The sequence below is a fragment of the Oceanicaulis sp. LC35 genome (assembly GCF_052055585.1).
Classification (GTDB): Bacteria; Pseudomonadota; Alphaproteobacteria; order Caulobacterales; family Maricaulaceae; genus Oceanicaulis.
Map to the genome: position 1 here is coordinate 1408118 of NZ_CP170485.1, position 113549 is coordinate 1521666.

The 113549-nt window shown below is 61.3% G+C and carries 102 protein-coding genes and 5 tRNA genes (2 of these 107 running past the window's edge); 56 read left to right on the forward strand and 51 right to left on the reverse strand.

From position 1 onward, the window contains the following. Window positions 1–720, forward strand: partial view of a divergent polysaccharide deacetylase family protein gene (locus ACFELO_RS06645; RefSeq protein ID WP_440959755.1) — the 3' portion only. It extends 258 nt beyond the left edge of the window; 720 of the gene's 978 nt are visible here — the last part of the coding sequence; the start codon falls outside the window, past its left edge; the stop codon is at window positions 718–720. Here ACFELO_RS06645 and trpE read toward each other — a convergent pair. After that, window positions 717–2219, reverse strand: coding sequence for an anthranilate synthase component I (gene trpE, locus ACFELO_RS06650; RefSeq protein WP_440959756.1), 1503 nt, complete (start codon window positions 2217–2219; stop codon window positions 717–719). The genes ACFELO_RS06645 and trpE overlap by 4 nt on opposite strands. Window positions 2220–2229: 10 nt before the next feature. Further along, entirely contained in the window at window positions 2230–4137 is a 1908-nt protein-coding gene (locus tag ACFELO_RS06655; protein WP_440959757.1) for a SurA N-terminal domain-containing protein, read from the reverse strand. 165 nt (window positions 4138–4302) lie between these two features. Between ACFELO_RS06655 and tpiA the strand changes: the two genes are divergently transcribed. From tpiA to ACFELO_RS06750, 19 genes are all read left to right on the forward strand, one after another. Continuing rightward, on the forward strand, window positions 4303–5040 hold the full coding sequence (gene tpiA, locus ACFELO_RS06660) for a triose-phosphate isomerase (RefSeq protein ID WP_440959758.1): 738 nt from the start codon (window positions 4303–4305) through the stop codon (window positions 5038–5040). A gap of 74 nt (window positions 5041–5114) precedes the next feature. After that, window positions 5115–6119, forward strand: coding sequence for a response regulator receiver protein (locus tag ACFELO_RS06665; RefSeq protein ID WP_440959759.1), 1005 nt, complete (start codon window positions 5115–5117; stop codon window positions 6117–6119). A gap of 53 nt (window positions 6120–6172) precedes the next feature. Further along, window positions 6173–6598, forward strand: a complete 426-nt coding sequence (gene secG, locus ACFELO_RS06670) for a preprotein translocase subunit SecG (protein WP_440959760.1) — start codon at window positions 6173–6175, stop codon at window positions 6596–6598. A gap of 193 nt (window positions 6599–6791) precedes the next feature. After that, complete coding sequence (locus ACFELO_RS06675) at window positions 6792–8420, forward strand: CTP synthase (RefSeq protein ID WP_440959761.1); 1629 nt, start codon at window positions 6792–6794, stop codon at window positions 8418–8420. A gap of 3 nt (window positions 8421–8423) precedes the next feature. After that, window positions 8424–9401 carry a hypothetical protein gene (locus ACFELO_RS06680; protein ID WP_440959762.1) on the forward strand — a complete coding sequence of 326 codons (978 nt, stop codon included), beginning with the start codon at window positions 8424–8426 and terminating at the stop codon, window positions 9399–9401. Between the two features lie 122 nt (window positions 9402–9523). Then, on the forward strand, window positions 9524–9706 hold the full coding sequence (gene rpmF, locus ACFELO_RS06685; RefSeq protein WP_009800926.1) for a 50S ribosomal protein L32: 183 nt from the start codon (window positions 9524–9526) through the stop codon (window positions 9704–9706). 169 nt (window positions 9707–9875) lie between these two features. After that, window positions 9876–11153, forward strand: coding sequence for a phosphopyruvate hydratase (eno, locus tag ACFELO_RS06690; protein ID WP_440959763.1), 1278 nt, complete (start codon window positions 9876–9878; stop codon window positions 11151–11153). Window positions 11154–11329: 176 nt separating this feature from the next. Further along, window positions 11330–11662, forward strand: a complete 333-nt coding sequence (locus tag ACFELO_RS06695; protein WP_440959764.1) for an FtsB family cell division protein — start codon at window positions 11330–11332, stop codon at window positions 11660–11662. Between the two features lie 214 nt (window positions 11663–11876). After that, window positions 11877–12821 carry a pyruvate dehydrogenase (acetyl-transferring) E1 component subunit alpha gene (pdhA, locus tag ACFELO_RS06700; RefSeq protein ID WP_440959903.1) on the forward strand — a complete coding sequence of 315 codons (945 nt, stop codon included), beginning with the start codon at window positions 11877–11879 and terminating at the stop codon, window positions 12819–12821. A 5-nt stretch (window positions 12822–12826) separates the two neighbouring features. Further along, window positions 12827–14245, forward strand: coding sequence for a pyruvate dehydrogenase complex E1 component subunit beta (locus ACFELO_RS06705; protein ID WP_440959765.1), 1419 nt, complete (start codon window positions 12827–12829; stop codon window positions 14243–14245). A gap of 11 nt (window positions 14246–14256) precedes the next feature. Continuing rightward, complete coding sequence (locus ACFELO_RS06710) at window positions 14257–14688, forward strand: hypothetical protein (protein ID WP_440959766.1); 432 nt, start codon at window positions 14257–14259, stop codon at window positions 14686–14688. A 12-nt stretch (window positions 14689–14700) separates the two neighbouring features. Continuing rightward, a complete protein-coding gene (locus ACFELO_RS06715; RefSeq protein WP_440959767.1) occupies window positions 14701–16056 on the forward strand; it encodes a pyruvate dehydrogenase complex dihydrolipoamide acetyltransferase in 1356 nt (451 codons plus the stop codon). An 89-nt stretch (window positions 16057–16145) separates the two neighbouring features. Beyond that, window positions 16146–17615: an alpha/beta fold hydrolase gene (locus ACFELO_RS06720; RefSeq protein WP_440959768.1), complete on the forward strand. Its 1470-nt coding sequence runs from the start codon at window positions 16146–16148 to the stop codon at window positions 17613–17615. 15 nt (window positions 17616–17630) lie between these two features. Next, window positions 17631–19079 (forward strand): dihydrolipoyl dehydrogenase, encoded by a 1449-nt coding sequence (gene lpdA, locus ACFELO_RS06725; RefSeq protein ID WP_440959769.1) that lies wholly within the window; start codon window positions 17631–17633, stop codon window positions 19077–19079. Between the two features lie 99 nt (window positions 19080–19178). Then, window positions 19179–19868 (forward strand): hypothetical protein, encoded by a 690-nt coding sequence (locus ACFELO_RS06730; RefSeq protein WP_440959770.1) that lies wholly within the window; start codon window positions 19179–19181, stop codon window positions 19866–19868. A 190-nt stretch (window positions 19869–20058) separates the two neighbouring features. Further along, complete coding sequence (locus tag ACFELO_RS06735; protein WP_440959771.1) at window positions 20059–20910, forward strand: hypothetical protein; 852 nt, start codon at window positions 20059–20061, stop codon at window positions 20908–20910. A gap of 12 nt (window positions 20911–20922) precedes the next feature. Next, window positions 20923–22176: a hypothetical protein gene (locus ACFELO_RS06740; protein WP_440959772.1), complete on the forward strand. Its 1254-nt coding sequence runs from the start codon at window positions 20923–20925 to the stop codon at window positions 22174–22176. A gap of 117 nt (window positions 22177–22293) precedes the next feature. After that, window positions 22294–24735 (forward strand): M1 family metallopeptidase, encoded by a 2442-nt coding sequence (locus tag ACFELO_RS06745; RefSeq protein WP_440959773.1) that lies wholly within the window; start codon window positions 22294–22296, stop codon window positions 24733–24735. Beyond that, entirely contained in the window at window positions 24735–25241 is a 507-nt protein-coding gene (locus ACFELO_RS06750) for a DUF6702 family protein (protein WP_440959774.1), read from the forward strand. Before ACFELO_RS06745 ends, ACFELO_RS06750 begins: the two co-directional genes overlap by 1 nt. Here the strand turns inward: ACFELO_RS06750 and ACFELO_RS06755 are convergent. The 3 genes from ACFELO_RS06755 to ACFELO_RS06765 form a co-directional block, all read right to left on the reverse strand. Next, a complete protein-coding gene (locus ACFELO_RS06755) occupies window positions 25238–26932 on the reverse strand; it encodes an alpha/beta hydrolase family protein (protein ID WP_440959775.1) in 1695 nt (564 codons plus the stop codon). The genes ACFELO_RS06750 and ACFELO_RS06755 overlap by 4 nt on opposite strands. Window positions 26933–27083: 151 nt before the next feature. After that, window positions 27084–27689: a hypothetical protein gene (locus ACFELO_RS06760; RefSeq protein WP_440959776.1), complete on the reverse strand. Its 606-nt coding sequence runs from the start codon at window positions 27687–27689 to the stop codon at window positions 27084–27086. Beyond that, window positions 27676–27981, reverse strand: coding sequence for an autorepressor SdpR family transcription factor (locus tag ACFELO_RS06765; RefSeq protein ID WP_440959777.1), 306 nt, complete (start codon window positions 27979–27981; stop codon window positions 27676–27678). Before ACFELO_RS06765 ends, ACFELO_RS06760 begins: the two co-directional genes overlap by 14 nt. Before the next feature lie 125 nt (window positions 27982–28106). On the opposite strand from ACFELO_RS06765, the gene lipA reads away from it, so the two are divergent. Both lipA and ACFELO_RS06775 read left to right on the forward strand, forming a co-directional pair. Beyond that, on the forward strand, window positions 28107–29087 hold the full coding sequence (gene lipA / locus ACFELO_RS06770) for a lipoyl synthase (RefSeq protein ID WP_440959778.1): 981 nt from the start codon (window positions 28107–28109) through the stop codon (window positions 29085–29087). An 8-nt stretch (window positions 29088–29095) separates the two neighbouring features. Then, the gene (locus tag ACFELO_RS06775) at window positions 29096–29617 is read left to right on the forward strand and encodes a type II toxin-antitoxin system RatA family toxin (RefSeq protein ID WP_440959779.1); all 522 of its coding nucleotides are present in this window, start codon (window positions 29096–29098) and stop codon (window positions 29615–29617) included. Here the strand turns inward: ACFELO_RS06775 and ACFELO_RS06780 are convergent. The 3 genes from ACFELO_RS06780 to ACFELO_RS06790 all read right to left on the reverse strand — a co-directional run bounded on the left by ACFELO_RS06780 (window position 29609) and on the right by ACFELO_RS06790 (window position 31548). After that, window positions 29609–30094, reverse strand: a complete 486-nt coding sequence (locus tag ACFELO_RS06780) for a CinA family protein (RefSeq protein ID WP_440959780.1) — start codon at window positions 30092–30094, stop codon at window positions 29609–29611. The two genes, ACFELO_RS06775 and ACFELO_RS06780, sit on opposite strands and share 9 nt — an antisense overlap. Next, on the reverse strand, window positions 30091–31236 hold the full coding sequence (locus ACFELO_RS06785) for a bifunctional 2-C-methyl-D-erythritol 4-phosphate cytidylyltransferase/2-C-methyl-D-erythritol 2,4-cyclodiphosphate synthase (protein WP_440959781.1): 1146 nt from the start codon (window positions 31234–31236) through the stop codon (window positions 30091–30093). The genes ACFELO_RS06780 and ACFELO_RS06785 overlap by 4 nt, the downstream gene beginning before the upstream one ends. A 108-nt stretch (window positions 31237–31344) precedes the next feature. Continuing rightward, on the reverse strand, window positions 31345–31548 hold the full coding sequence (locus ACFELO_RS06790; protein ID WP_440959782.1) for a hypothetical protein: 204 nt from the start codon (window positions 31546–31548) through the stop codon (window positions 31345–31347). Window positions 31549–31721: 173 nt separating this feature from the next. Here ACFELO_RS06790 and dusB point away from each other — a divergent pair, with 173 nt between their 5' ends. The 9 genes from dusB to hflX all read left to right on the forward strand — a co-directional run bounded on the left by dusB (window position 31722) and on the right by hflX (window position 43241). Continuing rightward, the gene (gene dusB / locus ACFELO_RS06795) at window positions 31722–32741 is read left to right on the forward strand and encodes a tRNA dihydrouridine synthase DusB (RefSeq protein WP_440959783.1); all 1020 of its coding nucleotides are present in this window, start codon (window positions 31722–31724) and stop codon (window positions 32739–32741) included. After that, on the forward strand, window positions 32738–33784 hold the full coding sequence (locus tag ACFELO_RS06800) for a two-component system sensor histidine kinase NtrB (protein ID WP_440959784.1): 1047 nt from the start codon (window positions 32738–32740) through the stop codon (window positions 33782–33784). The genes dusB and ACFELO_RS06800 overlap by 4 nt, the downstream gene beginning before the upstream one ends. After that, window positions 33781–35055 (forward strand): response regulator, encoded by a 1275-nt coding sequence (locus ACFELO_RS06805; RefSeq protein WP_440959785.1) that lies wholly within the window; start codon window positions 33781–33783, stop codon window positions 35053–35055. Before ACFELO_RS06800 ends, ACFELO_RS06805 begins: the two co-directional genes overlap by 4 nt. A gap of 151 nt (window positions 35056–35206) precedes the next feature. After that, window positions 35207–37351: an ATP-binding protein gene (locus ACFELO_RS06810; protein WP_440959786.1), complete on the forward strand. Its 2145-nt coding sequence runs from the start codon at window positions 35207–35209 to the stop codon at window positions 37349–37351. A gap of 5 nt (window positions 37352–37356) precedes the next feature. Beyond that, window positions 37357–38766: a nitrogen assimilation response regulator NtrX gene (gene ntrX, locus ACFELO_RS06815; protein ID WP_440959787.1), complete on the forward strand. Its 1410-nt coding sequence runs from the start codon at window positions 37357–37359 to the stop codon at window positions 38764–38766. A gap of 19 nt (window positions 38767–38785) precedes the next feature. Beyond that, window positions 38786–40159 carry a Trk system potassium transporter TrkA gene (gene trkA / locus ACFELO_RS06820; RefSeq protein ID WP_440959788.1) on the forward strand — a complete coding sequence of 458 codons (1374 nt, stop codon included), beginning with the start codon at window positions 38786–38788 and terminating at the stop codon, window positions 40157–40159. 49 nt (window positions 40160–40208) lie between these two features. Beyond that, window positions 40209–41558 carry a TrkH family potassium uptake protein gene (locus ACFELO_RS06825; RefSeq protein ID WP_440959789.1) on the forward strand — a complete coding sequence of 450 codons (1350 nt, stop codon included), beginning with the start codon at window positions 40209–40211 and terminating at the stop codon, window positions 41556–41558. Window positions 41559–41658: 100 nt separating this feature from the next. Beyond that, window positions 41659–41916 carry an RNA chaperone Hfq gene (gene hfq / locus ACFELO_RS06830; RefSeq protein ID WP_009800894.1) on the forward strand — a complete coding sequence of 86 codons (258 nt, stop codon included), beginning with the start codon at window positions 41659–41661 and terminating at the stop codon, window positions 41914–41916. Further along, window positions 41913–43241, forward strand: a complete 1329-nt coding sequence (gene hflX / locus ACFELO_RS06835; RefSeq protein WP_440959790.1) for a GTPase HflX — start codon at window positions 41913–41915, stop codon at window positions 43239–43241. The genes hfq and hflX overlap by 4 nt, the downstream gene beginning before the upstream one ends. Here the strand turns inward: hflX and mazG are convergent. Then, window positions 43238–44035, reverse strand: a complete 798-nt coding sequence (gene mazG / locus ACFELO_RS06840; protein WP_440959904.1) for a nucleoside triphosphate pyrophosphohydrolase — start codon at window positions 44033–44035, stop codon at window positions 43238–43240. The genes hflX and mazG overlap by 4 nt on opposite strands. Before the next feature lie 205 nt (window positions 44036–44240). Between mazG and ACFELO_RS06845 the strand changes: the two genes are divergently transcribed. Both ACFELO_RS06845 and ACFELO_RS06850 read left to right on the forward strand, forming a co-directional pair. Next, window positions 44241–46556: an ATP-binding protein gene (locus ACFELO_RS06845; RefSeq protein ID WP_440959791.1), complete on the forward strand. Its 2316-nt coding sequence runs from the start codon at window positions 44241–44243 to the stop codon at window positions 46554–46556. Between the two features lie 2 nt (window positions 46557–46558). Then, a complete protein-coding gene (locus ACFELO_RS06850; protein ID WP_440959792.1) occupies window positions 46559–46945 on the forward strand; it encodes a response regulator in 387 nt (128 codons plus the stop codon). Between the two features lie 2 nt (window positions 46946–46947). Here ACFELO_RS06850 and ACFELO_RS06855 read toward each other — a convergent pair whose 3' ends face one another. Further along, window positions 46948–47751, reverse strand: a complete 804-nt coding sequence (locus ACFELO_RS06855) for a response regulator (protein ID WP_440959793.1) — start codon at window positions 47749–47751, stop codon at window positions 46948–46950. Window positions 47752–47821: 70 nt separating this feature from the next. Beyond that, window positions 47822–48586: a response regulator gene (locus ACFELO_RS06860; protein WP_440959794.1), complete on the reverse strand. Its 765-nt coding sequence runs from the start codon at window positions 48584–48586 to the stop codon at window positions 47822–47824. A gap of 368 nt (window positions 48587–48954) precedes the next feature. Here ACFELO_RS06860 and ACFELO_RS06865 point away from each other — a divergent pair, with 368 nt between their 5' ends. Next, window positions 48955–49644: a Crp/Fnr family transcriptional regulator gene (locus ACFELO_RS06865; protein WP_440959795.1), complete on the forward strand. Its 690-nt coding sequence runs from the start codon at window positions 48955–48957 to the stop codon at window positions 49642–49644. A 10-nt stretch (window positions 49645–49654) separates the two neighbouring features. Here the strand turns inward: ACFELO_RS06865 and ACFELO_RS06870 are convergent, their stop codons facing one another. The 9 genes from ACFELO_RS06870 to ACFELO_RS06910 form a co-directional block, all read right to left on the reverse strand. Continuing rightward, window positions 49655–51112 carry a DUF1254 domain-containing protein gene (locus tag ACFELO_RS06870; protein ID WP_440959796.1) on the reverse strand — a complete coding sequence of 486 codons (1458 nt, stop codon included), beginning with the start codon at window positions 51110–51112 and terminating at the stop codon, window positions 49655–49657. 18 nt (window positions 51113–51130) lie between these two features. Next, the gene (locus ACFELO_RS06875) at window positions 51131–53485 is read right to left on the reverse strand and encodes a TonB-dependent receptor (RefSeq protein ID WP_440959797.1); all 2355 of its coding nucleotides are present in this window, start codon (window positions 53483–53485) and stop codon (window positions 51131–51133) included. A 45-nt stretch (window positions 53486–53530) separates the two neighbouring features. After that, window positions 53531–54724 (reverse strand): hypothetical protein, encoded by a 1194-nt coding sequence (locus ACFELO_RS06880; protein WP_440959798.1) that lies wholly within the window; start codon window positions 54722–54724, stop codon window positions 53531–53533. Window positions 54725–55316: 592 nt separating this feature from the next. After that, window positions 55317–56174: an MBL fold metallo-hydrolase gene (locus ACFELO_RS06885; protein ID WP_440959799.1), complete on the reverse strand. Its 858-nt coding sequence runs from the start codon at window positions 56172–56174 to the stop codon at window positions 55317–55319. Next, window positions 56171–56953 (reverse strand): TatD family hydrolase, encoded by a 783-nt coding sequence (locus ACFELO_RS06890; RefSeq protein WP_440959800.1) that lies wholly within the window; start codon window positions 56951–56953, stop codon window positions 56171–56173. The genes ACFELO_RS06885 and ACFELO_RS06890 overlap by 4 nt, the downstream gene beginning before the upstream one ends. A gap of 6 nt (window positions 56954–56959) precedes the next feature. Beyond that, entirely contained in the window at window positions 56960–58000 is a 1041-nt protein-coding gene (locus ACFELO_RS06895; RefSeq protein WP_440959801.1) for a DNA polymerase III subunit delta', read from the reverse strand. After that, a complete protein-coding gene (gene tmk / locus ACFELO_RS06900; RefSeq protein WP_440959802.1) occupies window positions 57997–58632 on the reverse strand; it encodes a dTMP kinase in 636 nt (211 codons plus the stop codon). The genes ACFELO_RS06895 and tmk overlap by 4 nt, the downstream gene beginning before the upstream one ends. Window positions 58633–58636: 4 nt before the next feature. Next, window positions 58637–59782 (reverse strand): D-alanyl-D-alanine carboxypeptidase family protein, encoded by a 1146-nt coding sequence (locus ACFELO_RS06905; protein WP_440959803.1) that lies wholly within the window; start codon window positions 59780–59782, stop codon window positions 58637–58639. 55 nt (window positions 59783–59837) lie between these two features. After that, window positions 59838–60431 (reverse strand): septal ring lytic transglycosylase RlpA family protein, encoded by a 594-nt coding sequence (locus tag ACFELO_RS06910; RefSeq protein WP_440959804.1) that lies wholly within the window; start codon window positions 60429–60431, stop codon window positions 59838–59840. A gap of 193 nt (window positions 60432–60624) precedes the next feature. Here ACFELO_RS06910 and ACFELO_RS06915 point away from each other — a divergent pair. The 3 genes from ACFELO_RS06915 (at window position 60625) to ACFELO_RS06925 (ending at window position 63130) form a co-directional block, all read left to right on the forward strand. Then, window positions 60625–60712, forward strand: a tRNA-Ser gene (locus tag ACFELO_RS06915). A gap of 115 nt (window positions 60713–60827) precedes the next feature. Next, the gene (locus ACFELO_RS06920) at window positions 60828–61529 is read left to right on the forward strand and encodes a VIT1/CCC1 transporter family protein (protein ID WP_440959805.1); all 702 of its coding nucleotides are present in this window, start codon (window positions 60828–60830) and stop codon (window positions 61527–61529) included. Window positions 61530–61642: 113 nt separating this feature from the next. Further along, window positions 61643–63130, forward strand: coding sequence for an acetyl-CoA hydrolase/transferase family protein (locus ACFELO_RS06925; RefSeq protein ID WP_440959806.1), 1488 nt, complete (start codon window positions 61643–61645; stop codon window positions 63128–63130). A gap of 13 nt (window positions 63131–63143) precedes the next feature. Here the strand turns inward: ACFELO_RS06925 and ACFELO_RS06930 are convergent, their stop codons facing one another. Next, on the reverse strand, window positions 63144–64355 hold the full coding sequence (locus ACFELO_RS06930) for an NAD(P)/FAD-dependent oxidoreductase (protein ID WP_440959807.1): 1212 nt from the start codon (window positions 64353–64355) through the stop codon (window positions 63144–63146). 123 nt (window positions 64356–64478) lie between these two features. Here ACFELO_RS06930 and ACFELO_RS06935 point away from each other — a divergent pair, with 123 nt between their 5' ends. Continuing rightward, a complete protein-coding gene (locus ACFELO_RS06935; RefSeq protein ID WP_440959808.1) occupies window positions 64479–65153 on the forward strand; it encodes a fumarylacetoacetate hydrolase family protein in 675 nt (224 codons plus the stop codon). Here ACFELO_RS06935 and ACFELO_RS06940 read toward each other — a convergent pair whose 3' ends face one another. Then, window positions 65154–65609: a hypothetical protein gene (locus ACFELO_RS06940; RefSeq protein WP_440959809.1), complete on the reverse strand. Its 456-nt coding sequence runs from the start codon at window positions 65607–65609 to the stop codon at window positions 65154–65156. It abuts the gene before it with no gap. Between the two features lie 144 nt (window positions 65610–65753). Between ACFELO_RS06940 and kynA the strand changes: the two genes are divergently transcribed. Genes kynA through ACFELO_RS06955 form a run of 3 tightly spaced genes read left to right on the forward strand, consistent with a single transcriptional unit; the run spans window position 65754 to window position 68271 of the window. Continuing rightward, window positions 65754–66602 carry a tryptophan 2,3-dioxygenase gene (kynA, locus tag ACFELO_RS06945; protein WP_440959810.1) on the forward strand — a complete coding sequence of 283 codons (849 nt, stop codon included), beginning with the start codon at window positions 65754–65756 and terminating at the stop codon, window positions 66600–66602. A 13-nt stretch (window positions 66603–66615) separates the two neighbouring features. Continuing rightward, complete coding sequence (locus tag ACFELO_RS06950; RefSeq protein WP_009800860.1) at window positions 66616–66882, forward strand: Lrp/AsnC ligand binding domain-containing protein; 267 nt, start codon at window positions 66616–66618, stop codon at window positions 66880–66882. A gap of 3 nt (window positions 66883–66885) precedes the next feature. After that, window positions 66886–68271, forward strand: a complete 1386-nt coding sequence (locus ACFELO_RS06955; protein ID WP_440959811.1) for an L-serine ammonia-lyase — start codon at window positions 66886–66888, stop codon at window positions 68269–68271. A gap of 73 nt (window positions 68272–68344) precedes the next feature. Here ACFELO_RS06955 and ACFELO_RS06960 read toward each other — a convergent pair whose 3' ends face one another. The 4 genes from ACFELO_RS06960 to ACFELO_RS06975 all read right to left on the reverse strand — a co-directional run bounded on the left by ACFELO_RS06960 (window position 68345) and on the right by ACFELO_RS06975 (window position 71942). Then, window positions 68345–68992 carry a CoA transferase subunit B gene (locus ACFELO_RS06960; RefSeq protein ID WP_440959812.1) on the reverse strand — a complete coding sequence of 216 codons (648 nt, stop codon included), beginning with the start codon at window positions 68990–68992 and terminating at the stop codon, window positions 68345–68347. Between the two features lie 16 nt (window positions 68993–69008). Continuing rightward, window positions 69009–69704, reverse strand: a complete 696-nt coding sequence (locus ACFELO_RS06965; protein WP_440959813.1) for a CoA transferase subunit A — start codon at window positions 69702–69704, stop codon at window positions 69009–69011. An 84-nt stretch (window positions 69705–69788) separates the two neighbouring features. Next, complete coding sequence (locus ACFELO_RS06970) at window positions 69789–70706, reverse strand: YihY/virulence factor BrkB family protein (RefSeq protein ID WP_440959814.1); 918 nt, start codon at window positions 70704–70706, stop codon at window positions 69789–69791. A gap of 87 nt (window positions 70707–70793) precedes the next feature. After that, window positions 70794–71942, reverse strand: coding sequence for a CaiB/BaiF CoA transferase family protein (locus tag ACFELO_RS06975; protein ID WP_440959815.1), 1149 nt, complete (start codon window positions 71940–71942; stop codon window positions 70794–70796). Between the two features lie 102 nt (window positions 71943–72044). On the opposite strand from ACFELO_RS06975, the gene ACFELO_RS06980 reads away from it, so the two are divergent. Next, window positions 72045–73280, forward strand: coding sequence for a diguanylate cyclase domain-containing protein (locus ACFELO_RS06980; protein ID WP_440959816.1), 1236 nt, complete (start codon window positions 72045–72047; stop codon window positions 73278–73280). Here ACFELO_RS06980 and mfd read toward each other — a convergent pair. Continuing rightward, on the reverse strand, window positions 73277–76765 hold the full coding sequence (mfd, locus tag ACFELO_RS06985) for a transcription-repair coupling factor (RefSeq protein ID WP_440959817.1): 3489 nt from the start codon (window positions 76763–76765) through the stop codon (window positions 73277–73279). The two genes, ACFELO_RS06980 and mfd, sit on opposite strands and share 4 nt — an antisense overlap. A 145-nt stretch (window positions 76766–76910) precedes the next feature. Next, on the reverse strand, window positions 76911–77234 hold the full coding sequence (locus ACFELO_RS06990) for a succinate dehydrogenase assembly factor 2 (RefSeq protein ID WP_440959818.1): 324 nt from the start codon (window positions 77232–77234) through the stop codon (window positions 76911–76913). Window positions 77235–77314: 80 nt separating this feature from the next. Between ACFELO_RS06990 and recG the strand changes: the two genes are divergently transcribed. Then, on the forward strand, window positions 77315–79408 hold the full coding sequence (gene recG / locus ACFELO_RS06995) for an ATP-dependent DNA helicase RecG (RefSeq protein WP_440959819.1): 2094 nt from the start codon (window positions 77315–77317) through the stop codon (window positions 79406–79408). A 176-nt stretch (window positions 79409–79584) separates the two neighbouring features. Then, complete coding sequence (locus tag ACFELO_RS07000) at window positions 79585–79797, forward strand: cold-shock protein (protein WP_009800850.1); 213 nt, start codon at window positions 79585–79587, stop codon at window positions 79795–79797. A gap of 53 nt (window positions 79798–79850) precedes the next feature. On the opposite strand, the gene ACFELO_RS07005 is transcribed toward ACFELO_RS07000, so the two are convergent. Next, window positions 79851–80573: a DUF502 domain-containing protein gene (locus ACFELO_RS07005; protein ID WP_440959820.1), complete on the reverse strand. Its 723-nt coding sequence runs from the start codon at window positions 80571–80573 to the stop codon at window positions 79851–79853. A gap of 118 nt (window positions 80574–80691) precedes the next feature. On the opposite strand from ACFELO_RS07005, the gene ACFELO_RS07010 reads away from it, so the two are divergent. Further along, window positions 80692–81906, forward strand: a complete 1215-nt coding sequence (locus ACFELO_RS07010) for a DUF3089 domain-containing protein (RefSeq protein WP_440959821.1) — start codon at window positions 80692–80694, stop codon at window positions 81904–81906. Here ACFELO_RS07010 and rfaE2 read toward each other — a convergent pair. Then, complete coding sequence (rfaE2, locus tag ACFELO_RS07015) at window positions 81903–83369, reverse strand: D-glycero-beta-D-manno-heptose 1-phosphate adenylyltransferase (RefSeq protein WP_440959822.1); 1467 nt, start codon at window positions 83367–83369, stop codon at window positions 81903–81905. The genes ACFELO_RS07010 and rfaE2 overlap by 4 nt on opposite strands. A 17-nt stretch (window positions 83370–83386) precedes the next feature. Further along, window positions 83387–84247 carry a 3-deoxy-8-phosphooctulonate synthase gene (gene kdsA, locus ACFELO_RS07020; protein ID WP_440959823.1) on the reverse strand — a complete coding sequence of 287 codons (861 nt, stop codon included), beginning with the start codon at window positions 84245–84247 and terminating at the stop codon, window positions 83387–83389. 122 nt (window positions 84248–84369) lie between these two features. On the opposite strand from kdsA, the gene ACFELO_RS07025 reads away from it, so the two are divergent. From ACFELO_RS07025 to ACFELO_RS07040, 4 genes are read left to right on the forward strand one after another with little or no spacing between them, the layout of a single operon-like run. Next, window positions 84370–85812, forward strand: coding sequence for a cryptochrome/photolyase family protein (locus ACFELO_RS07025; protein WP_440959824.1), 1443 nt, complete (start codon window positions 84370–84372; stop codon window positions 85810–85812). Next, complete coding sequence (locus ACFELO_RS07030) at window positions 85809–87170, forward strand: NAD(P)/FAD-dependent oxidoreductase (protein ID WP_440959825.1); 1362 nt, start codon at window positions 85809–85811, stop codon at window positions 87168–87170. Before ACFELO_RS07025 ends, ACFELO_RS07030 begins: the two co-directional genes overlap by 4 nt. Before the next feature lies 1 nt (window position 87171). Next, complete coding sequence (locus ACFELO_RS07035) at window positions 87172–87993, forward strand: DUF1365 domain-containing protein (RefSeq protein ID WP_440959826.1); 822 nt, start codon at window positions 87172–87174, stop codon at window positions 87991–87993. A gap of 47 nt (window positions 87994–88040) precedes the next feature. Beyond that, window positions 88041–89282 (forward strand): class I SAM-dependent methyltransferase, encoded by a 1242-nt coding sequence (locus ACFELO_RS07040; protein WP_440959827.1) that lies wholly within the window; start codon window positions 88041–88043, stop codon window positions 89280–89282. A gap of 46 nt (window positions 89283–89328) precedes the next feature. Here the strand turns inward: ACFELO_RS07040 and ACFELO_RS07045 are convergent, their stop codons facing one another. From ACFELO_RS07045 to ACFELO_RS07060, 4 genes are read right to left on the reverse strand one after another with little or no spacing between them, the layout of a single operon-like run. Continuing rightward, window positions 89329–90117, reverse strand: coding sequence for an SDR family NAD(P)-dependent oxidoreductase (locus ACFELO_RS07045; RefSeq protein WP_440959828.1), 789 nt, complete (start codon window positions 90115–90117; stop codon window positions 89329–89331). An 8-nt stretch (window positions 90118–90125) separates the two neighbouring features. After that, on the reverse strand, window positions 90126–91655 hold the full coding sequence (locus ACFELO_RS07050) for a cryptochrome/photolyase family protein (RefSeq protein ID WP_440959829.1): 1530 nt from the start codon (window positions 91653–91655) through the stop codon (window positions 90126–90128). Next, window positions 91655–92353, reverse strand: a complete 699-nt coding sequence (locus ACFELO_RS07055) for a DUF6134 family protein (RefSeq protein WP_440959830.1) — start codon at window positions 92351–92353, stop codon at window positions 91655–91657. The genes ACFELO_RS07050 and ACFELO_RS07055 overlap by 1 nt, the downstream gene beginning before the upstream one ends. A gap of 24 nt (window positions 92354–92377) precedes the next feature. After that, window positions 92378–92686 carry a cupin domain-containing protein gene (locus ACFELO_RS07060; protein ID WP_440959905.1) on the reverse strand — a complete coding sequence of 103 codons (309 nt, stop codon included), beginning with the start codon at window positions 92684–92686 and terminating at the stop codon, window positions 92378–92380. Window positions 92687–93177: 491 nt separating this feature from the next. Between ACFELO_RS07060 and ACFELO_RS07065 the strand changes: the two genes are divergently transcribed. Next, complete coding sequence (locus tag ACFELO_RS07065) at window positions 93178–94185, forward strand: cysteine synthase A (protein WP_440959831.1); 1008 nt, start codon at window positions 93178–93180, stop codon at window positions 94183–94185. Between the two features lie 7 nt (window positions 94186–94192). Here the strand turns inward: ACFELO_RS07065 and ACFELO_RS07070 are convergent, their stop codons facing one another. Then, window positions 94193–95257: an amino acid ABC transporter substrate-binding protein gene (locus tag ACFELO_RS07070; protein ID WP_440959832.1), complete on the reverse strand. Its 1065-nt coding sequence runs from the start codon at window positions 95255–95257 to the stop codon at window positions 94193–94195. A gap of 67 nt (window positions 95258–95324) precedes the next feature. Here ACFELO_RS07070 and metC point away from each other — a divergent pair, with 67 nt between their 5' ends. After that, entirely contained in the window at window positions 95325–96470 is a 1146-nt protein-coding gene (metC, locus tag ACFELO_RS07075; protein WP_440959833.1) for a cystathionine beta-lyase, read from the forward strand. Window positions 96471–96489: 19 nt separating this feature from the next. On the opposite strand, the gene ACFELO_RS07080 is transcribed toward metC, so the two are convergent. From ACFELO_RS07080 to ACFELO_RS07095, 4 genes are read right to left on the reverse strand one after another with little or no spacing between them, the layout of a single operon-like run. After that, window positions 96490–97665, reverse strand: a complete 1176-nt coding sequence (locus ACFELO_RS07080; protein ID WP_440959834.1) for an ABC transporter permease — start codon at window positions 97663–97665, stop codon at window positions 96490–96492. 4 nt (window positions 97666–97669) lie between these two features. Continuing rightward, window positions 97670–98827, reverse strand: coding sequence for an ABC transporter permease (locus ACFELO_RS07085; RefSeq protein WP_440959835.1), 1158 nt, complete (start codon window positions 98825–98827; stop codon window positions 97670–97672). Further along, entirely contained in the window at window positions 98824–99516 is a 693-nt protein-coding gene (locus ACFELO_RS07090; protein WP_440959836.1) for an ABC transporter ATP-binding protein, read from the reverse strand. Before ACFELO_RS07090 ends, ACFELO_RS07085 begins: the two co-directional genes overlap by 4 nt. A 36-nt stretch (window positions 99517–99552) precedes the next feature. After that, the gene (locus ACFELO_RS07095) at window positions 99553–100596 is read right to left on the reverse strand and encodes an efflux RND transporter periplasmic adaptor subunit (protein ID WP_440959837.1); all 1044 of its coding nucleotides are present in this window, start codon (window positions 100594–100596) and stop codon (window positions 99553–99555) included. Window positions 100597–100874: 278 nt separating this feature from the next. Between ACFELO_RS07095 and ACFELO_RS07100 the strand changes: the two genes are divergently transcribed. After that, window positions 100875–102512, forward strand: coding sequence for a SulP family inorganic anion transporter (locus ACFELO_RS07100; protein WP_440959838.1), 1638 nt, complete (start codon window positions 100875–100877; stop codon window positions 102510–102512). Here the strand turns inward: ACFELO_RS07100 and ACFELO_RS07105 are convergent. The 5 genes from ACFELO_RS07105 to ACFELO_RS07125 form a co-directional block, all read right to left on the reverse strand. After that, the gene (locus tag ACFELO_RS07105) at window positions 102509–102940 is read right to left on the reverse strand and encodes a hypothetical protein (protein WP_440959839.1); all 432 of its coding nucleotides are present in this window, start codon (window positions 102938–102940) and stop codon (window positions 102509–102511) included. The genes ACFELO_RS07100 and ACFELO_RS07105 overlap by 4 nt on opposite strands. Window positions 102941–102964: 24 nt before the next feature. Further along, window positions 102965–103041 (reverse strand) — tRNA-Arg (locus ACFELO_RS07110). A 98-nt stretch (window positions 103042–103139) separates the two neighbouring features. Continuing rightward, window positions 103140–103445 carry an ETC complex I subunit gene (locus tag ACFELO_RS07115; RefSeq protein ID WP_440959840.1) on the reverse strand — a complete coding sequence of 102 codons (306 nt, stop codon included), beginning with the start codon at window positions 103443–103445 and terminating at the stop codon, window positions 103140–103142. A gap of 69 nt (window positions 103446–103514) precedes the next feature. Beyond that, window positions 103515–103591, reverse strand: a tRNA-Pro gene (locus ACFELO_RS07120). Window positions 103592–103636: 45 nt separating this feature from the next. Continuing rightward, a complete protein-coding gene (locus tag ACFELO_RS07125) occupies window positions 103637–104221 on the reverse strand; it encodes a DUF192 domain-containing protein (RefSeq protein WP_440959841.1) in 585 nt (194 codons plus the stop codon). A gap of 161 nt (window positions 104222–104382) precedes the next feature. Here ACFELO_RS07125 and ppa point away from each other — a divergent pair, with 161 nt between their 5' ends. Beyond that, window positions 104383–104913 (forward strand): inorganic diphosphatase, encoded by a 531-nt coding sequence (gene ppa / locus ACFELO_RS07130; RefSeq protein ID WP_440959842.1) that lies wholly within the window; start codon window positions 104383–104385, stop codon window positions 104911–104913. 132 nt (window positions 104914–105045) lie between these two features. Here the strand turns inward: ppa and ACFELO_RS07135 are convergent. From ACFELO_RS07135 to ACFELO_RS07155, 5 genes are all read right to left on the reverse strand, one after another. Continuing rightward, window positions 105046–105120, reverse strand: a tRNA-Glu gene (locus ACFELO_RS07135). A gap of 167 nt (window positions 105121–105287) precedes the next feature. Further along, window positions 105288–105362, reverse strand: a tRNA-Glu gene (locus tag ACFELO_RS07140). An 88-nt stretch (window positions 105363–105450) separates the two neighbouring features. Next, window positions 105451–107238, reverse strand: a complete 1788-nt coding sequence (recJ, locus tag ACFELO_RS07145) for a single-stranded-DNA-specific exonuclease RecJ (protein ID WP_440959843.1) — start codon at window positions 107236–107238, stop codon at window positions 105451–105453. Continuing rightward, entirely contained in the window at window positions 107235–108194 is a 960-nt protein-coding gene (glpX, locus tag ACFELO_RS07150) for a class II fructose-bisphosphatase (RefSeq protein WP_440959844.1), read from the reverse strand. The genes recJ and glpX overlap by 4 nt, the downstream gene beginning before the upstream one ends. A 39-nt stretch (window positions 108195–108233) precedes the next feature. Then, window positions 108234–108539, reverse strand: coding sequence for a hypothetical protein (locus tag ACFELO_RS07155; RefSeq protein ID WP_440959845.1), 306 nt, complete (start codon window positions 108537–108539; stop codon window positions 108234–108236). Between the two features lie 96 nt (window positions 108540–108635). Between ACFELO_RS07155 and phaC the strand changes: the two genes are divergently transcribed. Beyond that, the gene (gene phaC, locus ACFELO_RS07160; protein ID WP_440959846.1) at window positions 108636–110681 is read left to right on the forward strand and encodes a class I poly(R)-hydroxyalkanoic acid synthase; all 2046 of its coding nucleotides are present in this window, start codon (window positions 108636–108638) and stop codon (window positions 110679–110681) included. Here the strand turns inward: phaC and ACFELO_RS07165 are convergent. Further along, window positions 110678–111304, reverse strand: coding sequence for a class I SAM-dependent methyltransferase (locus ACFELO_RS07165; protein ID WP_440959847.1), 627 nt, complete (start codon window positions 111302–111304; stop codon window positions 110678–110680). The genes phaC and ACFELO_RS07165 overlap by 4 nt on opposite strands. Window positions 111305–111409: 105 nt before the next feature. Between ACFELO_RS07165 and ACFELO_RS07170 the strand changes: the two genes are divergently transcribed. Both ACFELO_RS07170 and ACFELO_RS07175 read left to right on the forward strand, forming a co-directional pair. Next, window positions 111410–112315 carry a LysR family transcriptional regulator gene (locus ACFELO_RS07170; RefSeq protein ID WP_440959848.1) on the forward strand — a complete coding sequence of 302 codons (906 nt, stop codon included), beginning with the start codon at window positions 111410–111412 and terminating at the stop codon, window positions 112313–112315. A gap of 53 nt (window positions 112316–112368) precedes the next feature. After that, on the forward strand, window positions 112369–113549 hold the 5' portion of the coding sequence (locus ACFELO_RS07175; protein WP_440959849.1) for an alkaline phosphatase PhoX. It continues 247 nt past the right edge of the window; only the first 1181 of its 1428 coding nucleotides appear in the window; the start codon lies at window positions 112369–112371; the stop codon falls past the right edge of the window.

The following is a 113549-nucleotide window of genomic DNA, read 5'->3' on the forward strand; positions in this document are numbered from 1 at the left end:
CCGGCGCCGTCGCCGTCGCTTGCTGCCGCCCGCCAACGCCCGCAACTGGCGGTGATCATCGATGATGTGGGGCTGGATGTGGCGGCGGCTGACCGTTTGCTGGCGATGGATGTTCCGCTGACCCTGTCGATCCTGCCCTATGCCGAGGCTGCGCCCGTGATCGCCCGTCGGGCGTCAGAGGCAGGCAGCGAAGTGTTTCTCCATCTGCCCATGGAGCCCGTCGGTGTGGAAGACCCCGGTCCTTACGCCCTGACCGAATTTCAGAGCGCCGGGGAAATGTCCTCGCGCATCCGCTGGGCGTTCTCGCGGGTTCCCGGCGCGACCGGGTTCAACAATCATATGGGCAGTCGTCTGACCTCGGACCGGCGCGCCATGGATGCGGTGTTTGCTGCAGCAGACTTGCCATCTTCCCTGATTTTCGTGGATTCCCTGACCCATCCACGGTCTCAGGCGGCGCGCTCAGCCCGGGCGGCGGGGCTGAATGCGCTGACTCGGGATGTCTTTCTGGATCATGCGCCGGATGAGGCTTCGGTCAGCGCCCAGCTGAATACGGCGCTGGCCCTGGCGCTGCAAAACGGTCAGGCGATCGCCATCGGTCACCCCCGACCACAGACCCTGGCTGTCCTGTCGGACCTGTCACGACGCGCCGAAGCGGTGGGGGTCGAGATCGTAACGGTTAGCGCGCTGGGCGCGTCGCCATCTGTCGAAATCGAGAGCTAGACGAAGCGCCAGGCTTCAGCGGCGGCGCGGAACAGGGCGCGCGCCTTGTTCACCGTCTCCTGATGCTCGGACTCCGGATCGGAATCGAGCACCACGCCAGCGCCAGCCTGAACATGCATGCGGCCATCCTTGACGATGGCGGTGCGCAGGGCGATCGCCATGTCCATGTCGCCATTGGCCCCGAAATAACCCACAGCGCCCGCATAGATGCCGCGGCGATGGGGTTCGAGTTCGTCGATAATCTCCATCGCCCGCACTTTAGGCGCGCCTGAGACGGTGCCCGCCGGGAAGCCGGCCATCAATGCGGAGATGGCGTCTTGGTCGTCGCCCAGCTGGCCTTCCACATTGGAAACGATGTGCATGACATGGCTGTAGCGCTCGATGATCTCGCGCTCGGTCACGCGCACCGTGCCGGCCTTGGCGACCCGGCCCACATCATTACGGCCCAGGTCGAGCAGCATCAGATGCTCGGCGCGTTCCTTGGGATCGGCGCGCAGATCCGCTTCATGGGCCTGATCGGCTTCTTCGGAATTGCCGCGCGGGCGGGTGCCTGCGATGGGGCGAACCGTGACCGTATCCCCACGCAAGCGCACCAGGATTTCCGGGCTCGATCCGACAATGGCGAAGCCGGGCAGGTTGAAGAAGTAGAGGAAAGGCGAGGGGTTCGTACGTCGCAGGGACCGGTACAGCGAGAGCGGCGTCGCCGTATAGGGCGCAGAGAATCGCTGGCTGGGCACGACCTGAAAGATATCGCCCGCGCGGATATAGGCTTTCGCGGTCTCGACATTCTGGCGGTACTGGGCCGGCTCCATATTGCTGACCGGGTCATCCAGCGTCCACGGCGCAGCCGAACCGGCGATCGGGGCCGGGGCGTCCAGCCGCGCGAACACAGCTTCGATGCGGCGGCGTGCGGCGTCGACCTGAAGCTCGGGCTCCATGTCCGCCTTGGGCCGGATGGGCGCTGCGACCAGGATTTCCTGACGCAGGGCGTCAAAGACCACCATGACGCGCGGACGCAGCAGCTGACCTTCGGGCAGGCCCAGAGGGTCGGGCTCGGCATGGTTGGGCAGACGTTCGACCTGACGGATCGTGTCATAGCCGAGATAGCCGAACAGACCCGCAGCAATAGGCGGCAGACCCGAAGGCAGGGTCAGACGGCTGTCCTCGATCAGTGTGCGCAGTGATTGCAGGGGCGGTTCGGCGCAAGGCTCGAAACTGCCCGGTGCAACGCCGGGTGCGGGCGCGGTGGCGATTTCAGCCTGATCGCCCCGGCACCGCCAGATCAGATCCGGATCCAGACCGATTGCGGAATACCGGCCGCGAAACGCGCCGCCTTCAACGCTTTCCAGCAGGAAGGTGTTGGCGTTGTGCGAGGCCAGCTTCAGATAGGCCGAGACCGGGGTTTCCAGATCATCGACGCGTGTTGCGGTCAGCAGAACGGTCTGCCCACGCGCGCACAGCTCTGTCGCGGTCGCAAGGTCCGGTGCGAATGCGGTCATGTCACGCCTGTTACTGAATGGCGGTGCGTCCCAGCGCCTGATCGATCAGGTCCTGGTTCTGACGCACGTCATAGGCGTTGATCAGCGCGCTGGTGACAATCTGGGTCGCATCGTCACGCAACTCGTTGGTCAGCTCGGTGCGCTGGGTTGCGGTGATGGTCCCGGCTTCACCGGCGATCACTTCGTCAACAAGGACAAGCGCCCGGGTAGTCTGGTTGTCTGCGCGAGACATGAAACGACCGCCTTCAGCCTGACGGAAAGCCTGGGCCACCAGCTGGGCGTTGAATGGCCCTGCGGTTTCACCACGGCTGAGGACAGCGGATTCAACGCGCGCGCCCACGCCAAGGGATTCTGCGATGGCGTCCAGGCTTTCGCCGGCATCCAGACGGGTTTGCACGTCATCGACCACGGCCTGAAGACGGTTGTCGGTTTCCCGCATAGTCCAGAACTGGGTTGCGTCATCGCGCACTTCATCAAGCTCGTAGAGACGGGCGGGCTCGATCTCGTCCACGCGGATGACGAAATAGCCGCCATCCTCGCCATAGCTTTCAAGGTCAGTGGCGTAGCCTTGCTGCGCGGAGAAGGCGGCGGACAGGATGTCCGGGTTCTGCAGCAGGGTCAGCGCAGGGGCGCGATCGGCGGAATAGCCGTTGGCGCCCACAAAATCGATGCGCTCTGCAAACAGGCCTGCCTGCATGGCGGCGGCTTCCAGTGTGGCGCCATCGCCATGGGCTTCTTCAAACACGCCCAGGGCATCCAGCATCATGCCTTCCGCCGTATCCAGGGCCAGCTCGGAGCGAAGTTCGCTTTCCATGTCGGCAAAGTCCGGCGTGACCGGGTCGTTGGCGGCGTCAATGCGCACAACGCGCCAGCCCAGCTGGCTTTCAACTGCAGCGATTTCCCCAGCGCCCATGGTGAAGGTGGTCTCGGCGATGCGCGCATCAGGCACCTGATAGGATTCCACGTCTGCGAGCGCGACTTCCTCACCCAGATTCAGGTCGGTGGCGACGCTGGCGACGGCTTCGCCAGTGTTCAGTCGGGCTGCAGCGGCTTCCGCCGTCTCCTGGTCGGCGGCCGGCCACTGGGTCAGAGACCGGGTCGCGGGATCAGACAACTCGCCATTTTCGAGCTTGTAGTCGTACAGAGATTGCAGGTCGTCCTCGCTCACCTCGACATCACGCAGCAGATCGTTCGGGCTGATGCGCATGAGGGTCAGGCGGCGCTGCTCGGGGCGTTCGAAGATGCGGGCATTCTCTTCCATGAACGCGACAAGGGTCTCATCGTCAGGCGCTTCAGGCGTTTCCACCAGAGACGGGCGCAGATAGAGCGCGCGCAAGCTGCGGCGCTCGCTGTTATAGGCGTTGCGGATTTCAGCGAAGATGTCGGGGGCATAGATGCCGCCCAGAGCCGCTGAAACAAACTGGCCGCGGCGCAGCTCACTGGTGATGTCGCTTTCAAACTGACGCTCGGCCATGGCGCTGCGATAGCCATTCTCACGCAGCAAAGAGGCATAAGTACCCGGATCGAACTGGTTGGTGAACGGGTTCTGGAACGCCGGGATCGAGCGCAGGGTCTGATAGAGCGTATCGTCGGAAATGGTCAGGCCCATCTGGTCTGACTTGGCGTCGACCGCAGTTTCGGCGACCACGCGCTGGACCACAGAATCGCCCAGACCCATCTGGTCGGCCTGTTCGCGGGTGATCTGCGGATTGTCACGCTGGATCTGGAACAGCTGGCGATCATAGGTGCGCTGAAGTTCGGGCGCGCTCACCGATTTCGGTCCGACGACGATTGCAGCATTGCTGCCGCCGGCGAAAATGTCGCTGACACCCCAGAGCGCGAACGCAGCGATGAGAAGTGCGATGATCAAGCCGCCGACAATGGGCGAGCGGGCGAGCGAGCGAATAAGCGAAAGCATTGAGCGTTCCAGATCAGGCCTAGGGGCGGGTAAGTATGCGGCGGGACCGTAGCCGGGCAGGGCTTGTGCGGCAAGCAGGCCAGTGCGTTGCAGCCGCCTTCTTGCACTGCTATCCCAGCGCGCCGCAGATTGATAGCGGTCAATCAAGAACCAAGACGCACGGGGATGGCGATGATGCGGCGCAAGCTGGTGGCGGGCAACTGGAAGATGAATGGCCTGCAGAAGGATCGGCAATTCCTGTCCGACCTGGCGACTCTCCACTCTGAAACCCCGAACGCTGATGTGCTGCTCTGCCCGCCCGCCACGCTGCTGACATCAATGGCTGCGACCCGGCCCGGCTGGCTGATGCTGGGCGGTCAGGATTGCGCCATGACGCAGTCTGGCGCCCATACCGGTGACATCAGTGCAGAAATGCTGGCGGATCTGGGCTGCTCCCATGTCATCGTCGGTCATAGCGAACGCCGGGCAGACCATGGGGAGACAGACGCTGTGGTGCGCGCGAAAGCGCAGGCGGCGATCCAGGCGGGGCTCATCCCGATTATTTGCGTGGGCGAGACGCTCGAACAGCGCGAATCAGGTTTGGCTGAAGCGGTCGTGGTTTCCCAGCTGAGCGCCGGCGTGCCCGAGTGCGAAGCCGGGCAGGTGGTCATCGCCTATGAGCCCGTCTGGGCGATTGGCACGGGCCGGACGGCGTCTCCCGAGGACGCTCAGGCCATGCACGCCGCCTTGCGCGCCGCCTGGTCCGGCGCAGACTCGGCCGCGCTTCGCATCCTGTATGGCGGCTCCATGAACCCGGGCAATGCAGACGCGCTTCTGTCGCAATCTGATGTTGATGGAGGCCTGATCGGCGGCGCCAGCTTAAAGCCCGACCAGTTCGCCTCAATAATCCGTACGCTCCGGTAAGGCGTTCTTCAGAGTTTTTATTTACGTTCCCCGCTTGAATAAGGAATTGGCCTGATCAACAGGCGGGGTGGTGAATGAGCGAAATCGATTACAGCCGCGCGAGCGTGGCGCTCTACGATCCGGTGTCCGTCAACCAGCGCACCACGCGGTATTCACTGCATGAAATTGGTTTTCGCGATATCTTTCAGCTCAATACGCTGGCTGAACTGCGCCGCATCGTTCAGGACGACGCGCCTCATCTGATCATTGCCGAGACCGCTGACCACGAAGCGGAAGTGTTCCGTCTGGTGCGCGCCATTCGCTCTGGCGAGCTGTCCAACAATCCGTTCGCCGCGCTTTTGCTGACTTCCTGGCGTCGGGACGCCGATCTGGTGCGTAACGCCATTGGTTGCGGCGCGGATGATCTTTTGATCCGCCCTTTGTCGAACAGCTTTGTGGAGGACCGGATTCGCACCCTGATCCGCGCCCGCAAGCCGTTCATCGTCACCAGTGATTATATCGGACCGGATCGCCGTCGCGATCAGGAACGGGGCGCGGGGGCTGTGAAGCCTATCGAGGCTCCGAACGTCCTCAAGGCGGTCGTCACCAATGACATCGAAGCTCTGCAACGTGCTCACGCCTGGATTGATGAAGCCCAGCGCACGGTTGAAGGTGAGCGCCTGCGCCGTCTGTGCATGCGCATCATTGTGGGCGCGGAAGCGGGCATGCGGGAGATGAAAGTGGGCCGCCAGCCTGCGATCGATCTCGCCGAGTTCGAGAACAGCGCCCGTGAGTTGCGCGCCCGCATGGCGAAGTTTCGCTCCAGCGAGGCCTCTCGTGTGGCCAAGGCGCTTGTGGATGTGTCCCAGGAGCTTCGGGAGCAGTCCGGTCTGACGCACGCCAACCTGTCGCTGGCCAAGGAACTCTCCATGGCCGCTTATGTGGCCTATGCCGGAGATGACGGCATGGAGCGCTCCCAGGAAGAGATGACCAAGGCTGCGGAAGCGCTTCAGCGGCGCATGGCGGCGGCGTCCAAACGCAAGATACAGGTGGAAGGTGGCGCTCCGCCTGAAGCTGAGCTAAAACGCGCGGCCAACTAGTCCGTCGCGGTCCTCGCGCGGACTGAACCCAGTTTATTCGGAAACGCCGCGCAATGACTGCTGTCCTTCTGATCATTCACGTTCTTATCGCCGCTGCACTGACCGGGGTGATCCTGATGCAACGCTCTGAAGGCGGGGCTCTGGGCATCGGCGGGGGCGGCCCTGGCGGCATGATGAGCGGCCGTGGCGCCGCCAACCTGCTGACGCGCATGACGATGATTCTGGGCGCGCTGTTTATCGGCAACTCGATTCTGCTGGCGATCATCTCCGGCGTGACCGCTTCGTCCGGCTCCGTTCTGGATCGTATGGGCGACGCCGAGACCACGTCCGATCTGCCCTTTGGCGACATGCAGGGCATCGACGCTGACGTGCTTGAGCCGCAGCAGGACCTGCCGACCGATTCCGAGCCGACGGCTGACGAGACCCCGGCCCAGGACGAGCCGAGCGAAGAACCGGCAGAGCCGGCTCTGCCGAACTGACAGGCCGATCAAAGGCTTTCAGACCTGACATCTGCCGACAGATTGAGGCCGCCCCCGTCCAGAGTGATGCGGGCGGCCTTTTTGCATGCGTGGTTCGGGGCTGCACGATAAACAGCGCTTAACCGCGATTTCCACGATCAAGTTCAGAACGGGCGCTTTTGTCGGCGACGATTCTGCGCTAAGCAGTCCGCCCATGCCGCGATACATTTTCATAACCGGCGGCGTGGTCTCCTCCCTTGGTAAAGGCCTCGCTTCAGCCGCACTCGGCGCGCTTTTGCAAGCGCGCGGGTATAAAGTCCGTCTGCGTAAGCTCGACCCGTATCTCAATGTGGATCCGGGCACGATGTCGCCTTATCAGCATGGCGAGGTCTACGTCACCGATGACGGGGCCGAGACCGATCTGGATCTGGGCCATTACGAGCGCTTCACCGGCGTTTCCGCCCATCAGAGCGACAACATCACGACGGGTCGCATCTATTCCGAGATCATCGAGCGCGAGCGTCGCGGCGATTATCTGGGCGCGACCGTGCAGGTGATCCCGCACGTCACCGACGCCATCAAGAATTTCGTCCTGTCCGATGCCGGCGATGTGGATTTCGTCCTGTGCGAGATCGGTGGCACGGTGGGCGATATCGAAGGCCTGCCGTTCTTCGAGGCGATTCGTCAGCTCGGCCAGGAGCTGGGCCGCGACAACGCCATCTTCATCCACGTCACGCTGTTGCCCTTTATCAAGGCGGCGGGCGAGATGAAGACCAAGCCGACCCAGCACTCGGTGAAAGAGCTGCGCTCCATCGGCATCCAGCCTGACATCCTGCTGTGCCGGTGCGAAATCCCGATCGACCCCAGCGACAAGCGCAAGATCGCGCTGTTCTGCAACGTGCCCGAGAACGCCGTCATCGAGGGCCGCGACGCGGCTTCGCTTTATGACGTGCCGCTCGAATATCACGGGCAGGGGCTCGACAAGGTGGTGCTCGAGCGTTTCCGCATGGCGGACGCGCCTGAACCCGATCTCACCGTCTGGAACGGCATTTCCGAAGCCGTGAACAATCCTGATGGTGAAGTCACGATTGCGGTCGTGGGCAAGTACACGGTGCTGGTGGACGCCTATAAATCCCTGCTGGAAGCCCTCAACCATGGCGGCATCGCCAACCGGGTGAAGGTGAAGGTGAAATGGCTCGACGCCAGTCAGTTCGAGAATGAGGACAACCTCATCGAGCTGGAGGACATGCACGCCATTCTGGTGCCGGGCGGCTTTGGCGAGCGCGGCGCGGAAGGCAAGATCGCGGCGGCCCGTTTCGCCCGGGAACGCAAGATTCCGTATTTCGGCATTTGCTTTGGCATGCAGATGGCGGTGATCGAGGCGGCGCGCAATCTCGCCGGTCTTGAAGGCGCAAGCTCATCTGAATTCGGCGAACCGAAAGTCCCGCTGGTCGGCCTTCTCACCGAATGGGTGAAGGATAACGAGACCATTCGTCGCCATGCCGGCGGGGATATGGGCGGCACCATGCGTCTGGGCGCGTTCCCGGCGGCTCTCAAAGAGGGCAGCAAGGTGCGCGAGATCTACGGTCAGGCCGCGATCCACGAGCGTCACCGTCACCGCTATGAAGTGAACATCGCCTATAAGGACCAGCTTGAAAAAGCCGGTCTGGTATTCTCCGGCCTGTCGCCGGACGGGGTTCTGCCCGAGATCGTGGAGTATGCCGACCACCCCTGGTTCATCGGCGTGCAATACCATCCCGAGTACAAATCGCGTCCGTTTGACCCCCATCCGCTGTTCGCAAGCTTTGTGGCGGCGGCCAAGGACCATAGCCGTCTGGTGTAAAATATGAGCAACATAATCATAACTCCATCGCCCAAAGAAGCGGCTTTGTATTATGATTATGTTGTTCCCTTGGGGTTGTATTCGAACGATTTACCTCAAATGTTTGAGGCGTTTTCTTTATTGGGTTCGAACGCCCCTCATCTAGTGCCCGAAATTGTAGGGGCTTTGCAGTCGAATCCTGATGCCGCTTCAAAAAGGTCTGCGGCTGAGGCTGAGAGAAATGAGATCAGGGACCAGCTTCTCCCGCCTAACTTAATAGGTCGGAATGACGATATAGAGCGATTGGAAGAGGCTATGGCCTCTCAAGCCTTAAATACATTAATGCGGGGCTTTTTTAATGATATCGTTAAAAATAATATTGTGGATGTAAAAGATCGTTTTGGCCTGCTTTCTTCCCACGCAAAGAATATAAGTTTCTCAGCTACTCGTGAGCTCGTTGATTTCTTGGGGGAGGTGGGGCTTAGGGGTGCAATATTAGATTTTCCTCTGAGCAATAATGGACCTTCTCATAATGCTATGGAGCTAAATTTATGTGATGTGAACTTTATAGATGAGGGTAAGCTTAAATGGGAGCAGGTTTTTGAAATTAGAAAGGACCCAGTATCTCGAATGAAGTTACTTAATTTTCGGAAATATTTCTATTCTGAATTATCTTGCTTATCTTTGTCTCAGGCGAAAGAAGAAATTGAGCGGCTTCAGGGAAATTATCTAGAAGCCGCTAAAAAGCATGGCGCGGAATTTAAGCTGGCAACTTTAAAAACCATTCTTGAATCCAAAATGGCTCTAGCTGGTGTTGGGGGAGTGTTATTATCGGCTCAATCTGGAAACTGGCCGATGCTTTTGGCTTCTACTGTGCCTATTACCCTCACGGTTGGCGAGATCATTTTGACCGCAAAAAGTGCTTATCATGAGGGAAATGAACTCGCGAACTCGCATCCGATTTCCTATCTTGTGACTGTAGAAAAGGCACTAAATAAGTAGATGCTATGCGCTAGACCTGTTGCATCAGGCCGCGCAAACCGGTATAGCCCGGCGCTCATTCGCGCGAAGTCTTCTTTGCGCGATCCCGAGTCATTCGCGTTTGAGAACGTAAGGAGAGACCGATGGCGGTCCCTAAGCATAAAGTCACCCGCTCCAAGCGCGGCATGCGTCGCGCGCACGACGCCATCGGCACGACGGCGTACATCGAAGACAAGGATTCCGGCGAACTGCGCCGTCCGCACCACATCGATCTGAAGACCGGCATGTACCGCGGTCGTCAGATCCTGGACGGTCAGGACGACTAAGCCGGACACCGCGCTGCGCTTGCGGCGCGCCGTCTACAGAAAAAGCCCTGCACCATATCCGGTGCAGGGCTTTTCGCATTTGCGGGCCTCGGTTATGAAGCGCGCATGAAAAGCTCACGAGCCGGGCAGGGGATGCGCGGCTTGATCCTATCAAAAGGACCTCCGCCTCATGACCGCCATCGTCGATATCGCCGCCCGTGAAATCCTCGACAGCCGGGGCAACCCGACTGTGGAAGTGGACGTCTTCCTGGAAGACGGCTCCATGGGCCGTGCGGCTGTCCCGTCCGGCGCCTCCACCGGCGCGCACGAAGCCGTTGAGAAGCGTGATGGAGGCGACCGTTACAAGGGCAAGGGCGTGCTCGAGGCTGTTGCGGCGGTCGAAACCGAGATCTTTGAAGCCATCGCCGGCATTGATGCGCGTGAACAGCGCGTGATCGACGAGATCCTGATCGGCCTTGATGGCACCGAGAACAAGGCCCGTCTGGGCGCGAACGCGCTTCTGGGCGTGTCCATGGCGACGGCGAAGGCGGCCGCTCAGGCGTCCGGCCTGCCGCTCTATCGCTATGTGGGCGGCGCGAACGCCCGCGTCCTGCCGGCGCCGATGATGAATATCCTGAATGGCGGCGCACACGCGGACAACCCGGTCGATTTTCAGGAATTCATGATCATGCCGACCGGCCTTGCGACCTTCTCCGAAGCGCTGCGCTGCGGGGCGGAAATCTTTCAGGCCCTCAAATCCCAGCTCAAGTCGGATGGCCTGAACACCAATGTGGGCGATGAAGGCGGTTTCGCACCTGACCTGAAGAGCGCTGAAGCGTGCCTGGATGCGATCATGAAGGCGATCGAGACCGCTGGCTATGAGCCGGGCTCTGACGTGACCCTGGCGCTTGATGTGGCCTCCACCGAGTTCTTCAAGGACGGCAAATACGTCATGGAGGGCGCAGGCCGCACTTGCACCTCTGACGAGTTCGCAGAATACCTCAAAGAGCTGGCCTCGGCCTATCCGATCATCTCCATCGAAGACGGCATGGCCGAAGACGACTGGGAGGGCTGGAAAGCCCTGACCGCCATGCTGGACGGCGATGTGCAGCTGGTGGGCGACGATCTGTTCGTCACCAACCCCGAGCGTCTGGCGCATGGCATTGAAGTGGGCGCGGCCAACGCACTGCTGGTCAAGGTCAACCAGATCGGCACCCTGTCAGAAACCATGGACGCGGTCGAAATGGCCCTGCGTTCGGGCTATGGCGCAGTGATGAGCCACCGTTCGGGCGAGACCGAGGACACCACCATCGCCGATCTGGCGGTCGCGCTGAACTGCGGTCAGATCAAGACCGGCTCTCTGGCGCGTTCGGACCGGACCGCCAAGTACAACCAGTTGCTGCGCATCGAAGCCGAGCTGGGCGACGCGGCCATCTATGCCGGCCGCACGGCGATCGCCGCCGGCTAAATCAGACACGCGTTTGCGGTCTATCAAGCGGCCCGGAGCAATCCGGGCCGTTTTTGCATTTCCCGTCCCGGGCGACGAATCAGCACTTTTTGATTCGCCCTAACGCTTCCTTTACTGAGTTTGCGTAGTTTCCCCTATGAACGATCCGCAAAAGGCGGGCGGTGGATGGATGGGTTATGATGAAGGTGCTGAAGCGCTTCATCCCCTTGATTGGGTTGGCACTTGTGATCAGCTATCTCAGCTATCACGCGCTCCATGGTGAGCAGGGCTATCTCAATCATCTGCGCATTCAGGCGCAAATCTCGGCAGCTGAAGCCGAGCTGTCTGATGTGCGTTCAACGCGTGAGCAGATGGAAGACCGTGTCGCGCGTCTGAAGGCCGAAGGCCCGGACGCTGCTGTAGATGTGGACTATCTCGAAGAGCGGGCCCGGGCGGTTCTGCGCTTTGCGCATCCTGACGAAATTGTCGTCCAGATTGACCGAGGCGCACAGCCTGCTCACGGCGGCTGAACCTCCGTTCACGGTTAATTGTTCGCACGCGCAACATAATCTATGCGCTTTACGGCATATTATCATCCCTGTTAAAGGCTGACGTGACGTCAACAGGGAGTGCGGACCTATTGGTTCGCATGTGAAATATATGGCGACGAAACGCTCTTCCAGCGCTGCGAGCAAATCCGCCTCCGCGCGCAATAACAAAAACGATGTGACCCAGGCCCAGCTGATGGGCTGGTACAAGGACATGCTGCTGATGCGCCGCTTCGAGGAGAAGGCCGGCCAGCTCTACGGCATGGGTCTGATCGCGGGCTTCTGCCACCTCTATATCGGCCAGGAAGCGGTCGTCGTCGGCGTGCAGGGCGCGCTTGAAGAGGGTGATCAGGTGATCACCGGCTATCGCGACCACGCCCACATGCTGGCCACCGGCATGGACCCGAACGGGGTGATGGCCGAGCTGACCGGACGCGAAGGCGGCTATTCCAAGGGCAAGGGCGGGAGCATGCACATGTTCTCCCGCGACAAGCAGTTCTTTGGCGGTCACGGCATTGTCGGCGCCCAGGTCGCGCTCGGCACCGGTCTCGCCTTCTCGGACAAGTACAAGAAGAACGGCAAGGTCTGCGCGACGTATTTTGGCGACGGCGCGGCCAACCAGGGCCAAGTCTATGAGAGCTTCAACATGGCCAAGCTCTGGAACCTGCCGGTCGTCTACATCATCGAGAACAACCAGTACGCCATGGGCACCGCCGTGGCGCGCGCCAGCTCGGAGACGCATCTGCATAAGCGCGGCGCGTCGTTCGGCATTCCGGGCGAGGAAGTGGACGGCATGGACGTCACCGCCGTCTACGACGCCGCCAAGCGCGCTGTCGAGCATGCGCGCTCGGGCGAGGGGCCGTTCATCCTCGAGATGAAGACCTATCGCTATCGCGGTCACTCCATGTCGGACCCGGCCAAATACCGCACCCGCGATGAGGTCAATGACATCCGCGACCACAAGGATCCCATCGATCTGGCGCGCAAGATCATCCTGGAGAAAGGCTGGTCTGACGAGGACGCGCTCAAGGAGATGGACAAAGAGGTCAAGGCCATCGTCAACAAGTCGGCCGACTTCGCCAAAGAGAGCCCGGAGCCTGATCCGTCCGAGCTCTACACCGACGTTCTGATCGAGGGTTAAGTCACATGCCGATTAAAGTGCTCATGCCCGCCCTGTCCCCGACCATGGAAGAGGGCACGCTGGCCAAATGGACCGTCAAACCCGGCGATCAGGTCAATTCCGGCGATGTGATCGCCGAAATCGAGACCGACAAGGCGACGATGGAAGTCGAAGCGGTCGAAGAGGGCCGGGTCGGCAAACTCCTCGTTGATGAGGGGACCGAAGGCGTTCAGGTCAACGCGCCCATCGCCATCCTGCTCGAAGAGGGTGAAGGTGACAGCGCGCTTGAGGGCTATGACCCCGAAGCCTCTGGTGATGAGTCCGCGGCGTCGGGAGATGACTCAAAGGCTGACCAGAAAGACGCGCCGAAGTCTGAAACCAAATCCGACGACAAGGCTGAAGCCCCGCAAAAGCCCAAGGGCAAGACCCTCTCCGATCCTGACATCCCTGAAGGGACGAAGATGAAGGAGATCACCATTCGCGACGCCCTGCGCGACGCGATGGCCGAGGAAATGCGTGCTGACGACACCGTCTTCGTGATGGGTGAGGAAGTGGCGCAATATCAGGGCGCCTACAAGGTCACCCGCGAGCTGCTGCAGGAGTTTGGTGACCAGCGCGTGGTGGACACCCCGATCACCGAGCACGGCTTTGCCGGTCTCGGCGTCGGTGCGGCCTTTGGCGGGCTCAAGCCGATCGTCGAGTTCATGACCTTCAACTTCGCCATGCAGGCGATTGACCACATCATCAACTCGGCCGCGAAAACCCTATACATGTCAGGCGGTCAGATGGGCTGCCCCATCGTGTTCCGCGGCCCGAACGGTGCGGCGTCACGCGTCGGCGCCCAGCACAGCCAGGACTATTCGAGCTGGTACGCCCATGTGCCAGGTCTGAAAGTGATTGCGCCCTATGATGCGGCGGACGCCAAGGGCTTGTTAAAAGCCGCAATTCGCGATCCGAACCCGGTCGTGTTCCTGGAACATGAGCTGATGTATGGCGAAACGTTCGAAATCCCCGACATGGATGATTTCGTCCTGCCCATCGGCAAGGCGAAGGTCCGTCGCGAAGGCTCTGACGTCACCATCACCGCGCATTCGCGCATGGTGGGCTTTGCCCTGAAAGCGGCTGAAAAGCTGTCTGAAGAGGGCATCGAGGCCGAGGTGATCGATTTGCGCACCCTGCGTCCGCTCGACACCGACACGATCCTTGAATCTGTGAAGAAAACCAACCGCATCGTCTGTGCGGAAGAAGGCTGGGGACAGCATGGCGTCGGCGCGGAAATCGCCGCGCGCGTCACCCAGGACGCGTTCGATTATCTCGACGCGCCACCCACCCGCGTGTTCCAGAAAGACGTGCCGCTGCCCTATGCCGCCAATCTGGAAGCCTTGTCGCTGCCGGGCGTCGAGGACATCATCAAGGCCTGCAAACAGGTGTGCTACGTGGAGTAGGGACCAGCGACATGACCGAGGCCGATGTCATCGAACAGATGGTGGAGTACCAGGACATCCTGTTGAACGGGGTCCAGGTCTTCTTCACGGTGGTGTCGGCCTATGTCGTCGCGGTCTGGGTCTTCCTACGCCATGCCGGTTTCGGGCTCAGGCTCTTCTCCTTCTTCTTTCTCACCCTGGTGCTCGCCTTTCTCGGGCGCGTCGCCTACGGCTCGCAACGCATTCATGACGGCTTTGTCCAGACCCTGATCGAGCTTGACCGCTCGGTTGGCCTCTCGCCCACCGGGCAGGCAGCGCTGGACAACGCCCTCACAGGCATTGACGAGCTGATCCAGAATTCGATGAACGGGGCGTTGGTAGTCGTCTACATCGCGCTGTTCTTCCTGACCTTTTTCGCCCGCTCGACGCTGCGCTCAAATGCGCGTGTCGGCGGTTCTGCCTGACGGAGCCTTCTGATGCCCATCGAAATCCTGATGCCCGCCCTGTCGCCCACCATGGAAGAGGGCACCCTGTCGCGCTGGACCGTGAAAGAAGGCGATACGGTCAATTCCGGTGATGTGATCGCGGAGATCGAAACCGACAAGGCGACGATGGAAGTCGAAGCCGTCGATGAGGGCGTGATCGGCAAGATCCTGGTCCCTGAAGGCTCTGAGGGGGTGAAGGTCAACACGCCCATCGGCCTGCTGCTTGAAGAGGGCGAGGACAAGAGCGCACTGGATGGCTATGAGCCCAAAGGCGCTGAAGGCGCATCGTCGAGCGACGCTGACGCCAAAGGGTCTGACGACAAAGCCAAGTCTGAGGATAAAGCTTCAGAGACCAAGTCGGAGACGTCCTCCAAGTCGAAATCCGAAGCTCCGGCTTCCGGGTCTGACGCGGATGGCGACCGCATCAAGGCCTCGCCGTTGGCGCGCCGCATGGCCAAGGATGCCGGGCTGGATCTAAAAGCTCTGGACGGGTCGGGTCCAAAAGGCCGGATCGTGAAACGCGATATTGAAGAGGCCAAAGAGACGGGCGTTGGCAAGACCGAAGACAAGGCCGCTGCGAAGTCCGAAGCGCCGAAAGCCCAGCCGTCCAAACCGGTTGATGAGAATGAGCCGCTCGCGCAATACGGCATCAGCGCCGACCGTTATGAGATCAAGAAGGCGGACAACATCACGAAAATTTCCGCCAAACGCCTGTCGGAAAGCTTCCGCGATATCCCGCACTTCCCGCTCAATGTGGATTGCCGCCTCGATGCGCTGCTGAAATTCCGCAAGGAGATCAACGCCAAGACGCCTGAAGGCGTGAAGGTGTCGGTCAATGACATTCTGATCAAGGCGTCGGGGCTGGCGCTCAAGAAAGTCCCGCAAGCGAACGCCAGCTGGATCGAGGACGGCCGCATCGCCCTTCACAAACACGCTGATGTGTCTGTCGCCGTGGCGATTGAGGGCGGGCTGATCACGCCGATCATCAAGGACGCCGATCAGAAGGGCCTGGCGCAGATCTCCACCGAGATGAAGGACCTTGCGACCCGTGCGCGCGACCGCAAGCTCAAGCCCGAGGAATATCAGGGCGGCACCTTCTCGCTGTCCAATCTGGGCATGTTCGGTATTTCCTCCTTCTCCTCCATCATCAACCCGCCTCAGGGCATGATCCTGAGCGTGGGTGCAGGCGAGGAGCGCCCGGTGATCACCGATGGCGCGCTGGCCAAGGCCACCGTCATGACGGTCACCCTGACCTGTGATCACCGTGTGGTGGATGGCGCGAACGGCGCACGCTGGCTGTCCGCCTTCAAGGGCTTCATCGAAGACCCGATGACCATGCTGATGTAGGCGCTGCAGCGCGTCTGTGATTTTTTGCAACCAATTGCCGACTCGCCTGCATCCTTGGAAGAGACGAAAACTCCAAAGGATTGAAGATCATGCGCTTGTCCCATCTCTGCCTCGCCAGCTCTCTCACCCTGCTTGCTGCGGGATGTGCGACGACGTCTGCCCCCATGCCGGCGGTCACAGGCTCCGAGACAGCGTTTGCGCGTTGTGAGGATGCCTCAGAATATACCGAGCTGTCGGACAGCCTGTGCGCGATGATCGCTGCGCCACTGAACCCCCAAGCGCCGGGTGCGGAAGAGATTGACCTCTTCGTGCGCAAATTCCCCGCAACGGGCGAGCGCGTGGGTGAAATCTGGATGCTGGCAGGCGGGCCGGGCGAGACCGGGCAGAGCTATTTCACCGAGATCGCCGGCTTCCGCGCGGCGTTCCCCGGATATGACGTCTTCATTCCCGATCATCGCGGGACGGGCCAATCAACGCGCCTGTGTGCAGGCGAAACGCCCGACAGCCCGGCAGGAACGGCGCTGGCAGGTGAAGAGTTCGGCCCCTGCTTTGGTGAGATATGGCAGAATGCGGAGCGCACGCAGGCCTTCTCCATGACCAATGCCGCCCATGATCTGGACGGTCTGATTGAGACGCTGGGCGGTGAGGGGCGTCGCTATGTTTATGGCGTCTCCTATGGCACGGGCCTCGCCATGCGGTTCAGTCAGCTGCGCACGGTTTCGGTGGACGGGATCGTGCTCGATTCTCTGGTTTCGGCGCTGGATGACGCCGAGCATGATCTCAGCCATCGCTCCCATGTGGTGAACGCGGTGGGGCATGAGGTGATTGCGCATTGCGCGGCGGACGCTGCATGCAATGCCCGCTTTGAAGGCGGGGTGGAGACCGCATTTGCGCAGTTGATCGCCGAGATTGATGCGGGCGAACGCCCGGACCTTCAGGAATATGTGCCGGGCGGTAATCTCAAGCACGCGCTCGGCATGATGCTCGATACGCCTGAAAGCCGTGCCCTGATCCCCGATGCGCTCGTGTTGGCGATGGAGACGCCGGAGAATCTGCCCGCATTCTTTGAGACCGAGGTGACCCCCGCCTTTGATCTGTTCGCAGCCGTTGCGGCCTATCCCGACACCGCTTTCTCCATCACTTTAGCGGGTCTGATCGGGGAATCTGAAACCAATCGCCGTCCGGAGATGACCGCGGAAGATGTGGCGCGGGAAGAGGTCGGTTTGGGCTTCACCTCCAGCCTGACCACAGTTCAGACCTTCACCCAGATGCCGCTCTATGAACGCGACGCCTTTTTTGACGCGCCCTATGAAAACTTGCCGCCGATCCTGGTGCTGCATGGCGATCTCGACCCCAAGACCCATATCGAGGGCGCCCGTCGCCATATCGCAGACATGCGTGAAGCCGGCGGCGAGGTCGAGCTTGTCGTCGTTGAAGATGCGCCGCACGCGGTGTGGTTCTTCGCCCAATCTTGCGTGCAGCAAAGCCTTCACGCGTTTTTCAATAATCAGTCGCCCGCCGCGAGCTGTCAGCTCGATCCGGCGATGCGTCCCTCATAGTTCCCGGAGAGCCCCATGTCGGAAAACAGCTTTGATGTCATCGTGATCGGCTCGGGCCCGGGCGGTTATGTGGCCGCCATCAGGGCAGCCCAGCTGGGGCTGAAGACGGCCGTCGTCGAGCGCGAGCATCTGGGTGGCATCTGCCTGAACTGGGGCTGTATTCCGACCAAGGCGCTGCTGCGCTCCGCTGAAATCCTCGATCACGCCAATCACGCCAAATCCTATGGCCTGGTGCTCGATGGTGAGATGAAAGCGGATGTGGGTGCGGTCGTGGATCGCTCCCGCAAGGTGTCGGCGCGTCTGAATGGCGGCGTCGGCATGCTGATGAAGAAGAACAAGATCAGCGTGATCTGGGGCGAGGCGAAGCTGACCAAGCCGGGCGAGATCAAGGTTTCAAAACCCTCCAAGCCCGCCGTGCAGCCTCAGCATCCCCAACCCAAGAGCACGCTGGGCGAGGGGAGCTACACCGCCAAGCACATCATCGTCGCCACGGGCGCGCGTCCGCGGGCTCTGCCGGGGATCGAGCCGGATGGCGAGCTGATCTGGACCTATTTCGAGGCCATGAAGCCCAAGGCGCTGCCCAACTCCCTCGTCGTGATGGGCTCGGGCGCGATCGGCATCGAGTTCGCGAGCTTCTATCTGTCGATGGGCGTGGATGTGACCGTGGTCGAGCTGATGGACCAGATCATGCCGGTCGAGGATGCCGAGGTTTCCAAGATCGCCCGCAAGGCGCTTGAAAAGCGCGGCCTGAAGATCATCACGGGCGCGAAGGTCTCCAAGGTCGACAAGCACAAGGACGCGATCACCGCCCATGTGGAGACCCAGGACGGCAAGACTGAAGCGATCAAGGCGGATCGTCTGATCTCGGCGGTGGGCGTTCAGGGCAATATCGAGAATCTGGGCCTTGAAGAGCTGGGCGTGAAGACCGATCGCGGCTGCGTCGTCATCGACGGCTATGGCCGCACCAATGTGGATGGACTTTACGCCATCGGCGATGTGGCCGGCCCGCCCATGCTGGCGCACAAGGCCGAGCATGAAGGCGTGATCTGCGTTGAGAAGATCGCCGGCGTTGAGGGCGTTCATCCCATGAACAAGTCCCAGATTCCGGGCTGCACCTATTGCAATCCGCAAGTGGCGTCTGTCGGCCTGACCGAGGCGAAGGCCAAAGAGGCGGGCTATGATATCCGCGTGGGTCGCTACAATTTCGCGGCCAATGGCAAGGCTATCGCGCTTGGCGAGGATACGGGTCTGGTCAAAACCATCTTTGACAAGAAGACGGGTGAATTGCTTGGCGCGCACATGGTGGGCGCGGAAGTGACCGAGCTGATCCAGGGCTTTGTCGTGGCCATGGGGCTTGAGACCACCGAAGAAGAGCTGATGCACACCATCTTCCCGCACCCGACACTCTCCGAGATGATGAAAGAGAGCGTGCTCGACGCCTATGGACGCGTGCTGAACAGCTAGACAGCTGAACTGCATTCTGGTGCATCCAAACCGGCTCGAGCCTGCATCGTAGTGTGAGACCCGCCCGGAAGGCGGATGGATCAGTCAGGGAGAGTGAGCATGTTTCGGACAAGTTTGGGCGCTGCGATCGTAGGCGTGATGCTGACCGGCTGTGTGCAGGCGTCTGATGGGCCGACCACCACATTTGATGGTCTGGCCGGGCGTCGCACTGTGGATACGGACGGCAATGTCGAGATGAACGGCGCGGCGATCACGCTGGAAGGGCGTGTGGGCGGCTGGGTCGAGATGAATGGCGCTTCTGTTGATGTGCGCGCGCAGATCGGCGGCGATCTCGAAGCCAATGGCGCCAGCGTGGATGTGAGCGGTCAGGTCGCCGGGCGCAGTGAGATCAATGCGGGGTCAGCAGACCTTGAGGGCATTTATCTTGGTCCAGTCGAAGTGAACGCAGGCAACGCCCATCTGGATGGCCGTTACGCGCAGTCCGTGCACGCAAATGCAGGGTCGATGACCCTGCATGGCGATCATGCCGCTCCCGTCTATTTCGCCGGCGCAGGCCGGGATCGGAGCTTCCTCGGGCGCGAACGCAGTGATCGGTCCCGCCTGATCATCGAAGGCCATCTGGCCGCTGGCGGCGAGGTCTGCGCCCATGAAGTGATTTTCGAACGAGGCGCGACCCTTGGCGATATCTTGCGGGTCCGGGCTGATTCCACGCCTGATCTTCCGGCGGGCATTGAAGCGGACATGATCGATTTCACCCCGCGCAATGGTGATGATTGCCGCGAATACTGAAGCGTTGCCCCGATCTGAGCTGAAAAGGCGGTCTGCTGAGCAGGCCGCCTTTTTCTTTACGGGCTTAAGTTTCTCGGGCCCGGATCAAAAAATTTATCGTTTTTCGGAAAATTCTTCTTTGTTATCGAGTTTCGATATGTTATCGAGTTTCGATAAGGTTGGTCATATAAGAAATATCGGGGAACCCGAAATGACACGTCTCCTCCTCACCACTGCGGTCGCCAGCGTCCTGGCGCTGACCGGCTGCATCGACGTTACGGTCAGTACGCCCGCCTACGCCTCAGGCAGCCATCAGAGTCTGCAGGGCGGGGATTTTACGGCGGTTCTGGACGAAGAAGGCGATTTCCGCCTGACAGGCGCTGATGTGCGCGTGTCAGGTGAGGTCGCCGGTCGTCTGAGGGCCAGCGCTGCAGAATTTGTTGCGAGAGAGCTGCATGCCGGGGCTCTGAGCGTAACGGCGGCCGACATCTCCTTCTCCGGCGATGTGGACGGCCCTGTGACGCTGACCGCATCAGACGTCAGCTGGCGCGGCAGCGTAGGCGATGCCGTCGAAATTCGCGCTGCGGACCTGCACTTTGAAGGGCAGGTTGGCGGACGTTTCTCCGCCCAGGTAGCTGACGCTGAACTTTCTGGCGCTTTTGCGGCTCTAGATATTTCGGCGGCCGATCTGGAACTGGCGCGCAACGCCCATGTGCGTGGCGACGTCAGGGCGAATGCGGCGGATTTCGAGATGGATGGCCGCATCGACGGACAGCTCGATCTGAGCGCCCGGACGGTCTGGATCAATGGCGAGCTGAATGCGCCCATGATCCTGAATGTGGATCCGGGGCGAGGGCGCCTGTCCCCTGAAGACGGTCTGGTCGAGCTCAATGGCGACACGGTCGGCGGGATGATCTGCGCCCGGCGCGTGGTCATCCGGGGCGATGTCAACGGTCCGCTTGAGGTTATGGCCGATGCCCCGCCGCAGCTTCTGAACGGCGCCCACGCGCAAGACATGACTTTCACGGCCCGCAATGGCCAGCGTTGCGAACGCAACTCGTAAAGGAGAGGTTTGATGCTCAAGTCTCTGAAACAATACATGGGTTCCCTGCTGGTGGCAGGTCTGCTCTGCGGTGCTGCAAGCGGCGCTGCGCAAGCGGGACAGTATGTTGGCGGCGATCTCAATCTTTCGCTGGACGAGAATGATGATGTTCTGGTGCTGGCGGCTGATGTGAATGCTGAGGGCCGGGTCGGTGGCGATCTGACCGTGTTCGCGGCGGATGTGCGCATTGATGTGACGGTCGAAGGCGAAGTGCAGATTGTTGCGGCCGATATCGAGCTTGATGGCGCCATTGAAGGTGAAGTCGGCCTGGCCGGTGCAGATATTCGTGTGGGCGCAGACATTTTCAATGATCTGGACGCGGCCGGCGCTGATCTGACGGTCAATGGCACCGTCTCCGGTGATGCTGCTTTGGCTGGCGCGACGGTGATCATCACTGCGGACGCCATCGTTTCCGGCATGACCGAGATCGGTGCGCGCGAGCTCTACATGGAAGGCCGTCTGGAGCAAGGCGCCGAGATCCATGCCCGTGACGTGGTCATTTCCGGGACCATTGAAGGCCCGGTCGAGATCCGCGCCCGCGACGTGGTGATCGAGAGCGGCGCCGTGCTGACGGGCCCTGTCACTATTCGTTCGCCCAAGCCGCCGTCAGTGGCGGAAGGCGCACAGGTCGGTGATCTGGACTTCCAGCAATATGACTTTGATGAGGACCATGATTTCGATCATCCGAATGTGAATATCGGCATCGAGGATTTCGGGTTCGCACCGTCTCCCTGGGCTTTTGGCGGCGTCTTCACCGCCAGCGCCTTCCTGCTGGGTCTGCTGGTGTCTCTGGCCAGCCCGAAAGGTGTGGCGAGTGTAGCCAGCGCGTTCCGTCGCCAACCCTGGCTTTCTGGCCTGCTTGGCCTGGTGGTTCTGGCTGTTCTGCCGGTGCTGACGCTGACCCTGTTCGTCCTGCTGCTGGCCACTGTGATCGGCATTCCGCTGGCCTTCCTTCTGATCTTCGCTTTGCCGATCGTGATGTTCCTGTCCTATGTCTTCGGCGGAGTCGTCATTGGCGACCTGATGATGAACCGGACGGGTGAGGCGGCGAGCTTTGGCCTGCGGGCGGGCTCCATGCTGGTGGCTTTGCTGGTGATCGGCTTGCTGTCGGTGATCCCGTTCTTTGGGTGGCTGATCAGCATGATCGTGTTCTGCATCGGTCTGGGAGCCTGGACTATCGCCCTGTTCTCCCGGACGAAGCCGGCTCAGAACATGGATGCAGTGTAATGAATTAAGTACAGCGTTACCCTGTTACAATCCCGGCCGACCGAGTAGGTTGGCCGGGATTTTTTTGTTCGTAAGCGGTCATAGAGCCGCAGACATGCTTCAATCGGGGGAGCGCTCATGTCTCTGTTCAAAGTCGCCCTGGCGGCTGGCGTCGCACTGGTTGTCAGTGCGCCCAGCTTTGCTGATCCCATCCGTCAGACCACCAATAACTGGCGCGACGCGTTCCGCCAGATGGAGGACGAGGATTGGCCCACGCCAACCCGTGAACGCCGCGCCACGGGCGCGCCGGGTCCGGATTACTGGCAGCAGCAGGTCGATTACGACATCGACGTGGCGTTTGACGAAAACTCCAAGGTTCTCACCGGGTCCGCCACGGTTACCTACACCAACAACGCACCCGATACGCTGGATTATCTCTGGTTCCTGATGGACCAGAACCGGTTCCGCCCCGATTCCATTGCGGTGATGACTGAAACCGTGGGCGGCGACAGCCGCGCCAACTCTCGCACGGGCGCCGCAGCGACCGTGGATGGCGTTTCGGCCAGCACGCTTCATCGCGCCCGCCGTCTGGAAGAAGATGGCCTGGGCTTCAATGTCGCCTCGGTAACGCTCGAAGATGGTTCGGCGCTCGACTACACCGTGGTCGACACCCTGATGCGCATTGATCTGCCGCAAACGCTGGAGACCGGCGACTCAGTCACCTTCACGATCAATTGGGATCACGTTCTTGTCGAAACCGCTGTCGTGGGCGGTCGTTCAGGCTGGGAATGCTTTGACGAAGAGGGTGAGGGCGGCGATTGCATTTATCAGATGGCGCAATGGTTCCCGCGCGCGGCTGCTTTCACGGACTATGAAGGCTGGCACAACAAGGCTTTCCTGGGCCGGGGCGAGTTCACGCTGGAATTTGGCGACTATGACGTCTCCATCACCGTTCCGCAGGATTTCGTCGTTGCATCGACGGGCGAGCTTCAGAACCCTGAAGCGGTGCTGACCGAAGCTCAGCGCGAACGCCTGGAAGAGGCGGCCACTGCAGACGAGCCGGTCTTCATCATCACCCCGGATGAAGCGCGCGCGAACGAGCGTCGCGGCACCCGCTCAACCGCGACCTGGGAGTTCCACGCCGAGAATGTGCGCGATTTCGCCTGGGCGACCTCTCGCAAATTTATCTGGGACGCCGTTGGCGTCGAGCAGGACGGGGCCGGTCAGGCGCCGGACCGCGTGATGGCGATGAGTTTCTATCCCAACGAAGCCGAGCCGCTGTGGTCGACCTATTCGACCCGCGCCATCGAGCACACCATCAACGTCTATAACGAGTTCTCCTTCCCGTATCCGTACCCCACCGCGCAGTCCATTTCCGGCCCGCAAGGCGGCATGGAATACCCGATGATCACCTTCAACGGCGCAAGCTATGGCCGCCCGGTGATCGGTGAGGATGGCGAGTTGACCTATTCGCGTCGGGCGAAGTTCGGCCTGATCGGCGTGATCATTCACGAGATCGGCCACATCTATTTCCCCATGACGGTGAACTCCGATGAGCGCCAGTGGACCTGGATGGATGAAGGCCTCAACACCTTCCTGCAATTCCAGGCCGAGCGACGCTGGTCTGAAGACTATCCGGTCCGCCGCGGCGATCCGGACCTGATTGCGAACTACATGGTCTCCACCAATCAGGTGCCGATCATGACCCAGTCTGATTCCATCCCGCAGTTCGGCAACAACGCCTATGGCAAGCCGGCGACCGCGCTTGTGGTCCTGCGCGAGACTGTGCTGGGCCGTGAGCTGTTTGACCGGGCTTTCCAGGAATACGCCCAGCGCTGGCGCTTCAAACGCCCGACGCCGTATGACTTCTTCCGCACGATGGAGGAAAGCTCGGGGGTGGATCTCGACTGGTTCTGGCGTGGCTGGTTCTATTCCACCGACCATGTGGACATCGCCATCACCTCGGTCACCGAGGGTACGGTGAACACCGAGAACCCGGACATCGAGAACGAGCTCGATCGCCAGCGTGAGGCGGACGGCGCCTACTCCATGACGCTGCAGAACAATATCGAGGAAGGTCTGGCGTTCTATGAAGCCGAGAACCCCGAGGTTCAGGATTTCTATTCGGCCAATGATCCGCATGTGATCACCAACCGCCAGCGTGAAGCCTATGAAGAGCTGCGCAGCGGCGATCTGCCCGAGCATGAATCCGAAGCGCTTGATTTTGACGGCTATGTCTACTTCATCAATCTTGAGAACCAGGGCGGCGTCGTGATGCCGGTGATCCTGGAGTTCACCTTCGCGGACGGCAGCACGGATGAAGTGCGCATTCCGGCCGAGATCTGGCGTTTCGATCCGGATTCCGCGATCTGGCGCTATATCAGCGACAAGCAGGTCGTTTCGGTCGAGCTGGACCCGCATCTTGAAACTGCGGACGCAGATCGTTCGGATAACTATTATCCGGCCCAGATCCAGCCGAGCCGGCTGGAAGTCTATCGCAGCTCTTCCAGCGCCTCGTCGCTGATGGATGACATGGATCTGCGCGTCGAGCGCGGCAGCATCCGGACGCGGGATCAGTAATGGTTCGCGGCGTCCTTCGCCTTCTGGTTCTGGCCGTTGCGCTCTGCGCAGCGGCCAGTTCCGCTTATGCGCACAGGCTTCATGCCGGGCTGACGGACATCACGATCAACGAGACGTCGGGCGAGCTGGAGGTGGTCCACCGCCTGTTCACACACGACCTCTATCCGGCGATCGATTTCAACGCCATTGACGATGCCGAGCTCTATGAGACCCGCCAGGGTCTGCTGCGTCTTGGCGCGTATGCGGCGGCGCGGTTCTCCATGCGTGTTGAGGGTGAGGGGCCTTTGCCCCTACGCTTTGTCGGGGCCGAACCGGATGGTGAATTCACCTTCTTCTACTTTGTCGGTGAAGCGCCCCACGCAGGCAGTTCCGTTGTCATCGATAATCGCCTTCTGGTCGATTTCCTGCCCAGCCAGTCCAATCTGACGAATGTGCGCCTGGGCGAGGATGTCCAGTCCCTGAGCCAGGGACCGGACAACCGGGCGCCGGGGCGGGCGCGCTTCTAACGCTCGGCTCCGAAGCGGGCGTTGATCCAGTCGGCGATGATCTGCATCGCCTCGGGATCCATGGTTTCCTCGATCTGGGCGTATTCTGTCATCAGGCCGGTCTGAGCGTTCTGGAACATATGGTTCCGCCCCTCCAGCATGACGATCTGCGCGTCCGGGTGATCGGCCAGGATCATCTCCAATCCTCTTACATTGGACTCGGCTACAATCTGGAGATCGAGCGAGCCTTGGAGCGCTAACACGGGCTGTTCGATCTGCGAGAACCAGTCCGCCGGATCATAATTCACTAGCGCTCGATACCAGTCGCGGCTCATGGAGTTGATGAAGATCTGCTTTTGATCGTCTGGCACCTGCAGAGTGTCGAGGCTCTGTTGGCTCAACAGACCGTCCAGCGCAGCCTCGGCGCTTGCCTGGTCGCGGGCATGACGGGCCGCGTCCACCAGCGTTTCCATGACCGAAACGCGCGCTTGGGTATCAGCGGGGTCAACGCCCATGGCATCAGAGTTCGCCACGATCTGATCAATGATGAAGCGATGGCCTGGCGTGCCGGGCCCGGCCAGCAAAATGACGAAGGCGGTGTCGACCTCCTGAGCCGCAACGATCGGGGCGATCAATCCACCCTCGCTATGCCCCGCTAGGCCGACGGCACTGATCCGGGGGTGATTGCGCATCCAGTCTGCAACAGCTGTAGCATCTGACGCGAAGTCGTATGATGTCGCGCTGGCGAACTCGCCGGTCGAGTTGGCATATCCCCGGTCGTCATAGCGAAGCACAGCAATCCCCTGACGGGTCAAATGGTCCGCCAGAACGGCGAAGGGCTGGTGAGTCCAGACGGTCTCGTCGCGGTCTTGCGGACCTGATCCCGAGATCAGCACTACGCCCGGAAACGGTCCGTCTCCCTGAGGCAGGGTCAGGCTGCCTGTCAGCGTCACGCCCTCGGCATCGGGGTTATCAATACGGACGTCCTCGATGATGTAGGGGAAGGGCGCTTGCGGGGTTTGAGGGCGGTTGGGGGCCTCAACCGTGTTGGAGACCCGGTCGAACGTCACGGTCACGGTGTCATAACCGGGACGCATCCAGTCACCGCTCATACGGTCCCCTTCCAGCTGGCCTTGATAGGTCACATTGGCCGCGGGCACCTGAAAAGACACCGTGTCGCCGATGCGGTTCAGATTCGTGATGGGAATGTCGTAGGCGGCTTGGGAGATGGAATCGAGGGTCGCACGGGTATCTTCACCGGATGTTTGAATTTTCAGGGCGAAATCGAGTGTGGTGTCGCTGCGCACGAGCTGACCTTCCCAGCGACCATCCAGACCCTCAATGATGTGAGCGGTCTGCTCTGAGGGGCGGGCGAAGCTGGTGGGAATTTGCATGCCCTGACTGAATACGCCGTCATAGCTTTGGGTTGCTGCATTCCATGCGCCATCAAATTCCGCCCCGATAGCATTGAGGGAGAAGGTGAAGCGCTCGGTTGAGATCGAAACGGCGCTGATGGGGATTTGCTGACCCGGCGCCTGATCCAGGCTTTCAAGGACAGCGCTCTGTGTGCCGTCTGCCGTTTCGGAGACAGTGACTTGCAGGCGCAGATCGCCGCCCGGTGTCTGCAGGGTCGCGAGCCAGTCTCCGGTCAGCTCGTCCGGGGTTTGCGCACTGGCGATGGCTGACGCCAGCAGGACCAGAATCTCACTCACGATAACTGTGAAGAGGGGTTTGGATTTACGGGGCATGTGGGAGGACCTTTCTGTGAAATCCGGACACAGCTCTCCCGTCAGCCGCAAAGCGGGCTGTGGGGCCGTGTCGTCGTGTGGGAGGCGCCGGAGCGCTTGGCGCTCCGGCTGTTTATCAGGCGTCTGCTTCAGTCTTTGAGCCGACCATGGCCATCAGGCATCGACCGACCACCAGAAGGGATCCGATGACAGCCACGGCGCTCAGGACGAAGGGAGCGTAATCCTGCGGTGTGATGAATGAGGCGAGGATGTAGAACGCGCCGGTCAACATCAGCACCAAACCGGAAAAGCGGGCGATGGACTGGCGTTGCGCCATGGTTGCGCCGCTCTGGCTCAGGGACGCAGGGCGTTTCGGGATGGCGTTTGCGATCACAATCAACGCGATACCGAAAGCGTAGCCCAGAATGCGGGTTTCCCAGGCGTCCGTGATCCATTCCAGTCCTGAAGTGAACAGGACCGTCAGCGCCAGAGGTATCAGGATCAGAATGCCGGCCGACCGGATTGATTGCCTGAGTGTGACACGATCTTCCTCTGCGGGTGCGTTGTCCTGATTGCTGAACTTCAGGGTTTCAACGATCAGCCAGGCGACCGGCATGAAGACGGAGGCGAGGATGAACATCCAGGCTTCGTCAGGCTCACGCACCGCCATGACGCCGGCAAGTGGAAAGGCCAGGGCCAGTACCGCGGCGGTGGAATAGAACGGGGCTTTAGTTTGCGCCATGGTCTTCATCCTTTGCGCTGTCAGATCGACCCTCACCCAGGCCAAAGGTCTTCGCGAAACCAAGCAGGGCGTCTTCGAGCACGCTCAGCTTGATGCGATAGGTGATCGTCTTTCCGGTTTTGGTGGCGTCTACAAGGTTGGCGTCCTTGAGCACGGCGAAGTGCGCCGACATCGTCGGTTTGGAGACGTCGAACTCCGAAGCGAGTTCGCCCGCTGTCATGGGGCGTTCCCTGAGGAGCTCCAGAACACGCCGACGGGTCGGATCGGAGAGGGCTTTGAATACATTGCTCATGAGTAGATGATTAGCTAATCGTCGAATTGATGGCAAGGGAATAATTCGAGAAACGTCTAATTATGTGATCAGGGTGCGCTGTCACGACGCTTGATGCGGGGGGCGGGGAGGCTTATTTGGGGCCTATGGTCAATCTGATTACATCCCGCACCGCCGCGCACGACGCTCGCGCCGCGCGCCACCCGGAAAAGCAGAAGCGTCCGGATACGCCCGTTCTGCGAAAGCCGGACTGGATTCGCGTCAAGGCGCCCGCTGGCGGCGTGTTTTCCGAGACCCGCAATGTGGTCAAGGACAACAACCTGGTCACGGTGTGTGAAGAGGCGGGTTGTCCGAATATCGGTGAATGCTGGTCGCAAAAGCATGCGACCTTCATGATCATGGGCGAGACCTGCACCCGCGCTTGCAGCTTCTGCAATGTGAAGACGGGATTGCCCGATGCGCTGGACACGGACGAGCCGCGTCGCGTGGCGGATGCTGTCGCGACCATGGAGCTCAAGCACGTCGTTATCACGTCCGTTGATCGGGATGATCTGTCAGACGGCGGGGCAGAGCATTTCGCCCAGGTGATCCGGGCGATCCGTGAAGCCGCGCCGGGCACGACCATCGAGATCCTGACGCCGGACTTTCTGCGCAAGCCGGGCGCAGCCGAAGTCGTGATCGACGCCAAGCCGGACGTCTTCAACCACAATCTGGAAACCGTGCCGCGGCTCTATCTCGGCATTCGTCCGGGTGCGCGCTATTACCATTCCCTGCGTCTTCTGGAGCGGGTGAAGGAACGCGATCCCAGCCAGTTCACAAAATCGGGCATCATGGTTGGCCTTGGCGAGACCAAGGAAGAAGTGATGCAGGTGATGGATGATATGCGCTCGGCCGGGATCGATTTCCTGACCATCGGCCAGTATCTGCAGCCGACCCGCAAACACGCGGCTGTCGATCGTTACGTCACGCCCGAAGAATTCAAGAGCTATGAGACCATTGCCCGCGCCAAGGGCTTCCTGATGGTGTCTGCCAGTCCTCTCACACGCTCCAGCTATCACGCCGGAGATGATTTCGAGCGCATGCGCGCCGCCCGCGAAGCGGCGCTGGCGTCGGGCAAAACCGTCTAGAGAGTTCCATGAGCGCCGAACACGTCGAACGGATGCGCTTGCGCTACCGGCCGGAGGATCTCTTCGAGCTGGTTAGTGATGTTCGGCGCTATCCGGAGTTCATCAAGCCGATCACCGCCATGCGTATCACCCATGACGGGGTGACGGAGGGCGTCGGGGAACTGGACGCTGAAGCCCGCGTACGCTTCAAATTCGTGCGTGAAGGCTTCACGACCCGGGTCAAGCTCGACCGGAAAGCGCGTACAATCGACGTCGCCTATCTGTCCGGTCCGTTTCACGAGCTCGCAACGCACTGGGACTTTCACCGGTTGGAGGATGGGTCGACGCTGGTGGATTTCTGGATTCGCTATGCGTTCAAGAACCCGGTCCTGCAGATGCTGCTCGACGGCAACCGTGCTCGGGCAATCCGGTATCTGATCAGCGCTTTTGAGGACGAGGCCGCCAATCGTTATGACAAGGTGGGCGAACCTGATTTCGATCTGAGCCCGGCGCTTGCTGCAATCCCTGAGCCTACCGGGATGTCAGGATAGGGCATCGATCAGTAGCTTGAGCGCCTGTTCAACGGTCAAAGCACGCACCCGCTCCCGTCCCACTTCACCGAAACGGCGGCTCACCGTACGGGTCGGCTTTCCGGCCTGAGCCAGACCAAACCAGACCAGACCCACAGGTTTATCGGCGCTTCCACCGCCGGGGCCTGCAATGCCGGTCACTGAAACGGTGAGATTGGCCTGGCTGTGGATCAGGGCGCCATTCGCCATTTGCGCTGCGGTCTGCGATGAGACTGCGCCATGGGCGTGGAGCGTCTGTGGTGAGACTTCCAGCATCTCCATTTTTGCCGTGTTGGAATAGGTGACGAAACCGCGATCCACCACGGCTGAGGATCCGGCGATATCGGTCAGCGCGCCAGCGATGAGGCCGCCTGTGCAGGATTCAGCGGTGGCGATCATCACGCCGCGCGTCCGGGCCAACTCGATAACCTGCCGGGCATAGCTGTTCGCGGCACTCATGATGCTAAGCCCGTCACGATGGCTTCCGCCGCCAGGCCTTCGCCGCGACCCGTAAAGCCCAGCTGTTCAGTGGTGGTTGCCTTGATGTTTACACGTCTGGTGTCAAGACCCATGATTTGAGCGACGCGATGCTTCATCGCCGATTTGTGCGGGCCAATTTTCGGGCGTTCGCAAATCAGTGTCACATCCACATGCACCGGGCGGACGCCGGCCTCTGCGGCGATCTTGACGACATGCTCAAGGAACATGGCTGAATCCGCGCCTTTCCATTGATTGTCGCTTGGGGGGAAATGGTCTCCGATGTCACCGAGCCCGGCCGCACCCAGCAGGGCGTCGGTAATGGCGTGAAGTCCGGCGTCCGCGTCCGAGTGACCGATTAGTCGGTACGGACACTCGATGAACACGCCGCACAAATGGACCCCGTCTCCTGAGGCCATCCGATGAACGTCATAGCCCAAGCCGGTGATCGTAACCGGTACAGGAGTTTGAACCGCTGACCTGTTCAGAAGCTGTTCGGCGCGTTCAAAATCCTGCGGATAGGTCACCTTGAAATTCGCCTCTTCACCTTGGGTGAGGTCAATAGTCAGCCCTTGCGAGCGCGCCAGAGACACTTCGTCAGGGTAATCGGACTGCGCTGCCGAGAACGCCTCGCGAAGACGGTCCGTGTGGAAGGCCTGCGGGGTTTGCAGGCGGTAGAGGTTTTCACGGTTGACGGCTGTCACGCCCTCATCTGCATCCCGCACGAGCGCGTCGGAGACAGGCAGGGCGGGCGCAGCGCCGTCATGGGATTTGAGCGCGTCCAGCAAGCCAGCAATGATCGTTTGAGAGAGCATCGGGCGCGCGGCGTCGTGGATGAGCACGGTGTCGCTCCGGGCCAGCGACAGCGCATTTCGAACCGACGCAGTTCGCGTCTCGCCGCCCTCAACCAGATCGGCGCGCGCACCAGAAAGGCAGGCGCGAACCTGCTCGGCCTGACCGGGGGCATGGGCAATGATGATTTGGCCGCATGCGGGGTCGCAGGCGAAGCGCTCTATGCTCCAGCTCAGCATGGGGCGACCCGCCAGCATACGAAATTGCTTGGGCGTATCGCCGCCAGCGCGTTCTCCACGACCGGCGGCGACGATGCATGCGGTATAGCCCATGACGAGGCGCTCATCCTTGTTATTGCCTTTGCAGCGATAGGCAATTCAGAGCACGTCGTCCAGCGTTCGGGCTGACCGAGCGCCAGTCCTGATGAGCGCAACGCTGAATCAGGGGTTCAGCGGACAGTAATCGCTGAAGACGTCGTAGATTGCGCCATTGTGGTAGATGCGGACGCTCCAGAAAGCGCCGACCGGCGTGCATGACAGAACGACAGCGTCCTCAGGAATGGTGGAGGCCTGTGCGGCCGGTGTGGCGAGCAGTGCGGACAGGCCCAGTGCGACAGCGCCGAGCATGAAACGGATGGATGTCATTGGTGTCTCCCGATTATCAGCAGCAAGAAAACAACCCTGAGAATATATAGCTCTCGAGTCAATCTCCTCTCAGGAGTGCTATTGGCGCGGCCTTGCTGAAAGCGCGATGCCATGAACTCTGATATTTCACACCCTCTCTGGAAGAGTGGACCCAGACACGGTATTTCAGACTTATGTCGCTTTCTCAGCCCCTTCTTTCCTGTTTCGATATCGGTCCTGTTCGCGTTGAGCGTCCGGTATTGCTCGCGCCCATGTCGGGGGTGACCGACTGGCCGATCCGCAAGCAGGCGTTCAAGTTCGGCGCAGGGCTTGTCGTCAGCGAAATGGTGGCGTGTGAGACGTTGGCGCAGGGGCGCGAGGACGTCATCCGTCGCATGCGCGCGGATGACGATTGCGGGCCTCATGTCATCCAGCTTGCCGGTCGGGAAGCGCACTGGATGGAGGTGGGGGCGCGTCTGGCCGAGGAGGCTGGTGCGGACATTATCGACATCAATATGGGCTGCCCGGCGCGCCAGGTGACACGGGGGCTAAGCGGCTCGGCCCTGATGCGGGACCTCGATCACGCGCTGACCCTTGTTGAAGCCACGGTGAAGGCCGTGTCCGTCCCCGTAACACTGAAAATGCGTCTGGGCTGGGACCATGACAGCCTGAACGCCCCGGAACTTGCACGTCGCGCACAGGATGCAGGTGTTCAGATGGTCACCGTTCATGGGCGCACACGACAGCAGTTTTACAAGGACCAGGCGGACTGGTCTGCAGTCGCCCGTGTGAGAGAATCCATCTCCATCCCCCTGATCGTGAATGGCGACATCGAAACGCCTGATCAGGCCCGGGAAGCCTTGCGGCTTTCGGGGGCTGATGGAGTCATGGTGGGGCGCGCCTCCCAGGGCAGGCCCTGGCTGCCCGGCGCAATCGCCGATGTATTGTGTGACGGCCAGACGTTCTGTGAACCGGGACTTGAGGAGGGCGCTCAGGCTCTGGCGGACGCTCTGACCGATAGCGTGACATTGTACGGTGAGCACCTGGGCGTCCGTACGATGCGTAAGCATTTTGCGAGTTTTGTGGATTGGGCGCTGACCGATGATGACGATGCCCGCGAATGGCGGGGACGCTTGTGCCGGGCCCGCAATGAACAAGACGCCCGAGAAGAGCTGATGGCTTTCGCGCGAACCAAGCGGGCGCGTGCAGCTTGAGTGCGCCTCCTCCCTCTCTGGCCGAACGCGCCGCTGAAGCCGCACCCGTTGCGCTGGTTCTTCTTGATAGCGCGGGCGCTATCGTCTTTGCGAATTTGCGGGCTGAAACCCTCTTTGGCCAATCCAGCCGTCGACTGATTGGCAAATCGCTTGAAGAGACTGGCCCAGTCGGATTGGCCGCATGCGAACTGGCGCGTCGCGCGCTAGCCGAGAACCGCTCTGTCTATGGTCATGATCTGCCGGTGGGGATTGAAGACCGGGCGCTGAGAATCTCAGTGGATGCTTCGCCTGATGAAACAGGGGTCTGTGTCTGTCTTCGCCCGTGGCCGGAATCGGGCGGGGGCGCGCGCAGCGAGATCGCGGCGAACGCGGCGGCGGGCTTTGGCATGATGCTGTCGCATGAATTGAAGAACCCGATGGCCGGCGCACGGGGCGCGGCCCAGCTGATCGCCCAGAGTGAGGATGAGGAGAGCCGGGAGCTGGCGACCCTTATCATCACCGAGCTTGACCGGGCGAGGCGCATTGCGGAGCGCTGGAGCCGGGTCGGCGATATTGGCCCACCCCGGCTTGGCACTGTGAATCTGCATGCGCTTGTACGTGAAGCCGTTCGGTCCGCCCGGGCGTCAGCGGCGCCCAATGTTGTTTGGCTTGAGTATTTTGATCCCTCCTTGCCCGATGCACGAGCTGACCGGGATCTGGTCTCTCAGGCGGTTTTGAATCTGCTGATCAATGCGGGCGAAGCGGCGAGCCAGGGTGGTGGACGGGTGAAGGTCTACACGCGCTACAGGCACCCTTTGCCTGGCGGTCCTGCGCCGGATGCGCGGCTTGAAATCGCGATCGAGGATGACGGTCCAGGCGTGGATGAAACGCTGCGGGATGCGATTTTCAATCCGTTCGTTACGGGCAAACCTGCGGGAGAAGGTCTGGGCCTAGCGCTTGTCAGTCGTGTCGCTGATCTTCTCAATGGTGGGGTTGAGTATGATACCAGACCGGGGCGCACGGTGTTTCATTTCTATCTGCCCATAGAGCGTGAGGACGGATGATGGCCCACCGGGTGCTGATCCTCGAAGACGACGAATCCCTGCGGCTTGTCATCGCCAAAGCCCTGTCACGCGCCGGATTTGAAGTCCGTGCCACGGCGTCTGCGGATGCTGCACTGGAGCGTCTGGTGCGTCGGGAAGTCGACGTTCTTCTTGCCGATGTCTTGCTGGGGCGTGAGAGCTTTCTGGATCGCCTGGATGAGGTGAGCCGGGTTCGGCCGGATATTCCCGTCATCATTATGAGCGCTCAGACAACGGCTCGAACCGCGATAGAAGCGGGGAAGGCGGGTGTTTTTGAGTATCTTCCAAAGCCGTTTGATCTCAATGATATGGTCGCGATTATTAAACGCTCACTGGAGGATGTGGCCCCGTCCTCCGGTTCGCCGCAATCACCGGGATTTGGCGGATTGGTCGGGCGTTCGCCCGCCATGCAGGAGGCCTTCAGGGCTCTGGGGCGATTGGCGCGCACCTCATCACCCGTCCTGTTTACCGGCCCTGAGGGCAGCGGCCGCACGCATTGCGCACGGGTGCTGGTCTCTGAATCCGGCGCGATGGGTCCGATGATTGAGGCCGGTCCGGCGCGTATGCGTCGGGAGGGAGCGGCGCTTCTGGAAGCCGCTGCGGGTGGTGCGCTGATCCTGCGTCGCGCCGATGCCTGGGATGAGGAGACGCAGGATTGGGTGCTTGAGGCGCTGGAAACCCCGCGTGGTGACACGCCGCGCATTCTGGCGACGGCGACGTCTGACATTGCGCGTCATATCCGTCCAGCCCTTCTCTCGCACCTGGCGGTTGGCCGGGTTCAGCTCCCGCCTCTGCGCGAGCGCGGCGAGGATCGGGCGCTATTGTTCTCGCATTTTCTGGCGGAGCATTCGCCCCCTCGCGAGATGGATGACAAGGTGCGCTCCTATATCAACAATCAGGTCTGGGCCGGCGAGGTGCTGGAGCTGAAGCGGGTCGCCTTGCATCTCAGCATGCAAGGCGCACGCGGCCCTCTGCGTGAGACCGAGATAGAAGCGGCCATCCACGAGTTCAGCGGCCGTGACCCGGGAACGGATCTGGCGGATGCCGCGGCGCGATTCTTCGGGGCCTGTCTGGCTCAGGGCGAGGCGGATATCGGAGAGAAAGCCCAGCTCGCTGTGGACCGAGGCCTATTTGCCGCAGCGCTAGAAAATACCAACGGGATTCGTCAGGATGCGGCCAAGCTATTGGGTTTGAACAGAAATACGCTCACTCGCAGGCTCGCGGCTCTCGAAGCAGGCGGCGATGAGACCTAGAAGTCACACCCGTTGAATTTCCGTCACATCTAGGCCAAGCTGTCCTCAGAGGGGACGCAAGGAGACGCGCAACTTGCCAAAGTTTGCGGGCAATCCAGCTTGGCGACAATCAACGCTATTCCTGCTTGGCTTCGTTGTCGCGGCGCTAGGCGTGGTCCTGCTTGCTTTGTTGTCAGTGTTCCACGAGGGCCGCTTTGGCCCTGGAGGCTGGGGCTTCATCACCCTGATGTGCATCGTCGCCGCTTTGCTCGGCGTACTGGCCATCGCGGTCTATCTCAGGGTCATGGAGCAGCTCAGGGGCGGAAATGGCAGCGCGTCTGCAACCCCGCGCCTTCAAGTCCGTTTCATCACGCTTTTTGCCGTCGCCGCAGTGGTTCCCGCCGTTCTGATGGCGGGTTTTCAGGCGCTGGTGCTTAATCGCGGTGTGGAATTCTGGTTCGCAGAGCGGGTCAATACGCTGGTCGAAACCACCGCTGACCTTGGCAATGAGTGGCCACAGGTCGCGCTGCAAGGTGCTCGATCGCACATGAACGGCATGCTGCAGGACCTGTCCTATCCGGACGCTGTGCAATCGCTGCAGGATCAACGCATCCGATATAACGCCTATCTCACGACACAGGCTCGGGTGCGTAATCTTCCGGTGATTTATGTCATCGATTCCCAGGCCACGATCCTTGCCCGAAGCGAGGAAGCGCCGGATACGCCGCCTTTCGCAGCGCCGTCGCAGCAGATGCTGCAGATCGCCAATGAAGGCGATATCAGCGCTTCTGCGCCGGTTCTGCGCGAAGATGGCGCAGACTTTGTGCGTCTGTTGTTGCGCATGCCCGAGTATGAGGACGCGTACCTCTATTCACTGGTCTATGTGGACTTCTCGCTGCTTGTCGCCGCTCAGGACGCCACGCATTCCTTCCGTGAGGCGATCGCCAGCGAACAGCAGATGCGCATCAGCTTCTTCTTCGTTTATGCGCTCGCAGCGATCCTGGTCTTCCTCGGCGCGGTCTGGCTGGCGCTCAGCGCCGCCGCGCAAGTGGTGTCGCCGGTGAGCCGTCTGGTGGCGGCTGCTGAACTCGTGCGTCGCGGTGAGCTGAGTGCTCGCGTCCAGGTGGCGCGCGACAATGACGAGATCGCAGCGCTCAGTCGCGCTTTTAACCGGATGACCCGGCAGCTTGAGAGCCAGCGTAGCGCGTTGCTTGAAGCTAATGCGGAATCAGAACGCCGTCGCGCTTTCATCGAGGCGGTGCTGACCGGAGTGAGCGCCGGGGTGATCGGCCTGGAGCCCGATGGCCGCATTTCTCTGGTCAACCGCTCGGCCGCGCAGCTTCTGGGCCGAGAGCCCGGAGAGCTGGTCGGCGATATGATCGACAAGGTTTTGCCGGACTTTTCTGACGTCTTCTATGCGGTTCATCGCAGGCCGGACGATATTTCGGAACGTCAGATCGAGATTTCCGAGGAGGGCGGAGCGACCGTCAATCTCAGCGTTCGCGCAGCTCAGGATGATGATGGCGGCGTGGTGATCACCTTTGATGATGTCTCACGTCTGGTCGCCGCCCAGCGCAGCGCCGCCTGGCGGGATGTGGCGCGCCGGATCGCGCATGAAATCAAGAACCCGCTGACCCCGATCCAGCTGTCAGCTGAGCGACTGAAGCGTCGTTATCGCAAGCAGATCGAGGAAGAGGGTCTTGAGACCTTCGACAAGTGCGTCGACACGATTGTCAGGCAGGTGAGTGATATCGGCCGGATGGTGGATGAGTTCTCGGCCTTCGCCCGCATGCCGGCTCCGAAGATGGAAAGCTCTGATCTCGTCGATATCGCCAATTCTTGCGTCTTCGCCCAGCGGGTGGCGTCACCCGACCTTCAGGTTCTGCTCACCATTCAGGGCGGGCCGATCATCATCGAATGCGACTCCCGGCTTGTGGGGCAGGCGCTCGCCAATGTGCTCAAGAATGCGGCCGAAAGCGTTTCAGCGCGGATGGAAGATGAAGGCGCGAAGGCGGGCGGACGCATTGCCGTATCTGTCGGAGCCGGCGGATCCCAGGCCGTCATCGAGATTACCGACAATGGATTGGGCTGGCCTGTACATGACCGGGCGCGCCTGACCGAACCCTATATGACCACCCGCGCCAAGGGCACCGGACTTGGCCTCGCGATTGTTCGCCGGATCATGGAAGACCATGGCGGACGGCTGGAGTTGGACGATCGTCCTGATCTGGAACGCGGCGCGGTGGTCAGAATGGTCTTTCCCTTGCTTGAACCCGACACGGACGCGCCCGAAACGACGGCGCAGGCGGAGGCTTGAACACAATGTCGCTCGACATCCTGATAGTTGATGATGAAGCCGATATCCGGGAGCTCATTGGGGGGCTTCTGGAGGATGAAGGGTATGAACCCCGGTACGCGGGCGATTCAGACGCCGCGCTTGACGCTGTTCGTCAGCGCAAGCCGGCTTTGGCGGTTCTGGATGTCTGGCTGCAGGGCAGTCGACTGGACGGTATCGAGCTCTTGGCTGAGATTAAGCGCGTGGCTCCGGATCTTCCCGTCGTCGTGATTTCAGGTCACGGAACGATCGAAACGGCTGTGGCGGCCATTCGCAAGGGCGCATACGATTTTATCGAAAAGCCCTTTAAGTCCGACAAGTTGCTGCTGACTGTTGAGAGGGCGCTTGAGGCCAGCCGTTTGCGGCGTGAAAACGCTGAACTGCGGGCGAAATCCGAAGTGCATAACGATCTGATCGGGGAGTCCGCCGCAGCGGTCCAGCTCCGTCAGACAGTTGACCGGGTTGCGCCGACCAATTCGCGCGTCCTGATTTCCGGGCCGTCCGGGTCGGGTAAAGAGCTGATCGCACGTCTGATCCATGCGCACTCCATGCGCGCAGACGGGCCCTTTGTTCCGGTGTCCGCCGCCATGATGTCGCCGGATCGGGTTGAGGCCGAATTGTTTGGCGCAGAAACCGAAAGCGGTGTGGAGCGCGTCGGGCTTCTTGAACAGGCTCATGGCGGGACGCTCTTTCTTGACGAAGTGGGCGATATGCCGATCGCGACCCAGGCCAAACTCCTTCGGATGCTGGTTGAACAGCGCTTCCGCCGGATTGGCGGAGCTCAGGATGTTCAGGTGAATGTCCGGGTGCTGTCCTCTACCGCGCGTGATCTGCAGGGCATGATTTCCCAGGGGCAGTTCCGGGAGGATCTCTATCATCGTCTTGCTGTGGTGCCGCTCGACGTGCCTTCGCTTTCACAACGCCGCGAAGACATTCCGCTTCTGGTCAATCATTTCCTTGAGCGCCTGACGGCCATGTCCGGACTGCCCATGCGGAAAATTGGTGATGACGCCATGGCGGCGCTTCAGGCCCATGACTGGCCCGGCAATGTGCGCCAGCTACGCAATAATGTGGAGCGCCTGCTGATTCTGGCGACGGGCTCGCCGGATGAACCTGTAACGCTGGATTCCCTGCCGTCCGAAGTCGCAGGCCGGTCGACCAGTTCTGAAACCGGTCTGGATGCGGAGCGCATGATCGCCTTGCCCTTGCGCGACGCGCGTGAGAATTTCGAACGAGAATATCTCAAGGCCCAGATCAATCGGTTCGGGGGCAATATTTCGCGGACAGCCAATTTCATCGGCATGGAGCGCTCGGCGCTGCATCGCAAGCTGAAGACGCTGGGCGTGGGCAGTCTGAACCGCAAGGGCGACGACATAGACGCAGAGGACGCCGGCTAGCTCCGGCTGAGATCATCCCATGAAAGCTGTAGTGTGCGGGGCAGGGCGTGTTGGATATGGCATCGCCCGGGAGCTTGCCTCTGAGGGCAACGCCGTCACGGTCGTGGACTGGTCGCGCGAGCTGATCGACAAGGTCACCACCGATCTTGATGTGCGTGGTGTGGTGGGGCATGGCTCCCATCCCGATGTGCTGGACAGAGCGGGGATCCGGGACGCGGATCTGCTCGTCGCCGTGACCTATTCGGACGAAGCCAACATGGTCGCCTGCCAGGTGGCCCATTCTCTGTTCAACACGCCGACGCGCATTGCGCGGGTGAGGGCGCAAAGCTATCTCGACAAACGCTGGGGTGACCTGTTCTCCTCCGGCGCACTGCCGATTGATGTGACGATCTCGCCAGAGCTGGAAGTCAGCCGCTCAATCCTGCAACGGCTTGAAACCCCGGGCGCGTTCGCGACGGCCCCGTTTGCCAATTCCCGCGTTCAGGTGTTGGGCCTGCGCGTGGATGAGCAATCGCCCGTCGCCTCCAGTACACGCGCGCAAATGGCTGAGTTGTTTCCCGATCTTGGCTTTGACATCGTGGGGGTCCAGCGCGATCAGACGCTCTTTATCCCTCAAGATGATGACCCGCTTATGCCGGGCGATGACATCTATGTCAGTCTCGCAGCCGGCCATGTGAAACGCGCTCTGGACGTGTTCGGGCGCGCTGCGCCGCGTGCACGCCGTGTTGTTATCATAGGCGCAGGCAATATCGGCCTCTACGTCGCCAAGGCGCTGGAACGGGTCGGCGGTGTTCGTGTCCGGCTGATCGAGAGTGACAAGGCGCAAGCCGAGCGCGCAGCGGATGCGCTTCGTCGCACCGTGGTTCTACATGGCGATGGTCTGGACCGGGACGTCCTGAGAGAAGCCGGCGTTGAAGATGCAGAACTCGCTCTGTGCCTGACCAATGATGACAAGGTGAACCTGCTCAGCGGCGTGATGGCCAAGAAGGAAGGCGCCGCCCGCTCGCTTTGCCTTGTGAACAACCAGGCCTTCCACCCCGTTCAGGAAGCGCTGGATGTGGACGTCATGATCGACCCGCGGGCCGTGACGGTCTCTACCATTCTTCAGCATATCCGACGTGGCCGGATCACCGGTCTTCAGACCATGGGCGATGGCATGGCTGAGGCGCTTGAAGGCGTGACGCTGTCCACCTCGCCGCTGGTGGGCCAGAATCTGAGCACGCTGGAGCCGCCCGAGGGCGTGGCCATTTGCGCCATGGTCCGAGGCGAGCAGGTCTATTTCCGGGGCGATTCCGTCGTGATCCAGGAAAACGATCGCGTGATTTTCTTCGCCCTCAAGGCCTCGGTTCCCAAGGTGGAGCAACTCTTCCGCGTCAGCCTCGAGTACTTCTAGATCGATGACCTGGTCGCCACGCTTTTTTCGAGCCCTGGCGTGGTGCGCCTTGTTCATCAGCGCTGCGGCGGCGCCTTTCATACTCTTCGCTGGTCTGGAAGGCCGGGCTGACATCGCTCGGGGTTTCACCATTACGCTGGTTCTGGGTGCGTTTCTGGGCGGGGTTACGCTTGCAGGAACCCGAAATGTTCACGCGCCTGCAAGGGCGAGCGCCGCCTTGCGCCTGGCGTTCTTCGGCTGGCTTCTATCACCCCTTCTGGCTGCGCCTCCGCTGGTGGCGGCGACCGGCTCGTTTCCGGCGGGCGTCTTCGAGGCCTACTCAGCGCTAACCACCACAGGCTCGATCATTGTCAGCCCGGAAGAGGCGGGGGTCTCCATCACCTTGTGGCGCTGTGTGTTGGCGTGGCTGGGCGGTCTTGGCAGCCTGGTGCTGGCGGCGACCGTCTTCGCGGCCCTGGACCGGCGCGGAGTCGGTTTGCGTCGGACCTATCTTTTGACCGTGGAACACTCTGACCTGTTCACCAATTTTGGACGCGCCTTGCGCCGTTTCGGGGCGATCTATGTGGGGCTGACTCTGACCGGCTTCATGCTCCTGCTGCTGACCGGCACGCCCCCGTTTGACAGTCTCTGCCTTGCCTTGTCCGGCCTCGCGACCTCAGGGCTGACGCCCCGTTCAGATGCGCTTGGTCTGTGGATGTCGCCTGCGTCTCAGGGGGTGTTGGCCCTGATCTGCCTATCGGGCGCCTGGAATATGGCGGTTCAATACGATCTCGCCTCCCGCCGACGCATCACCCGGGGCAGCGGCGAATTGCGCGCTATCCTGGTTCTGGGGCTCGGGGCGGGGCTCTATGTTGCGCTCAGGGGCCATCCTGGGATGGCCTATTCAGGCGCTCTCGACATGGTCTTCGCGGTGACGACGGCCGGGTTTCAGACCCAGGCCGTTCCGGTGCTGCCTTTGATGCTGCTGGTGATGGTGGCGATGGCGGGCGGCTCGACGATCTCCACGTCCGGCGGGATCAAGATGCCGCGTATCCTGCTTCTGCTCCGGCGGGCGGGGGGCGAGCTTTCAAGCCTGAGTCACCCTTCTGCCGCCGTTCGCACCCGCTTTATCGGGCGACCTGTCAGTGATTCGGCGCTGGCGGGGGTGTGGGTGTATGCGCTGGCCTTTCCGGCGGCGCTTGGACTGGGCGCTGTCGCGCTCGGCGTCAGCGGAATGACCTTTCAGGAGGCCTTGATGGTCTCGGCGGCTTCGCTGGTGAATGCCGGTCCCTTGTCAGGCGTTGATTATGCGACGCTTCCGCCGCTTTCACTGGTGGTTTCAGCCTTCATCATGGTTCTTGGACGTCTTGAGGTGCTGGCGGCTGCGGCCGCAATCTATGTGATCTTCGCCCGCGACTGACTGAGCGCTGACAGGCAATCCTGTTGCAGCACGGCCAAGGTATGTTTACCTAGCGTAGGGGGCGCATACGTTGCGCCGGAATTCTAGTGCGATAAGGCCGATGTCTAACGATAAGAAACAAAACCTGCAGGACGTTTTTCTGAACACCGTTCGCAAGGGCAAGACTCCACTCACCATCTTTCTGGTCAATGGCGTGAAGCTTCAGGGGGTTGTCACCTGGTTTGACAACTTCTGTGTTCTGCTTCGCCGTGAAGGCCAGATCCAGCTTGTCTACAAGCACGCTATTTCGACCATCATGCCCAGCCAGCCCGTCCAGCTGTTTGACAAGGACGAGGCTGAAGGAGACGCCGAGGATTGATCGACCGCAAACCCGCGCCGCAAACCGCTCTCGTCCTGTCGCCGCAATATCCGGGGACGGACGCCAATCGTGCTCAGGCCCGACTGGAAGAGGCCATAGGCTTGGCGCAAGCGCTCGATCTGGATACCGCCGAAGCGCGGATTGAGCCGCTGCGCCGTGTCGAGGCCAGCGGTTTCTTCGGTACGGGCAAGATCGAGCAGATTGCCGAACGGGTCGAAGAGGCCGAGATCACGGTCGTCATCATTGACGCCGCGCTGAGCCCGATCCAGCAGCGTAACCTTGAAAAGAAGCTCAACGCCAAGGTCATAGACCGGACTGGCCTGATCCTTGAGATTTTCGGCTTGCGGGCGCAAACCCGCGAGGGTCGGCTTCAGGTGGAGCTGGCGCGTCTGGCCTATGAGCGGTCCCGCCTTGTGCGCACCTGGACGCACCTTGAGCGCCAGCGCGGCGGTCGTGGCTTCCTGGCCGGGCCGGGTGAAACCCAGATCGAAACCGACCGCCGGATCCTGGCGGACAAGATGGCCAAGCTTCGCCGGGAGCTTGATGAGGTCAAACGCACGCGCACCCTGCACCGCAAGAAGCGGCAGACGGCGCCGTGGCCGACGGTGGCGCTGGTGGGCTATACCAATGCGGGCAAGTCCACGCTGTTCAATCTGTTGTCGAACGCTCAGGTTCTGGCGAAGGACATGCCGTTTGCGACCCTCGACCCGACCGTTCGGGGGGTGAAACTGCCCTCTGGCCGTCGCGTTCTGATGAGTGACACGGTGGGCTTCATTACGGACCTGCCGACCGAGCTGATCGCCGCCTTCCGCGCTACGCTTGAAGAGGTGATCGAGGCCGACGTGCTGATCCATGTCCGAGACATGGCCGACCCTGACCATGAGGGACGCAAGTCTGACGTGGAATCCGTTCTGGCGGCCCTCGGCGCCGGGGCAGAGGCGGATCAACATGTGATCGAAGCCTGGAACAAGGCCGATCAGCTCTCAGCCGAGGATTATGAAGAGCTCGTCTGGCGGGCCAGGCTACCCAAGCGTGACAACGGCCCGGTCAGTATCGTGACGTCTGCGGTGACTGGCGCTGGCGTAGACGCCCTGCTTGAGCAGGTCGAGCTGGCCCTGTCGTTGGATGATGTCGCCCTGCACCTGGACTTCGGTCCGGAGGACGCCGAAGCCCTTGCTTTCGTTCACAGGCATGGCGCTGTGGTGTCAGAGCAGACCGATCGCGAAACGGGCATTGTCAGCGTCCATGTCCGTTTGAGCTCTGCGGATGCCGGTCGCTTTCAGCAACGCTTCGGCGTCGAGGATGAAGTGGAAATCGCGGACTAGCGCGTCTCGTCCTGTTTGACTGATAACCACATCGCTTCCATCGCTTCCAGATCAGCCTCCTGAACGGACGAGCCTTCAGCGAGCAGCCGCGCCTCGACGCCTCGAAAGCGACGCTCGAATTTGGCGTTCGCGTCGCGTAAGGCCGTTTCGGGATCCATCTGTAGTTTGCGAGAGAGATTGGCGATGGCGAAGAGCAAATCGCCTATTTCTTCCTGAATGTGCCCCCGGTCACCTTCGGTCAAGGCGTCGCGGACCTCGGCCAATTCCTCATCGATCTTGTCGAGCACCTGGCTGACATCCGGCCAGTCAAAACCGACGCGCGCCGCGCGCTTGGATATCTTCTCGGCCCGGAGCAAGGCGGGCAGGGCGACAGGCAGGTTGGCGAGGACGGAGGGATCCAGGTCGGCCTTCTCCGCGCGTTCTTTCGCTTTCTGCGTCTCCCAGGCGGTGATCTGGGACTGGGAGTCACGCTCATCGGCATCTGCGAACACATGCGGATGTCGCCGCAACATCTTTTCAGAGATGGCGTTTGCGACATCCTCGAACCGAAACGCTCCGATTTCCTCCGCCATCTGACTGTGGAAGACGACCTGGAAGAGCAGGTCTCCCAGCTCATCCTTCAGGTCCGCCATATCCTTCCGCTCGATCGCATCTGCGACTTCGTAGGCTTCCTCGATCGTGTAGGGGGCGATGGTGGCGAAAGACTGCTCGATATCCCAGGGGCAGCCTCCATCAGGGTCGCGCAAACGGTCCATGATCGCGAGCAGGCGTTCCAGGGCCGGCGACGTGTCCATCTCGATGGCCGAGCGGTCTCGGTACGGAAACTCAAGTGCGTCGTTACGTGTCTCGGTCATTCGGCAAGCCCGTTCGAGTGAAAGTCTTTCAGGCTGGATAAGGGAAATCGGGGGGTGGGGGGAAGAGGCGCAACGCTGCGGGCCCGATGATTTAGAGATTTTTCAGTTGCAAGGTTAAGTCTGATCGCATTCATTGGTTGTATTTATGGAGCATCCGATTCTCACAACCGTCTCTTTGCGCACCAAAATCCTGGTGCTGGTGGTCACAGTCACTGTGTCTGTCGCCATGGTTGTGGGGTTTGCAAACTTCATTCAGGCGAGCTCCATGAGCCGCGCAGCGGCTCGATCAGAGCTAAATGCAGAAACCCGTGTGATTGCCTCACACATTTCCACCGCTTTTCGCATCGCCAGAGATCAGGCGTTCATCATCAGAAATACGCCTCCGATTGAAGGCATCATTCGCGCACAACGTAATGACGGGATTGATCCGCTGGACGGCAGCTCTCTGGAGACCTGGCGGGCGCGTTTGGCCGATATTTTTTCAGCCCATCTGGCGGTGGAGCGAGAATACACACAGATCCGTTATATCGGGATTGAAGACGGCGGACGTGAGATCGTCCGTGTCAATCGAGTTGGGGAGGATGGGTTCTCGGTCGTTCCTGACGATTTGCTCCAGCGTAAACAGAACGAATTTTATTTCTTGCCGGGCATCCAGGCGGAAGAGAGCGAGATCTACACATCCCCCATTACTGCGAACCGGGAGTTCGGTGACGTCTCCAGCGATATGACGCCTACTGTCAGAACAATCGTTTCTGTTCATACGCCAGAAGGCGCGCCCTACGGGATGATCGCGATCAACTCCGATATCCGCGTGATATTCGAGGAAGCCTTGATGGCGGCGTCGTCAAACTATGAAGTCTATATCTCCGATGAAGACGGCAACTACATTCACTATCAGCCCGGTGTCGGTATTGTCCGGAATCAATATGCTTTTCAGGAACGGTTTGAGCCGCCCGCCTTGTTAAGTCTGGACGGCGAGGCGCTACAGGATGTCGCTGGCGTCACCTATGTCGCTTACACGCTGAATACCGGACGAGCGGGAGAGGCGGGACTCTCCTTTCGCATTCTGGTTGGCGAACCCACCGAAGCGCTCATGCAAGGCGCATATGCCATCCGGCAACAATCGATGATGCTGGCCGTGAGTCTGGTCGTGCTTACAGCGATAGGTTCGTTGCTCTTTGTGACCAGTCTGACCCGTCCGCTTGGTGAACTGACACAGGCTGTGCACGATTATGGACAGAGCCGGGAGCCGATCGAAATCAATGTCACAAGCAATGATGAGATCGGAGATCTGGGACGCGCCTTTGTTGGCATGACCAAGGCGCTTCAGCAGAGTGAGCTGAGCGCAAACACGTTCGAGAACATTATTGACGGCTTGATCCTGCTGCAGCCGGACGGAATTATCCAGGCTATGAATCCGGCAGCCCGCTTCATGTTCGGTTATGAGGAAGATGAGCTGATCGGTCAGGATATCTCCGTGCTTCTGCCCAATGGCGTTCGTCTGGAGCGGGAAGGCTCATTCCGCCATATTCCCTGCTTCATCGAGCAACACCTTGTGGGGGAGACGTTCGAGGCGGAAGCCTGCCAGAAGAATCAGGATCCGCTCTTTGTGGAGCTGACTCTAAGTGATGTTCACAAGGCGGACAGCACGCTGTTCAGCCTGCTTATCCGCGATATCAGCGTGCGTAAGCAGATGGAGATCATGAAGGATGAATTCGTATCCACAGTGAACCATGAATTGCGCACGCCTCTGACTTCCATGCTGGGCTCCTTAAGGCTCCTCAAGGCCCGTCTGGAGAGCAAATTCAAGGATGACGAGAAGGCATCCATGCTGCTGAACATGGCTCAGCGCAGCAGTGACCGCCTCAATCATCTGGTCAATGACATTCTTGATCTCGAAAAGATCGCCGCCGGCAAGCTGGAATACCGTATGGAGGTCGTCCCTTGCGATGATCTTGTTCAGGACGTGGTGGAAAGCCATCGGGTGCTTGCGGAGGAACATGGCGTGACATTTGAACTGGATTTGCAGGCGGGTGATCCGCCCGTAAACCTTGATGTGTCCCGCTTCACGCAGGCTCTCGTGAATCTTCTTTCAAACGCTGCGAAATACTCGCCTCCAGATGAGGTTGTCACGATCATGACCCGTCGTCCGACATCCTCTCTCATCAGGATATCCGTCTCCGATAACGGCCCGGGCATCCCTGAGGATTTTCAGGACCGCATTTTTGAGCGGTTCTCGCAGGCTGACAGCTCTCCCACCCGCCGCGTGGGCGGGAACGGTCTGGGCCTCAACATAACGAAGAATCTGGTTGAAGCCTTTGATGGTCAAATTGATTTTGACACCAAGGTGGGTGAAGGGACGGTCTTCCACATCACATTGCCGATCGTCGCTCAGGTGCAGTCGACGTCTGAAAGCAATGATGTTGAGGCTTTCGTCACTCAACACTCAAGGATCAGCTAGTCGTGTCAGAGCTTGAGAAAATCGCCTGTGTTGAGGATGACCCGGACATCCGGGCGATTCTCGAAATGTCACTGAGCGACGTTGGCGGCTTTACTGTGAGCCTGTTTGAAAATGGGCCGGCTGCCCTGTCTGGACTGGGGGATGTGAACCCGCAGCTCATCATGCTGGATATGATGATGCCTGGCATGAACGGCCTAGAAGTTCTCGCTGAGCTCAGAACACGACCCGCTTTTATGCGTACGCCCATCGTATTCATGACCGCAAAGGCCCAATCCCATGAGCTGGGCGCTTATATCAGCGCCGGCGCGCAATCGGTTATCGTCAAACCGTTTGATCCTTTGACCCTACCGGATCAGATCAGGGAAATCTGGGATGGGCTTGGCCTGTAGAGCTAGTGCGGCCGACTTTGCTGGGCGACCCGAGTGATCGCACGCATGACGACGGCCCTGTTGAAGGGCTTTACCAGTACATGGTCCACACCGTTGCGGATCACCGTATGAATTTTCTCGGCATTGTTTTCCGAGGTCAGGAAGATGATCGGAGTCTGGCTGGGCATGCGGGTCTGTCCGGCTCGCACCAGACGCAGCAGGGACAGGCCATCAATCGGTTTCATATGCCAGTCCGAGAGCATCAATGTGGGTGTGAATGTTTTCATCAGGCTGAGGGCTTCCTCGCCTGAACTGGCCATGCGCACTTCGCCCACGCCGATATCGGTCAGAAGCTCTCGCACCAGATTGCGGACCGAGATGTCATCCTCGACGAAGAGGATCCGCTGCGCTTTGAGCAGTTTCCGGATCTCATCAGTGTCATTGTCATTCAGGACGCGGGGGGCCGGATTTTCAAAGCTCTGAACAAGTCGGGACTGGTCAGGTGCAATGTGGCTGCGCAGTTTCGCAATCTTGCTCAGGTCCAGATAGATCCGCTCCATGCTCTTGGGCGTGATGTCTTCCTTGGACTGGATCAGGGAGTCCGTATCCTGCTCGAGCCGGAAGAACTGTGCGCCCAGGATTGGAAATCCCATGCAATAGGCTGCTCCCTTGAGCCGGTGGCTCTCTTCGTGGAGTTTCTTCAGATTGCGTTTCAGCTCGAATTGGCTCGCCTTGTCATCACCGACGATATGGGTCAGCTCAGCAAGCTGAGTTGGGAATTTCGAGCAAAAGTTTTCTACGACGCGTCTTGGATTTGCACTTGGCATATAGAACTCCGCATTGTCAGCTTTAAGTCTAAGCTGCGGTTCTATTGTAATTGTTACTCATCGTGTTTGATCACGCGGCGAGGGCGCGGCCCAGCACGCCATGAAGCCTGTGGGCGTCAAAGGGCTTGAGCAGATAGCCATCAGGACGGTAGAGGCCCGCTCGTTCTATGGCTTGGCGTGACGAGGGGACGGTCATGAAGATGAAGGGCGTCGTCTTTGCAGGCTTCAGCGAGCCTGAACGAAGTTTGCGCAGTAAATCCAGTCCGTTATCGCCTTCTAACTGCCAATCGCAAATGATGGCGTCGACCATGTTCTCTGACAGATAGTCCGCTGCATTCCTCGCGCAGGTCTCATAGACGATGGAAGAATAGCCTTCTTCCTTCAGATACATCTCGGCCAGGCCGTGAAGGTTCGTGTCGTCATCCACAAAGAGGATGCGCTTGTACTCGGACGGATCAATGAGCGGAGAGCTGGGACTGTCGGGCGTGGAGGGCTCGTAACCGAGGTCCTTGAGCACGCCGGCCTGGTCCAGCATGTCAGAAATCATGTCTGGCAGTCTTGTCAGTTCGATTGCCGGACGGGCGTCATGATCAGCGGACATCTGGGAGAGCGCGACATCCTCGATCAATTCGAAATTCCGGGCCATGGCGGGAAAGCCGAACGAACCGTATGACCCCATCAGACGATGCGAGAGGGAGGCGACATCATTGAGAAGACCTGCCTCATCGCCTGAACCGCCTGTATTCTGGAGCCGGACATGCAGAGTCTGAATGTCATCGTGCGCGCGATTGAGAAAAGTGCGTCTCAGATCCGATAACTGGCTTGCAGACGGCATATATGCCTCCGTGACTCAGTGAACTTGTTCAACAGTCTGAGCCTGAGTGTGAGAATATCAAGATAACAAACGTTATTAATTTCCTCCTGCACAAACGAGCGTGGCATGAGGTGCGCCGTAGGAAGGGGCCATGAGGTGAGAGTTCGGTTGGAACTGTAATGACAGAAATAAAATGCGTCGAACACTCGGCCAAATGTGTCTCGCTCACTCACCGAGTTTTATTTTCATACAATCAGTAGAGTATGAGGCCTCATTCACTCAGAGCATAGATTAATCTACCTGAAGCTGTGATATTGAATAATTTCAGCTTCTCGCACCTACGAATTCCGTCCAATATCAGTGTCTTGAATCTTGTTGGGGAAGACGACATGGCCGGATTGCTGGAACACGGAAGTCTGAAATTCCTCGACCTGCTGAGCGATGATGTCAAAGCAGCCTTGGAATCTGTCGAACGTCGTCTGACCTATGAAGATGGCCAGATGATCTATTCGGCGGGTGATGATGACCAGCGTTTGATGATCGTCCGCTCCGGCGCTGTGAAAATGGGGCGGATCAGTCCAGAAGGGCTTGAGACAATCCTGGCGGTGTTCGGCGAAGGCCATTTCATCGGGCTGATGAGCGTTATGGTCGGCCGAAAACGCGAACAGAATGCTGTCGCTGTCGGCAAAACCGTCATCGGTTATATTCAACACTCAGAGTTCAACGCGCTGATGGATGTCTATCCCGAAATTGCGCGGGCGGCCTTGCCGGCGACGCTGAGCCGATTGAAAGCCGCATTGAACATGGTCGATGACCTGCGCCGACTGCCACTGGCGGCGTACACGGCCGTATTCCTGCACAGCATGCTGGAGTCCACCGAAGTCCCGGGCGTTATTCCCTGGAGCCAGTCGGACCTGGCGGTCGCTGTCGGCGCCTCACGAGTCTCCATCGGCAAGGCGCTCAAACAGCTGGAGGCGGATGGCCTGATTGTTCTGAAATACAGAGCAATTGAAGTTCCCGATGCTCAGGCTCTGGCTGACTGGATCGATGCAGCCAGAGCCGAGCATCTGTCGTCCTGACCCCTCAGGATTACTGATCAATGATGGGCGTCAGAGGCGGCAGGGCCAATTCGCCATCATAAAGGGACTGGGTTGTTTCTGGTTTGGGCGAGTAAATCCGGAAGGTGACCCGGAACGGACGGCCGTCGGGAGAGGGGAGCCAGTTGGAATCCAGTTCGCCGCCCGGCGCTTCGGGCTGGATGTAGAGGTCCAGCGATCCATCCTCGTTGAATTGAAGATTGTGACGGCTGCCGATCGAGTATCGGTCGATGGGGTTGTCGACCAGCAGGAAGCTCTGACCGTCATACATCGTCACCGACCAGAACCCGAGCGCATTGATCGCAGGCAGATCACCAGGCTCGAAGTGCATGTGGTAGCGATCACTGCCGTCAAGCGGCTCATTTTCTGAGTCAAAATAGGTGTAGAAATAGATCGCTTCCTCGGGATCATTGCCCAGAAGTCCGACCAGAGAAATCGCGGCGCGTGCGGCATAGTCAAAGACGATGTCATCTGCATAACGCGCCGTATCCCAACCGGTGGGGAAACGCTGGCCGCGATTGCGGCGCAGATATTCCATAACCGCAGGGCCATCTTCGATGGCGCGCAAAATGCCTGCGCGGGTGTCCGGATCGAGGGAGTCGGGGTCAAAGGGCTGGCCGGGTTCAAGACCCAGACGCCAGAGGGTGGCGTTCATCGCAGCATGCTGAGGAGGCGGCGGGTTCTCCGCCAGCAGGACGGCCATCTGATGGAAGTGCGCGAACGGACCCTCAAAGGTTTCCCGTTCGACCGGAGCCGGAATTGCCGGCTCAACATCTGTCGGCCCGTTATTCCAAGCGGACAGCGGGGTGAGGGACATCTGGTCCTGATAGCCGCGAACGGTGGCGAGATCGGCTTCGTTGCGATGCACCGCAAGCCGGATGGCGAGGGCGCCTGACGGGGTGTCGATATCCACCCGTTCCACGCCCTCGGGAAGCTCGCCATCCCAATCGGGGCCGACAAAGGCCAGATGGACCGCTTCACCGCCATTCACGCGCGGTGAGTAATGGTAGGTCTGGTTTTCCATATAGGCGTTGACCGATTGCACGACGGCGTAGCGGTCCTTGATCTCGGGCATGTCGAGAATGATCGGCTCGGCCCGCAGGTCGAGGGAAACGCCCGTGTACACCGTGTCGTTATTCGGGCTGTAGGGCATGTCGCTGTTGGCGTTCGCCAACCAGTTCATATGGCCCAGACGATTGATTGGCGCGATCGGGCCGCGGCTTTGGGCCTCGGTCAGGTTTTCCCGGCGCAGTCTCTCCCGTTCCCAGATGAAGAGCGGATAGCTGTACAGATATGCCTGGATGGCGAGGCTGTAGGCGAGGGCTTCGCGGCCTTCTGCATCCACTTCGCTGGTGACCACGGTTTGAGGCGCGGTCTGAGCGTAGCTGGAAACCGGAGTGAAGCCGAGGCCAAGAATCGAGACGGCCGTGAGCAGTGCGTATTTCATCATGTGTTTTGAGCCTCTGGCTTAGAAAGTGGTGGACAGACGGACGCCGACCGTGCGGGGCGCTCCGGTGTTGCAACGAATGAATGTGCCGCCGGTCGCAGCGTCATTCAGGCCGAGCTGGCCGCTGAGCGGCTGATAGAAGCTCACCCCGCAATACCCTTCATCAGTGAGGTTCTCGCCGAACACGGCAATGCTGAACCGATCGTTGGGGTCACTCAGCGTCAGGCGAGCCGAAACAAGGGCGTAGCCGTCCTGAAGGACTTGCGGATTGTTATCGATCGCTCCGCCGACAAACTGTTCGCCCACATAGTTGACGCCCGCCGTGGCGCGCCATCCCCATTGAGCCAGTTCCCCGTCTATTGTGACGAAGAGATTGCCTGTCCATTCCGGGGCGAAATGGTTCTTGCCGCCGGTCAGGTCCTGTACTGAGCGATTGCCGCCAACGGGCCCGCAGCCGGGAATGTCAGGGCTGGCGGCGGAACAGCCGGGCAGGGCCTGGGCTCCGGTGAACGAGGTGAACTCGGAGTCAAGATATGCGATCCCGCCGGCCAGCTCGATATTGCTGGCGATGAGAAGAGCGCCATCCAGTTCAAATCCCTGGTGAACCAGCGTGCCTGCATTCTGGGTGATGAAGCTTGAGCCATCAAAGCTACGCGCCTGGAAATCCTCCAGCTCGGTCCGGTACGCCGTCAGCGCCAGGTCCATACGGTTGTCCAGGAAGGAGCCCTTGAAACCGAGCTCGAAATTGTCGGCGGTTTCACTATCAAACGTCCGTTCTTCAGCCGTTAGAAGTTCTGCGCCGCCCCCAGAGTTGAAGCCGCCAGACTTGTAGCCCGTGCTGTAGGATGCAAACACGGTATGGTCCGGGCTGACAGTATAGGTCAGAGCCGCACGCAGGGTCGGCGTCTCGTCGGAGAAGTCGAGCGCCGTGTCCGCAGGAGCCCGGAAGGCGAGCGCGGAGAGCGGGTTGGCCGCCAGTTGCAGGAAGCGCCCCTCACGCTCATCGGAGGTGTAACGCGCGCCAAGCTGGAGGGTGAGATTGTCGGTCAGCAGGTACTCACCCTGGGCGTAAACGGCGAGACTGTCAGAGCTCTGCGTCATCAACAGATCAGAGGCTTCCGCCTGAGGGCTGTTCAGACACGGCGCACGCAGCGGTGCGGGCGCCAGCACCATGCAGGTGCGAGGCGTGAAGGACAGGACCTCGGTAAAGGTTGCGTCCTCATGGGAGGCGTACAGCCCGGCGACAAAGCTGAACCGGCCATCCATCAGGTCAGCTGGAGAGACAAGGCGCAGTTCGTGAGACCAGCTTTCGCTCTGAAGGCCGGCAATCCGGCCGGTAAGAGGCATCGTCAGATAGAAGATGTCTTCGTCATACTGCTGGTTCTCATAATCGCGCCAGCCGCTGATGAGGCTGAGTGAGTAGCCGTTGTCGAACTCGAAATCGAAGGTGCTCGACAGACCCCATTGAACGTCGGACAGGTCACCTCCCACGATATGGCTGACCTGATGGTCATACGGGTCATCCAGTTCTGGCAGATTGCCCGGACCGCCCAGAAAGCCGGTCAGAATTGCGCGTCCCATGGGCGTCAACGTGTCGCCACGCGCTTCCGCCGCACTCGCACCGTCGCCCGACAGGCGCGTATGGTCCAGTCGGACGGACCAGCTGAGCCTGGACGACAGGTCAAAGTCTGCACTCAGGCGCGCCGCAACGGTTTTGTCGCCGCCAAAGCTCGAGCCATCGGGGATGTATTCCCCATAGCCGTCAAACTCGGAGGCCTGAGCGGCGAAGCGCAGACGGACGGCATCGCTGACAGGTAAATCAACGGCGGCCTCAATCTGTTGACGGCCGTAATCGCCAAACTCCAGGGACAGGTCGCCCCCGAATTCATCTCCGGGACTGCGAGAGGTGAGAAGCACGCCGCCTGCGGTGGCGTTTCGGCCGAAGAGCGTGCCCTGGGGGCCGCGAACAACTTCTACACTGCCGATATCCAGAAATGAGGCATACAGAATGGACGGGCGAGGGATGTAGACGCCGTCCATAAAGAACGCCGTGCTCTGATCCGCTGCGGTATTGCCGGCCGTGCCAATGCCGCGGACGACAATCCGGGTGTTTGCGGCCGCCGCCCCACGCGTGGCGTAGAAGTTGGGGACCGTGCGACCCAGATCCATCGCGCTGGTGATATTGCGCTCTTCAAGGTCTTCGCCGGTCACCGCAATGATGGAAAGCGGCACGTCCTGAATATTCTCTTCGCGTTTTTGAGCCGTGACGGTGATGACATCGCGCACAACGGCAGGATCAGCATTCTGTGCGAGCGCCGGTGAGCCGGCGCCTAGCAGTGCGGCAAGAGCCGAGCCTGCAAGCCAGATGGCTTTCATGGTATTTCCTCCACATATTTTTGTTTTTATTGTAGTTATTCCGGCTCAACGCATTGGACACGGAAAAAGCGCTTCGACCTGATTGGTCTGAAGGTATTGGGTGCGCGGCATGTAGGGGCCCAGGATTGTTTCCAGGCCATCCTGACGTTCGACGCGCTCGATGGAGTTTGCGAAGTCGTCAGCGCCAAGCATGTGGCGGATCTGGACCACCGTGACGTCCTCGTCGAACATGCCATCGCCGTCATCAGCCATGGGCAACCAGCTCAGGCCGCATTCAGGGCGGGCATTGCGCGGGCGATCTTCTTCACGACTGATGATGACGGTGAAGAAGCCCCTGGGATCCAGCGGGATTTCCTCATCAAACAGGCAGTCATTGACCCGGGTATTGACGAAGCTCTGGTTTGAACAGATCGACCAGTAGCGCAGCTGGCCTTCACCCATGGTCTCGTCGCCTTGATAGGTGCTTGGCGTAGTCGGAGCCATGCCGCGGACCATGAAGACGGGACCGTGTTTGCGATTGACGATCGTGCGAATGTAGAAATTGTCCGGATTGGGATAGAAGCCGCCCTCTGAACGCCGTGCATCCTCGTTGATCTGACCGGTATAGATGCCCAACAGGCTTTCACGATCGAGCTGGATGAACCAGTCAGCAGGCGATTGCGCGGGCCAGGTGTCGGGGCGGTTCGGCTGCGTGATCAGCGCGCGATACTGGGCTGCTGTTATACTGGCTGCGCCAGAGGCCATGACGGCCGGCTGCCGGGTCCTGAGCGCCTGGCAGGCCTGTTCGCCACGCAGAACATCTCCTGACGGCAGGGTCACGACAGGCTGGGGCAGGGCTGCACCGCCATTCGGCGCGGTTCCTGCGTCCGGCAGGTAGATCCTGTAGAGAACGGTTTGCGGGCCGCCGGGTTGATCGGCGGGGGCATGAAGAATGCTTGTCGGCCCCTCAGTGCTGCGAGAGCCAATGTCCCGCAAAGCCTCCGGGGCGCTATTGCGCACTTCAACGGCATAGCGATTGGCGTCACCTGACCGTCCGGCGCCTTGCACAAACGGGTTTTCACCCTGTTCGGCCTCGATCAGAAAATCGGGCAGGGACTCGATGGGCTGGCCGGAAGCGGTGTACGATACGAAAGACATGTACCGGCTGTTCGGATAGGCGCCTTCCAAGGTGAGACGGGCTCCGTCCGGAATGCTGAACACGCCCGCCCAGTAATAAACATTGGCGTCTGGATAGGCCATGTTGATGTATGGATCCGCGCCGAACGGGCCGCGACGCCAGAAACAATCGCGCGGGCCGGGAATAATGTTATTATCAACAGTGGTTTGGGCGGTTTCAAGGGCAGGTGTGACAGCCTGACTATCAGAGCATGCGCCTAGCATCGCAAGTGCGAGTATCGCGCCAACACCTTTAAAAGACATGGCTTTTCTCCCCATATTGTTGCGGGAGGCGTGTCCTCCCTGATTGTTGTTCAGAGAGGAAAGAGCAAGTCGGTGTTTGAGACTGCTAACTTGTTTGCATTTCTGTCATCGCAGGCGAGGCGGACAGAGCTGTTTTTCAAACGCGCCCGTGCTCCAGATCGCGCCAGGCTCGCATTTCAAGGGTTAAGGCGTTTCACGCGTGCGTTTTGCTGCGTCAGTCGGTGGGGCTGCGTTCAGACGCCCGGGTTTGAGCCGGTCGGGATTGCGGTGACTCTGAGCTCTTGGGTTACGGTTTCAGTTCCATTGCGCCAGAGGCTTGGCGGAGCGGGTCATTTCGGCTTGGAAGGCGCAACCGGCACATCGCAATGTGACGCATAAGATATATTATGAGAAATAAAGGATGGGCGAACGCTTACTGTATATGGAGGATGGAGCCATCACTCAGCGACAGCGTAATCTCCAGCCCGTCATATGCGGGCCTGACTCCGTCTGGCAGGCGCTTTAGGAGCGCCTTGTAATCCAGATCAATGTGCAAATTCGTCAGAACGCCCAGCCCGGGTCTGATGGTTGCGAGCCAGTCGAGCGCCTGGCTGACATGGGCGTGGCTGGGATGAGGCTTGTCGCGCAACGCGTCGACGATCCAGAGATTTGCGCCTTCGAGCGCGCGCATCGCCCGAGCGTCCAGCCCGTTCACATCCGGAGTATACGCCAAAGGCCCGATGCGAAGACCGCTGCACGGTTCCCCGCCATGTTTCACATCAAAGAGTGAGAAGTCGATTGCGCCGCCCGGACCGTCGACGGCCGCCGCTTCACCGGGCTCGAGCGCTTTGTCGATCATGAGCGGCGGATAGCCAGAGCCCTCAGGCGTCTGGAAAATATAGCCAAAACGAGCCAAAAGACGCGTCCGGGTTGCCGGACTCATATACGCGTCTAACTGGGCTCCGCGCTTGTACACGAAGGCGCGAACATCATCGATACCGTGCGCCTGGTCTGCATGCGTATGGGTGTAAGCCACGCCGTCAATTTGCGTAGTGCCTGCGTCAAGCATCTGCTGACGGATATCAGGTGATGTATCAATCAGTAAGCGTGTAGCTTCGCCAGCTGACAACGCGTCCAGAGAATGTGCGCGCTCGACAAGCAAGCTACAACGCGAACGCCGGTTTTTCGGATTGTTGGGGTCACAATCGCCCCAGTCGCCATCAATGCGCGGCACGCCGCCAGACGACCCACAGCCCAGAATGCGGGCCCTGATGACGGCGTCGCTCGTCACGATATGCGGATCCGGTCAAACAGGCGCAACGCCGCCCGGGTGGTGCGTTCAGCGCCCTCATCCGCGGACCAGCCCTTCACCTCGCACAATTTCTCAAGAACATGAGGCAAGTATGCGGGTTCATTGCGTCTTCCGCGATACGGAACGGGCGCCAGATACGGGCAATCCGTTTCAACAATCACCCGGTCTTCAGGCACGATATCGCGGAAAACCGCGCGTACATCCTCGGCTTTCTTGAAGGTGATGATGCCGGAGGCCGAGAAATAGGCGCCAATCGCCGCTGCGCGACGCGCCAGTTCTGCGCCGCCGGTATAGCAATGCAGAAGGGGGCGGAAGGCGCCCTTCCCCATCTCCTCTTCCAGCAAATCCGCCATCTGTTGGTCGGCTTCCCGGCAATGCAGGATGATCGGCAGGTCCGCACGTCGCGCCGCCTCGATATGGGCGCGCAATGAGGGATACTGATCCTCGGCCGGGCTGTAATTATAGTGAAAGTCGAGCCCGGTCTCGCCAATCGCGACGACCTTGGGATGTTGTGCGATTTCCAGCAGCTGGTCGGCGGTGATGTCCGGGCGATCCTTGGCGTGATGCGGATGGGCGCCGATGGTGCAGTAGACATCGTCATGCTTGTCCGCGATCGCGGCCACCTGCTCAAACTCGTGCAGACGGCAGCAGATCGCGATCATAGGAGAGACGCCAGCCTCACGCGCGGCATCCAGAACGGCGTCCAGATCCTCGGCGTAATCCTCGCCATGCACATTGATATGGGTGTCGATCAGCATCAGGTCTCAGTCGGCTTGAGCGGCGTCCTGCATCAGGCTGAACGCGGCGTAGAGGGTCTGTTTGGGGTCGAGATAGAGGGTTTCGCTTTCTCTCGCCAGCCGGGTCAGACGATCGGCGGCCTCCACCCAGGCTCCGGCCTTGTCAGCGCCGCCGGTTTCAAGCGCCAGAGCGCGGGCCCGGTTCTGGGCGTCAGCAACCAGAAAGTCGAGCGTGATCGGTTTGATCTGTTCGCCGCCCTTGCGCGCGGCTGATGCCGTGATCTGGGCGATGGCGTTGCGGTCCAGTCGCGGCAGACCGGAAAGCGCGGCATCAATTGTGGCCATCAGGGATGACGCATCAGTTTCCGCCAGCGCCAGCGCCCGCCCGGGAGCGCCTTGAGCCAAAGCTGAGGCGCGTTGGGCTTCGTCCGCCGTCATCTGATGATGCTCGATCAGCCAATGCGTGGTGGCTTCGATGCTGGGCGCGCGCAGGATCAAACGGCGACACCGTGACCGGATGGTCGGTAGCAAGCGCCCGGGCGTGTTGACGATCAGGATGAGAAGCCCTCGTTGCGGCGGCTCTTCCAGAGTCTTGAGCAAGGCGTTGGCGGAATTGGTATTTAGCTCGTCAGCGCTATCAACGATACAGACCCGCCAGCCCTTGCCGCTGGCGCTTTTGGAGAAGAATTCCGGCGCGCGGCGCGCTTCCTCGACCGGAATTTCGCCCTTCAGCTTGCCTGTCTTGTCGTTATAGGGGCGACGGATCAACAGGAAGTCAGGGTGGGACAGGGCTTCAAGGCGACGGCAGACCGGATCGAGCGGATCGCTCTCCAGCCGGTCATCGGCCGTCGCTTCCGCGCCCAGCAAGCGTCGCGCGAGCCGGTATGCGAACGTCGCCTTGCCCACGCCTTTGGGGCCGGAGACCATCCAGGCGTGGTGCATACGCCCGCTCCTGATCGCGGCCTCAGCCTCTTTCAGCGCTGCATCCTGTCCGAACAGGTCATAGACCCGCCGAGGATGCGGCAAGCCCCCTTCCCGATCCGCTTCCGGACGCTCGTCATCGCTCACTGAAACGCTCCCAGACGCTGGCTGAGCATTTCAAAGGCGGTGTCCGCCACCTTGTCCGCAGGCATGGCGCCATCAAGCACGACACACCGATCAGGGGTCTCACGCGCAATATCCAGAAACGCCACGCGCAAAGCATGGTGAAAAGCTGCAGGTTTGCGCTCGAACCGGGTCGCGCCCTCGCCCCGTTGCCGGGTGCGCTCAAGACCGATTTCAGGGTCGAGATCCACGACAAAGGTCAGGTCCGGGCCAAACCCGTGCATGCAGGCGCGATCAATCTCTTCGATTTGAGAGCTGGACAGACCGCCGGCCGCGCCCTGATAGGCGCGGGTGGAGTCTGAAAAACGGTCACAGATCACCCAGACGCCTTGCTCGAGCGACGGTTTGATCAGCCGTTCCACATGATCCACGCGCGCCGCATAAAGAAGCAGCGTTTCTGAAAGCGGCGACCAACGGTCGGTCTCCCCTTCCACCAAAAGGTTGCGCAAAGCTTCAGCGTTGGTCGTGCCGCCGGGTTCGCGGGTGATCAGGGTCTTGACGCCTTGCGCTTCCAGCGCGGCGGACAGGGCTTTGGCGAGCGTGGTCTTGCCAGCGCCCTCACCGCCTTCAAGCGTGATGAAGCATCCACGCGTCATGGCCTCAGCCACCACGGATCAGGCGCGCAAATGCGGCGCCCGCGCGTCCCATGGCGCCTTTGCGCGCCACAGACTGGGCGGCCTCGACCGGAACGCTCATCTCCCGGCCGTCCGGCAGAGTGACTTCAATCTGGCCCACGACATCGCCTTCCTGAACCGGGGCGTGCAGCGGGCCCTCATAGACCAGCTCGGCGCTGATGCCGTCGCGATCGCGGCGATGCAGGCCGAAGGACAGGCTGTCGGCGGCGCGCAGTTCCACGCTGGGCGCCACGCCGAGATAGATCTCGGCCTCGCCCAGCACTTCACCGGCTTCAACCAGCTCGACGGTGGAGAATTCAGAGAATGCGGCGCGCATCAGGCGTTCGGATTCGTCCGCGCGGGCCCGGTTGGACTCCATGCCGTTGAAAACGACGATCCGGCGTTCGCCATCGCGCTCCGCTGAAGCCACAAGCCCGTAGCCGGATTCCTCGGTATGGCCGGTTTTCAGGCCATCCGCCCCGTCAAAGACGCCCAGAAGCGGGTTCCGGTTGTACTGGCGGATGCCGTTATAGGTGAACTCGGTTTCCGAATAGATGTCGTAATACTGCGGATAGGTTTCGATGATGTGGCGCGCCAGACGCGCGAGATCGAGCGCTGAAATCCGGTGATCGGGATCCGGCCAGCCCGTGGCGTTGGCGAAGCTTGCGCTTTCAAGGCCCAGCTCATGGGCGCGCTCGGTCATCATCTGGGCGAAATTCTCTTCGGTGCCGCCAAGCGCTTCCGCCACCACGATGCAGGCGTCATTGCCCGATTGCACGATAATGCCGCGGATCAGATCGCCGACCTCGGCGCGTGAATTGACGTCCAGGAACATGGTGGAAGAACCCGAAGCCGCCCCGCCCCGCCGCCAGGCGTTCTCGCTGACCGGCAGAGACGTGTCGAGTTCGAACCGGCCATCCTCAAGCGCCTCGAAAACCATCAGGGCCGTCATCAGTTTGGACATGCTGGCCGGCGGCATGGCTTCGTCACCATTCTTGGAGAACAGGACATCGCCCGTCTCGAAGTCCAGGATCACCGCATGAGAAGCGCGTGTATCAAACGCGCTTTGCGCCAACGCCGAAGGCGACAGGCTGACGGTGATCAGGGCGAACAGGCAAAGCAGTCGACGCATGATGGAGGTCCCGGAACTGGCGGTTGATGCGGAATCGGCAGTGTTGAACGTCACCCTAGCCTTCATCGGAACTTGGCTGAAGCGTGGCGTCCAGATTTTGGGTGAAAGAGGGCGTGTGCGCGCCTGGCGGGCCGTCTTCAGGGTTGAAGAAGACCGGCGGCGCGGCGCGATCACGCAAGTCAGCAGGGCCGAGCCCCTCCACCCTCACCTCGATCAGGCCGTCGTCTGTAAAGCCCAGGGCCTCGGCGGCGGCATGACTGAGATCGATCAGGCGGCCATCAATATAGGGACCGCGATCATTGACGCGGACGATAATGCTGGCGCCGGTATCCAGCCGCGTCACCCGAGCCCGGCTGGGCAGGCGCATGGTGCGGTGAGCGGCGGTCAGCTGGGTGGAATCAAAAACTTCGCCGTTCGCGGTCTGCCGCCCTTCAAAGCCCGGCCCGTACCAGCTGGCGAGCCCCGTCTCCACGCTTCGAGGCGTCTCATCATCGGGTGTGAAGACAGGCGGGGGCGGCGTCGGCCGGGCGATGGCCGGTTGTCGGCCAAGCCGGGATTGTTGCGGCGGTTGCCCGGAACAGCTGACCAGCATGACGCCGGCCAGAAGGGCGAGACCTGTCCGGAACAGGAACGGTTTGGTGAACGGCATGCACTGACCCTGCTTCGCTGAAGCCAGTCTAATTCATGCCGAGTGTGGCGAAAGTGCGCGCTGCAGGCGGCATGGTTGCAGCAAACCGGGGCTCACACATGGCGGGCTTGATGCCTGCACATTCGGCAACTGCAAGGCATCCGCTGGCCACGCTTGTGCCTTTGCCCGTCTCCGGGCTAAACACGGGTCTGACGGAGGGGTGGCAGAGTGGTCGATTGCGGCGGTCTTGAAAACCGTTGAGCCGCGAGGTTCCGGGGGTTCGAATCCCTCCCCCTCCGCCACCCGGGTCCAAAGAAAAGACCTTTTGTCTCATCCCCCAAAAGTCGCGACACCAGGCGCTTCGTCTGTCCCTCGAAGCCCGATAGACTGCTTGCCTCTTGCTCTGAGGGGAAGCTCATGTCCCGACTTCACAAACATGCCGAACATCATCTTGTGGCCCGAGTGGGCTGGTTGCGCGCCGCGGTTCTGGGCGCCAATGACGGGATCGTCTCCACCGCCAGCCTGATAGTGGGCGTGAGCGCGGCGTCTGCAGCGACTTCAGATGTGGTGATTGCGGGCGTCGCCGGCCTGGTTGCCGGGGCGATGTCCATGGCGGCGGGGGAATACGTCTCCGTCAGCTCTCAGTCCGATACCGAACAGGCCGATCTGGCCCGCGAGCGCGCCGAGCTAAGGGATCAGCCCGAGTTTGAACGCGAAGAGCTGGCCCAGATCTATATGGAGCGAGGCCTGGAAGAAGGGCTGGCGTTTCAGGTCGCGGATCAGCTGATGGCCAAAGATGCGCTTGGTGCGCATGCCCGAGAGGAACTGGGCATCTCCGAGATCACCACCGCTCGCCCCATTCAGGCTGCCTTCACCTCGGCGGCGACCTTTGCGGTGGGGGCCGCCCTGCCCCTTCTGATGGTCTTTCTGATGCCTGTGGAGCTGCTGGCCGTGGGGGTGAGCGTCGCTTCTCTGCTCTTCCTGGCGCTCCTGGGCGGGATTGGCGCGCGGGTTGGCGGCGCCAACATCTACAAGGCCGCGGCGCGGGTGACATTCTGGGGCGCTGCCGCCATGGCGCTCACGGCGGGGATCGGCTCCATGTTTGGCGCAGTCGTGTAATTTTTTTCTACCTGTTCATCAGCAGCGTGTGTGTCAAAGAACCACGCTTCACAGCCCATATACGATCTGAGAGTCAGGCGCTCGCGCCAAGGCTGCCTTGAAGGATATCCGCCATGTATGAAGACCGCGTCCGTCGTCAGGACCTGATGGATCGTATTGTCAGCGCCGAAGAAGCCGCCGCCATGATCAAGGACGGCATGATGGTGGGGATGAGCGGTTTCACCCGCGCGGGCGAGGCCAAGGCTGTGCCCATGGCGCTGGCTGAACGGGCCAAGTCCGATCCGCTCCAGATCAGCCTGATCACCGGCGCGTCGCTCGGCAATGATCTCGACAAATCCCTGATGGAGGCGCACGTCCTCAAGCGTCGTATGCCGTTTCAGGCCGACCCGGCGCTGCGTAAGGCTATCAATGCCGGCGAAGTCATGTTCGTTGATCAGCACCTGTCCGAGACGGTCGAGATGCTGCGCACGCGCCAGCTTGGCCCGGTGGATGTCGCCATTGTCGAGGCTGTCGCCATCACCGAGCAGGGCGGCATCATTCCCACCACGTCTGTCGGCAACTCCGCCAGCTTCGCCATTCTGGCCGAAAAGGTGATCGTCGAGATCAACCTCAACCAATCCCACAATCTTGAAGGTCTGCACGACATCTTCATCCCCACCCGACGTCCTGTGCGGATGCCGATCCCGATCGTATCGCCCGAAAGCCGTGTGGGCATGCCCTTCATCCCGATCGACCCGGACAAGATTGCGGCGATTGTCATTTCAGAGAAGCTCGACAGCTCCGCTCCGGTCGCCGATCCTGATGACGAGACCCGCGCCATCGCCGGTCATCTGACCGAACTGCTCAAGCATGAGGTGAAGCTGGGCCGTCTGACGAACACGCTGCAGCCCCTGCAGGCCGGTATTGGCAATATCGCCAACGCCGTGATGCACGGCCTGATCGATACGCCTTTCCATAATCTCAAAATGTATTCCGAGGTTCTGCAGGACTCTACGTTTGACCTGATTGATGCGGACAAGCTCGACTTTGCGTCCGGCTCGTCCTTCACCCTGTCACAGGATCGCTATCATCAGGTGATGGCGGATTTCGGGCGTTACAAGTCCAAGCTGATCCTGCGACCGCAAGAAATCTCCAACCACCCCGAAGTCGTGCGCCGACTGGGCATCATCTGCATTAACACGGCGCTCGAGTTCGACATCTACGGCAACGTCAATTCTACCCATGTGGCGGGCACCCAGATGATGAACGGCATTGGCGGTTCAGGCGATTTCGCCCGCAATGGCCATATGTCGATCTTCGTGACCAAGTCCACAGCCAAGGGCGGCGGCATCTCCTCGGTCGTGCCCATGGTCAGCCATGTGGACCATAACGAGCATGATGTGGACATCCTGATCACCGAACACGGCCTGGCGGATTTGCGAGGTCTTGCCCCGCGTGAGCGCGCGCCGCTGGTCATCCAAAACTGTGCGGACCCCGCCTATCGCGATCATCTGCAGGACTATTACGACCGTGCGCTCAAACGCGGCGGTCATACGCCTCATCTTCTGGAAGAGGCATTGTCCTGGCATGTGCGCCTAACCGAAACCGGCCGGATGAATTGAAGATAGCGAGGCGCTAGAACTGGCTTTCAAAGCTGGCTTGGGCGGCGGCGTAGGCGCTTGCCCAAGCCCATTGGAAATTATACCCGCCGAGCCAGCCGGTGACGTCCACGCATTCGCCAATGAAGTACAGGCCCGGAACCTTGCGGCTTTCCATGGTCTTGGACGAAAGCCCGTCCGTGTCGACACCGCCCCGCGTTACCTCGGCGGTGCGCCAGCCTTCCGTGCCTGAAGGCTTGAGCCGCCAGTCCGACAGGGTTGTCGCCAGCGCTTCAAGGTCAGCGTGAGATACATCCGCCAGCCTTGGCCAGTCAGGCAGTAGGCCGGTTCCCGCAAGGTGCTCGGTGAGGCGCTTGGGAAGAACAGCCTCCAGCGCCTTGGTCAGCGACTTCATAGGCATGTCGCGCTTGAGAGCCTTGAGCGCTTCAGCGCCAGAACGCCCGGCGAACAGATCGATGCTGATCTCTTCTCCCGCAGACCAGTAGGACGAAATTTGCAGGATCGAGGGGCCGGACAGGCCGCGATGGGTGAACAGCATCGCCTCTTCAAACCGGCCCTCGCCTGCACGGGCCACCACCTGCGTTGCAACCCCTGACAGGCTCGCAAACTGTTCCTTGATCTGGCCTTCAAAGGTCAGCGGGACCAGAGCGGGTTCGGGGGTGATCACCTCATGGCCGAAATGCCGCGCAAGATCATAGGCGAAACTGCTGGCACCGATCTTTGGAATGGAAAGCCCGCCGGTCGCAACGATCAGGCGTTGGGCTTTCACCGGTCCTTGGGAGGTGTCGAGATGAAAGACGCTATCGGTATGGCGCACGGCGATGATCTCGATACCCAGCTTGAGCACTGCGCCCATGGCTTTCATCTCGTCGAGCAGCATCTGGATGATCGCGCCGGACTTCTGGTCACAGAAGAGCTGGCCCAGGGTCTTCTCCTGCCAGCTCAGGCCATGCCGCTCCATCAACGCCAGAAAATCAGATGGCGTGTATCGGGCGAGCGCTGACTTGGCGAAATGCGGATTGCGGGACAGAAAGTTCGACGCCTTTGTGCCCAGGTTTGTGAAGTTGCATCGGCCGCCGCCGGAGATGCGGATTTTCTCGGCGGGTTTGCCGGAATGATCCAGCACCTGAACAGACAGGCCCATCGCGCCGGCTTGTCCGGCGTAGAAAAGACCTGCAGCCCCCGCCCCCAAGACAATGGCGTCATATGTTTCGGGCTTCTGGGTCATCGCGCGTCCGGTCAGGGTAAGGAACGAAATCGGTATGCGCAGCGTAATAAGAACAGCCTGCATTTCCACGCAAGCGGAGCCTGCCTAAACTGTCTGCGAATCCCGACGTGAAGGAGCCTCGTCATGACCGCTTATGTGATCAACCCGCCGGTTGAAACGCTTGTCCCGGTGGAAGGCGGCGGTCAGTTTCCGGTGAGGCGGATTTACTGTGTGGGGCGCAATTACGCCGATCATGCCAGGGAAATGGGCGCGGACCCTGATCGTGAAGCCCCCTTCTTCTTTTCCAAGCCCCGTGACGCCGTCGCGACCCGCCCTGAAATCGCCTACCCGCCCGCCACTCAGGACCTCCATCATGAGGTCGAGCTGGTTCTGGCGCTCGGAGCAGGCGGATCTGATCTCAGTCCGGAACGCGCGAAAATGCTCATCTATGGTGCAGCCGTGGGTGTGGACCTGACCCGCCGCGACCTTCAAGCCGAAGCCAAGAAAGCGGGCCGTCCCTGGGATTCTTCCAAAGGCTTTGACCAGTCTGCGCCCATTGGCCTGATCCGTCCGGGACAGGCGCCTGAAAGCGGCGCGATCAGCCTGAGCGTCAATGGTGAAACCCGCCAGTCTGGAGATCTGGAGCAGATGATCTGGTCGAGCGCAGAGGTGATCGCACACCTGTCGGGCCTGTTCCGCCTTGAACCTGGCGACCTCATCTATACCGGCACGCCCGCAGGCGTTGGTCCGGTGAGCGTGGGCGATCAAGTGGAAGCCTCCGCCTCAAACCTGCCGCCCTTGCGCTTCACGCTCGTCTGATCAGCCTAGCGCCAGCCAGGATCTGAAATTGGACAGGATGCGCAGCACGCCGAGTGCGGGCAGAAGGAAGGTCACGATCAGGGCGAGCTGATTGGCCCAGGGCTCTTGCGCCAGACCGGCGAAGAACAATCCCATGGTGATCGCGATAACGCCGATGAAGACTGCCAGCGGCAACAGCATGAAGTTGATGGCGAAGAGGGTGAACACCCCCATCCGGGCCATCTGACCGTCTATGCGGACGGCCATCAGCAGGCGATTGAACAGAAGTCGGCCCGTATACAGTTCAACGTCAGCGTCGTTGCGGCAGATCTCCAGACGACCGTCGAGATTCTCGGGAAGGATGAGGCTGTTGAGTGTTCTGCGTCCAACGCCCACCGAGGCGCGCTTGATGAGCGGCAGATTGGTCACGCCGAAACCACTGCTCATGCCGTTTATGATGCCTTTGAAGACGGCCATGTTATATCCTCATTCATCAAGTCATTGCTTTTATTGCATAAAGAGCTGAACCCCGAGTGAATGCGGCTATGGCGAAGAGAGGCGGCGCGGCTTGCCCGTCTGCGCGGTCCTGTCTACATGCGGGGCGGTGCGAAAGGACAAGCCATGAGCGATCAGTTCAAGACATCGGTGGACCTGCAGGGCGAGGATATTCACTGGGATCCCGATGACGGCCTGTCCTATGGCCGGTATCTGGGTCTGGATCAGGTCCTCGGCGCCCAGACCCCCCTGACCGACCAGCATGACGAGATGATGTTCATCATCATCCATCAGGCGTCGGAACTCTGGCTGAAACTTTGCCTGCATGAGCTCGACGGCGCCCTCACCCATTTGCAGAACGATGAAGTGCGCCCGGCGATGAAGATGCTCGCCCGGATCGCCCGCATTCAGGAGCAGCTGACCCAGTCCTGGTCTGTCCTGTCCACCATGACGCCGGCTGACTATCTGAAATTCCGCGACGCTCTGGGGCAAAGCTCGGGCTTTCAGAGCCACCAGTATCGCATTCTCGAATACCGCCTTGGCAACAAGAACGCCGCGCTGTCGCGCGTCTTCGCCAATGAGCCCGAAGCCCATGCAGCCGTCACCGCCGCGCTGAACGCGCCCTCGCTTTATGATGAGACGCTCAAGCTCGCCGCGCGTCAGGGCGCGAAAGTTCCCGCCCATCTTCTGGAGCGTGACTGGTCGCAATCCTACGAGCCGTCCGCCGAGATCGAAGCCCTGTGGCGCGAAGTCTATCTCGACACGACGCGCTGGTGGGAGCTCTACGAGTTCGCCGAAAAGCTGGTCGACCTGGAACAAAAGTTCCAGCAATGGCGCTTCAATCATATGAAAACGGTCGAGCGCATTATCGGTTTCCGCCGCGGCACCGGCGGCTCTGGCGGGGTCAGCTATCTCGTGAAAGCGCTCGATCTGCGGCTCTTTCCCGAGCTGTGGACCGTCCGCACCCAACTCTGATCAGGAGGCGCACATGCGCAGCTTTTACATCTTTATCAAATGCGAGCTGGGTCGCACCTATGACGTGGCTTCCGCCATTGTCGATACGGTCAGCGAGACGCGCCAGGTGCATTCGGTCTCGGGCGAATTTGATCTTCTGGCGCAGTTTGCGGTCGAGGATGACGCCGATATCGGTCGCTTCGTGAATAAGTCCGTCCAGACGATTTCAGGCGTCAAGGACACCCAGACCCTGATCTGTTTCAACGCCTTCACGCCTGATCGCGGACAAGGGCTGGATTAAACCATGCATTTTGGCGTTTTCGACCTCTTCAAGATCGGCGTCGGCCCCTCGAGCTCGCACACTGTCGGGCCCATGAAGGCTGCGCGTCTGTTCCTGGAACGCGTCAGCGAGGCGCATGGCCTTGAGACGGTCACCCGCGTTCAGGCCGAGGCGTATGGCTCACTGGCGCTGACCGGGTCGGGCCACGCCACGGACAAGGCGATCTTGTGGGGGCTGGAAGGCGTGACGCCTGAAGGCGCGGATCCTGATGCCTTGCCGGCCCGGATTGATCGCATCCTGGCGGATAAAACGATCCGGTTGCTCGATACGCATGAGATCACCTTTGACCGAAAAGAGGATCTGCTGTTCCGCGGCGAGAAGCGCCTTCCCTTCCACTCAAACGCGATGAAATTCATAGCGTTTGACAAAGAGGGTGAAGTGTTGCGCGAAGAAGTCTGGTACTCGATCGGCGGCGGTTTCGTCATTGATGAAGCCGAGGCGGGACGCAATTCGGCGGCGGAAGCGCTTAAGGGCGAGCCCTATCCTTTCAACTCTTGCGACGAACTTTTAGAGATCTGCGACCGCGAAGGTCTGACCATCCCCGAACTGATGATGGCCAATGAAACCGCTTTCCGTGAAGAAGGCGAAGTCCGGAACTGGATCGGCAAGGTCACTGAAACCATGGAGGCCTGCATTGATCGCGGCCTCGGCCAGCGCGGTGAATTGCCAGGGGGTCTGAACGTGAAACGTCGTGCGCCGGTGATGCGAGAAAAGCTGATGGCGGAAGCCGCACGCGCCGAGACTGACCCCCTCGCCTCCATGGAATGGGTGAATCTCTGGGCCATGGCGGTCAATGAAGAGAACGCGGCGGGCGGCAAGGTCGTAACCGCGCCGACCAATGGCGCGGCGGGGATTATCCCGGCAGTGCTGCGCTATTACGACCGCCACCATCGCCGCTCCAATGATCCGGACGCCATTGCACGCTTCTTCCTGACCTCCGCCGCCATTGGCGCGCTCTACAAGCAGAACGCCTCTATCTCGGGCGCGGAAGCGGGCTGTCAGGGTGAAGTGGGCGTCGCGTGTTCCATGGCTGCTGGCGGGCTCGCCGCGGCGCTGGGCGGCACGAACCGTCAGATCGAGAACGCCGCCGAAATCGCCATGGAGCACAATCTGGGCCTGACGTGCGACCCGGTCGGCGGGCTGGTCCAGATCCCCTGCATCGAGCGCAACGCCATCGGCGCGATCAAGGCGATCAACGCCGCGCGCCTGGCGCTGATGAGCCAGGATGCCGATTACAAGGTGTCGCTTGATCAGGTCATCGAAACCATGGCCCAGACCGCGGCGGACATGAATGACAAGTACAAGGAGACGTCGACCGGCGGTCTCGCGGTGAACGTGCCGGTGTGTTGATCTTTCGCTCATGATCATGAAAAACCCCGGAGCGAACGCCCCGGGGTTTTTTGTATTCAAACAAGCGAGATTCTTAAGCCGCGAGGCTGTCCGCCACCGAGTATTTCGCCTCGGTGTTTTCTGCGACGTCCTCAAGAGTTACGCCGTCAGCGAGTTCCACGAGCTTGAGGCCGTCCTCGACCACATCGAACACGCCCAGCGTGGTGATGACGCGGTCCACGCAGCCCTTGCCGGTCAGAGGCAGGGAGCATTCCTTGAGGAGTTTGGTCTCGCCTGCCTTGTTGGTGTGATCCATGATCACCACCACGCGCTGCACGCCGGCGACGAGATCCATCGCGCCGCCCATGCCCTTGACCATTTTGCCCGGGATCATCCAGTTCGCGATGTCGCCTTTTTCAGACACTTCCATCGCGCCCAGAATGGACAGGTTGATATGGCCGCCGCGGATCATCGCGAAGCTGTCCGCCGAGCTGAAATAGCTCGTCTTCTTCAGCTCGGTGATGGTCTGCTTGCCGGCATTGATCAGGTCTGCGTCCACCTCGTCCTCGGTCGGGAACGGGCCCATGCCCAGCATGCCGTTCTCCGACTGCAAGGTGACGTCCATGCCGTCAGGGATGTGGTTCGCCACCAGCGTCGGAATGCCGATGCCAAGGTTCACGTAAAAGCCGTCCTGCAGCTCTTTCGCCGCGCGTTCAGCCAGTTGTTCTCTGGTCCAAGCCATTCTTCGATCCTCCCGCTTAGGCGCGCACAGTGCGTTGCTCGATGCGTTTTTCGAACGTGCCCTGAACAAGGCGTTGAACGAAAATGCCCGGCGTGTGGATGTGATCGGCGTCAAGCTCGCCGTTCTCGACGATTTCCTCGACCTCGGCGATGGTCACCTTGCCGGCGGTCGCCATCATCGGGTTGAAGTTTCGTGCGGTCTTGCGAAAGACGAGATTGCCCGCCTTGTCCGCCTTCCAGGCCTTCACGATGGAGATGTCCGCCACAAGGCCGGTTTCCATGATGTAGGTCTCGCCGTTGAAGTCCTTGTGCTCCTTGCCTTCCGCGACGAGCGTGCCGACGCCCGTCTTGGTGTAGAAGCCCGGAATGCCGGCGCCGCCTGCGCGGATGCGCTCGGCCAGCGTGCCCTGGGGATTGAACTCCAGCTCCAGCTCGCCGTTCAGATACTGTTTCTCGAAGGTCTTGTTCTCACCCACATAGGAGGAGACCATCTTCTTGATCTGGCGGGTCTGCAGCAACAGGCCGAGGCCGAAATCATCAACGCCGGCATTGTTGGAGATGACCGTGAGATCCTTCGCACCGCTGTCGCGCAGCGCCGTGATCAGGTTCTCCGGAATGCCGCACAGGCCGAAGCCGCCCGCCATTACCGTCATGCCGTCAAAAGTGAGCCCGTCTAGGGCTGTTTTTGCGTCCGGGTAGACTTTGTCCGCCACTGCGCCGTCTCCTTCCCTGAGAGTTTTCAACGCTCGTTTAATTTAGTCCGGCGTTATAGCCGGTTTGCTTCCGAATGCCAGCCCCTAAGCCGTAGAGGGCGGCTTCTGATCCTCATGCGCTTCGCCGCGATGACGATCGATCTCCACGCCCAGTGCGCCGCCGAAAAAGACCGCATAGGACGTCCAGTAGACCCATAACAGAAACACAATCAGCGTGCCCAGCGGACCATAGGTGCTGGGGTTCACAATCGTCGCCACATAGAGCGTGAAACCCTTGGAGGCGACCAGCCAGATCGAACCTGCGGTGGTTGCGCCGATGATGGACGCCGTCCAGCTCGTCTCGCCGGCCCGCTGCATGACGAAGCGATAAAGCAGCATCAGAGCCGTGATCATGGCGAGATAGGAGATCGACCATTCATTGATCAGGCTGGCGCCGAAATCGGCCGCATCACTGCCCAGCATCCGCAAGGCCGGGCGGATCATGTTGGGGATTGTCAGAATGGCGAGATTGGCCATTACCAACAGAGCGCCGCCCGCGATCACTGCCCCCATCGCCAGAAGGTTGAAGTGCAGGATGTTGCGCAGATCCCCGCGCCGGGCGATCTGGTTGAGACCGGCGATGATGGCTTTCGCGCCGCGCGCCGCCGCAAACCAGGCGATGAACAGCGCCAGCACGCCCTGCACGGTCAGTGAGGTGTTAGACGATCCGGCCAGCTGAGACAGCTGTGTGGTCAGGAAGGCATGCGCCGATGGCGGCAGGACGGCCGTCACCTGCAGCCGGGCCACCTGGGCGACGGCGTCGTCCTCTGAGAAGACGAGGCCGTAAACCGACGCTGCCACGAGGACGGCCGGCACCAGCGCCAGCAGACCGAAGAAGCCCGCCCCGCCCGCAAACAACATCACCTCGCGCGCCATCATGCGATCAATGGCGCGGATCGTGATCTTGATCGCCGGGATTTCCCAGGCGCGACGGATCAGGGATTTCATCTTGATCAGCGACATGAAGCGCAGAGTCCAAACCCGTGAAGAGACCTCTGGCGCCGGACGCCCAGGGTGTCGCGCCTGTTTAACCCTGAATGGTCAGGGCTGTCAGCCTAAACCCCCGTCGTTTTTCAGGCTTGAGATTTCCGCATCCGAGAAGCCCCAGTCCTTGAGCACCGCTTCCGTATGCTCGCCTGGAATAGGCGCGACGCTCTGAATGGCGCCGGGCGTACGTGAAAAGCGCGGTGCGGGTGCCGCCTGGCGCACGCCTTCAACCTCTACAAACACCCCGCGCGCTTTCATGTGCGGGTTCTCTGCTGCGGCTTTTGTGTCCAGGACGGGCGCGAAGCAGGCGTCCGTGCCGTCCAGCAGTGCGGTCCAGTGCGCCTGAGGCTGGCTTGCGAAGGTCTCTTCAAAAGCCCGTCGCATGTCAGGCCAGGTCTTCGCATCATATTGCGCCTGCATGGCCGGATGATCGGTGAGGTCGAGCTTCTCGATCAGCAGCTGATAGAATTCGCCCTCAAGCGCCCCGATGGACACGAAGGCCCCATCCGCACAGCGATAGGTGTCATAGAATGGCGCGCCGCCGTCGAGCAGGTTCTCGCCGCGCGGCTGGCTCCACATACCGATGGCGTCGAGCTGATGCACGGCGCCCATCAGATGGGCTGCGCCGTCCACGATGGCGGCGTCCACCACCTGTCCCTCGCCCGTCGTCCGCGCATGATGGAAAGCCGCCAGAACGCCAACCGCGAGATACATGGAGCCACCACCGAAATCGCCCACCACATTGACCGGCGGCACCGGCTTGTCCTTGGGGCCAATCGCGTCGAGGGCGCCTGTCAGCGCGATGTAATTGAGGTCATGACCGGCAGAGTGCGCCAACGGCCCATACTGGCCCCAGCCTGTCATGCGGCCATAGACCAGCGCCGGATTGGCGCGCAGGGCTTCTTCAGGCCCCAGCCCCAGGCGTTCCATGACGCCCGGACGATAGCCCTCAAGCACGATGTGGGCGCTCTGCATCATCTTCAGGCAGGCTTTGACCGCGCTCTCGCTCTTGAGATTGAACGCAGCAGAGCGACGCCCGCGCGCCAGAACCTCGGCCGGACCGCCCCCGCCCGCATGGGGACGATCGATACGAATGACCTCCGCGCCCAGATCGCTCAGCAGCATGGCGCAGAAGGGCGCCGGACCCAGTCCAACAAATTCCAGGACTTTAACGCCACGCAAAGGGCCTTGTGCTTTCGTATCGGTCGGCATGAGCAAATTCGCTTTGTGACAATTTCAGGAATCAAAGTTTTGACACTGAACTCAGATCGACACAATCTTGTCGCCTCGGGTCGAGGGGGGCAGACGGGGCGGATGTTTTCCATTGCAGTCATGGGCGATGACGCCAGGGCGCAGGAAACCGCTGAGCAATTGGCTCAAATGGGGTTTCAGGTCGCACGTCATATCGAACCGGGCTGTGAGGCTGTCGTCAGTTTCGCTCCTGTAAACTCTCCCCTGTCTTCTGAAGTTCTGCATCTGGCGATTGGCGATCATGACGGCGATGACGTCGCGGCGCGCCTGCCTGACAATGCCCACCCCATCCAGATTGCGTCGCGCTTGCGCGCCCTGTCTCGCCTCAAGGTTCTCGAACACACAGCGCAGTTGCGCCTGAAAAGCGCGCAGGACGCTGGCTATCAGCCCGCCCCTGTGCCGGTGAACCAGGATGAATCCACGGTACTGTTCGTGGGCGCCCCCGGCCCCTCCTTCATGCGCCTGCAGTTTGCGATGTCGCGCGCCGGCATCCAGACCATCGCCGCTTTCTCGACCTTCAACGCGTTTGATTATCTGCATGAGCGCACGTTTGACGCGGTGATCCTGAACACGCGTCCGGACGCCGGTCTGGCGCATACGGTGTGCTCGGCCATGCGCCGCAATACCCGGCTCTATCACACCCCGGCGATCCTGCTGACCGCGGATACCGACTATGCAGGCGCTGACGAGGCGTTTGCACGCGGTGCGTCCGACATCCTATCAGACAATGCCAGCAATGACGAAATGCGTGATCGGGTGATGGCGCTGGCGTCTGAACGTCGGCGTCGCCGTCTCGCCAAGGCGCGGCTGGAAGCCTGCCGCCTGCCGAGCCTGCTGGATACTGATTCAGACCTCTACAATGAGCGCTTTGGCCGCGTACACCTTCAAAGCCTGATGGATCACGCCGCAGCCCGGCTTGAGCCGATGAGCCTGATCATGCTCGGCGTCAGCGCTCCCCAGGACGCGGGCATGAACGGTTTCGCCAAGGCGACGAACCAGTTCGCCGGCATGCTGCGCCATTGCGTCCGCGCCGAGGATTTCGTGGTGCGTCTGTCCCAGGACCGTTTCCTGATCGCCCTGCCCAACACGCCCCGGACCGAAGCCAAAATGGTGTCCAACCGCGTTTCGGCCATTGCTGAATGCACGGCCTATGAAGGTGCAGACCCGCTCAAGCCGTTCCGGTTGGAGCTCAGCCCGTCCATCGAGGATGTGGCCGGTGAAACCAGTGCAAAGACGCTGATCGAACAGCTGGTGCGCCGCTCCAACGTACTGCCCTTCAGTTCCGCAAAAACCGGCTAGGCCGCTTCCTTGGCCTTGCGCGCGGCGTCCGCCACGGGCGCCAGCAGGCGCAGTGCGCCTTTCAGGCGATCCATGGGCGTCGGGAAGTCGCCTTTCAGGACCAGCGTGTTGTCCGGCCGCAGTTTGTAATCAGCCGGACGCTTGGTCATCAGCTCCACAAGAGCGGCCGGATCGCCAAAACCATGCTCGCGGAAGGTGGCGACAGCGCCTTTCGGACCCGCGTCGAGCTTGGCGACATTCGCTCGCTTGCACAGGGCCTTAAGCGCAACAACTTGCAGTAAGCTCTCAACTTCGTCTGGCAGCTTGCCAAAGCGGTCGATCAGCTCGGCGGCGAAGCCTTCGCGCTCCTGCTTGGTGTCAAGCGAGGACAGGCGACGATAGAGCGCCATACGCACATCGAGATCCGGCACATAGTCTTCGGGGATCAGCACCGCCGCGCCCACATTGATGGCGGGCGACCAGTCGCGCTCTTCAAGGCTCATATCGCCCTGCAGGCTCGCCACGGCTTCTTCAAGCATGGATTGGTAAAGCTCCACGCCCACATCCTTGATATGGCCTGATTGCTCCTCGCCCAAGAGATTACCGCCGCCGCGCAAATCAAGGTCATGGCTCGCCAGGGTGAAGCCCGCGCCCAGACTGTCGAGTGATTGCAGGATCTTCAGGCGCTTGTCCGCGGTCGCGGTCAGTTTCTGGTTCGCCGGCGTCGTCAGATAGGCATAGGCGCGCGCCTTGGCCCGCCCCACCCGGCCGCGCAGCTGATAGAGCGGCGCCAGGCCGAACATGTCGGCGCGGTGGATGATCATGGTGTTGGCGGTTGGGATATCGATGCCGGATTCCACAATGGTGGTGGAGACCAGCACATCATACCGGCCCTCATAGAAGGCAGTCATGATGTCTTCGAGCTGCCCGCCCGCCATCTGGCCATGGGCGATCACAAAGCTCACCTCGGGCACCTGCTCGCGCAGGAAGCTCGCGATATCCTCAAGGTCTGAAATCCGCGGAGCGACATAATAGCTCTGACCGCCGCGATAGCGTTCACGCAGCAGCGCCTCGCGCACGGTCACGCTGTCAAACGGCGTCACATAGGTGCGCACGGCCAGACGGTCGACCGGCGGCGTGGCGATGATCGACAGATCGCGAATGCCCGCCATGGACAGCTGCAGCGTCCGCGGAATGGGCGTTGCGGTCAGGGTCAGCACGTGGACGTCGGTCTTGAGCTCCTTCAGGCGCTCCTTGTGCTTGACGCCGAAGCGCTGCTCCTCGTCGATCACCAGAAGGCCGAGATCGGCGAACTTCACCGTTTTCGCCAGAATGGCGTGCGTGCCGATAACGATCTCACACGTGCCGTCTGCCAGTTCCTTGCGGGTCGCAGTCGCTTCCTTGGTCGAGACAAGGCGCGACAGCTGGCGTACTTTCACCGGCCAGCCCTTGAAGCGTTCCTCGAAGGTCTTGAAGTGCTGACGCGCCAGCAGCGTGGTCGGCGCGACAATCGCCACCTGACGCCCGCTCATGGCGGCCACGAACGCCGCGCGCAGCGCCACTTCGGTCTTGCCGAACCCCACATCGCCGCAGATCAGCCGGTCCATCGGGCGGCCCCTGGCGAAGTCAGAGAAGACATCGTCGATGGCGTTGAGCTGATCGTCCGTCTCCACATACGGGAAGCGGGCTGCGAACTCGTCATAGAGCCCGCTCGGGGGCGTGATGATCTCGGCGTCGCGGGCATTGCGGGCGGCGGCGATCTTGATCAGCTGATCGGCCATGTCGCGCAAGCGCTGCTTGGCCTTGGCCTTGCGGGCTTGCCAGGCCCCCGCGCCCAGACGGTCAAGCTGCGCGGTTTCGCTGTCCTGACCATAGCGCGACAGAAGCTCGATATTCTCCACCGGCAGGTAGAGCTTGCTCTCTCCGGCGTATTCCAGCTCCAGACAATCGTGCGGCGCGTCGCCCACAGACAGGGTTTTCAGGCCCAGATACCGCCCCAGACCATGGTCGGCATGCACCACCAGATCACCCGGCGTCAGCGCGCCAGCTTCGGCGATGACGTCGGCGGATTTCTTGCGGCGACGCGGCCGGGCCAGACGGTCGCCCAGAACATCCTGTTCGGCGATGATCGCAAAATCCGCCGTCTCGAAGCCATGTTCCAGCGGCAGCACGATGCGCGAGATCGTCTGGCCGCTCGTCTTGTTCACGGCGCGCCAGTCATCCGCCGCCATGATGGGTTTCAGGCCATGATCCGACAGCACGCTCGCCAGACGATCAGACGCGCCCTCGGACCAGCTGGCGAACAGCACGCGCTTGCCTGAAGACCGCAGCGCAACGGCATGCTTGCTGGCCGCTTCAAAGACGTTTTGGTCCGCCTGGCGTTCCGCGGCGAAGCTGCGCCCCTGCTTGCCGGACATGTCGATGACGTCATCGCCCGCCTCGTGAAAGGCGGTGAAGCGACGCGTGGCGCGCTGACCAAACTGGTCTGCCCATTCCGCTTCATCCAGATAGAGCGATTGCGGTTCGAGCGCGCGATAGGCGGGCGCGCCCATGGCCCCGGCCCCGGATTTCGACGCCAGCTGACGCGCTTCGTAATAATCGCGGATCTGCGCCAGCCGCTCATCGAGCGCGTCTTTAGCCAGCGGATCAAGGCCAATGAGAGCGCCCTCGCCCACATAGTCAAATACCGTATCGAGCCGCTCATGAAACAGTGGCAACCAGTGCTCCGCCCCGGTCGGACGTGCGCCCGCGCTGACCGAGTCATAGATCGGATCGCCCGACCCGACCGCGCCGAAATTCTTCAAGAACCCCGAACGGAAACGCGAAATGGCGTCCGCATTCAGAACGATCTCGCTGACCGGTGAGAAGCTGACGGATTTCAGCTGGCTGGTCGTGCGTTGGGTCTCGGGATCAAAACCGCGCACGGTTTCCAGCACATCGCCGAAGAAGTCGAGTCGCACCGGCTCTTCCGCATCCGCCGGGAAGACATCGATCACCCCGCCGCGCACGGCGTAATCGCCCCGCTCGGTGACGGTGGCGGTGCGCACATAGCCGTTCTCGGCGAGATGCTGTTTGAGCTTTTCAGAATCGAGCACGCCGCCCGGCTTGGCGCTCAACCCGCCGCCGGACAGCGCCGTCCTGGGCGCGCAGCGCTGAATGACGCCGGACACGGTCGAGATCACCAGAAGCGGGCTTGTGTCCGCGGCGTCCCGTTGCGCCAGCTTGTGCAGTGCGCCCGCCCGCCGCGCCGCCGTGCGCGGGCTGGGGCTGATCCGGTCATAGGGTTGGCAATCCCAGCCCAGAAGCCGCAGCACGGGCAAATCCGGCGCAAAGAACCGCGCCGCCGCCGCAAAGGCGCTGGCGCGGGCTTCGTCGGTGGCGATGTAGAGCCCCACTCCGCCGCGCGCCCGCAAGGCGTCGCAGAAAATGAGGGCGTCAAAGCCTTCGGGGGCGCCGCAAACGGTCAGCGAATTGGGCGATTGGGCCAGCGCTTTGAACTCATCCACGACGAGGCGTCCTCATAGGCTTTCGCCCCCGCGCCGAAATGACGGGGGGTGTCTCTTCTCTTGGTCGTCATCCCGGACTTGATCCGGGACCCATGCCGCGCCCCACTGGGTCCTGACGTTCGTCAGGATGACGCGGAGTGTTGTGTTAGCTCGACGGGCCATCGCCCTGATCGGCGAGCGCTTCAAAGTCAAAAGCCTTCAACGCATCCAGTACCGGGCCGTCAAAGTTGGGCGGTGTCTCGATCGTGCCGCAGATCCAGCCATAGACCTCGGTGTCCGGCGCATCCAGCAGACGCTCGAACTCGTCCACCTCGTCCGCCGACAGGTCATAGAGACGGTTGTCGGCAAAACGGCCCATGATCAGGTCCGCCTCCTTGAAGCCCCGCCGCCAGGCGCGGAAGGTCAACCGCTTCAGGCGGTCTTGCGGATCAATGGGCGTGTTCGGATCGGAGAACGGATTATCACTCATAAGTGCGCATATAGCGCGCGGGTGCGCACGGGTGAAGGGTGAGACTTTCCCGAATCCAGTTGGCGGGCGATGTTAGACCCATGCGCCCTCAATCCCTCTTCCCGCTGTTTGCTGACCTGACCACGCTCAAGGGCGTGGGGCCTCGGCTTGCGGCCTTGATGGAGAAGGTTGCGGGGCCACGGGTGAAGGATCTCGTCTTCACCGCGCCCACAGGCCTTGTGGACCGCACGCACCGGGTGTCGATCTCTGATGCCGGCGATGCCGGCGCGCAGACTTTGGTCACCATCGAGGCGGAGGTGGAGGCGCATATTCCCCGCCCCACGATGAAGCAGCCCTACAAGGTGCGCATGCGCGACGAGACAGGTTGGCTGCATCTGATCTTCTTTAACGCCAAGTCTGACTATTTGCGCCGTATGCTGCCCGAAGGCGCGCGGCGGATCGTGTCGGGCAAGGCGGAACGCTTCGCCAGCGAGATCCAGATCGTCCACCCCGATCTGATCGCCGACCCGAAAGAGGTCGAGGACGCGGACCTCTTGCAGCCCGTCTATCCGCTCACCGCCGGGCTTTCGATTAATGTCATGCGCAAGGCGATGCGCGAGGCGCTCTCCACCCTGCCCGACCTGCCGGAATGGATCGACGCGCCGCTCAAAGCGCGCGAAGGCTGGCTCGGCTGGCGCGAGGCGCTCCTGGAGCTGCACGCCCCTCAATCAGGGCTCGATCTCGAACCGGCCGCGCTGGTTCGCAAACGCCTCGCCTTTGACGAATTGTTCGCCCATCAGCTCGCCCTGAAGCTGGCGCGCCGCGATCGCAAGGCGCGCAAGGGGCGAGCTCTGTCGGGCGATGGCGCGATTGTCGCCAAAGTGCTCAAGCACGCGCCCTTTACCCCCACCGGCGCGCAGATGCGCGCGTTCGAGGCCTGCAAGACCGATATGGACTCTGCTCAGCGCATGATGCGGCTGGTCCATGGCGATGTGGGGTCGGGCAAGACCTTTGTCGCCGCGCTCTGCGCCGCCCACGCCGCCGAGGCGGGGGTGCAAACCGCCTTGATGGCGCCCACCGAAATCGTCGCCCGCCAGCACGCCAAGGTGCTGACCGCCTTGCTGGAACCGGCGGGCGTCTCGGTCGTCGCCCTGACTGGCCGTGACAAGGGCAAGCCGCGCAAGGAGATCGAGGCGCAGATCGCCTCGGGTGAGGCCCAGGTCGTGTGCGGCACCCATGCGCTCTTTCAGGATAGCGTCGAGTTTGCAGATCTCGGCCTTGTGGTGATCGACGAACAGCATCGCTTTGGCGTCTCCGACCGCCGCAAGCTGACCATGAAGGGGCGTGCGCCGGATGTGCTCGCCATGTCCGCCACCCCCATCCCCCGCACCCTGACCCTCGCCGCCTTCGGCGATCTTGATGTCAGCCGTCTTGATGAAAAACCGGCGGGCCGTATCCCGCCGGACACCCGCGTCGTCTCCGGTGAGCGGCTCTATGAGATCGTCGAGGGGCTGAAGCGCGCCCTGTCCAAGGGGGAGCGCGCCTATTGGGTGTGTCCGCTGGTGGAAGAAAGCGATGTGTCCGATCTCGCCGCCGCCGAGGCGCGCCATCACATGCTGTCCGAACTGCTGCCCAATGCCAGGATCGGGCTCGTTCATGGCCGCATGCCGGCGCGGGACAAGCAGAAGGCGGCGGAAGACTTCCGGGCGGGTGAGATTGATGTTCTGGTGGCCACCACGGTGATCGAGGTGGGGGTCGACGCCCCAGACGCCACCATCATGGTGATCGAACACGCCGAGCGCTTTGGCCTCGCCCAGCTGCACCAGCTACGCGGCCGGGTCGGGCGTGGCGACAAACCCTCCACCTGCCTGCTGCTCTATCACGGTCAGCTGGGAGAGACGGCGCGCGCCCGGCTCGAGATCATGCGCAACTCCGATGATGGCTTCGTCATCGCCGAGGAAGACTGGCGTTTGCGTGGCTCGGGTGATCCGCTGGGTCTGAAACAGTCCGGCCTGCCTGACTATCGAATCGCGGATCTGGCCGCCCATGCCGACCTTCTGGAACTCGCCAGCGACGCCGCCCAGTACGAAACTGCGCGTGAAGACGTGTTCGAGGGAGAGCGCGGAGAAGCCTTGCGCACCTTGCTCTATCTGTTTGAACGCGATGAGGGCGTACGCCTGATGCGGTCTGGATGAGATATCTCTGGCGAAGCGTCTGAAATTCTGCTAGAACCCCCACAATCGATTTATGGCCAGGTTTTCGGTCACAAGCGCTTTGCGCTGAACTCCACTCCCTCCACATGTCGATGTCCGCCATATCTCCACTCGGGAGTTGTGGTGCTTAATTCTTGTCTACAAAAGGACACACAACAATGGCTACCGGCATTGTGAAATGGTTCAACTCCACCAAAGGCTACGGCTTCATTCAGCCTGACGACGGCTCCAAAGACGTGTTCGTGCACGCTTCCGCCGTTGAGCGCGCTGGCATGCCCGAGCTCAAAGAAGGCCAACGCATTTCTTTCGAAGAAGAAGTGGACAAGCGCAGCGGCAAAACCTCTGCCGGTTCGCTGGCGAACGCCGACTAATCTGATCCTTATCCGATCAGTGAAAACCCCCGGGCCAACGCCCGGGGGTTTTTCTATGCCTTGTCTTCAGTTTCGTCCGTCTCATCGGATGAGGGCCTGGTGTCATCAGGCATCAGCCCGGCGCCCGCCTTGCCCGGCTCCGCCTGCGGGATCGCGCCATCCGGCAAACGATCCGGCGTCACCATGCCAAAGGAAATGATCAGCTTGGCCGCCTCTTCCACGGTCAGATCCAGCGGAATGGCCTTGGAGCGCGGCACGAACAGCAAAAAGCCCGAGGTCGGGTTCGGCGTGGTCGGGATGAAAACGCCAATCACCTCATCGCCCTTGCCCACGACCGAGCGGATAACACCGCGACCGGCAGACGCAACAAAAGCCACCGCATAGCTGCCGGCCATGGGGTATTCCACCAGCACCACTTCCTTGAAGGAGTTCTGCTGACCCTGGAACACCGTTTCAACGATCTGCTTGAGCGCGGCGTAGATATTGCGGATCAGCGGCACGCCATTGAGCACCCGCTCACCCAGATCCAGAAGGCTGCGTCCGAAGATGTTCGCCGCCAGCGCGCCCAGCAGCGTCAGCCCCAGCACGGCGATGAGCAATCCCATGCCCGGAATAGCGAAAGGCAGATAGCTTTCAGGATTGTAGCGCGCGGGGACCAGCGGTTTGATCACCCGGTCCACGAAGGTCACGAAGCTGTAGATCAGCCAGAAGGTGATGCCGATCGGCGCTGCAACAACGACGCCAGTCAGAAAGCGGTTACGGAGCCAGCGAAGCACGTGGCGTCACTCCATCTAGAGCGTTCAAAGCGAACGCCTGACTGAAATGCCTGTGAACAGGAGCAGAATCAAGGCGGACCCTTGCTGTTCCTCCCCCATGAGGCGTAAGAGTGTGCACATGACCGGCCCCTTCAACACCCCCTTCTCCGTCTGGCTCCGTTGGGGCCTGATCGGCGCCGCCACGGGCTTCATCGCCCTTGTCGCCCTGAGCGCCGTCGTCATGCGTGACCAGATTTTCCAGACCTTTCTGGATCCGGGCGTTCCCTTCCAGACTTATGACCGGCCGCCAGCGCCCGATTACACGCAGGATGACGCCTGGGCGGCGCGTCCCGAGGTGCGGTTGGCCGATGAGGCCGGTCACCCGGCCGTCTTTTTCATTCATCCCACCACTTATGACGGCGGATCGCACTGGAACGCGCCCTATGATCGCCCCCAGGAGGCGGTCGAGGTCTCCCAGATCATCCTGCCCAACTATGCCGCGCCGTTTCTGGTTGAGGATGTGCAGCTTTATGCCCCGCGCTACCGACAGGCCTCGCTCTACACCTTCATGAATAACCGCGAGGATTCGGTGCTGGCGCGCGAGCTGGCTCATTCCGACGTCCAGCGCGCCTTCACCCAGTTCCTGCGCGAGCTGGATCCTGAACAACCCTTCTTTCTGGTCGGCGTGGGTCAGGGCGGCGCAATCGGGCTGGATATTCTGGCTCGCCGAGTCGCTAATGATCACGCCGTGCGCCGCCGTCTGATCGCGGCCTACATCATTGAAGCGCCAACACCGCTTGATCTGCTGGCCGGGCCGCTGTCCACCATTCCGGTCTGCACGGATCCGAGCGAGGTCAGGTGTCTTGTGGGCTGGATTGCAGTGCGTCCTGAAGAAACAGCCCGTATCGAGGCGATCACCACCCGGTCGCGAGCGATTGATGCCGAAGGTCTGATCAGTCCCATTGAGGACCGGGCTTTGCTTTGCGTGAACCCGGTCCTGTGGACCGCGAACGAGGATTACGCGCCTGCGCGTCTTCATAAGGGCGCAGCGGCGGCGGAGGAGCTTAGCCTCAGTGACGCGCCCTCACCCATGACCAACCAGACCGGCGCGCAATGTCAGAGCGGCCTGCTGATGATTGATCAGCCACGCGCCAGCGCCCTGCGTCGCCCCGGTCGGCTGGCGGAAGACCGCCGTGTACGTCCGGCCAACCTTTTCTACATGGACATACGTGCGAACGCTCAGACGCGTCTGGACACGCTGCAGGCGATCCTGGCGGATGAGGCGCGATATGCGCCGCCGCTTGACGCTCCGGTGGAAGTCGAGGTCGCCCCGATCACGCCGATTGACGGCTAGGTCTCGCGACGCAGCTTGTTGACGATGTTGGTGGTGGACAGACCATCCATCAGGGGCGCGAGCACGATCTCGCCACCGATTTTGCGCATGAAGTCTGCACCCGGCAGCTCGTCCGCCACATAGTCAGCACCCTTGATCATGACATGGGGCGCGACTTCCTCGATCAGGGCAGCGGGCGTGTCTTCTTCAAAGATCACAACCCGATCGACCATTTCGAGCGAGGCCAGCATGGTGGCCCGGGTCATCTCGTCATTGATGGGCCGGTTCTCGCCCTTAAGCCGCTTGACCGAAGCATCAGCGTTGAGCCCGACAATCAACCGGTCACAGACCGACGCCGCATGGCGCAGCACCGACAGATGGCCGGGGTGCAGAAGATCAAAGCAGCCATTAGTGAAACCCACCTTCAGGCCGTTCTGACGCCAGTCTTTTGAAAGCTTGGCCATGGCCGGACGGGACATGATCCGCCAGTCCGGCGCTTCCTGACCAGCCTCGGCGGCATCAAGCACTTCTTCAGGCGAGACAGTCGCCGTACCCGGCTTGCCCACGGCGACGCCTGCTGCCAGATCGGCAAACGCCATGGCGTCCTTCAACGGCGCGCCCGCCGCCATGGCGAGCGACAGGCCGGCCAGTGCGGTGTCGCCGGCGCCGGACACATCATAAACCTCGCGCGGACGGGAGCGATGATGATGCACCTCACCAGCCTCATCCAGCAGTGTCATGCCCGCTCCGCCCCGGGTGACCATAACCGCGGTCGTGCGCGGCAATCCGGATTTGAGCGCCTTGAGTGCGTCCGCCGCCGTCTCATCGGACCGGACCGGCAGCCCCGTCTCGGCTTCCAGCTCTCCGGCATTGGGCTTGATGATGCTGGCCCCGTCATAGCGCGAATAATCAGAACCGCGCGGATCGACGCTGACCGGCTTGCCGGCATCCCGTGCGAGCCTGATCGCGTCCTGGACGAGCCCGGGCGTGATAACGCCGCGCCCGTAATCTGAAATTATAAGAATATCAGACTCTTCAAGCGCACTTTTGATGCGCTTCAGCAGGGTCGATTCCGTATCGACATCAATGTCGGCGCCCGGATCGCGATCCACGCAGAACATCTGCTGGTTATTGGAGACGTAGCGGATCTTCGACGGGGTCGGCCGGTTCGGCGTCCGCACCACACCCTCTGCATCACCGCAGGCCGCCTTGACCAGTTCGACTGCAGCCTCGCCATCCGGGTCCGTCCCAGCAACCGAGATCAGGCGGACTTCACCGCCCAGGCTGGACAAATTGCGCGCCAGATTGCCTGCACCGCCCAGCATGGCGGAGCGACGTTTTTCAGACAGGATCGGCACCGGCGCTTCGCGGGAAATGCGATGCGTATCGCCATAGACGAAGCTGTCATAGAGCAGATCGCCCAGCACGACGGCGCGGCGGTTCTGAATGGCGGCCAGGATATGCGCAGCCCGTTCACGCAACATGACGCTCTCCTGAGCGATTAAAGCTGAATGACGGGATTGGATTTGGCCAAAGCGTCAAAGGCCATCAGATCGCGCACTACTTCTTCAAAGCGATGCAGCGGGATCATGTTGGGACCGTCCGACGGCGCATTGTCCGGATCAGGATGGGTTTCCATGAAGACGCCGGCGATGCCCAGCGACACCGAAGCGCGCGCCAGATGCGGCGCGTATTGGCGCTGGCCGCCTGAAGAGCCGCCCTGGCCGCCCGGCTGTTGAACCGCATGGGTTGCGTCCATAACGACGGGCGCGCCGGTCTGCTTCATGATCGGGAAGCTGCGCATGTCCACGACGAGGGTGTTGTAGCCAAAGCTGGCGCCACGCTCGGTGACGACGACATTGGAATTGCCCGCCCCGGTGATCTTGCCGATCACATTGGGCATGTCCCACGGGGCCAGGAACTGGCCTTTCTTGACGTTGATCACCTTGCCGGTTTTCGCCGCCGCGATCAGAAGGTCGGTCTGGCGGCACAGGAAGGCCGGGATCTGGAGGATGTCTGCGGCTTCAGCAACAATGGCGCATTGCTCTTCGGTGTGGATGTCCGTCAGCAGCGGCAGGCCGGTGGTCTCGCGGATCTCGTTGAAAACGTCCATGGAGGCGCTAAGGCCAAGGCCGCGCTGGCCTTTCAGGCTGGTGCGGTTCGCCTTGTCGAACGAGGTCTTGTAGACAAGTTTCACGCCGGTGCGGTCGGCGATTTCCTTCAGCGCCTGAGAGACCTCAAGGCCGTGTTCGCGGCTTTCCAGCTGGCACGGTCCGGCAATGATGGTCAGAGGCTTCTCATTGCCCATTTCCAGAACGCCGCCATGGGGCAGCGGAATTTCAACGACAGTGTTCGGATTCATGAGAAAGCGTCTCCACTTGGCGCTTGATCTTGGGGCGACTGCGTCGAGCCCTGATCCAGAGGATATAAGGCGCCGTATAGCCTGACACCATCCCTCGTCCCAGAACGCGTGCATTCAGTTCCATGACCGACACCCCATCGCCCGTTATTGTCTGGTTTCGACAGGACCTCAGACTGGCCGACAACCCAGCCCTTCAAGCCGCGGCCGCGACCGGTTCGCCCGTCATCCCCGTCTACATTCTTGATGATGAGGCTCCCGGAGCCTGGAAGCCGGGCGGTGCGAGCCGGTGGTGGTTGCATCATTCCCTGAAGTCTCTGGCCGACGATATCAGCCGGCTGGGCGGACGGCTGGTCTTCCTCGACGGGGCCGCCAAGCCTTGTCTGGAGGCGCTCATCTCGGAAACCGGCGCACAGGCGGTGTTCTGGAACCGGCTCTATGAACCCTGGGCGCGAAAGCGGGATGAAGCGATCAAGTCCGCTCTCAATGACAGCGCCATCAAGGCGCGCTCTTTCAACGGGTCCCTGATCGTGGAGCCCTGGGACATCGCCACCAAGACCGGCAATCCCTACAAGGTCTTCACCCCGTTCTGGAAATCACTCAAGGCCGAGCACTCTCCCGCCGAGCCTACCGGGCGGCCTGATCACCTGCGCTTCCACGACGTCAATGCAGGCGTCTGCCTCGATGATCTCGCGCTCCTGCCCACCAAACCGGACTGGGCGGGCGGGATGAGAGCGAGCTGGACGCCGGGCGAAGCGGCGGCGCACGGGCGTCTGGGACAATTCCTGAAAGACGCCGTCACCGACTATTCAGACCGCCGCAATTTTCCCGGCGAGCACGGCACCTCGCGGCTGTCCCCCCATCTTCATTTCGGCGAGATCAGCCCGCGGCAGGTCTGGCATGCGGTGAAGACCTCCGACCATGCGCAAACCCAAGGCGCGGACACCTATCTCAGCGAGATCGCCTGGCGCGAGTTCAGCTATAATCTGCTCTATCATTTCCCCGATCTGCCTGAAGCGAACTTCCAGCCGAAATTTGACGGCTTTGAGTGGGACGAGAACCCGGACGCCTTGAAGGCCTGGCAAAAGGGCCAGACGGGCTACCCCATTGTCGATGCCGGCATGCGCGAGCTTTGGGCCACGGGCTGGATGCACAATCGGGTCCGGATGATCGTGGCGAGCTTCCTGATCAAGGACCTCTTCATCCACTGGCGCGACGGCGAGGACTGGTTCTGGGACACGCTGGTGGATGCCGATCTCGCGAGCAATGCCGCCTCCTGGCAATGGACGGCGGGCTCTGGCGCAGACGCTGCTCCTTATTTCCGGGTGTTCAATCCGGTGGGTCAGTCAGAAAAATTTGATCCGAAGGGTAACTACCTTCGTAAGTGGATACCAGAGCTTGCGGAATTGCCTGACAAGGTCATCCACGCGCCCTGGACGGCAGACCCATCTGTGTTGTCCCGAGCCGGAGTGACCCTGGGCGAAACCTATCCCAAGCCGATCGTGGACCATGGTGAAGCGCGCCAACGCGCCCTCGCCGCTTTTGAAAAGATCAAGGACGCCGGATGAGCCCGAACCTGACCTCTGTGACCGCTCCCGCCCGCATCGCCGTGATTGGGGCTGGCGTGTCCGGTCTCGGCACCGCCTGGGCGATGCGCAATGTCCATGACGTCACCGTCTTTGAAAAACGCGACCGGCTGGGCGGTCACGCCAATACCGTCAGCATCGACTATGACGGCGAGACTCTCGATGTGGACACAGGTTTCATCGTCTTCAATCCGCTGAACTACCCCAATCTGATCGCCCTGTTCGATCATCTGGATGTGGACAGCTTCCAGACCGATATGAGCTTCGGCTTTAGCCTCGACCGACAGTTTGAATGGTCCTCTAACGGTCTCTCAGGGCTGTTCGCGGACCCGTCCAACCTCTTCAATCTGCGCTTTCTGGCCATGCTGCGCGACATCCTGGCCTTCAATCGTCAGGCGCAGCGCGATCTTGAAACCGGCGGGTTTGAGGGGCTGAGCCTCGGCCAGTATCTCGACAAGCTCAAACTCGGCGAGGCCTTCCGGACCCAGTATCTGTTGCCCATGGGGGCTGCGATCTGGTCCACCTCCGAACACGCCATGGCGGACTATCCGGCCGAAACCTTTGTGCGCTTTTTCAAAAACCATCGCCTGATGCACGCCAAGCGCCCCAAATGGCATACGGTCAAAGGCGGCAGCCGCACCTATGTGCATAAGCTGGAAGCAGAGCTGAAAGATGCGAATGTCGCTTTCCGCTCCGAAGCCGTCAGCGTTCGACGGGACGCCTCTGGCGTTTCCATCACCGATGCGACGGGTGAAACCCACCGTTTCGACGAGGTGATCCTCGCCTGCCATTCCGATCAGGCGCTGCGGCTTCTCTCTGACGCGGATGAGAACGAACGCCAGATGCTCGGCGCCATCCGCTATGGCGCGAACGAGGCGGTCCTTCACTGCGACACGACCCTCACCCCGAAACGCAAAGCCGCGCAGGCGGCCTGGACCTATCTGCGTGAAGGCGGAGACGAAGCGGCGGTCACTTATGACATGAACCGGCTTCAGGGCATCCGCTCTGACAAACCGCTGTTTGTGACTCTCAACCCCGTTCGACAGCCGCGCGAGGAGACGGTGTTCGGGCGATATCAGTATGATCACCCGCAATTCAACGCACCGGCTTTGGCCGCCCAACGCATCTTCAATTCCATTCAGGGCGTGCGCCATACCTGGTTTGCGGGCGCCTGGCTGGGTTATGGCTTCCATGAGGACGGCTTCCGCGCCGGCCTGCGTGTCGCGCTGAGGCTGGGTGGTCAGATTCCGTGGGACTTCGTCGAAGGCGACGTGGATGGGGGTCACTGGGCCCGTCCGGCGCCGTACAAGCCCGCCGCCGCCCATATTGCGGCCGAGTAGCATGGCTGAAGCCGCTCCCCCTCCCGGCGCGCTTTACATCGGCAAGACCGTGCATGAGCGTCGCGCGCCTTTCCTGCACCGGTTCAGCTATCGGCTTGGGTCTGTTCTGCTCGATCTCGACCGTCTGTCTGCAGCCGGTCGTCTCAGTCGGTTCTTTTCGGTGGAGAAGTTCAACCTCTACAGCTTTGAACCCAGGGACCATGGTCCGAGGGACGGTAGCGATCTGTCTCTCTGGGCGCGCGCCCTGCTGTCAGAACACGGCATAGCACTGAGTGAAGAGGACACGATCGAGCTTTTGAGCGCGCCCCGCGTGCTGGGTTATCAGTTCAATCCACTGTCGATCTACTTCGCGTCAGGCGCGGATGGGCGGCTCAAGGGTGTGATCTATCAGGTCCACAACACCTTTGGTGACAGCCATTGCTATGTGGCGAAGGCGCAGGACGGCGCACTCCAGACCCATGACGCAGACAAGGTCTTCCATGTCTCGCCCTTCTTTGACCGGGCGGGCCGGTACGAGTTCACCCTGCGTGAACCGGATGAGCGCTTTCACCTGACCATCTTCAAGCAGCGTGAGGACGGCCCGGATTTCCTCGCCACCATGGCGATGAAACGCGAGGCGCTGAGCACGCCGCGGTTGCTGCATCTGTTCCTGACCCAGCCCTTTTCGAGCCTGAAAACCATCCTCGCCATCCACTGGGAGGCGCTGCGCTTGTGGATCAAGGGCGCGGTCTATCACAGCCGTGACGCCAGCCATCCCGAAGCCTCTCAGGCCCATACTGTTTCCCGGACCGAACGCCCTGGATTTGGCGTAGGCCCGAATTAATTGTAAACTTAGCGTTATACGCGAGTGCGTAACCGACGGAGCCGCCAATGACCGACTTCGCCGCCGACCCGCTGGTGCGGGCTGACTCATCGGCTGTTATCGACCGCCTCAAGGGTGTGCCGCGCGGGGTTCGTTTGACCTTGCGACTGCTGCTCAAGTTGAAAGTCGGAAGCCTGACTGTCCGCCTGCCGGACGGCCGGGCTGTCCAGTTCGAAGGACGACGACCCGGCCCTGACGCAGTCATGGAGCTGAACAACTATTCCGTAGTCCGCAAGGTGATTTCCGGCGGCGATGTGGGCTTTGCCGAAAGCTATATGGATGGTGACTGGACGACGCCCGATCTGGCGGCGGTCCTGACTGTCTTTTCAGCCAATCTCGACGAAATGGCTCATATCACCCGCGGCGGTCCAATCACGCGCTTCTTTCACTGGCTCTACCATCTGAGCCGGTCGAATACGAAGGCCCAGGCGCGCAAGAACATCGAGGCCCATTACGATCTGGGCAACGACTTCTATGCGCTCTGGCTGGACGAGACGATGACCTATTCGTCCGCCCGCTTTACCCACGCGACCGCCTCGCTCAAGGACGCCCAGACCGAGAAATACGCGGCGCTGGCGCGATCCATGGATTTGCAATCCGACCATCATGTGCTGGAGATCGGCTGCGGCTGGGGCGGGTTCGCCGAATACGCCGCCGGTGAAATCGGCGCTCAGGTGACCTGCCTCACTCTGTCGCCTGCACAGCGCGATTACGCCATCGCCCGCATGGAGCGTCTCGGCCTGTCAGACAAGGTCGAGATCAAGCTTCAGGATTATCGTGACGAGACTGGGGTCTATGATCGCGTCGCCTCGATCGAGATGTTCGAAGCTGTGGGGCAGGAATTCTGGCCGAGCTTTTTCTCGAAGGTCTCTGACGTGCTCAAGCCGGGCGGTAAGGCGGGCCTTCAGATCATCACTATTCGGGACGATCTTTTCGAGACCTATTCCAAGCGCGCCGATTTCATCCAGCGCTACATCTTCCCCGGCGGCATGATGCCCAGCGTCGAGAAGCTGGAAGACTGCTTCAAAGACGCTGCACTGGATCTTCAGAAGACCGATCAGTTCGGTCTCGACTATGCCGACACGCTGAAAATCTGGAAAGAACGCTTCAACGACGCCTGGTCCACCATCAAGCCCATGGGCTTTGACGACCGGTTCAAATGCATGTGGGATTTCTATCTCGCCTATTGCGAGGCGGGGTTCCGGACCGGCCGCATTGATGTGGGCCAGTTCACGGTCTCACGCCGCTAGGTGCGCACTCTGATCAAGGAAAAGCCCGCTTTCGAGCGGGCTTTTCTCATTCTGGCGGTTTGTTCCAGCCGGTCTGTTTGCGAACAAGCGCAATGTGCCAGTCTCGCGGCAAGGCATAGATCAGCTTGAGCGCCCAGGTGAAGCGCTTGGGAAAGGTGATCTCGAACCCTTTCCGGCCCATCCCTTTGCAGATACGGGCGGCGGCGATCTCGGCGCTGACCATGAAGGGTTTGGGAAAGGCGTTATCATCCTGAGCCGGGGTATCCACGAAACCGGGCGTGACGCATTGGACAAGAACTCCATACCGATGAAGCTCGATCGCCAGCCCCTCGGCCATGTTCAGAAGCCCGGCCTTGGTTGCGCCATAGGCGGTCGAGGTGGGCATGCCGCCAAAGGCGGTCGCGGATGAGACGATTACGATCTGACCCGACCGGCGCTCGCACATACGAGGGGTCAGCGCACAGACACAGGCCGCTGCGCCCTTGAGATTGACGTCAAATGTCCTGGCGTAATCCTCAAAGGACGGGCTCTCGGCGTTGATGGAGATATAGACCCCGGCGTTCAGAACAGCGCGGGCGATCGGACCGTGATCGGCTTCGATCCGCGTGACCGTCTCTGCGACCGCCTGATCGTCGGTGATATCCACGGCATAGGCGAAAACCTTGCCCGGATGCTTGTCCGCCAGAGCTTTGAGCTTGTCCTCACTGCGGGCTGAAATGGCGACGCGCCAGCCCTCGTTCACCAGATCCGCGACCAGCGCTTCGCCAATGCCGGAACTGGCTCCCGTCAGCCAGCAAACGCCATCGATGGGTTTTGCAGGTTCAGGCGTGCTCATGTCGGTCCTCATTGCTCGATGCCGATGCGTTTGAAAAAGCGGTGGCTGTCGCCCCGGACAGCTTCGCGCTTTTCATCACTCATCCGGTCTAGGGTCTTGTAGATCATGGATAAACGGTGATTGCCGCGCAGCAGTTCTTCGTTCTCCATCAAGAAATTCCAGTAGAGATAATTGAGCGGGCAGGCCTTGGGGCCGTTCTTCTTGCTCACCGCATAGCTGCAGCCTTTGCAGTGATCGCTCATCTTGTTGATATAGCTGCCGGAGGCCGCATAAGGCTTGGTGGCCATCAACCCGCCATCGGCGAACAACGCCATGCCATGCGTGTTCGGCGCTTCCACCCATTCATAGGCGTCGGCATAGACCGCAAGGTACCACGCGTTGACCTCACGGGGATCAATACCGGCCAGAAGCGCGAAATTGCCCGTCACCATGAGGCGCTGAATGTGATGCGCATAGGCGTGTTTGCGTGTGGTGGTCACGACATCGCGGACACAGGCCATTTCGGTGTCGGCGGTCCAGTAGAAGTCGGGCAGCTTGCGATGGGCCTCAAGCGCATTGCGCTCAAGATAGTCGGGCATGAAGCGCCAATAGATCCCACGCGCATATTCTCGCCAACCCAGGATCTGACGGATAAAGCCCTCCACCGCATTCAGAGGCGCATGGCCCTGCCTGTAGGCGGTTTCCACCTTGCGGCAGACCTCCAGTGGATCAAGCAGGCCGGCATTCATGTAGAGCGCGAGCACGGAATGGAAGAGGAAGGCCTCGCCCTGTTTCAGCGCGTCCTGATAGTCGCCAAAGCACGGCAAACCCTGCGTGATGAATCCGTCGAGCTGAGCGCGCGCGTCTTCTTCCGTCACCGCATATCCAAAAGGCTCAAGATCACCAAAATGATCGGCGAACCGATCCCCGACCAGCGTCAGCACATCGCGCGTCATTTCGTCGGGTTCAACAAAGGCACGGTCTGGAAGGCTCACATCCTCAGGCAGCGCCTTGCGATTATCCTTGTCGAAATTCCACTGACCGCCTTCGGGTTCGTCCCCGACCATGAGAAGCCCGGTCTCTCGTCGCATCTCGCGATAGAAATATTCCATCGTCAGGCGCTTGCGCCCTTCGGCCCAGGCGTTGAACCGGTCGAGCGTGCAGATGAAGCGATCGTCGCGGCGAATTCGAACGGGGAGACCGAGCTGGTCTGACCATGTCTCGAACTCGGCTTTGAGGCGGTACTCGCCTGGCTCAACCACGACGACCTCTTCATATGAGCCCGCCTTCAGGGCGCGTACCACCTCGCCTTTCAGCGAGCCGCTATTGTCGGGATCATCCAGGCGCACATACCGCACGGCCTTGCCGCCGCCTTCCAGCCGGGACGCGAAATGGCGCATGGCGGAGAAGAGGAAGGCGATCTTCTTCTTGTGGTGAGGGACATAGCCGGTCTCCTCGGCCACCTCCGCCATCAATATCAGATCGCCATCGGCATAATCGGCGAGGCTGGCGATGCTGTCGCTCAGCTGGTCGCCAAGCACGAGCCGAAGACGGGGCATCAGCCCTCCAGCGGGTCAGCGCGACGCACATAGCGGATGGTCTGGCCGCGGGCCTCGAACTCACAGCCGGCCCAGCGACCATTTTCGTCATACCAGAGATCCACGGTCAGATCGCTGATCAGGCGATAGCGGCGGGTATTAATCTGCTGGCCATCCGCTTCCAGCATTTCTTCGCCCAGATACTCGACAGTAACATCCAGATCATCGCCGTACTCGGTGTTCAGGATATCGTATTCGCCCGTCTGATAGCCGTGCCAATGAGAGCTTGGCAGGATCGTGAGCGGATATTCGTGCGCGAGAGCGCCGGTCTCCGGAGCTTCGCCCTGTACATCCAGACTGTCGCCATTGCGCGCGGCGGACACCTCGAACCGATCGCCGTCTTTGAGGGTTTCAGAGCGCAGTCCGACAAGCTGGCCATCCCGCCAGCGTTCGGTGGACTGGTGCTCATAACGGAACACGGTGATCGGTCCCAGACCGGCGCGAAGCTCGATGTCGATGGACACCAGAAGATCTTCGCCATCCCGACTGAAATTCACCGCATGCGTGCCAAAGGGCGTGTCGCCGTTGCGATAGACATCAAAAACAATGGCTTCGCCGCCCGACGGCATAGGCATCACGGGGCCATCTTCAGTCACCGCAAACGCGGGGGCATTGAGTGCAAGACAACCGCTCGCAGCGATCAGGACAGTTCTCAGCACAACTGGCTCCTTTATCTCAGCGTGTCAGTTTCGATCCCAGCCCAGCATCAGGCTCGCCATTGCGACGACCGGATGCGTGAAGCGCAGGCGTCCCATCTCAACCGTCAGACAGATGCAGGGACCGTCAACATGGGCGCGCGGATTATGGGTCAGCTCTGAGTCCGCATGACAGACATCGCCGCGGAAGTAGTCCGCATGGCCGTCATTGAAACCGCCATCCAGCACCAGCGTCAGCTCTTCTGCGTCATGGGTGTGCTCCGCCACCCCACGTCCCGGCGGCAAACGAAGAAGACGCACGCGAATGCCCTCTTCTTCCAGGAGCTCGATTGGCATTTCCTGTACGCCGCCAATCTTGTTTTCCCAGATCGGGTGGGGGTGATCATCGAGAATGCGCCGCAAGGCGCTCGGCATCGCCGCAAACAGCCCTTGCGGCGCGTCTTGCCCGCTATCCTCCGGCGCATCAGCAAAACCGCCCAGCTCCCGGGCAATGGCGTCAAAGGCGCCAGCCCTCAGGGCCACAGGCTCGGTATCTTCGAGCAAGGCGCCCATGACCTGCTCAGCCTGATTAAGCGTGCGAAAGGCGTCCGAATTCATCTCGGCATGGCAGGCCGCCAGGACTTGCACCGCCTTCGGCGCGGCGCCGCTGGCCACGTCCACCATCCAGGGAGCGTCAAGCAGGCTCATTCAGGGATACTCCACTACCATGTTCCCGTTTACGGATCCGGGACCGGAATGGATCACGCCTGCGCTAAGTCGCTGCTGTTTTATTGCAGCGGACCGACCCAGCTCCTAATTTGACGGCACATCGTCAAATGAGGTTCGCCATGTCCTTCCGCCCTGCTCGCTCCGTCATCGACCTGATTGGCGACACGCCGCTTGTTCGTCTGAACAAGGTGTCCGACGAAACGGGCTGCGAAATCCTGGGCAAGGCGGAGTTCATGAACCCCGGCGGCTCTGTGAAGGACCGCGCCGCGCTCGGCATCATTCGCGCCGCCGAAGCCAGCGGCGCACTCAAGCCTGGCGGCACGATTGTGGAAGGCACGGCGGGCAATACCGGCATTGGCCTGGCCATGGTCGGCCGGGCGCTGGGCTATAAGGTCGTGATCGTCTTCCCGCGTACGCAATCGCGTGAGAAAGCCGCCGCCATCCGCCTGATGGGTGCGGAGCTGATCGAGGTGGATGCGGTCCCCTACGCCAACCCCAATCACTATGCCCGGTATTCCGGAACCCTGGCGGAAGAACTCAACAAGACCGAGCCCCATGGCGCGATCTGGGCGAACCAGTTTGACAACACCGCCAACCGCAAGGCGCACGCCGAGACGACCGGCCCCGAAATCTGGGAGCAAACCGGCGGCAAGGTGGACGGCTTTGTAGCGGCCGTGGGCTCAGGCGGCACGCTGGCGGGCGTCTCTGACGCGCTCAAGGCGAAGAACAAGGACGTCACCATCGCCCTCGCCGATCCGGGCGGCGCAGCGCTCTACGGCTATTACGCCCATGGCGAACTGAAAGCTGAAGGCACATCCATCACCGAAGGCATCGGCCAGAGCCGGATCACCGGCAATCTGGAAGGCGCTCAGATCGACGAGGCGTTCCGCATCACCGATGAGGAAGCGCTCGGCATTCTCTATGATCTCGTCATGGAGGAAGGCCTGTGCCTGGGCGGATCGGCGGGCGTGAACATCGCCGGCGCAGTGCGTCTGGCGCGCAAGATGGGTCCGGGCCACACCATCGTGACCATTCTGTGTGATCACGGCTCACGCTATCAGTCCAAGCTCTACAATCCGGACTTCCTGCGCGAAAAAGGTCTGCCGACTCCGCCCTGGCTGGATTAGGCCGGCGCTAACGGACGGGCGGCGCATACATCAGGCCGCCCTCCTTCCATTGCGCATTCAGGCCCCGCTCCAGCTGGAGCGGTGAGGCTTCGCCCAGATTGCGTTCAAACAGCTCGCCATAATGTCCGCCAGCCGCGATAGCGCGGCGCGCAAAATCAGCTTCAAGACCAAGACTTGCAGAGATTTCCTCATCCACCTCGAGAAGTCTGCGCACTTCCGGACGATTGGAGATCTCGTTCTCATCGAGCGCCTGGAGCTGGGTGACGCCGTACTCTTCGGCTGCGATCAGGGAGGTCAACACCCATTCCACCGCCATGGCGAAGGCGTCGTCATCATCCTTCACCACAGGCGCAAGCGGCTCTTTGGAGATCACGTCCGGCAGCACCATGTGACGCTCCGGCTCGCTCAACGAACGACGGAAGCCCGCCAGCCGCGAGACATCACTGGTGAACGCATCACATTGCCCCGCCTCATAGGCCGTCCGGGCGTCCGCCACGGTTTCAACTGAGACGATGGTGAAGGTCAGGCCATAGCGTTCGGCATAGTCTTCCAGGTTCAGGGCGCTCGTGGTTTCAGGCTGCACGCAAATACGCGCGCCGCTCAGTTCTTGCGCCGACGTCAGGCCCAGATCAGCCGGGGTCAGAAAGCCCTGCCCGTCATAGTAATAGATCCCGGAAAACCGGACGCCCTGGCGGGTCGCCCGCGACAGCGTCCAGCTGGTATTGCGCAGCAGGATATCGACTTCGCCGTCACGCACGGCCCGGAACCGGTCCAGCGTCGTGGTGGGGACAAATTCGGTACGGTCAGGATCGTTCAGGAAGGCGGCGGCGTAGGCGCGGCACAAATCGACCTCGAACCCGCTCCAATTGCCGGTTTCATCGGTCTGGGCGAATCCCACAAGTCCGGTATCGACGCCGCATCGCAGCACGCCGCGCCGTTGCACCTCATCCATATGAGAGGAGACTGCGGCGTCTACATCAGAGTGTGAAACTGCGAAACCCAATGCAAACGCCGCAGCGCCCTTGGCCAGGCGACGCGGGTCCATCAGGTCGAACAAAGACGCTGGCGTCATCGGTCCAACCGCCTTACATGCTGAAATCCAAGCCTCAGGTGTAACGAAGAGAAGGGAGCGCGTCGACATGAAACGCGACACCCGACTGATCCATTCCGGTCAGCCCCGCCGTAGCGATGATCTGGTCAACCCGCCGATCGAGCGCGCCTCGACCGTCGTCGCCCCCTCCACGGCAGAGCTCTATAATCCGACACCGCCACGACGCCATTACGGACGCGGCGGACTGAGCCCGAACCACGAACTGCGTGAGGCCATCGGCGCGCTTTATGGCGCGGACCATGTGGCTCTCGCCCAGTCCGGCCTCGCCAGCGTCATTCTCGCGCTGCGCGCGGCTCTGCCCGACACTCCCGCGGGGATGCAGGCGCTGATCACGGACTCCGCCTATGGGCCGGTGCGCCGTTTCTGTGATGAAGAGCTGCCACGCTATGGCGTGACGCCGGTCTATTATGACCCCCGCATCGGCGCAGGCATCGCAGAGCGTCTCGACAAGCCGACCGCCGTCGTGCTGCTCGAAAGCCCCGGCTCCCTGACCTTTGAGGTTCAGGACATCGCCGGCATCGCCAAGGCGGCTCGTTCAGCTGGCGCTGCGAGCGTCATTGATGACACCTGGAGCGCGGGCGTCCTGATGAACCCGCTGGAGCTGGGCGTCGAGTATGCGGCCCAGGCCCTGACCAAGTATGTGGGCGGGCATTCAGACTTGCTGATGGGCGCTGTCGCCGCCAAGGGCGACGCCGCCGCGCGCCTGAAGGACAAGGACGTTCTGTTTGGCGGCCATGTCTCCCCCGACGACGCCTATCTGTGCCTGCGCGGGCTTCGGACTCTGTCGCTGCGGCTGGAGCGCTCCGGCGCATCCGGTCTCGCCATCGCCAGACAGCTTGATGCCCATCCCAAAGTGTCACGCGTCCTGCACCCGGGCCTTGAGAACCATCCCGACCATGCCCTGTTCAAAAGCCAGTTCAATGGTTCATCGGGCTGCTTTGCGTTTGTGCTGAACGGCATTGAGGCGCGAGAGAGCGAGACGATCGCCGAATCCTGTCATCTGTTCCGTCTGGGTTTCAGCTGGGGCGGCTATGAAAGCCTGATCTTACCCTGTGACCGGCAGATCCGTCGCACCGCTGTGCCGTGGAAGGCCGAGGGTGCGCTTTTGCGCCTGTCGATCGGTCTAGAGGATGCGGACGACCTGTGGGCGGACCTGGCTCAAGCCCTGGGCTGAGCCGGCCCGCCCTCAAGGCTTAGCCGTGCACTTCCAGCAGCGGCACCCGTGAGGCGCGCAGCGCCGGGAAGAAGCCGCCGAACAGGCCAACGACGAGGGCGAGGATCACCCCGCTGATCACCGACTGGATCGTCACGGCGAAAGAGAAGACCACCTGGGTGAAGCTTCCGCCCATGGTCGAGGCGCTGACCCCGTCAAAGACGAAATAGGTGATCAGAGCGCCCACCAGCCCACCAATGAAGGCGAGCATCAGGGATTCCACCAGCGTGCCGACAAAGGCGGCGAAGCCCGAGAAGCCCAGCGTCCGCAGGGTGGCGATTTCCCGCACCCGAGAGTCCACCGAGGCGTACATCGCGTTCCAGGCCCCGGCGAGCGCGCCGACCGCCATGATGATCGCCAGCGGCCAGCCCAGATACATGATCAGGTTGGACAATCCGCCAGCGGACTGGGCGAAGAAATCCTTCTCGGTGGTCACATCCAGATCCAGCCGCGGCTCGTTCTCGGCGTACTCCTGGAGTTCAGCGAGGCCGTTATCACCGTCCAGCTGGACACGGATCGACTGATAGCTGGCGCCACGATTGTAGAGGTTCTGCACCGTGCCGATATCGGCCCAGATCTCAGAATCAAAGACCGAGCCGCCGGTCGAGAAGATCCCCACAATGCGCCACTCATTCGGGCCCATCCGGATGGTTGTGTTGAGATCAAAGCCGGAAAACTCCCGGATCACGCCTTCGCCCACGACAATCTCGTTGGAGCCTTCGGCGAACATGCGCCCTTCCACAAGCTGGAAGTTCTCGCGCAGGCGCGGCGCCATCTCGTCCACCCCGCGCAGGGACAGGCTGGCGTCATTGCCGGTCGAACGCTTGGTGGCGTCCGTGATCACATACAGCTCGGCCGACAGAATGGCGTTGCCGTCTGCATCCCGGGCAACGCCGGGCGCGGTCTCGATCAGGCGAACCGTATCCCGTCCGAAGCCGGAATTGAGCTCGGCCTGAGCGCCGGACCGCAGAATGACAGCAATGCTTTCAGAGCCTGTGCCGCTGACCGTGGCGCGAAAGCCGTTGGCCATGGCGAGAAAGCCCAGAAGGACGCCCACGACGAGCGCGATAGACAGGATTGTCGCCAACGACATGCCCCAGCGTTGCGGGATGGAGCGCAGATTGATCGAGGTAACCGCTGCTATTTGAGAGAACATCTGCTTACTCCTTGCCGAGCGCGTCGACGATTTTCAGACGCATGGCGTTCAGCGCCGGAACAAAGCCCGTGATGAGGCCAAAGGCGATCATCAGACCAATCGCCTGCATCCAGGTCTTTTGACCCACGCCGAGCCCAGGCAGCTGACCGTCTGCAAAGCCGGCGATGAGCTTGAGCAGGAGCACGGCAAGGCCCAAGCCCAGAAGGCCGCCCACAAGGCTCAGCAATACCGATTCAGACAACACATGGGTGAAGATGCGAGAGGACGAGAAGCCCAGCGTCTTCATGACGCCTACTTCCTTGGTCCGCTCATTGATCGCCATCACCATGGTGGTGCCCACGATCATCAGGATGGTGGCGAAGGCGGCGCTGACCACCAGAGACAGGATCAGCCCGATATTGCCCAGTTGTTCAATGAAGGCCTGGGAGAACGCCGCTTCGGTCGTGGTCTCGGTTTCCGCAGGTGAGTTGGCGAACATCTCGTCAATGCTTTGGGAAACGGCGTCATTGAGGGCCGGATCCCCCGTCAGCATGATCAACCAGCCGATCTGGTCGCGATTGAACGCCAGCGCTTCGTTGTAATAGTCATACTGCATCAGCAGATAGTTGGTCGGGATGTTCTGATCCGCCGTCGTCATGACTGAACAGACCTCCACATCCCAGGCGCTGGAGCCATCATTCTGACGCCAGATATTCGAGCTGAGCGGAAAACGATCGCCGACGCTCCAGCCATACTGTTCTGCGAGGTCCTCGCCAACCGCCACACAGTCGCGTCGCTCTGACAGGGCGGCACGCGCTTCGTCTGACACCTCCAGTTCGGGATAGACGACCAGATAGCTGTCCATATCCACGACGAAGGCCTGCACGAAGTTTCGCACATCCTGATAATAGCCGCCGAACCAGGAGGCGTGGGTGACGGCCTGAACGCCGTCCACACCCTGAACCCGGCCCCAATAGGCGAAGGGCATGGTCTGGGTGAAGTTGATCTTGTTCACCGTCACCAGCCGGTCCGCCCGTGACAGCTCTTCAGAGGAGTTGAGCACGCGGTCAATGGAAGACAACGCGCCGAAAATCAGGAAGGCCGTCATGATCGACAGGATCAGAAGGATCGCGCGGGTTTTCTTCCTGAACAGGGATTTGCGTATGAGCGTGAGGTCATTCATGCCATCGCCCCCGATTCAACGAAGCGGCCCTTATCCAGATGCAGCTCACGACGGGCGTATTTCGCGGCCGCCGGGTCGTGGGTGACCATGACGATGGTTTTGCCGAGCTCGGAATTCAGCAGCTGCAGCGTTTCAAGGATTTCATCCGCCGTCGCGCGATCAAGGTCACCGGTCGGCTCGTCGCAAAGCAGCACGTCCGGGTCCGCCACGAGAGCGCGGGCGATGGCGACACGCTGCTGCTGACCGCCAGACAGCTGCCGCGGACGGTGCTTGGCGCGTTCGGCCAGTTTCACCACTTCAAGCGCGGTCTGGACCCGGCGCTTGCGCTCCTTGCCGGACAGGTTGGTCAGCAGAAGCGGCAACTCAACATTCTGCGCGGCGGTCAGCGTCGGCATCAGATTGTAAAACTGGAAGATGAAGCCCACATGGCTCGAGCGCCATTTGGCGAGCTTGGCCTGGCTGAGATTGTCGATCCGCAAGCCGTTGCAGACCACCTGCCCGCCCGAGGGCTTGTCGATGCCGCCCAGAAGGTTGAGCAAGGTCGTCTTGCCCGAGCCTGACGGCCCCATGATCGCGATGAAGTCGCCGCGATTTATGGTCATGGTCAGGTCTTCAAAGATCGCGACGCTTTCCTTGCCGCGGGTATATTTCTTTGAAAGATCGGTGAGTTCGTAGAGCACTTCGGTCATGATCTGTCCCTATCGCCTTGTGCTGGGATCGAATGTTCAGTTGTCGTCGAGAAAGGTCACCCGCGCGGCCATGTCCGGCAGGATGCGCGCATCGCGTTCGCCAAGCGCAACGCGGACCCGAATGGTGGCGCGTGCGCGGTCTGCGGTCGGGATGATCGCTTCGACGCGGGCGGGAATGCGCCAGTCGGGATAGGCGTCAAGAATGGCTTCAACCTGTTGGCCGGCGCGGACGCGCTGGATCTGGCCTTCATTCACGTCCACTTCGAGCTCAAGGCTCTCCATGTCCACCAGGGTCGCAATGCCGGTCCGGGTGAATCCGCCGCCGGCTGAAACCGGCGACAGGATTTCACCCACCTGCGCATTCTTGGCGATGACGACGCCGCCAAACGGCGCGCGGACTACATGGCGGTCCACATAGTCACGCTGGCTGCGCACCCGCACCTGAGCGGCGGCGAGATCGGCGCGCGCGGCGCTGAGCTGGGCGCGCAGGCTGTCCACCTGGGCTTGCTCGGCGGTGCGGCGGGAATCGGTCGCATAGCCTGAATCAATCAGCCGTTCGGTCCGCTCAAGCACCGTGCGCGCTTCGGCCAGTTGTGCGGCCAGAGCCCGCGCGCGTTCATTGGAGGCTGCTTCCTGCGCTTCAAACAGATCCAGATCGATCTGCGCGCGGTCATCATCGAGATAGGCGAGCACCTCGCCCTCCTCGACCACCGCGCCCTCCTCGATCAGAACGTCGCGAATTCGGCCGGTGATCTCGGCGGATACGGTCGCCTGACGACGCGCCACCACATAACCGGAGGCCACAAGTCCAGAGCTGGGCGCCGGACGCGCAGCGGGCGCGGGAGAGGCCGGGCTCGCCGTCTCCGTCTGAGCGGTCTGGGCGGCGACGGGACGCTCTGCTTGCGTGGCAGGCGCAGCTTCGGGGCGCGGCATCAGGAACCAGGCCGCGCCGGCGCCTGCTCCGCCCGCCAGGACAATCGCAATCACAAGCGCCGCCCAACCCGGCCCTCCTGATCCCTCACTGGCGTCGCTGCGATTGATCGTCAGCGAGTGCAATTGCTCGGTGCGTTGGTCAGTCATGCGTCTTGCCCCCTGTGCGCTGGTCGCGCGAGCAGTGTATCACTTCAAAAGACAGGTGAGAGCGATTTCGGACTCTGTCAGCCGGTCCCCGTATGCTCCATGGATACGCTCGCACCCTCGTTCTGTGTTAGTGACAGGTGTCACCCGGCGCGATTTGCGTTCAAAGACGGCAAATAATCACCCCGAAGTGTTGCGTTGCAGCAAGGGCCGTGTCAGAGCACGCAGCCAAGTTGCAGCCCTTTGGCGCAACCGTGTCCCACTCATCTGGAAGAACCGTCATGGTCAAAGCCACCCTGAGCGCGCTCGCCAATCGTCTGTCCCTGACCAGCAATGATGCCAGCCTGTCGCTCAAGGACCCGCAACGGCTGAAAACCGAGATCCTGGCGGGTCTGACCGTGGCGCTGGCGCTGGTGCCCGAAGCGGTCGCCTTCGCCTTCGTGGCGGGTGTGCACCCGCTGGTGGGACTCTACGCCGCCTTCATTGTCGGGCTGGTGACTGCCGTGATCGGGGGGCGTCCCGGGATGATTTCAGGCGCGACTGGCGCACTCGCAGTGGTGATGGTGGCGCTCGTGGCCGAGCATGGCGTGGAATACCTCTTCGCCACAGTCGTCCTCATGGGCGTGCTCCAGCTTGGCGCGGGCATCTTCAAGCTGGGCAAGTTCATCCGCCTCGTGCCGACGCCCGTGATGCTGGGCTTTGTGAACGGCCTCGCCATCGTGATCTTCATGGCCCAGCTGGGTCAGTTCAAAGTCCCGGGTTCCGAGCACGCCAGCGGCGGTCATGGCATGGCGGGCGGGGAATGGCTCAGCGGCATGCCCCTGATGCTCATGCTGGGGCTTACGGCCCTGACAATGCTGGTGATCTGGGGACTACCGAAACTCACCAAGGCGATCCCCGCCCCGCTCGCAGGCATCGCCATAACCGCCGCCATCGTCATCGGCTTCGGCCTCGACGCCCCGCGCGTGGGTGATCTCGCCAGCATCCAGGGCGGACTTCCGACCTTCCACATCCCGATGGTCCCGCTCGATTTCGAGACCTTGAAGATCATCTTCCCTTACGCGGTGATCCTCGCTGCGATCGGCCTGATCGAGAGCCTTCTGACGCTCAACCTTGTGGGCGAGCTGACAGGCAAGCGCGGCGGCGCGTCCCAGGAATGCGTGGCGCAAGGCGCTGCGAACGTCATCACCGGTTTCTTTGGCGGCATGGGCGGTTGCGCCATGATCGGTCAGTCCATGATCAATGTTCAGTCCGGCGCGCGAACCCGGCTTGCAGCGATCATGGCGGCGCTGTTCCTGCTCAGCTTCATCCTGTTCGCTTCACCGCTGATCGAGCAGATCCCGCTGGCGGCGCTGACCGGCGTGATGTTCATGGTGGTGATCGGCACCTTCGCCTGGAACTCCTTCCGCATCATGCTGAAGATCCCGCGCTCGGACGCGCTGGTGATCATCCTCGTGACGGTGGTGACGGTGCAGTACGACCTCGCGGTCGCCGTGGTGGCGGGCGTGATCGTCTCGGCGCTGGTCTACGCCTGGCGGTCGGCCAAGCGTTTGCACATCTCCGCCCATGACAGCCATACCGTGCCGGGCGCGAAAACCTATGAGCTTGATGGGCCGTTGTTCTTCGCCTCGACCGATAATTTCAGCGAGCTTTTTGACATCGAGAACGACCCCGATGTGGTGATCGTGGACTTCAAACGCTCGCGGGTCGTCGACCAGTCCGCCCTGCAGGCGATCGAGGACTTGGCCCTAAAATATGAGTCCAAGGGCAAGGAGCTGCGCCTGCGTCACCTGTCGCGGGACTGCCACCAGCTTCTGACCAAAGCCGGTCAGCTGATGATCGATTCCGATGATGATCCCGATTATCAGGTGGCGGCGGACTATTCCGTACGCACCGGCGCGTTTGGCGGCGGTCACTAGTCTCCGGACCGGGACGATCGTCCCATCAGCCAGTAGACGGCGTCGTGGCGCTCTTCAAACAGGCGCATCTCGACAGCGCCGCCGCCGGTGGGAAAGAAGCGCGTCCAGGCGGTCACGGTTTCGCGGATTGCATCACTGACGCCGTAAAAGGCGTTGAACTGGCGCGTGCGGGACTTGTCACCGAAATCGCGCGTACGATGATTGGCGAAGCTCACCAGATCAGCAGATTGCAGCGTGGTTTGCTCAACTTCGGAGAGGTTGACCAGGGCGCGCCCATGGCTCGAAATCCGGCCACTGACCATATAGGTCATGGCCTCACGCACCGCATCCACGTCCATGACGGGCGGATAGATCACCTCAAGGATGTCGCGATCTTCATGGAAGATGAAGCGCAGGCGCCCCCGCCCTTCATGCGTCTCGTCAGACATGACTGCCCCCGTGCCTTCAGCCCATGGCGACCCCGGTAGGACTCGAACCTACAACCGTCGGATTAGAAGTCCGGTGCTCTATCCAGTTGAGCTACGGGGCCTGACCGTTGTCCTCATTAAAGCGGAACGCCGCATCCTGTGAAGACGCGGCGTTGCAGCAAAGGACAGGATTTCAGACCTTGGGGGGCAAGGCAGGCCGCTAGTGCGACCAGGGTTCCTTGCGATCCGCGTCGAAATTGGACGCATAGGATTTGATCTTGCGCGGGGTTTCGCGCGCTTCACGCACCTGGAAGGCGATGCCGTGACGCTGGGCGTAGGACACCGCCTCATCCTTGCTCTCGAAATTGAGATGGATCTGGCGACGGGTGTCAGAGGTGGAGGACCAGCCCATCAGCGGGTCCGGACGCTTGGCCATGGCCGGTTCAAACTCCAGCACCCAGTCCCGGGACTTGGCGCGGCCGGATTGCATGGCCGTTTTGGAAGGTTTGTAGATCTTCGCGAACATGATTCTCGTCCAGACTTGGCTATCCACATTCCTTGTCGCCGAGAGCCTGCTAACAAGCCCTGAAGGCGATGGTCGGGGCGGCAAGATTCGAACTTGCGACCCTCTGGTCCCAAACCAGATGCGCTACCAGGCTGCGCTACGCCCCGACTGCGTCAGACGTTTAGGGGGCTGCGCCCTCAGGCGCAAGCGCCCTAGCGCTCCTGCGGCGCCTCTTCCACAGTCTCCTGCGGCTCTGCGTCCTCTTCAGCCTCACTCGCGTCCGGGCTGACGGTCTCGACATTGCCGAACAGCGGGTGACGCACGATGTCGCCCGGCTCGATGCCCAGCTCCAGCGTGCGGCCGCCATTCAGCTCGACCACGGCGATCACCGGATAATCTGAAGACATGGGACGGCGCGAGAACGGCTGAGCGCCCACGACAATCTTGGCGATCTCGCCATTGGCGCGCACATAGAGGATGTCGAGCGGGATGATGGTGTTCGCCATCCAGATCGACATGAAGTCCTCGCGTCCGAAATCGAACAGCATGCCGGCATCCGGATCCATCGACTCACGGTGCATCAGGCCGCGCTCACGGGAATCATCGGTGTCCGCCACTTCCACCGTGAAGGTGTGAGCGCCGAAATCCCCTTCGATCACAAGCGGATCGGGGCCGCCATATTCCACGACGGCGTCAGGCGCAGTGGGGTCGACAGACTGCGCCAGGGCGCAGCCGGCGGAGCCGAAGCCGACAAGTGCGGCGGCAGCCAGAGCAAGAATGCGAGAACAGGTCATCATGGCGCGCAAGCTAGCTCTGTGAGACCCGCCGCGCAATCACTCTGCGCGCCTTGAGAGGCTCTGAAACTCCCCAATTGGTCTTGCACCGCACAAATTGCTTGCAGCAGAGCGCCTGACACGGTTTTTTGCGCCAACATTTTGCGTTTCGCTGGAGGATATTCGTGCGCATTGATAAAATCAGCGCCGGCGTGAACCCGCCCGAAGACATCAACGTCATCATCGAGGTTCCTGTCGGCGGCCAACCGGTCAAGTACGAGCTGGACAAGGATTCGGGCACGGTGTTCGTGGACCGCTTCCTGCACACCCCGATGCGCTATCCGTGCAATTACGGCTTCATGCCCCACACCCTGTCCGACGATGGCGACCCCATCGACGTGATGGTGCTGGGCCAGACCGAGCTGGTGCCGGGCTGCGTCGTGCGCGCCCGTCCGATCGGCGTGCTGATGATGGAAGACGAAAGCGGTCAGGACGAGAAAATTCTCGCCGCACCGCACTCCAAGCTCACCCCCTTCTATGACGACATCAAGGATTTCCACGATGTCCATGGGGCGCAGCTGGCGCGTATCACCCACTTTTTCGAGCACTACAAGGATCTTGAGCCCAACAAATGGGTGAAGGTTCAAGGCTGGCATGGCGTCGAGCGCGCCCGCGAGATGATCACCGCCGCCATGGAGCGCGCGAAAAAAGGCTGAGCCCTCTCGCCCTGAGACCAAAAGAACGGCGTTCGGGCAACCGGACGCCGTTTTTCTTTGACGCAAGGTGACCAGCCGCCACGCACCTTGTAGCGAAATCTGTCTCGGCAATGTCAGGAGAAGCAACGCGCGTGGCAGGCCCTAGGGGAATCGAACCCCTCTTTCCAGGTTGAAAACCTGGCGTCCTAACCGATAGACGAAGGGCCCGCAGCGCGTCGGGAGCGGTCGTATACCGGTCCCGTATGGGAGTGGCAAGCGGCGTTTTGCAGGTTCCGCCAGCCGGTTACAGACACGGCCATGATCATGTCAAAACCGAGCTGTACATAAAAGAAAAACCGCCCCGGAGGGCGGTTTGTTCTGGATAATCACACCGATGGCAGGCCCTAGGGGAATCGAACCCCTCTTTCCAGGTTGAAAACCTGGCGTCCTAACCGATAGACGAAGGGCCCGCATCGGTGTGGAGGCGGTGATATATCTGGACCGGCGCAGCGATGCAAGCGGCTCTGCAAAGGTTTTGCAGCATGCGCTGCATCAAGTTCAGTCGGCCCTGGCCAGATCTTCCAGATGCAGCTCGGCCTTCCGCCCGTAGCGGTTATCCTCGGCGCGCAGCTTGCCCGCCACATGCCACAGACCGTCCGGACCATTCAGCAGCGCCTGCCCCATGGGCTGATCGGCGCTTCTAAAGCTGATGCCGGTCAAACGACCACCGCCTGGCGATTCAAAGGTGAAGCGCACATGGTCCGTCCCCACGCGCTGGGCATAGGTGCGCCGCAGTGACGAAAAGGCGAATCGCGGCTCGGGATTGCCCATGCCATAGGGTTCAGCCGCCGAAAGGGCCTCGCAGAACTCGAACGACACCGCCGACGGGCTCACAACAGCATCCACAAAATAGGTGCGCGCCTCTTCGGCGCCCGCCCATTCGTCTTTCAGCCGCGCCGTAAGGAAGTCGGACAATTCGCCAATACGGCTCGCATCAATGGTCAGTCCGCACGCCATGGCGTGCCCGCCGCCCGCCACCAGCAGGCCCTCTTCCCGCGCCGCGGCGACCGCACCGCCCAGATTGACGCCCGTGCAGGAGCGCCCCGAGCCTTTACCCAGGCCCGTCTCTGGATCGGTGCCGATAACAATGGCGGGACGGTTGAAACGCTCCTTGATCCGGCCCGCGACAATGCCGATCACGCCCGGATGCCAGTGTTCGCCCGACGCAATGAGGATCGGCGTGTCCTCAGCCAGCTCAAGGCCCTCGATCTGGGCCTGCGCCTGATCAAGCACCTCGGTCTCGATGGCGCGCCTTTCGGCGTTCAGCGCATCCAGCGTCTGGGCGATATGGGCGGCCTCTTTGGGGTCCTGCGTCATCATCAGACGCGCGCCGAGATCAGATTGCCCCACACGCCCCCCGGCATTGATGCGCGGCCCCAGCAAGAAACCTGCATGATAGGGCGAGGCCGGACCCTGGACGCCTGCCGCGGCCGCCAGAGCAGCCATGCCGGGACGTGACCAGTGGCTCATCACCTTCAGGCCCTGGGCGACAATGGCGCGATTGACGCCGGTCAGGGAGACCACGTCGCAAATCGTGCCAAGGGCGGCGAGATCGGCGAAGTCGAGCACATTGGGCTCAGCGCGATCCTTGAACGCCCCGCGCTTGCGCCCTTCCCGGTTCAACGCCGCCAGAAGAACGAACGTCACCCCCGCCGCCGCCAGATGACCGCAGCCGGATTCGTCGCCCGGCTGATTGGGATTGACCAGCGCGTCAGCGGGCGGAATCTCGCCATCCATGAGGTGGTGATCGATCACCACAACGGGCAGACCCATATCGTGCGCCGCCGTGAGCGGGCCGACCGAGGCCGCGCCGCAATCAAGTGTGATGACCAGACGTGCGCCCTGATCCTTGAGGTGTTTGAGCGCCGGGGCGTTCGGGCCATAGCCCTCCTCGATCCGGTCGGGCACATAGATGATGGGTTCTGCGCCAAGCGCCCGCATCCAACCCCCCAGTTGGGCGGCGGAAGTGGCCCCGTCCACGTCATAATCGGCAAAGAGCGCGATCCGGTCGCCCGCTTCCAAGGCGTCCCAGATCCGGCGCGCGGCCTCGTCCATGCCCTTCAGCGTGGAGGGATCGGGGAAGCTGTCGCGCAGTCTGGGCGCCAGAAAGCCCGACGCGTCATCCGCGGTCAGCCCCCGCGCCGCCATCAGACGCGACAAGGCGTCTGTCGCGCCCGTAGCCCGGCAGATCGCCTGAACCGTTGCGTCGTCAGCTGATTTCAGCCGCCAGCTGCGTCCGCCCAGGGATTGGCGGACGCCGAAAAGCGGCTCGTCGATCGCGCTCAAGACGCGTGCGGGCGCCGGGTGGTGATGATGCGGCGCAGGCCAGAAGCGGACGAGAAGACCAGAGACTGGGTTTCCACATAGCCCGGACCGAAAGTGACGCCGGACACCATGTCGCCATTGGTGACGCCGGTGGCGATGAACAGGCAGTCCTGGGAGGCCAGCTCGGTCAGGGAGTATTTGCGGTCAAGATCGGCAATGCCCACGCGCTTGGCGCGTTCACGCTCGTCATCGGTGCGGAAGTGCAGACGGCCCTGCATCTGACCGCCCAGGCAACGCAGCGCAGACGCGCTCAGCACGCCTTCAGGCGCGCCGCCACGACCAATATAGATATCGGCTTCGCCATCCGGGTCGGCGGCGTTGATGCAGCCGGCCACATCGCCATCTGTGATGAAGTTCACGCGCGCGCCTGTCGAGCGGATCGATTCGATGATCGCCTCATGGCGCTCACGGTCGAGCACGCAGGCGGTCATGTCGGACGGGGCGACGCCCTTGGCTTTCGCCATCGCCTTGATGTTGTCGGCCGGGCTGGCGTCCAGATCGATGACGCCTTCAGGATAGCCCGCGCCAATGGCGATCTTGTCCATATAGGTGTCCGGCGCATGCAGCAGGCCGCCACGCGGCGCGAGCGACAGAACGGCCAGCGCATTCGCCATGCCCTTGGCGGTCAGGCTCGTGCCTTCCAGCGGGTCGAGCGCAATGTCGATCTCCGGGCCTTCGCCGGTGCCCACTTCCTCGCCGATATAGAGCATCGGCGCTTCGTCGCGCTCGCCCTCGCCGATCACGATGCGGCCTTTCATCGGGGTGGCGTTGAGCCCGGTGCGCATGGCGTCCACGGCGGCCTGGTCAGCGGCGATCTTGTCGCCCCGGCCCACAAGGGCGGAAGCGGCGATGGCGGCTTTCTCGGCGGCGTTCAGCGCATCAGTGACAAGGCGATCGAGGGCGAAACCGTCGGACATTGGGCGTCTTCCTTCAGGCAATCAGGATAAAAGCAGATCTTATTGGGGCAGTTGTGTGCGTTCGCGCTGTTCAGCCGCGTAACGCTCGGATTGAGGGTCAGGTCCACGCAGGGCGTCACCTGCATCGAGCACATCACGTCCAGCTTCAACCACTTCGGCTTCCTGCGCGCTCAGGGCCTCACGCTCGTCAGCGGACAGGCGCAGGGTCTGTACATACACGGGAGCGTCTTGCGGCGGCTGCGCGGCCAGAGCATCGTCAGTCCAGCGCGGATCCTGATGCGCCGGCGCCATCATGCAGCCCGCCATCAGAAGCGGCGTCATGAGCAGAAATGTTTTTTGCAGCATCTTGGCCTTCCAGCGACCTACTGACCGTTGGACGCGGTCGAGGCTTTCTATACGCTTTGTCCCGTGGCTGTCACCCACTGTAAGGAGTCCGGGCGAATGACAACGCGCAAATCTTCTTCCTCGTCCTCTGACGGTTCGGCGTCCGAACCGGAGACGAACGCGACTCCGAAACCCCGCAAACGCAAACCCGCCGCCAAACCGGCGGCGAAGGCGAAAGCGACCCCGCGCAAATCCACCGCCAAAAAGCCCGCGGCCAAACCAAAGCTTGCGGCAAAGGACTCAGCCCCGCCCAACTCAGAGCCACAGAACAGCGCCCCGCCGACAGACAGCGCCGCCGATCCGTTCCTGGGCACGCTGTCGGAGGAGAATCTGCATCATCTCGAAGAGATGTCGCGCCGGGTTCTGCAAGCCTCGATCAAGGGGCAAAAGCTGATGAGTGACGCCCTCAAGCGGTCGCTCGAAGGCGATCCCCGCATGGCGATGCAGGTCGATCCGATGCACGCCAATCCTGAAATGCTGCAGGCCTGGGAGCATATCCTGTCCGATCCCGAGCTGATCATGCAGGCCCAGGCTGATCTGTATGCGGGCTATCTTGATGTGTGGGCCAACGCGACCCGCCGCCTGATGAGCGGGGAAACGACCCAACCCGTCATTGAGCCCGACCCGTCCGACAAGCGCTGGAAGTCTCACGCCTGGACCGATCATCCGCTGTTTGACGCCATGAAGCAGTCCTACCTCTTGAACCAGCGCTTCATGATGGGGCTGGTGGATGGCGTCAAAGGCGTGGATGAGCCCACCAAGCGCAAGGTTCACTTCCTGACCCAGCAGATGGTGGACGCCCTCGCCCCGACCAATTTCGCACTCACCAATCCCGAAGTGCTCGAAGAGACCTTCAAGACCCGCGGGGAGAACCTGACACGCGGCCTGATGCGTCTTGTGGAGGACCTCGAACGCGGTGATGGCCGGCTGGCGCTCAGCCAGACCGACATGTCCGGTTTTGAAGTGGGCAAGGACATCGCCACCACGCCCGGCGAAGTGGTCTATCGCAACCGGGTGATGGAGCTGATCCAGTACGCCCCGGCGACCGAACAGGTGCGCAAGCGGCCGCTGCTCATCGCGCCGCCCTGGATCAACAAATTCTACATTCTCGATTTGCGGCCGCAGGGCTCGATGATCCGCTGGCTGACCGAACAGGGCTTCACGGTCTTCCTGATTTCCTGGGTCAATCCGGACGCCTCGCTGAAAGACGCCACCTTCGAGGATTATATCCGCGAAGGCCTCTATGAGGCGCTGGACGTCGTGACCGAGATCACCGGCGAGCATCAGGTCGATACGGTAGGCTATTGCATTGGCGGCACCATGCTCGGTTCGGCTCTGGCGCTGATGGCGGCGGAAGGCGATGACCGCATCGCCTCGGCGACCTTCTTCGCCGCCCAGCACGACTTCAAGCTCGCGGGCGATCTTCTGGTCTTCGTGGATGAGGAATGGATCGGCGAGATTTCACGTCTGATGGACGCACAGGGCGGCGTTCTGGACGGACGCAGCATGGCCGACACGTTCAACATGCTGCGCTCGAACGATCTGGTCTGGTCCTTCGTGATCAAGAACTATCTGCTCGGCAAACAGCCTCAGGCCTTTGATCTTCTGTACTGGAACGCCGACCAGACCCGGATGCCGAAAACGCTGCACCTGTTCTATCTGAACGCCTTCTACCGCAAGAACCTGCTGGCCGAAGGCAAGATGGAGCTGGGCGGGCATGTGCTCGACATGAAGGATGTGACCATCCCGATCTTCATGCAGGCCAGTCAGATGGACCATATCGCCCCGGCCGACAGCGTTTACCGCTCCGCGCGCCTGTTCGGCGGTCCGGTGGAATACATGATGGCCGGGTCCGGTCATATCGCCGGGGTGGTGAACCATCCCGACGCAAAGAAATACCAGCACTGGACCAATAGCGCCCTGCCCGAAACCCGGAGCGCCTGGATGAAAGACGCCGCCGAACATCCCGGCTCCTGGTGGCCGCACTGGCGCGACTGGCTGATGGCGATGAGCGACGAGACGGTCCCGGCGCGCGAGCCGGGCGGCGGTGTTCGCAAACCGCTCTGCCCGGCCCCGGGGGAGTATGTGAAGGTGCGCAGCTAGGCGTTGCGCTTGCGCGAGATCAGGAAGGCGACCGGCGATTTTGCGGGGCGGAAGCGGTATTCGGTTTCAAACCCGCAGGCCTGCAGCTCCTCGACCAGCCGGGCCTCCTTGAATATCTGAAAATCCGGCCAGGCCTTGAACAGGCGCATGACCGGCTTGATCAGCCCGATGAACGCCATGGAATCGCCCAGACACGCCGTACTGGTGATGAAGACGCCGCCGGGTTTCAGAAGATCATGGCTGATGCGCATCGCTGCCTGCCGATCCGGCACCAGATGCAGGACATTCAGCGCCAGAACCACGTCAAAGCTCCCGTCAGGCTCCGCCAGGTCCGCCACGTCGCAGGCTGTAAAATGGACGTTCCCGACGCCCGCCTCTGCGGCGCGCTCCTTGCCGATGCGGATCATCTCGTCTGACAGATCGGTCGCGACGATCTCGCGCACATGGGGCGCGTGCAGAAGGGCGGTCGATCCGGTGCCGCAGCCATATTCCAGAACCCGGCTGTCCGGGGTGAAATGCTCGCGCGTCTTTTCCAGCTTGTGCTCATAGCTCGCCTGATCGGCGATGGGGTCTTGCGCATATTTGCGCGCAATACGATCCCAGAAGGCTTTGTCTTGCGACATGGATAAGGTCCTGACCGTCTTGTTGTCTTTTTTATTTATGATCGATACCCCTGCCCCGCCTCTTTGAATATTGTTGAAATACGCGCATCTGATATACGCAAATGCATGAAATGGTCTGCGCTCGATCTCGACTGGAATCAGGTTCGCGCCTTCCTCGCCACCGCGCAGGAAGGCTCGTTCTCGGCGGCGTCTCGGGCTCTGGGGCAAACCCAACCCACCTTGTCACGCCAGGTCAGCGCTCTGGAAACCACGCTGGGCGTCACCCTGTTTGAACGCGGCACCCGCACCATGTCGTTGACCGAAGCCGGAGAGGCCCTGCTCGCCCCTGCGAAAGTCATGCTCGACGGCGCGCTTGATCTGTCGCTGGCAGCTGAGGGGCGCTCCACCTCCATGCAGGGCAAGGTGACGATCACCGCGACCAGCCTGTTCGCCATGAGCTATCTGCCGCCCGTGATCGAGGAATTGCGGAACACAGCGCCCGAGCTGACTTTGGAGGTTATCGCCTCCAACACCTTGCAAGATCTCAGACGACGCGAGGCGGATATCGCGATCCGGCATGTCCGCCCCTCTGACGATGATCTCATCGGCAAACTGATCGGCGAGCATACGGCGAGCCTGTACGCATCACTGGCCTATGTCGCTCGCAAGGGCGCGCCTTCGACGCCTGACGATATCGGCTCCCATGACTTTCTGGGCTTTGAGGATATCGACCAGGCCCTTGAATTCTACCATCAGATTGGCCTGAAACTGACGCGGGATCAGGTGCGAGTCTTCAGCGGCTATGGCGAGGTTCTGGTGGCGCTGGTGCGTCAGGGGCTGGGCCTGTGCATCCTGCCCGATGGCGAGTTCTGCGACGGGCTGGAGCCGGTCTTGCCTGACGCGGTCCGTATCGACTTCCCGGTCTGGCTGGTCACCCATCGCGAGCTACAGACCAATCCGCGCATCCGTCTGGTCTTTGATGCTCTGGCCCGATCGCTGAAGAACCAGATGACTGAGAAGACAGTGTCATAATTCCGTTCTAGGATGCGCCCGACGTTATTTAGTAACAAGCGCACGGATACGCCATGACCCTCTCTCGTCGCCGCTTCCTGACCAACGCCGCCGCGATCAGCGCCGCCTTCAGCGCCCTGCCGCTTCTCAGTGCGCGCGCTCAGGCCCAGGGCGCAGGCTATATCAATCAGGTTGAAGGCTATGGCCCGCTTGAGGCGGACCCGAACGCCCTGTTCGATCTGCCCGCGGGCTTTGACTACGTCACCCTGTCTGAAACCGGCGAGCCCATGGATGACGGGCTGATCGTGCCCGGCGACCATGACGGCATGGCCTGCTTCCCGGGTCTTGAGGACGGTCAGGTCATTCTGGTGCGCAACCATGAAATGTCCCCCGACCAGTTTGATGAATCCGCATACGGGCCTGAGGGCGAGCGCCTGTCCGCCATCGACGCCGGCAAGCTCTATGACCATGAAGATGGCGCGATGACCCATCTGGGCGGCACGACGACCATCCATGTAGACCTCGCCACCCGCCGCGTTTTGCGCCAGTTCCTGTCGCTGGGCGGCACCGAGCGCAACTGCGCGGGCGGGCCGACGCCGTGGGGCAGCTGGATCACGTGCGAGGAAAGCCTGACCCAGGCGGGCGCCGGTTATGGCGCGCGTGATCATGGCTACGCCTTTGAAGTGCCTTCTCAGGCGACAGAGCTGGTGCGCGCCGAGCCCCTCACCGCCATGGGCCGGTTCAATCGCGAGGCTTGCGCCACCGATCCGCGCACCTCGATCGTCTATCAGACCGAGGATGCGCGCCCGTCCCTCATCACCCGCTTCATCCCGAACGTGCCCGGACAGCTTCACGAGGGCGGACGGCTGCAAGCGCTCAAGATTTCCGGCCAACCCGGTCTGAACACCAATAACTGGGACGCGAACGCCCAGACTGTCGCTGTGGGCGAAACCCTGAGTGTGGAATGGATCGACGTTGTGGACGGGCATAACCCGGACAATGATCTGGCCAGCCGCATGGTGGATGCTGGCGCCGCCAATTTCACCCGCGGCGAAGGCATGTGGTTCGGCGACAATGAAGTCTTCTTCTGCTGCACCGATGGCGGGCCGGAGCATATCGGTCAGATCTGGCGCTATCGCCCCTCGCCTGTGGAAGGCCAGAACGGCGAAACGGCTCAGCCCGGCGAGCTGACCTTGCTGGTTCAGACCACTGACGAGCGCGTGTTGGAAAAATGCGACAACATCACCGTCGCCCC

What these genes read in the sequence shown, in the direction of transcription:
- trpE (WP_440959756.1), bottom strand. Translation starts at nt 2,219, where the DNA reads ATGACCGCATTCGCACCGGACCTTGCGACCGCGACAGAGCTGTGCGCG.
- ACFELO_RS06655 (WP_440959757.1), bottom strand. Translation starts at nt 4,137, where the DNA reads ATGCTTTCGCTTATTCGCTCGCTCGCCCGCTCGCCCATTGTCGGCGGC.
- tpiA (WP_440959758.1), top strand. Translation starts at nt 4,303, where the DNA reads ATGGCGATGATGCGGCGCAAGCTGGTGGCGGGCAACTGGAAGATGAAT.
- ACFELO_RS06665 (WP_440959759.1), top strand. Translation starts at nt 5,115, where the DNA reads ATGAGCGAAATCGATTACAGCCGCGCGAGCGTGGCGCTCTACGATCCG.
- secG (WP_440959760.1), top strand. Translation starts at nt 6,173, where the DNA reads ATGACTGCTGTCCTTCTGATCATTCACGTTCTTATCGCCGCTGCACTG.
- ACFELO_RS06675 (WP_440959761.1), top strand. Translation starts at nt 6,792, where the DNA reads ATGCCGCGATACATTTTCATAACCGGCGGCGTGGTCTCCTCCCTTGGT.
- ACFELO_RS06680 (WP_440959762.1), top strand. Translation starts at nt 8,424, where the DNA reads ATGAGCAACATAATCATAACTCCATCGCCCAAAGAAGCGGCTTTGTAT.
- rpmF (WP_009800926.1), top strand. Translation starts at nt 9,524, where the DNA reads ATGGCGGTCCCTAAGCATAAAGTCACCCGCTCCAAGCGCGGCATGCGT.
- eno (WP_440959763.1), top strand. Translation starts at nt 9,876, where the DNA reads ATGACCGCCATCGTCGATATCGCCGCCCGTGAAATCCTCGACAGCCGG.
- ACFELO_RS06695 (WP_440959764.1), top strand. Translation starts at nt 11,330, where the DNA reads ATGATGAAGGTGCTGAAGCGCTTCATCCCCTTGATTGGGTTGGCACTT.
- pdhA (WP_440959903.1), top strand. Translation starts at nt 11,877, where the DNA reads ATGGGCTGGTACAAGGACATGCTGCTGATGCGCCGCTTCGAGGAGAAG.
- ACFELO_RS06705 (WP_440959765.1), top strand. Translation starts at nt 12,827, where the DNA reads ATGCCGATTAAAGTGCTCATGCCCGCCCTGTCCCCGACCATGGAAGAG.
- ACFELO_RS06710 (WP_440959766.1), top strand. Translation starts at nt 14,257, where the DNA reads ATGACCGAGGCCGATGTCATCGAACAGATGGTGGAGTACCAGGACATC.
- ACFELO_RS06715 (WP_440959767.1), top strand. Translation starts at nt 14,701, where the DNA reads ATGCCCATCGAAATCCTGATGCCCGCCCTGTCGCCCACCATGGAAGAG.
- ACFELO_RS06720 (WP_440959768.1), top strand. Translation starts at nt 16,146, where the DNA reads ATGCGCTTGTCCCATCTCTGCCTCGCCAGCTCTCTCACCCTGCTTGCT.
- lpdA (WP_440959769.1), top strand. Translation starts at nt 17,631, where the DNA reads ATGTCGGAAAACAGCTTTGATGTCATCGTGATCGGCTCGGGCCCGGGC.
- ACFELO_RS06730 (WP_440959770.1), top strand. Translation starts at nt 19,179, where the DNA reads ATGTTTCGGACAAGTTTGGGCGCTGCGATCGTAGGCGTGATGCTGACC.
- ACFELO_RS06735 (WP_440959771.1), top strand. Translation starts at nt 20,059, where the DNA reads ATGACACGTCTCCTCCTCACCACTGCGGTCGCCAGCGTCCTGGCGCTG.
- ACFELO_RS06740 (WP_440959772.1), top strand. Translation starts at nt 20,923, where the DNA reads ATGCTCAAGTCTCTGAAACAATACATGGGTTCCCTGCTGGTGGCAGGT.
- ACFELO_RS06745 (WP_440959773.1), top strand. Translation starts at nt 22,294, where the DNA reads ATGTCTCTGTTCAAAGTCGCCCTGGCGGCTGGCGTCGCACTGGTTGTC.
- ACFELO_RS06750 (WP_440959774.1), top strand. Translation starts at nt 24,735, where the DNA reads ATGGTTCGCGGCGTCCTTCGCCTTCTGGTTCTGGCCGTTGCGCTCTGC.
- ACFELO_RS06760 (WP_440959776.1), bottom strand. Translation starts at nt 27,689, where the DNA reads ATGGCGCAAACTAAAGCCCCGTTCTATTCCACCGCCGCGGTACTGGCC.
- ACFELO_RS06765 (WP_440959777.1), bottom strand. Translation starts at nt 27,981, where the DNA reads ATGAGCAATGTATTCAAAGCCCTCTCCGATCCGACCCGTCGGCGTGTT.
- lipA (WP_440959778.1), top strand. Translation starts at nt 28,107, where the DNA reads ATGGTCAATCTGATTACATCCCGCACCGCCGCGCACGACGCTCGCGCC.
- ACFELO_RS06775 (WP_440959779.1), top strand. Translation starts at nt 29,096, where the DNA reads ATGAGCGCCGAACACGTCGAACGGATGCGCTTGCGCTACCGGCCGGAG.
- ACFELO_RS06780 (WP_440959780.1), bottom strand. Translation starts at nt 30,094, where the DNA reads ATGAGTGCCGCGAACAGCTATGCCCGGCAGGTTATCGAGTTGGCCCGG.
- ACFELO_RS06785 (WP_440959781.1), bottom strand. Translation starts at nt 31,236, where the DNA reads ATGGGCTATACCGCATGCATCGTCGCCGCCGGTCGTGGAGAACGCGCT.
- ACFELO_RS06790 (WP_440959782.1), bottom strand. Translation starts at nt 31,548, where the DNA reads ATGACATCCATCCGTTTCATGCTCGGCGCTGTCGCACTGGGCCTGTCC.
- dusB (WP_440959783.1), top strand. Translation starts at nt 31,722, where the DNA reads ATGTCGCTTTCTCAGCCCCTTCTTTCCTGTTTCGATATCGGTCCTGTT.
- ACFELO_RS06805 (WP_440959785.1), top strand. Translation starts at nt 33,781, where the DNA reads ATGATGGCCCACCGGGTGCTGATCCTCGAAGACGACGAATCCCTGCGG.
- ntrX (WP_440959787.1), top strand. Translation starts at nt 37,357, where the DNA reads ATGTCGCTCGACATCCTGATAGTTGATGATGAAGCCGATATCCGGGAG.
- trkA (WP_440959788.1), top strand. Translation starts at nt 38,786, where the DNA reads ATGAAAGCTGTAGTGTGCGGGGCAGGGCGTGTTGGATATGGCATCGCC.
- hfq (WP_009800894.1), top strand. Translation starts at nt 41,659, where the DNA reads ATGTCTAACGATAAGAAACAAAACCTGCAGGACGTTTTTCTGAACACC.
- mazG (WP_440959904.1), bottom strand. Translation starts at nt 44,035, where the DNA reads ATGGACACGTCGCCGGCCCTGGAACGCCTGCTCGCGATCATGGACCGT.
- ACFELO_RS06845 (WP_440959791.1), top strand. Translation starts at nt 44,241, where the DNA reads ATGGAGCATCCGATTCTCACAACCGTCTCTTTGCGCACCAAAATCCTG.
- ACFELO_RS06855 (WP_440959793.1), bottom strand. Translation starts at nt 47,751, where the DNA reads ATGCCAAGTGCAAATCCAAGACGCGTCGTAGAAAACTTTTGCTCGAAA.
- ACFELO_RS06860 (WP_440959794.1), bottom strand. Translation starts at nt 48,586, where the DNA reads ATGCCGTCTGCAAGCCAGTTATCGGATCTGAGACGCACTTTTCTCAAT.
- ACFELO_RS06865 (WP_440959795.1), top strand. Translation starts at nt 48,955, where the DNA reads ATGGCCGGATTGCTGGAACACGGAAGTCTGAAATTCCTCGACCTGCTG.
- ACFELO_RS06870 (WP_440959796.1), bottom strand. Translation starts at nt 51,112, where the DNA reads ATGATGAAATACGCACTGCTCACGGCCGTCTCGATTCTTGGCCTCGGC.
- ACFELO_RS06875 (WP_440959797.1), bottom strand. Translation starts at nt 53,485, where the DNA reads ATGAAAGCCATCTGGCTTGCAGGCTCGGCTCTTGCCGCACTGCTAGGC.
- ACFELO_RS06880 (WP_440959798.1), bottom strand. Translation starts at nt 54,724, where the DNA reads ATGGCCTATCCAGACGCCAATGTTTATTACTGGGCGGGCGTGTTCAGC.
- ACFELO_RS06890 (WP_440959800.1), bottom strand. Translation starts at nt 56,953, where the DNA reads ATGCTGATCGACACCCATATCAATGTGCATGGCGAGGATTACGCCGAG.
- tmk (WP_440959802.1), bottom strand. Translation starts at nt 58,632, where the DNA reads ATGACGCGTGGATGCTTCATCACGCTTGAAGGCGGTGAGGGCGCTGGC.
- ACFELO_RS06905 (WP_440959803.1), bottom strand. Translation starts at nt 59,782, where the DNA reads ATGCGTCGACTGCTTTGCCTGTTCGCCCTGATCACCGTCAGCCTGTCG.
- ACFELO_RS06910 (WP_440959804.1), bottom strand. Translation starts at nt 60,431, where the DNA reads ATGCCGTTCACCAAACCGTTCCTGTTCCGGACAGGTCTCGCCCTTCTG.
- ACFELO_RS06920 (WP_440959805.1), top strand. Translation starts at nt 60,828, where the DNA reads ATGTCCCGACTTCACAAACATGCCGAACATCATCTTGTGGCCCGAGTG.
- ACFELO_RS06925 (WP_440959806.1), top strand. Translation starts at nt 61,643, where the DNA reads ATGTATGAAGACCGCGTCCGTCGTCAGGACCTGATGGATCGTATTGTC.
- ACFELO_RS06930 (WP_440959807.1), bottom strand. Translation starts at nt 64,355, where the DNA reads ATGACCCAGAAGCCCGAAACATATGACGCCATTGTCTTGGGGGCGGGG.
- ACFELO_RS06935 (WP_440959808.1), top strand. Translation starts at nt 64,479, where the DNA reads ATGACCGCTTATGTGATCAACCCGCCGGTTGAAACGCTTGTCCCGGTG.
- ACFELO_RS06940 (WP_440959809.1), bottom strand. Translation starts at nt 65,609, where the DNA reads ATGGCCGTCTTCAAAGGCATCATAAACGGCATGAGCAGTGGTTTCGGC.
- kynA (WP_440959810.1), top strand. Translation starts at nt 65,754, where the DNA reads ATGAGCGATCAGTTCAAGACATCGGTGGACCTGCAGGGCGAGGATATT.
- ACFELO_RS06950 (WP_009800860.1), top strand. Translation starts at nt 66,616, where the DNA reads ATGCGCAGCTTTTACATCTTTATCAAATGCGAGCTGGGTCGCACCTAT.
- ACFELO_RS06955 (WP_440959811.1), top strand. Translation starts at nt 66,886, where the DNA reads ATGCATTTTGGCGTTTTCGACCTCTTCAAGATCGGCGTCGGCCCCTCG.
- ACFELO_RS06960 (WP_440959812.1), bottom strand. Translation starts at nt 68,992, where the DNA reads ATGGCTTGGACCAGAGAACAACTGGCTGAACGCGCGGCGAAAGAGCTG.
- ACFELO_RS06970 (WP_440959814.1), bottom strand. Translation starts at nt 70,706, where the DNA reads ATGTCGCTGATCAAGATGAAATCCCTGATCCGTCGCGCCTGGGAAATC.
- ACFELO_RS06975 (WP_440959815.1), bottom strand. Translation starts at nt 71,942, where the DNA reads ATGCCGACCGATACGAAAGCACAAGGCCCTTTGCGTGGCGTTAAAGTC.
- ACFELO_RS06980 (WP_440959816.1), top strand. Translation starts at nt 72,045, where the DNA reads ATGTTTTCCATTGCAGTCATGGGCGATGACGCCAGGGCGCAGGAAACC.
- ACFELO_RS06990 (WP_440959818.1), bottom strand. Translation starts at nt 77,234, where the DNA reads ATGAGTGATAATCCGTTCTCCGATCCGAACACGCCCATTGATCCGCAA.
- recG (WP_440959819.1), top strand. Translation starts at nt 77,315, where the DNA reads ATGCGCCCTCAATCCCTCTTCCCGCTGTTTGCTGACCTGACCACGCTC.
- ACFELO_RS07000 (WP_009800850.1), top strand. Translation starts at nt 79,585, where the DNA reads ATGGCTACCGGCATTGTGAAATGGTTCAACTCCACCAAAGGCTACGGC.
- ACFELO_RS07010 (WP_440959821.1), top strand. Translation starts at nt 80,692, where the DNA reads ATGACCGGCCCCTTCAACACCCCCTTCTCCGTCTGGCTCCGTTGGGGC.
- rfaE2 (WP_440959822.1), bottom strand. Translation starts at nt 83,369, where the DNA reads ATGTTGCGTGAACGGGCTGCGCATATCCTGGCCGCCATTCAGAACCGC.
- kdsA (WP_440959823.1), bottom strand. Translation starts at nt 84,247, where the DNA reads ATGAATCCGAACACTGTCGTTGAAATTCCGCTGCCCCATGGCGGCGTT.
- ACFELO_RS07025 (WP_440959824.1), top strand. Translation starts at nt 84,370, where the DNA reads ATGACCGACACCCCATCGCCCGTTATTGTCTGGTTTCGACAGGACCTC.
- ACFELO_RS07030 (WP_440959825.1), top strand. Translation starts at nt 85,809, where the DNA reads ATGAGCCCGAACCTGACCTCTGTGACCGCTCCCGCCCGCATCGCCGTG.
- ACFELO_RS07035 (WP_440959826.1), top strand. Translation starts at nt 87,172, where the DNA reads ATGGCTGAAGCCGCTCCCCCTCCCGGCGCGCTTTACATCGGCAAGACC.
- ACFELO_RS07040 (WP_440959827.1), top strand. Translation starts at nt 88,041, where the DNA reads ATGACCGACTTCGCCGCCGACCCGCTGGTGCGGGCTGACTCATCGGCT.
- ACFELO_RS07045 (WP_440959828.1), bottom strand. Translation starts at nt 90,117, where the DNA reads ATGAGCACGCCTGAACCTGCAAAACCCATCGATGGCGTTTGCTGGCTG.
- ACFELO_RS07050 (WP_440959829.1), bottom strand. Translation starts at nt 91,655, where the DNA reads ATGCCCCGTCTTCGGCTCGTGCTTGGCGACCAGCTGAGCGACAGCATC.
- ACFELO_RS07060 (WP_440959905.1), bottom strand. Translation starts at nt 92,686, where the DNA reads ATGCCAATCGAGCTCCTGGAAGAAGAGGGCATTCGCGTGCGTCTTCTT.
- ACFELO_RS07065 (WP_440959831.1), top strand. Translation starts at nt 93,178, where the DNA reads ATGTCCTTCCGCCCTGCTCGCTCCGTCATCGACCTGATTGGCGACACG.
- ACFELO_RS07070 (WP_440959832.1), bottom strand. Translation starts at nt 95,257, where the DNA reads ATGACGCCAGCGTCTTTGTTCGACCTGATGGACCCGCGTCGCCTGGCC.
- metC (WP_440959833.1), top strand. Translation starts at nt 95,325, where the DNA reads ATGAAACGCGACACCCGACTGATCCATTCCGGTCAGCCCCGCCGTAGC.
- ACFELO_RS07080 (WP_440959834.1), bottom strand. Translation starts at nt 97,665, where the DNA reads ATGTTCTCTCAAATAGCAGCGGTTACCTCGATCAATCTGCGCTCCATC.
- ACFELO_RS07085 (WP_440959835.1), bottom strand. Translation starts at nt 98,827, where the DNA reads ATGAATGACCTCACGCTCATACGCAAATCCCTGTTCAGGAAGAAAACC.
- ACFELO_RS07090 (WP_440959836.1), bottom strand. Translation starts at nt 99,516, where the DNA reads ATGACCGAAGTGCTCTACGAACTCACCGATCTTTCAAAGAAATATACC.
- ACFELO_RS07095 (WP_440959837.1), bottom strand. Translation starts at nt 100,596, where the DNA reads ATGACTGACCAACGCACCGAGCAATTGCACTCGCTGACGATCAATCGC.
- ACFELO_RS07100 (WP_440959838.1), top strand. Translation starts at nt 100,875, where the DNA reads ATGGTCAAAGCCACCCTGAGCGCGCTCGCCAATCGTCTGTCCCTGACC.
- ACFELO_RS07105 (WP_440959839.1), bottom strand. Translation starts at nt 102,940, where the DNA reads ATGTCTGACGAGACGCATGAAGGGCGGGGGCGCCTGCGCTTCATCTTC.
- ACFELO_RS07115 (WP_440959840.1), bottom strand. Translation starts at nt 103,445, where the DNA reads ATGTTCGCGAAGATCTACAAACCTTCCAAAACGGCCATGCAATCCGGC.
- ACFELO_RS07125 (WP_440959841.1), bottom strand. Translation starts at nt 104,221, where the DNA reads ATGATGACCTGTTCTCGCATTCTTGCTCTGGCTGCCGCCGCACTTGTC.
- glpX (WP_440959844.1), bottom strand. Translation starts at nt 108,194, where the DNA reads ATGTCCGACGGTTTCGCCCTCGATCGCCTTGTCACTGATGCGCTGAAC.
- ACFELO_RS07155 (WP_440959845.1), bottom strand. Translation starts at nt 108,539, where the DNA reads ATGCTGCAAAAAACATTTCTGCTCATGACGCCGCTTCTGATGGCGGGC.
- phaC (WP_440959846.1), top strand. Translation starts at nt 108,636, where the DNA reads ATGACAACGCGCAAATCTTCTTCCTCGTCCTCTGACGGTTCGGCGTCC.
- ACFELO_RS07165 (WP_440959847.1), bottom strand. Translation starts at nt 111,304, where the DNA reads ATGTCGCAAGACAAAGCCTTCTGGGATCGTATTGCGCGCAAATATGCG.
- ACFELO_RS07170 (WP_440959848.1), top strand. Translation starts at nt 111,410, where the DNA reads ATGAAATGGTCTGCGCTCGATCTCGACTGGAATCAGGTTCGCGCCTTC.